This is a genomic window from Marivita sp. (assembly GCF_051251565.1).
In the GTDB taxonomy this organism is placed as follows: Bacteria; Pseudomonadota; Alphaproteobacteria; order Rhodobacterales; family Rhodobacteraceae; genus Marivita.
The window spans coordinates 112,870-223,474 of record NZ_JBPOFB010000004.1; the positions used below are offsets into that span (position 1 = coordinate 112,870).

Below are 110,605 nucleotides of genomic sequence, written 5' to 3' on the forward strand. Positions count from 1 at the left end.
AAAGGCGGCGTTGACGTTTCGGTAACGGATCTTCAGTCATGGGTGAAAGAAAGGCTCGCAAGCTATTCGTATCCAAGGGAAATAGAATTTCTTGATGCGCTGCCTATGACGGTAACGGGCAAGGTGATCCGCAAGGATTTGAAAGCGCGAGCAGTGACGGAGGCCAAACAATGAAGCCGTTTTGGACAGCGGCATTGGCGCTGGTTTTGCCAAGCGTTGCCATCGCCCAAGAGGCGGTGATTGACCTTAAGATCGTGCGCGCCTGTTTTGCGGAAACCCAGATTGGCGCGCTTTATCCTGACTGTCTTGGACAAGCGTCAGGCCACTGCCAAAACGCGCCAAACGGATCGACCACTGTCGGGATCGCCGACTGTATTCAGGCCGAAACCGCCGAGTGGGACGCGATTCTGAACGAAGAATACAAAGCCACACAGGCGATGAACGCCAAAGCTGATGCGGCAGGCAGTTCGCCCGTTATGGACCGGACCGAAGCCTTGCGCGATGCGCAGCGCGCGTGGATCGCCTTTCGGGATGCCGATTGCGCCGCGCGCTACGCGATCTGGCAGGACGGAACGATCCGCACCGTTGTCGGGGCCAATTGCATGATGACCATGACCGCATCCCGCGCCATCGACTTGCGTGACATGCGGGGAGAATGACATGAAACTAAAATCCCAAGCCATCCCGTCGTCCGAGGCGTTCAAGTCCAACCAAGCCGCGCATCATGAAGCGTTGCGGGTTGTTCGAGAAGCGGCGGAACTGGCCGCCGCCGGGGGTGGCGCGCGGTCGCGCGAACGGCATGTGTCGCGCGGCAAGATGCTGCCGCGTGACCGGGTCGCCAACCTTCTCGACCCAGGATCGCCGTTTCTTGAAGTCGGTGCCACGGCTGCGCATGGGCTATACGACGGCGCGGCCCCCTGTGCCGGGGCGATTGCAGGCGTGGGCCGAGTTATGGGGCGTCAGGTCATGGTGGTCTGCAACGACGCCACGGTGAAGGGCGGCACTTATTATCCGATGACCGTCAAGAAACATCTTCGCGCGCAAGAGATCGCCGAGGAAAACCATCTGCCCTGCATCTATCTTGTCGACAGTGGCGGCGCGAACCTTCCCCAGCAGGATGAGGTGTTCCCGGATCGTGATCACTTTGGCCGCATCTTTTACAATCAGGCGCGGATGTCTGCAAAAGGCATCGCGCAGATCGCGGTGGTGATGGGGTCTTGTACGGCAGGCGGAGCTTACGTGCCTGCGATGTCGGACGTCACGATCATCGTGAAGGAACAGGGCACGATCTTTCTGGCCGGACCGCCGCTGGTCAAAGCGGCCACGGGTGAGGTGGTCTCAGCCGAGGATCTGGGCGGCGGCGATGTGCACACGCGGCTGTCTGGCGTGGCGGATTACCTTGCCGAAGATGACGCACACGCGCTGGCTTTGGCACGGCGCGCGGTCGGGTCATTGAACGGTGCGTGCAAAGCACACACCCTAAGGCAACCCACTGAGGCCCCAGCCTATGACCCGGACGAGATGTTCGGCGTGGTGCCGGGCGATCTGCGCACGCCCTATGACATCCGTGAAGTCATCGCGCGGGTGGTGGACGGATCGTACTTCGACGAATTCAAGCCGCGCTTTGGCGAAACGCTTGTCACTGGCTTTGCCCATGTCGATGGCTGGCCTGTCGGGATCGTCGCCAACAATGGCGTCTTGTTTTCCGAGGCCGCCCAGAAAGGCGCGCATTTCGTAGAACTTTGTTCGCAGCGCAAGATCCCGCTGGTGTTCCTGCAAAACATCACCGGCTTCATGGTGGGCCGCAAATACGAAAACGAGGGCATCGCGCGGCACGGGGCCAAGATGGTCACGGCGGTGGCCTGCACCTCTGTGCCCAAGATCACCATGCTGGTCGGCGGATCGTTCGGCGCGGGCAATTATGGCATGGCAGGGCGGGCTTATCAGCCGCGATTCCTGTGGACATGGCCGAACTCCCGTATCTCGGTGATGGGTGGAGAACAGGCGGCGGGCGTTCTGGCCACGGTCAAGCGCGACGCGATGGAAAAGCGCGGCGAGAGCTGGTCCGCAGAGGACGAGGCGGCGTTCAAGAAACCCACGGTTGATATGTTCGAAGAACAGGCGCATCCGCTCTATGCCTCGGCCCGGCTTTGGGATGACGGGATCGTGGACCCCCGCAAGACGCGGTCGGTGTTGTCTTTGTCGCTTGCGGCGGCCTGCAACGCACCTATTGAAGATACGCGCTTTGGCGTCTTCCGAATGTGACTTGGGGGGCCAGCCCCCCAAACCCCCCGGAGTTTACCTGGCAAGATGAAGAGAAGCGGCGGTGCAAGATGTTTGACACGATCCTGATAGCCAACAGAGGAGAGATTGCGTGCCGGGTGATCGACACCTGCCGCCGCCTGGGGGTACGCACGGTGGCCGTGCATTCGGATGTCGATGCGCAGGCGCGGCATGTCGAGATGGCAGATGTGGCGGTGTCGCTGGGCGGGGCGTCGCCCGCGGAAAGCTACCTGCGCGGCGATGCGATCATCGCGGCAGCGCAGTCCACGGGCGCGCAGGCGATCCATCCGGGCTATGGGTTCCTGTCCGAAAACCCCGAATTTGTGGACATGGTCACGGCGGCGGGGGTGGTGTTCATTGGTCCGTCGGCCTCGGCGATCCGCGCGATGGGGCTCAAGGATGCGGCCAAGAACCTGATGGCAGAGGCGGGCGTGCCTGTCGTTCCGGGTTATCAGGGAGCCGAACAAGCGCCAGAGGCGTTGGCCGTTGAGGCGGGCCGCATCTGCTATCCGGTGCTCATCAAGGCGGTGGCCGGGGGCGGCGGCAAGGGGATGCGCTTGGTCGAGACGCCGGAGGCGTTTGCCGATGCGTTGGCCTCGGCGCAATCCGAGGCGCGCACGGCCTTTGGCAACGCCCATGTACTGATCGAGAAATATATCACCAGCCCGCGGCATATCGAGGTGCAGGTTTTTGGCGACGGCACCCGCGCGGTGCATCTGTTTGAGCGGGATTGCTCGCTCCAGCGGCGGCACCAGAAGGTGATCGAGGAGGCCCCCGCGCCGGGCATGACGCCCGAGATGCGCGCCGCAATGGGACAGGCGGCGGTGCGCGCTGCAGAGGCCATCGGTTACAAAGGGGCCGGGACTGTTGAGTTCATCGTGGACGGCTCGGACGGGCTGCGGCCCGACGGGTTCTGGTTCATGGAGATGAACACGCGCCTTCAGGTGGAACACCCCGTGACCGAGGCCATCACCGGGGTTGATCTGGTGGAGTGGCAGCTTCGTGTCGCGTCGGGGGAACCGCTGCCCTGCGCGCAAGAGGAGCTGACCATCACTGGCCACAGCTTTGAAGCGCGGCTTTATGCCGAGGACGTACCCGCCGGTTTCTTGCCCGCCACCGGGCGGCTGGCGCATCTTGCATTCCCGGACGGGGCCCGCGCCGATACAGGCGAGCGGAGTGGCGATGTGATTTCTCCGCATTACGATCCGATGATCGCCAAGGTGATCGTGCATGGGTCGTCGCGCGCGGTGGCGCTGCGCAAGTTGCGCCGGGCTTTGGCCGCAACGCAGGTGGCAGGGACGGTGACAAACCTGGCCTTTCTCGGGGCGCTGGCGCGGCATGAGGGGTTCTCGAACGGTGTGGTCGATACGGGGCTGATCGGGCGGGATCTGGAGACGCTCACGGCGGTGCCTGCGCCAAGCAACGCGGCCTTGGCGCAGGCGGTGCTGGCGCTGCTTGGATTGAGCCGAGCGCCCATGCCGCTCGACGGGTTTGCGCTTTGGCAGCCGGTGACGCAGGATGTGGCGGTTCAGGTCGGCGACCAGGATGTGGCCTGCAAGGTGACGGTGCGTGCGCCGGGGCAGATCGATGTGTCTGTGGACGGCGCATTGGTTGCAGCACGGTTCGGCGCCAATGGCTGGCGCTTTGACGGACAGCCCTGCGCCGCAGTGCATCTGGATGGCGGAGAGGTCACGGTGTTTGGCGATCCGACCTTTGGGGTCAAAAAGATTGATCCGCTGGATGTCGAAGCGGCCTTGGTCGGGTCCGGGGACCTTGTCGAGGCTCCGATGCCCGGTCTGGTGCGACAGGTCTTTGTGAGCGTGGGTGATCCGGTCGCAAAAGGCGACAGGCTGGCCGTGCTGGAGGCGATGAAGATGGAACACAGCCTGCTGGCTGCCCGTGACGGCATTGTGGCGGAAGTCATGGCCGAGGCGGGCGGGCAGGTCGAGGCGGGGGCCGCGCTGATCCGGCTTGAAGGGGTTGAGGAGGACGCGCCATGATCCGATTGCACCATTGCCCGCAGACCCGGTCTATGCGGACGCTTTGGCTTTTGTACGAGCTGGAGGTCGATTTCGAGGTGGTCTTGCACGCGTTTGATCGCAGCCTGCGCGACCCTGAATACCTCTCGCTGTCGCCAGCAGGCCGGGTGCCCGCGCTGGAGATTGACGGAGAGCGGATGTTCGAGACCGGGGCGATCACCGAGTTCCTGTGTGAGCGCTTTCCCGAGGCCAATATGGGCCGGGGACCAAATGACCCGGATCGCATGGCCTGGCTGGTCTGGCTGCATTTTGCCGAAACCATCAGCCAGCACGCGGCGGCGCTGACCCAGCAGCATATCATGCTCTACGAGGATGCGATGCGCAGCCCTGTGGTGATGAAGCTTGAGGCGGCGCGGCTGGGCAAATGCTATGACGCACTTGAGGCGCGGCTGTCGACGCCGGTGGAAAACCGCGACTACCTGCTAACCAGCGGGTTTTCGGCGGCGGATGTGTCGGTCGGTCAGGCGGTCTACATGGCGCGGCACTTTGCCAAGCTGGATCACCATCCCGCGGTTGCCGATTGGTACGACCGGATCACCGAGCGGTTTGAGTTCCAGAAATCCTTGCCGGACGAGAGCGGCGCGCGGCTTTATACGCGGGACTTTTACCCGGCGTGGGAGACGGGTGCCTGACCGCTGTGCCGGCATATTTGGGAAAAGAAGAAGCAGGGGACGATGCGGTGGCAGAGCGGGTCGAAATCTTTGAAGTGGGGCCGCGCGACGGGTTGCAGAACGAGGCCCGTTTGATCCCGGTGGCCGAGAAGGTGGCGCTGGTGGATTGCTTGTCACGCGCCGGGTTCCGGCGGATCGAATGCGCCAGCTTCGTCAGTCCGAAATGGGTGCCGCAAATGGCAGATTCGGCAGATGTGTTGGCTGGGATCACGCGGGTGTCGGGCGTGTCTTATGCCGCGCTCACACCCAACATGCGCGGCTTTGAGGCTGCGGTTGCGGCACGCGCGGACGAGGTGGCGATCTTTGGGTCGGCCTCTGAAGGGTTCAGCCGGGCGAATATCAACGCGTCGATTGCCGAAAGTCTTGAAAGGTTTGCACCGGTGGCCGAGGCCGCGCAGGATGCAGGCATCCCGGTGCGGGGTTATGTGTCCTGCGTGGTGGAATGTCCGTATGACGGGCCGGTTGCGCCCGAGGCGGTGGCGCGCGTGGTCGCGGCTCTGCGTGATATGGGCTGTTATGAGGTGTCTTTGGGCGACACGATTGGCCGGGCAACGCCCGAAGGAATAACCGCTATGCTGCGTGAGGTGCTGGAGGAGATGCCCGCAGACCGGCTCGCCGGGCATTACCATGACACTGGCGGGCTGGCCTGCGACAATGTCGAGGCGTCACTAGGCCTTGGTCTTCGCGTGTTCGACGCGGCCGTGGGGGGCTTGGGCGGATGCCCTTATGCGCCGGGGGCGGCGGGGAACGTGGCGACCGAGGCCGTTGCCGCGCGGGTTGCATCTTTGGGGTTTGAGCACGGGCTTGATATGGCGATTGTGCAAGAGGCAGCAGGCATGGCACGGGGGATGCGGGGATGAGCGTGATCCAAGTTCAGACAGATGCGCGCGGGGTGGCGACGGTCACGCTTGCCCGCGCAGAGAAGCACAATGCGTTGTCGGCTGACATGATGACCGAGTTGGAGCAGGTCGCGCGGGATCTGGCACAAGACCGGTCGGTGCGGGTTGTGGTGCTGGCGGCGGAAGGCAAGACCTTTTGCGCGGGCGGCGATCTGGCCTGGATGCGCGAACAGTTCGACATGGATCCGGACACCCGGCGCACTGAAAGCCGCCGGATCGCAACTGTGCTGGGCGCGCTTTATGATCTGCCACACCCGCTCATTGGGCGGGTGCAGGGCAATGCCTTGGGCGGTGGCGTCGGGCTGGTGTCGGTTTGTGATGTGGCGATTGCTGTGACGGGGGCCAAGCTTGGGCTGACGGAAACGCGGCTGGGGCTGTTGCCCGCCAATATCGGGCCGTATGTGCTGGCCCGTATGGGTGCGACCCGCGCGTCCGAGGTGTTCATGTCGGCCCGCGTGTTCGACGCGGACGAGGCCGTGCGTTTGAACCTGCTCAGCCGCACAGTGGCCGCCGACGCGCTCGACGCTGCGATAGAGGCCGAAGTGCTGCCCTATCTGTCCTGCGCGCCGGGGGCGGTGGCCGAGGCCAAGACGCTGATGCGGGATCTGTCGGGGCGCGTCACCCCTGAACAGGTGGACCGCGCCATCGACGCGCTGGCAACCCGTTGGCAATCGGATGAAGCGCGCGAAGGTGTGGGGGCGTTTTTCGAAAAGCGTGCGCCAAGCTGGCAATGACGGTGCAGATTGCGCATCTGTACGGGACGGCCTGTCTGGCGATTGTGTTTTTTCAGATCGCGCTGATCGCGGGTGCGCCATTGGGGGCCTATACCCAAGGCGGCAAACACGAAGGCGCCTTGCCGGTCTCTGGGCGCATCATGGCGGCGCTGTCGATCCCGGTGTTGCTTTTTCAAGGGGTGGCGATTCTGTCGGCAGCGGGCTTCCCCGGTCTGGATTGGCCGCACTGGACTGGATGGGTTGCCTTTGCGGTGCAGGCGGTCACGACGCTGCTCAACGGGATAACGCCTTCGAAGCCAGAACGTGCAGTCTGGGGACCAGTGACCTTGGTCATGACGGCCATGGCGCTGGTGGTGCTGACGGCCTGAACCCTCAGCTGATTCCTGCTTGGGGGCGGTGATACGCCCCTTACGCCCAGAGGACAGGCAGGTGCCGCGACGCGACGGCGCGGTGCCATCTGGAGACAAGACCAAGAAGATCGCCATATGCCCCTGGAAACAGAGGTGAAATCGCCACCTTCTTGTTGGTTTCTCGCTGATATTTGGACCTTATTAGATGTCGCCGCGCGGTTGACCCTTGGCGGAGAGCGGAGTAGATCAGCCTCAAGTCAACTTCGCCACTTGACGGCGCGCCGCGTAGCGCGAAGGAAAAGGAGCCTCGTCTTGGAAGACATGCTGCGGGAATACCTGCCAATCCTCGTGTTTTTGGCCATCGCCATCGGGTTGGGCCTAGTTCTGATCCTTGCCGCCGTTGTGATCGCGGTGCGCAACCCGGACCCTGAGAAGGTGTCGGCCTATGAATGTGGGTTCAATGCGTTTGATGACGCCCGGATGAAGTTTGACGTGCGTTTTTATCTGGTGTCGATCCTGTTCATCATTTTTGATCTTGAGATCGCATTTCTGTTTCCGTGGGCGGTCGCGTTCTCGGATATCAGCATGACTGCGTTCTGGTCGATGATGGTGTTCTTGGGCGTGCTGACCATAGGCTTTGCCTATGAGTGGAAAAAAGGAGCCTTGGAATGGGAGTGATGACAGGCGTCAACACCGCCGGGGCGGACAAGGAAGTCACCACGCAGGCGCTCAATGCGCAACTTGCGGACAAGGGGTTCCTGCTGACCTCGACCGAAGACATCATCAACTGGGCGCGTACCGGCTCGCTGCACTGGATGACCTTTGGTCTGGCTTGCTGCGCGGTCGAGATGATGCACACCTCGATGCCGCGTTATGATCTTGAACGTTTTGGCACCGCACCGCGCGCTTCCCCGCGCCAGTCGGATCTGATGATCGTGGCCGGCACGCTGACCAACAAGATGGCCCCGGCGCTGCGCAAGGTCTACGACCAGATGCCGGAGCCGCGATACGTGATCTCGATGGGGTCGTGCGCCAATGGCGGTGGGTATTACCACTACAGCTATTCCGTTGTGCGCGGCTGTGACCGAATTGTGCCGGTCGATGTCTATGTGCCGGGCTGCCCGCCGACCGCCGAGGCGCTGTTGTATGGCATCCTTGCGCTACAGCGCAAAATTCGCCGGACGGGGACGATTGTACGATGACCGCTGCGCTCAAGGAACTCGCCCAGCATATCGAGCTGAAACGCCCCGATTGCGTGATTGCGTGGGACGTATCCCATGGTGAGCTGAATGTGGATGTCGCCCCGTCCAACATTACGGGCTTTGTCGAGTTTCTCAAGACTGACAATACCTGCAAGTTCTCATCCTTGGTGGATATCACGGCGGTGGATTACCCTGATCGGCCCAAGCGGTTTGATGTGGTCTACCATTTCCTGTCGATGTACCAGAACCACCGCATCCGGCTGCGTGCCAGCATCCGCGAAGACGAGATGGTTCCGTCTGTCACTGATGTGCATTCCAGCGCCAATTGGTTCGAACGTGAAGTGTTCGATATGTTCGGCATCCTGTTCTCGGGCCACCCGGACCTGCGCCGCATCCTCACCGATTACGGATTTCGCGGCTATCCGCTGCGCAAGGATTTCCCGACCACGGGCTATACCGAGGTGCGTTACGACGAAGAGAAAAAGCGCGTGGTCTATGAGCCGGTGAGCCTTGTTCAGGAATACCGACAGTTTGATTTCATGTCCCCGTGGGAGGGTGCGCAATACGTGCTTCCCGGTGACGAGAAGCAAGAAGGGGCGAAGTGATGGACGGCTCCAAATTCGATGACGGAAGTGTAGATGCGCTGCAAGGCGAACAGAAAATCCGTAATTTCAACATCAACTTCGGCCCGCAACACCCTGCGGCGCATGGGGTTTTACGTCTGGTTTTGGAGCTGGACGGTGAGATCGTGGAGCGCTGCGATCCGCATATTGGACTTCTGCACCGCGGCACCGAAAAGCTGATGGAAAGCCGCACCTATCTCCAGAACTTGCCGTATTTCGATCGGCTGGATTACGTGGCTCCGATGAACCAGGAGCATGCCTGGTGCCTGGCGATCGAGCGTCTGACCGGCGTCGAGGTGCCGCGCCGGGCGTCCTTGATCCGAGTGCTGTATTCCGAGATTGGCCGCATTCTGTCGCATCTCCTGAACGTGACGACGCAGGCAATGGATGTGGGCGCGTTGACCCCGCCTCTTTGGGGTTTTGAAGAGCGCGAAAAGCTGATGGTCTTCTATGAACGGGCCTGCGGCGCGCGTCTGCACGCGGCCTATTTCCGGCCCGGCGGCGTGCATCAGGACCTGTCGTCCGACCTTCTTGACGACATTGAGGAATGGTGCGGGACCTTCCCGAACGTGTTGAACGACATTGACGGGCTGTTGACGGAAAACCGCATTTTCAAGCAGCGCAACGCTGATATCGGCGTCGTCAGCGAAGAAGAAATCCAGGACTGGGGCTTTTCCGGCGTCATGGTTCGCGGATCGGGTCTCGCGTGGGATTTGCGCCGCGCGCAGCCCTATGAATGCTACGACGAATTCGACTTCATGATCCCGGTGGGCAAGAACGGCGATTGCTATGATCGCTATCTGGTGCGGATGGCCGAAATGCGTGAAAGCGTAAAGATCATGCAGCAGGCGATTGCCAAGCTCCGCGCGCCCGAAGGGCAGGGCGATATCCTTTCCCGTGGCAAGGTCACACCGCCCAAACGGTCCGAGATGAAGACCTCGATGGAAGCGCTGATTCACCATTTCAAGCTCTACACCGAAGGGTTCCACGTTCCCGCAGGCGAAGTTTATGCCTGTGTCGAAGCGCCCAAGGGCGAATTTGGCGTGTATCTGGTGGCGGATGGCAGCAATAGACCCTACCGCGCCAAACTGCGCGCGCCGGGATTCCTGCATTTGCAGGCGATGGATCACGTCGCAAGCGGGCATCAGCTTGCCGATGTGGCAGCGATCATCGGGACCATGGATGTTGTGTTCGGAGAGATTGATCGATGACATATCGCGGCTCTCTCGCACTGGTTGGGCTTGGCCTGCTGGCCGCCTGCGCGATCCCGCCCGAAGGTGTGACACCTGCCGGTCTGGCCGCGTTTGACGAGGCTGTTGCGTCAATCGGATGTGAGTTGGTGGCGGAAAGTGATTACCTGCCTGTTGAACTTCAGACCGGGTTGACCCGTGAACAGGTGACAGATGTTGCCCAGTACCGATTGCTGTCCGAAGCGGCGGTGCGTCTAGACAACGGTGGCATTCGCCTGATCACCGGGGCTTGCGCGTCAGCATGATCCGGGCGGGCCTGATATCAGCGGCGCTGGTCTGTATGGCGGCGGGGGCGGGCGCGTTTGAGCCCGGCACTTCGGATTTCGTCTATTCGTCTGATCTGGTTGCGCAGGGTTTTGCCCCGTTCGGCACGGGCGGCACTGGCAACACGCTGTACGGCATGACAGACGGTTCTGAGATTTATCTGTGTTTCCTGTTCGACACGCCCGAGGATCAGGGCAAACGACAGAATGTGCTTTTGGCCGAACTGGCGGGTGACACTCCCGATCGCGCCTTACCGAACATCCCCGTTGTCTGCGTGATGACGCAATAGGATCTGATATGCTACGACGCCTTCATTCCGAGCAACCCGCCGCCTTTGCTTTCACCACTGCCAATCAGGCATGGGCCGAGGCGCAGATCTCCAAATACCCCGAAGGGCGTCAGGCCAGCGCGATCATCCCGCTGCTTTGGCGTGCCCAAGAGCAAGAGGGCTGGCTGACCCGCCCGGCGATCGAGGCGGTCGCAGACATGTTGGGTCTGGCCTATATGCGGGCGCTCGAAGTGGCGTCGTTCTACTTTATGTTTCAGCTGCAACCGGTTGGCAGCGTTGCAAATATTCAAATTTGTGGCACCACGTCCTGCATGATCTGCGGGGCCGAGGATCTGGTTGCTGTCTGCAAGGACAAGATTGCGCCCAAGCCGCACACGCTGTCTGCGGACGGCAAGCTGACCTGGGAAGAGGTGGAATGCCTTGGGGCCTGCGCGAACGCACCGATGGCCCAGATCGGCAAGGATTATTACGAAGACCTGACCACCGAACGGTTTGCTGAAATTCTGGATCAACTGGTCGCAGGAAAAGTGCCGGTGCCCGGCCCGCAGAATGGCCGTTATGCCGCAGAGCCGAAATCGGGCCTCACCAGCTTGACCGAATTCGAAAGCGGACGGCACACATACAATGCCTCCGTGCAACTGGCGACCGATATTGGTGATACGGTCAAACGGATCGACGGCACCGAAGTGCCCTTGCTTGCACCTTGGGGGGATGCAGGCGGCCGGGCCCAACAGGGCAAGACGGCGGCCAATGCGCCGTCTGCTCCGATGCCAGCAGCCCGTCAGGCCGAGTTTGAGGCCCGCTCAGCCGCCCCTGCTGTGGGGGAGGCGTCGGACAAGCATTCCGAAGCACACGGCGAAGCGCCCAACGTCAAAGCCAAGGCAAAACCTGCCTCGGGCGCGGCTGCCACCAAATCCGACACCGATGCAGCGTCCGGCGCAGATGCGGCATCGGGGCTGAAACCCGCCACGCTCGATGCGGCGCGCGATGGCACCGGCGATGACCTCAAGCGGATCAAGGGCGTGGGGCCGAAACTGGCCGCGCTGTGCAATGGTTTGGGCTTTTTCCATTTTGACCAGATCGCCAGCTGGACTGACGAAGAAGTGGCGTGGGTGGACCAGAATCTCGAAGGGTTCAAAGGCCGCGTTTCGCGCGATAATTGGGTCGAACAGGCCAAGACACTTGCCTCAGGCGGCGAGACAGAGTTTTCTGCACGTGTCAAGAAAGGTGATGTTTACAACACCTAACATCTGAACACGGTCAGGGAGAGTACGAATGCAACAACAGAAATCTGGTATGGGGTGCCAACTCGGGTCATGGGCCTTGGCCGCAGGTGTGGGCCTTTTGGTCTTTATCCTTTTGCTGCTCATTGGCGACTGGGGCCTTATCGGAGCGATCTTCATGGCGGGTCTGGCCTTTGCCGTGCTTGGCCTCGTGTTCAGCTGGATCTTCTGCCGCGATCTGCCCGCACCCCGTGGGGCTGGCAATATTGATGCATCGGGGGCCCGCGACACCGTAGCATCCGCGCCTGCCGCCGCCGCACCAAAGGCCGCATCACCCAGCGCTCCGTCTCCGTCCGTAGCGCCCGCACCGACAGCGGATGCCAACACAAGCCCGGCCAAGGCTGCGCCAGTTGCTTCTGGGGCGGCTGCGCTCAAGCCGTCGGCGCCTCTTGCCGGTCAAGACGAATTGGCGTCCCGCAAGGGCGCGTGGAAATACGAAGGCGATGGCGGCACCGCTGAACCCAAGGCCACAAAACCAAAGGCTGCCAAAGCGGCCGCGAAACCTGCGGCCGCCAAAGAGGCCACGCCGGATTTTGATGGCGACGGCAAGATCGAAGGCGAGGCCGAAGGCATCAAGCCGGAAACCCTGTCTGCTGCACGCGATGGTGGGCCGGACAACCTCAAGGAAATCAAAGGAATTGGCCCGAAACTGGAGCAGCTTTTGCACTCCATGGGCTTTTACCATTTCGACCAGATTGCCAATTGGACCGCCGATGAGGTGGCGTGGGTCAATGCCAATCTTCAGGGCTTCAAGGGTCGCGTGACCCGTGACACCTGGGTCGAACAAGCGAAGATCCTCGCCTCAGGTGCGGAAACCGAGTTCTCGAAACGGGTAGACAAGGGCGACGTTTACTAACAGGGATCAGATCCAGACATGGACCGTGACGCAGAGTTGAAACGACAGGGGCAACGAGCCGCCCTGCTTATTGCTGGCGTCGCGATCTTCTGGGTCCTGATCATCGCCATCGGGGACGCGTATGACTGGCCACTCCGGACACGCGCGTTCTTTGACCTTGTGGTGCTTGCCGGTTTCGGCATGGGGATTTGGAAATCTATTCAAATTTGGCGCGCGCGCCAAGCGGACAAGGAATGAACGATGCTGACCGATCAGGACCGGATCTTTACCAATATCTACGGGATGCACGACCGGACCCTCAAGGGTGCGCAGGCGCGCGGCCATTGGGACGGGACAGCGGCCATTATCAAGAAAGGCCGTGAGTGGATCATCGACGAGATGAAAGCCAGCGGTCTGCGGGGCCGGGGTGGCGCGGGCTTTCCGACTGGTCTGAAGTGGTCATTCATGCCCAAGGAAAGCGATGGACGTCCAAGCTATCTGGTGGTCAATGCTGACGAATCTGAGCCGGGCACCTGCAAGGACCGCGAAATCATGCGCCACGACCCGCACACGCTGGTCGAAGGCTGTCTGATCGCGTCTTTCGCGATGCAGGCGCATGCGTGCTATATCTACATTCGCGGTGAATATATCCGCGAGAAAGAAGCGCTTCAGGCAGCGATTGACGAAGCCTATGATGCCGGTCTTGTTGGCAAGAATGCCGCCGGGTCGGGATGGGATTTTGAAATCTATCTGCATCACGGTGCAGGTGCCTATATTTGTGGCGAGGAAACCGCGCTGCTCGAAAGCCTCGAAGGCAAAAAGGGCATGCCGCGCATGAAGCCGCCTTTCCCGGCGGGGTCTGGCCTTTATGGCTGCCCAACCACGGTGAACAACGTGGAATCGATTGCTGTTGTGCCGACGATCCTGCGTCGGGGCGGTGAATGGTTCGCGGGCTTTGGCCGTCCCAACAATGCGGGCACCAAACTGTTTGCGATCTCGGGACATGTGAACAACCCTTGCGTGGTTGAGGAATCCATGTCGATCCCCTTTGAAGAGCTGATTGAAAAGCACTGCGGCGGCATTCGCGGCGGGTGGGACAACCTCAAGGCGGTCATTCCCGGCGGATCGTCTGTGCCCTGCGTGCGCGGCGAAAACATGCGCGATGCGATCATGGATTTCGACTATTTGCGTGGCGAACTTGGCTCGGGCCTTGGCACTGCTGCCGTGATCGTGATGGACAAAGACACTGACATCATCAAGGCGATCTGGCGGCTGTCGAAGTTTTACAAGCACGAGAGCTGTGGCCAGTGCACGCCCTGCCGTGAAGGCACCGGCTGGATGATGCGGGTCATGGACCGTCTGGTGCGCGGCGAGGCCGAGGTCGACGAAATCGACATGCTGTTTGACGTAACCAAACAGGTCGAGGGCCACACGATTTGCGCGCTTGGCGATGCGGCGGCGTGGCCAATCCAGGGGCTTATCAAGAACTTCCGCGACGAAATCGAGGACCGCATTAAGGCACAAAAGACCGGGCGCATCAGCGTGGTCGCTGCTGAGTAGTCTCGTTAGAGGCAGGTGTCGGGGATGTGGCCTAGCAGGCGGCATTCCGACACTTCCCCATGCGCCTCTTGGCCCCTATGATTTCTGTTGCTGATGATTGGCCTTTGGCTGCGTGCTAAGGATGCTCTTGCGCTTGGGGTCGCTCACGGTGCATGGTGCGGCAAGAGATGACAAAAGGACAACACCATGAAAGCAACATGGGCAGTGGGCGCAGTTTTCCTCGCTTTGACGGCATGTGGCCAAGGTGACCTTGACACCGTGACGTTCGAGGGCGCGCGATTCAGCGGTGACCTGCGGTCAGAGCGTTCGGACCGGACGTCCTTTGTGGCGACAGGCGGGCCGGCGTCGGTCAGCCTTGAAGGGGCGAAACAGGCTGCGGTTTACCAAGCTGTTCAGCATTGCATCGACCATTTGGGCAGTTCGGACATGGCGTGGGTGAACGGGCCGGATGCCCCTGATGATACGCTTGTCATCGATAACAATAAAGTGGTGTTGACCGGCCAATGTATTGAGCCATAAAACACCGGGCTTTTCGACAAACTGATCCGTGATATTGAATAACACAGGCCGTCGTCCCCATATCGGGTGAACACGACGCTGGAAGGACTCATGCGTATATTAACGGCTTCTCTGATCTTGGCGCTGTCCATGGGGACACTGGCTTCGGCCAAGCCCGCGTTGCGTGATGTGCCCGAGATTGACAACGGATTGATGGTGGTCGCCATCGCCGACGCGATCCGCAAATCTTGCTCAGACATCAATGCGCGCCTCATTCGTGCCTATTCGGAATTGAACAGGCTCAAGGCGGTGGCGCGCGAACAAGGCTATACCGCAGACGAAGTCGAAGACTACGTGACCTCGAAAGACGAAAAGGCGCGGATGAAAGTCAAAGCCGAGGACTATCTGCGATCCAAGGGCGTTCAGCCGGATGATCGCGGGGCGCTGTGCCGGTTCGGACAAAGCGAAATAGCGTCTGGAACGGCAATCGGTCAATTGCTCCGCTAAGGCGTGTTCTGCATGCGCATCTGTGTCAATGGATGCAGGTGCAGAAAAACCTGCCCCCGCGTCGATATTTCCCGTTTTCTTTTTGCCCGAAGATCTGGCCTATTCCGAATTGCCACGCTAGAAGGCGGACGACGTCAGCCGATCGCCTCTTTGCCACGGCATCGACTGCGCCAGCCAAATGGGAACAAAGGGCTCGGGCATGTCTGACTTGCGCAAGATCATCATTGATGGAAACGAAGTTGAAGTAGACGGCGCGATGACGCTGATTCAGGCCTGCGAACAGGCTGGAATCGAAGTGCCGCGCTTTTGCTATCACGAACGTTTGTCCATCGCCGGAAACTGCCGGATGTGCCTTGTCGAAGTGGTCGGCGGTCCGCCCAAACCTGCGGCAAGCTGCGCGATGCAGGTCAAGGATTTGCGCCCCGGCCCCGAAGGTCAAGCGCCGGTTGTGAAGACCAATTCGCCCATGGTGAAAAAGGCCCGCGAAGGGGTGATGGAGTTCTTGCTCATCAACCACCCGCTGGATTGCCCGATCTGCGATCAGGGCGGCGAATGCGACCTTCAAGATCAGGCCATGGCGTATGGCGTCGATTTCAGCCGCTTCCGCGAACCCAAGCGTGCGACCGACGATCTTGATCTTGGTCCGCTTGTCGAAACGCATATGACGCGCTGCATTTCCTGCACCCGTTGCGTCCGCTTTACCACCGAGGTCGCGGGCATCAGCCAAATGGGCCAGACAGGCCGGGGCGAGGACAGCGAGATCACATCTTATCTGGGCGAGACGCTCAATTCCAACCTGCAAGGCAACATCATCGACCTGTGCCCGGTGGGCGCGCTGGTCTCCAAACCCTATGCCTTCACCGCCCGCCCTTGGGAACTGACCAAAACCGAATCCATCGACGTGATGGATGCGCTTGGGTCGAACATCCGGGTGGACACCAAAGGCCGCGAAGTCATGCGTTTTCTGCCGCGCAACCATGACGGCGTGAACGAGGAATGGATTTCCGACAAGACGCGCTTTGTCTGGGACGGGTTGCGCCGCCAGCGGTTGGATACGCCCTATATCCGCGAAAACGGCAAGCTGCGCGCAGCCACATGGCCCGAGGCGCTGACCAAAGCCGCCGCCGCCATGAAGGGCAAGAAAGTCGCCGGGCTTGTTGGTGATCTGGCCCCGGTCGAGGCGGCTTATGCTCTTAAAACGTTGATCGAGGGGCAGGGCGGCAAAGTCGAATGCCGCACCGATGGCGCAAAGCTGCCCATCGGAAATCGGTCCGGCTATGTCGGCACGGCGTCCATCGAAGACATCGACACGGCGGACAAGATCTTGCTGATCGGCACCAATCCGCGCGAAGAGGCGCCGGTGCTCAATGCACGCATCCGCAAGGCGTGGTCGGCGGGTGCTGATGTGATCATGGTCGGCGAAGCGGTCGATCTGACCTATGACTACGAGCATATGGGCACAGGTCGCGCAGCGTTGGCCCATGTGGCCAATCTCGATATGACAGCCTTGCAGGACAAGTCTTGCATTCTGATCATCGGACAAGGCGCTCTGCGCGAGGCGGATGGCGCCGCTGTTCTGGCAATGGCTCAGGCAATCTGCGAAAAATCGGGCGACAAAAAGCTTTTGGTCCTGCACACGGCGGCTGGCCGCGTTGGGGCGATGGATGCGGGCTGCGTCACCGAGGGTGGCATGGACGCCGCCATCGACGGCGCAGAGGTGATCTACAACCTTGGTGCAGACGAGGTCGATATCGCGGCGGGTCCGTTTGTGATCTACCAAGGCTCGCATGGGGATCGCGGCGCACATCGCGCGGATATCATCCTGCCGGGGGCCGCCTATACCGAAGAGCAGGGGCTTTTCGTCAACACCGAAGGCCGCCCGCAACTGGCGCTGCGTGCCAGCTTTGCACCGGGCGAGGCCAAGGAAAACTGGGCCATCATTCGTGCGCTCTCTGCCGAACTGGATGCAACCCTGCCGTTTGACAGCCTTGCGCAACTGCGTCAGGCACTGGTCAAAGACGCGCCGCATCTGGCGCAAATCGATACGGTGCCGGAAAACGCGTGGGTGGTGGAACCTGCGGGCATGCTCGGGGATGCGGATTTCCGCAATGCCATTCACGACTTCTACCTGACCAACCCGATTGCGCGGTCCAGCACGCTCATGGCGGAACTCTCTGCGGGGGTCAAAGCCCGCAAGGACACCAAGATCGCGGCGGAGTGAGCAGGGTGCGCCAACTGGCGGTCATAACACCTGTCGCATTGGCAATGGTGGGCGGATTGTCCGGGTGCGACGCTGCACAAACTGCGCCACAACGGTTTGTTCCCGGGTATGAAGGGGTGCAAACCACCCTTTTGGACGGGGATTTGGTCAAGTTCGATGTGGCGATGCGTGGTGCGCGCGGGCCGTCGGATGTGGAAAACTACGCCGAATGTGCGGCAGCGCAATACGCGCTTATTCGGGGCTACGGATTTGCGCGTCATTTGCGCACAAATGTATACGAAGAGGCTGGCCTCTGGCGAGGAGATGCGGTTTACACCATCTCGTCGGCGCTGCCCCGTGGGGTGCGGACCATCGACGCCGAAGTCGTGACCGCCTCTTGCGTTGAAAACGGAATACCGATGGTTTGAGGACGTGATGGCTGACTTTCTTACCACCCCCCTGGGGATCGGCGTGATCATCGTGGCACAGTGCCTTGCGGTACTGGGCTTTGTGATGGTCAGCCTTTTGTTCCTCGTGTACGGCGACCGGAAAATCTGGGCGGCTGTCCAGATGCGGCGCGGACCCAACGTTGTGGGGGCTTACGGCCTGCTGCAAACGGTGGCGGATGCGTTGAAATACGTGGTCAAAGAGGTGGTTGTCCCCGCCGGTGCGGACCGTCCGGTCTTTATGCTGGCGCCGATGACCTCGTTCGTTCTGGCGATGGTGGCTTGGGCGGTGATCCCGTTCAATGACAACTGGGTGCTGTCCGACATCAACGTGGCGATCCTGTTCGTCTTTGCCGTGTCCTCGCTCGAAGTGTACGGCGTGATCATGGGTGGGTGGGCGTCGAATTCCAAATACCCGTTCCTTGGCTCGTTGCGCTCTGCCGCGCAGATGATCTCGTACGAGGTGTCTTTGGGTCTGATCATCATTGGCATCATCATCTCGACCGGATCGATGAATTTCGGTGACATCGTGCGTGCACAGGATGGCGATTACGGGTTCTTCTCGTGGTACTGGCTTCCGCATTTCCCGATGGTTTTCCTGTTCCTGATCAGTGCCTTAGCCGAAACCAACCGCCCGCCGTTTGACCTTCCCGAAGCAGAATCCGAACTGGTTGCGGGCTATCAGGTGGAATACTCGTCCACGCCGTTCCTGCTGTTCATGGCGGGGGAATATATCGCCATTTTCCTGATGTGCGCGCTGATGAGCCTGCTGTTCTTTGGCGGTTGGCTGTCGCCCATTCCGGGCCTGCCGGATGGCGCATTGTGGATGGTCGGCAAAATGGCGTTCTTCTTCTTCATCTTCGCCATGGTGAAGGCGATCACGCCGCGCTACCGCTATGACCAGCTGATGCGGATCGGTTGGAAAGTCTTCCTGCCGTTCTCGTTGGCGTGGGTGGTCTTCGTGGCATTCGCGGCGAAATTCGACTGGTTCTGGGGCGCTTTTGCGCGTTGGGTTTAAGGAGAGTAGACATGACGCAGATCGATTACGGACGCGCGGCAAAATACTTCCTGCTGCAAGACTTTTACCAGGGCATGAAGCTGGGCCTGAAATACTTCTTCGCCCCCAAGGCGACGCTCAACTACCCACATGAAAAGGGGCCTTTGTCCCCACGGTTCCGCGGCGAACACGCGCTGCGCCGCTATCCCAACGGCGAAGAACGCTGCATCGCGTGTAAACTTTGTGAAGCGATCTGTCCGGCGCAGGCGATCACGATTGATGCCGAACCCCGCGATGACGGCTCGCGCCGCACCACGCGCTATGACATCGACATGACCAAATGTATCTACTGCGGCTTCTGCCAAGAGGCCTGTCCGGTGGATGCGATTGTCGAAGGTCCGAATTTCGAGTTCTCGACCGAAACGCGCGAAGAGCTGTACTACGACAAGGCGAAGCTTCTGGATAACGGCGACCGCTGGGAAGCCGAAATTGCGCGCAACCTCGAACTGGATGCGCCGTACCGATGACCGATCCGAAAACCCCTTTTGAGCTGATGATGCAGCAGGCGCAGGAAATGGCGAAAGCGTTCAATCCGGCGCTGTCGTCATTCGACCCCAAGGGGTTTGAAAAGATGTGGCCGACCATGCCGAAAGACGCCATGGAAATGTGGTTCGGCAAGGGGATCAGCAAAGACGGGCTGGATGCCAAGACGCGGCTGCTGCTGACGTTGGCCGGTCTGACAATGCAAGGCGCGCAGGCCGATACGCAGGTGCGCATGACCGTGCGACACGCTTTGGCCGCAGGTGCCACCAAAGACGAGATTGCCGAGACCATCGCCCAGATGTCGATGTTCGCCGGTATACCCGCCATGACCCGCGCGATGGAACTTGCGCGGGATGTCATGGAAGACGACAAAAAGGATGACGAGACATGAGCGTCTTTGCCTTCTACCTCTTTGCCATTTGCACCATTGCGGGTGGGCTGTTCACAGTAATCAGCCGCAATCCGGTACACTCGGTGCTGTGGCTGATCCTCGCCTTCCTGTCTTCGGCCGGATTGTTCGTGCTTCTGGGCGCGGAATTCGTGGCGATGCTGCTGGTGATCGTCTACGTGGGCGCGGTGGCGGTTCTGTTCCTGTTCGTCGTGATGATGCTGGACGTGGATTTCGCCGAGCTTAAGGCCGAGATGGCGCGCTACGTGCCGCTGGCGCTGTTGTTCGGGGTGATCATCCTGATGCAATTTGCGCTGGCCTTTGGCGCATGGGAAAGCAACGCCGCGGCCGAAGGGCTGCGCGCGCAGGTGGCGCCGGTGGACCGGCACAACACCGAAGCTTTGGGCATGATCCTGTACGACGAATATTTCCTGCTGTTCCAGTTGTCGGGTCTGATCCTGCTGGTGGCGATGATCGGTGCGATTGTCCTCACTCTGCGGCACCGCTCGGACGTCAAACGCCAGAACGTGCTGGCGCAGATGTACCGCGATCCGGCCAAGGCGATGGAATTGAAAGACGTGAAGCCGGGGCAGGGGCTTTAGGCACAGCTTATGCGTGTCCCCATGGGGGCACGTTTGAAATCAGTGGGTTGGCATCCGCCAACCTGTCGAAAGAACCAGAGGGCGCAAGGCCCCGGGGGACGTGATGATAGGACTAGAGCATTACCTCACAGTCGCAGCGGTGCTGTTTGTGACAGGCATTTTCGGGCTGTTCCTGAACCGCAAGAACGTGATCATCCTGCTGATGAGCATCGAATTGATGCTCTTGGCAGTGAACATCAACCTTGTCGCGTTCTCAAGCTTCCTTGGCGATCTGGTCGGGCAGGTATTCACGCTGTTCGTCCTGACGGTCGCGGCGGCGGAAGCGGCCATCGGCCTTGCCATCCTCGTCTGTTTCTTCCGCAACCGTGGGTCTATCGCGGTTGAAGACGTCAACGTGATGAAGGGCTGACGACCATGGAAACGCTTATCCTGTTTTCCCCGCTTGTCGGCGCGCTTTTGTGTGGCTTTGGCTGGAAGTTCATCGGCGAGACCGCAGCGCAATGGGTGGCCACGGGCCTGTTGTTCTTTGCCTGCGTGCTCTCGTGGATCGTGTTCCTGACCCATGACGGCGTAACCGAGACCATCAACATCCTGCGCTGGATCGAATCCGGCACGCTGAGCACCGAATGGGCGATCCGTCTGGATCGTCTGACGGCGATCATGCTGATCGTCGTGACCACGGTTTCGGCGCTCGTGCACCTGTATAGCTTTGGCTACATGGACCACGATCCGCAGTGGAAAGAGGGCGAGGTCTACAAGCCGCGCTTCTTTGCCTACCTTTCGTTCTTTACCTTTGCCATGCTGATACTGGTGACATCGGACAACCTTGTTCAGATGTTCTTCGGTTGGGAAGGCGTGGGCGTTGCGTCCTACCTGCTGATCGGCTTTTACTACCGCAAACCCTCGGCCAATGCCGCCGCCATCAAGGCGTTTGTGGTCAACCGGGTCGGGGATTTTGGGTTCGCGCTTGCGATCTTTGCTCTGTATTTCCTTGTCGACAGCATCCGCTTTGACGACATCTTTGCCGCCGCACCGACGCTGGCGGAAACGCAGCTGACGTTCCTCTGGACCGACTGGAACGCGGCAAACCTGATTGCCTTCCTGCTGTTCATCGGCGCGATGGGCAAATCGGCGCAATTGTTCCTGCACACATGGCTGCCCGATGCGATGGAAGGCCCGACACCTGTTTCGGCGCTGATCCACGCGGCGACGATGGTGACGGCGGGCGTGTTCCTTGTCTGCCGCATGTCGCCGGTGATGGAATTTGCGCCCGAAGCGATGATGTTTGTGACCATCCTTGGTGCATCCACGGCCTTTGTGGCGGCAACCATCGGGTTGGTCCAGACCGACATCAAACGCGTGATCGCCTATTCGACCATGTCGCAGCTGGGCTATATGTTCGTGGCGGCGGGTGTCGGCGCGTATAGCGTGGCGATGTTCCACCTGTTCACGCATGCGTTTTTCAAGGCCATGCTTTTCCTGGGTGCCGGATCGGTCATCCACGCGATGCACCACGAGCAGGATATGCGGAACTATGGCGGCCTGCGGAAAAAGATCCCCTATACTTTCGCGGCCATGTTCATTGGCACCCTTGCCATCACCGGCGTGGGGATTCCGCTGACCGGATGGATCGGCTTTGCAGGGTTTGCATCCAAGGACGCGGTGATCGAAAGCGCCTATGCTGCCGGTCCGATGGGCTATGCCTTCTGGCTGCTGGTCATTGCGGCGCTGTTCACCAGTTTCTACAGCTGGCGTCTGATGTTCCTGACCTTCTATGGCAAGCCGCGCGGCGACAAGCACACGCATGAGCATGCGCATGAAAGTCCAGTGATCATGCTGATCCCGCTAGGTGTTCTGAGCCTTGGATCGATCTTTGCCGGCGCCATCTGGTACAACAGTTTCTTTGGTCACACCGACACGGTCGCCAAGTTCTTTGGTGTGCCTTACGCCGAAGCCAGTGAGCACAGCGCCGAGGGCGACAGCCACAGTGACACCACGCATGGTGACGCGGCAGAGGCTGGGCACAGCGAAGATCAGGCCAAAGACGACAAGCATCACTACAATTTTGCCGGTCAACCGGGTGAGGGTGCGATTTATGTTGCCCCGGACAACACCATCATCAACGATGCACACGCTGTGCCAAAATGGGTCAAGGTGAGCCCGTTCATCGCCATGCTGATCGGGTTTGTCTTTGCCTATTGGTTCTACATCGTGAATCCGTCGCTGCCCAAGCGACTGGCCGAGAACCAGCGCCCGCTTTACTTGTTCCTGCTCAACAAATGGTATTTTGACGAGATTTACGATTTCCTTTTCGTCAAACCTGCCAGCGCATTGGGCCGTTTGTTGTGGAAGCGCGGCGATGGCAATGTCATTGACGGGTCGATCAACGGTCTTGCGATGGGCTTTATCCCCCTGCTGACGCGGATCGCTGGGCGGGCACAGTCCGGCTATATCTTCACATACGCCTTCTTCATGGTGGTGGGCATTGCGGCCCTTGTCACCTGGATGTCGCTGGGCGGAGGAGCAAACTGATGGATAACCTTCTTTCCATTGTCACGTTCCTGCCCGCGCTTGCGGCGCTGATCCTTATGGTCTTTCTGCGCGGCGACGACGAGGCGGCGAACAAGAACGCGAAGTGGCTGGCCTTGATTGCGACCTCGGCCACATTCCTGATCTCGCTGTTCATCCTGTTCCAGTTCGACCCCCAGAACACCGGCTTTCAGATGGTCGAAGAGACCGAATGGCTGCTTGGCCTGCAATACAAGATGGGTGTGGACGGCATTTCGGTGCTGTTTGTCATGCTCACCACCTTCATGATGCCGCTTGTAATCGCGGCAAGCTGGGATGTGAGCCACCGCGTCAAGGAATACATGATTGCGTTCCTTTTGCTGGAAACGCTCATGCTGGGCGTGTTCATGGCGCTGGATTTGGTGCTGTTCTACCTGTTCTTCGAAGCGGGTCTGATCCCGATGTTCCTGATCATCGGTATTTGGGGCGGCAAGAACCGCATTTATGCGTCGTTCAAGTTCTTCCTGTACACGTTCCTTGGCTCTGTTCTGATGCTGGTGGCGATGGTGGCGATGTTCTCGGATGCGGGCACCACGGATATCGAGCAATTGTTGGTGCACCAATTCGGATCGGAAAGTTTCTCGATCCTCGGGGTGCAGATCGTGGGCGGGTTGCAAACCCTCATGTTCCTTGCGTTCTTTGCCAGCTTTGCGGTCAAGATGCCGATGTGGCCAGTGCACACGTGGTTGCCCGATGCCCACGTCCAGGCGCCGACCGCCGGGTCGGTGGTTCTGGCGGCGATCCTGCTCAAGATGGGGGGCTATGGGTTCCTGCGGTTCAGCCTTCCGATGTTCCCTGTTGGGTCTGACGTGATGGCCCCGCTGGTTCTTTGGATGTCGGCGATTGCGATTGTCTACACCTCGCTTGTGGCGTTGGTGCAGGAAGATATGAAAAAGCTGATCGCCTATTCGTCGGTGGCCCATATGGGCTATGTGACGATGGGCATTTTCGCCGCCAACCAACAGGGGATTGACGGTGCAATCTTCCAGATGATCAGCCACGGCTTCATCTCGGGTGCATTGTTCCTGTGCGTTGGGGTGATCTACGACCGGATGCACACCCGCGACATCGACGCCTATGGCGGTCTGGTGAACCGGATGCCGGCGTATGCGCTGATCTTCATGTTGTTCACCATGGCCAATGTCGGTCTGCCGGGCACATCGGGGTTTGTCGGGGAATTCCTGACGCTGGTGGGCATCTTTCAGATCAACACATGGGTGGCAGCGGTCGCCACATCTGGCGTGATCCTGTCGGCGGCCTATGCCCTTTGGCTGTATCGCCGCGTGGTGCTGGGGGATCTGATCAAGGAAAGCCTTCGCACCATCACAGACATGACACGCCGCGAGCGCGCGATCTTTGCGCCACTGGTTGTGGCCACCATCCTCTTTGGCGTGTACCCGGCCCCGATCCTCGATACGATCGGGCCGTCGGTCGAGGCGCTGGTTTCCAATTATCAAGTCGCGGTTGCGGAGGCGGATCTCGCCACGCAGGTCGCGCGTAGCGAATAAGGGAGCGTGGCTATGCTCGCGGCTGATCTGGCTATCATCCTGCCGGAAATCGTTCTGGCGGTCTATGCGATGCTGGCGCTTTTGGGCGCGGTTTACACGATCAAGGACGGCGCGGCGTCATTGTTGGTCTGGACCACAAGCGCGTTGTTCCTGGCACTTGCGATCTGGATCGGCGTGACCGGGGCAGGCACCAACGTGGCCTTCAATGGCATGTTCATCGATGATGGGTTTGCCCGCTTTGCCAAGGTGGTGATCCTTGTATCTGCGGCAGCGGTGCTGCTGATGTCCGAAGCCTACATGACGCGGCGTGGCCTGTTGCGGTTCGAATACCCCATCCTGATCGCGCTGGCGGTTGTCGGCATGATGATGATGGTGTCCGCAGGCGACCTGATGGCGCTTTATATGGGGCTCGAACTGCAATCGCTTGCGCTTTATGTCGTGGCCTCTTTGCGCCGCGACAGCCTGAAATCGACCGAAGCGGGCCTGAAGTATTTCGTTCTGGGCGCGTTGTCGTCCGGTTTGCTTTTGTACGGTGCGTCGCTGATCTATGGCTATTCCGGCACCACGCTGTTTTCCGGCATCGTCCAGACAGCGCAGCACGGTGACATGTCACTGGGGATGCTGTTTGGCCTCGTGTTCCTGATTTCGGGTTTGGCGTTCAAAGTGTCGGCAGTGCCGTTTCACATGTGGACGCCGGATGTCTACGAAGGCTCGCCCACACCGGTCACCGCGTTCTTTGCCACGGCCCCGAAAGTGGCGGCGATGGCGCTATTTGCGCGGGTGATGCATGACGCGTTTGGCGATGCGGTCAGCGATTGGTCGCAGGTCATTGCGCTTTTGTCCGTGCTGTCGATGTTCCTTGGCGCGATTGCCGCGATTGGTCAGACAGATATCAAGCGTCTGATGGCGTTTTCGTCGATCGCTCATATGGGCTATGCGCTGATGGGCCTTGCGGCTGGCACGGTCTTCGGCGTGCAGGCGATGCTTATCTATATGGCGATTTACGTGACGATGAACGTGGGCACCTTTGCCTTTATCCTGTCGATGAGCCGCGACGGTCAGCCGGTGTCTAACATTGCATCGCTCAACATGTATTCCAAGCGGGAACCGGGCAAAGCGCTGGCGATGCTGGTGCTGCTGTTCAGCCTTGCTGGCGTGCCGCCGCTGGTGGGCTTTTTCGGCAAGTTCTACGTTTTGCGCGCGGCCTATGAGGCGGGGCTGGCGTGGTTGGCGATTGCCGGTGTGATCGCGTCGGTGATCGGGGCGTTCTATTACTTGCGGATCGTGTTCTACATGTATTTTGGCGAAGAGCGCGACGACGTGTTGGATCAGGGCAGATCGCCGGTTCTTTGGGGTATGCTGATGGCCAGCGCCGTGATCATGGTGGTGGGTGTTGTGAACCTGTTCGGGATCGAGGGGGCGGCGGCGGCTGCGGCGGCGACCCTTGTCAATTAAGCGATGTGCATCGTTGAAACCTTGTGACGCGCCAATGGCGCGTCGCTTTGTTTTTTGCGCCCCGCTGCGCGGTATGCCGCTTGGGGGCTCTGCCCCCAAACACCCGAGGTATTTCCAGCCCAAAGAAACCGGGTGTTGGCATGGCTGACTGGCCCATGGGATATGGGCGGCAGGTGTTACCCGAGGTGGACAGCACCATGGCCGAGGCCGCGCGGCAAGCGCGGGATTTGGCGGGCCCGACCTGGATCTGTGCGCTGCACCAGACGGCGGCGCGCGGACGGCGGGGGCGGGCCTGGGTGAACCCGGCTGGCAATTTTGCCGCCACGCTGGTGATGCCGACGGTCGAGACGCCGGACAGACGCGCCTTGCGCAGCTTTGTGGCGGCGCTGGCGCTGTATGATGCGCTTGTGGCGGTGTCGGGGCGTGCAGAGGGTCTGGCGCTCAAATGGCCGAATGACGTTCTGCTGACGGGGGGCAAGGTCGCGGGCATCCTGCTGGAAAGCCTTGGGGATCACCTGGCCATCGGGATCGGCGTGAACCTCGTAGCGGCCCCAGAGATGTCGGAGGTCGAGGCGCGGGCTGTGGCACCGGTGTCGGTTCTGTCGGCGCTTGGTGTGGATGTGACACCGGAGGTGTTTCTTGTTGCGCTGGCGGATGCCTTTGCGCGGCATGAGGCGCAGTTTGTGACCTATGGGTTTGCGCCGATCCGCGAGGCTTGGCTGGCGCGGGCGGCGCGTTTGGGCGAGACGGTCACGGCCCGAATGGGTGAGACCGAGATAACCGGCACATTCGAGACAGTGGACGTTGAGGGGCGGATCGTCCTACACACCGCGTCAGGGCGTCAGGCCATTGCGGCGGCGGATATTTTCTTTTGAGGAGCCTTTTGGATGCTTCTGTGTATTGATTGCGGTAACACCAACACCGTTTTTTCGATCTGGGATGGGGAGCGGTTCTTGTGCACGTTGCGCACATCAACCCATCACGGGCGCACGGCAGATGCCTATTTCACCTGGTTTTCGACCCTGATCAAGCACTACGGGATCGAGGCGGATATATCGGATGTGATCATTTCGTCGACGGTGCCGCGTGTGGTGTGGAACCTGCGGGTGTTCTCGGACAGGTTCTTTGGAGTGCGCCCCATTGTGGTGGGCAAGCCGGAATGCCTGTTGCCGCACCCGCCGCGTGTGGATGCTGGCACCGGCGTGGGGCCGGATCGGTTGGCCAATGCCGCGGGGGCCTTTGACCGCCATGGCGGGGATGTGGTTGTCGTCGATTTCGGCACGGCGACGAATTTTGATGTGGTGGCTGAAGACGGGGCATATGTCGGGGGCGTTATCTCGCCGGGGGTGAACCTCAGCCTTGAGGCGCTGCACCAAGGGGCGGCGGCGCTGCCGCATGTGGACATTTCGCAACCGGAGCGCGTGATCGGGACCAATACGGTGGCCTGTATTCAATCCGGTATCTTCTGGGGATATATCGGATTGATCCAAGGGATCACGACGCGCATCAAGGAAGAATACGGCCGTCCCATGAAGGTGATCGGCACAGGCGGGCTTGCGCCCTTGTTCGCACAGGGCGACCTGCTATTTGACACAATTGAAGATGACCTGACCATGCATGGTTTGACGGTCATTCACACATACAACAAGAAATCGGAAATATCATGAGCGGTGAACGGATCATCTATCTGCCTTTGGGCGGAGCAGGCGAAATTGGCATGAATGCCTATGTCTATGGCTATGGCAAACCCGGTGAAGAACGTTTGATCCTTGTGGATCTTGGCGTCACCTTTCCGGACATGGACAGCACGCCCGGGGTGGACCTGATCCTGCCGGATATCTCGTGGTTGAAGGCGCGTCGCAACCAGCTTGAGGCGATCTTTATCACCCATGCGCATGAAGATCATGTGGGCGCGGTAGGGCATTTCTGGGAAGAGCTGGGCGCGCCGATCTATGCGCGGGCGTTCACGGCGCATATTGCGCGTCTCAAGATGGAGGATGCGGGGCAATCCCCCGAGACTGTGCGCACAGTGTCGCCATGGCCCGAGGTCGTGACGGCAGGCCCGTTCAAGGTAGGCTTTGTGCCGATCTCGCATTCGATCCCCGAAAGCTCGGGGCTGGTGATCGACACGCCAAAGGGCCGGTTGGTACATTCGGGTGATTTCAAGATCGACGAAACGCCGGTTGTTGGCGAAGCCTTTGATCGCGCGCTGTGGGAAGAGGTCGGCAAACCCGGCGTCAAGGCGCTGATCTGCGACTCGACCAATGTGTTTTCGTTGCATGAAGGCCGATCCGAAGTGACTGTCGGACCCGAGATTGAAACGCTGGTGCGCGAGGCCAAGGGTATGGTCGTGGCGACGACCTTTGCGTCCAATGTGGCGCGGGTCAAGACGCTGGCCGAGGCCGGGCATCGGGCCGGGCGATCGGTTTGCCTGTTGGGCCGCGCGATGCGGCGCATGGTCGAGGCGTCGATCAAGACGGGCGTGTTGGCGGATTTCCCGACCGTGGTCAGCCCGGAAGAAGCGACGCAGATCCCGCGGGAAAACGTCATGCTGATCGTGACAGGGAGCCAGGGCGAACGCCGCGCGGCATCGGCGCAATTGGCGCGGGGCAAGTATCAGGGACTCAAGATGGTTGAAGGCGATCTGTTCCTGTTCTCGTCCAAGACCATCCCCGGCAATGAGCGCGGTGTGATCACTATCATGAACGCGTTTTCAGAACAGGGTGTGGACGTTGTCGATGACAGCTCGGGCAAGTATCATGTGTCGGGTCACGCCAACCGGCCTGATCTTGAGACAATGCACGCGGCAGTCAACCCGCAGCTTGTCATCCCGATGCATGGTGAGCACCGCCACCTGCGCGAGCATGTGAAGGTTGCAGGCGCGGGCGGGCGCAAGGGCGTGTTGGCCGTCAACGGAATGATGATGGACCTGTCCGGCAATGTGCCAACGGTGGCCGAATATGTTGAAACCGGGCGCACCTATCTCGACGGCTCAGTGAAGATCGGCGCGATGGATGGGATCGTGCGGGACCGGATTCGCATGGCACTGAATGGGCATGTGATCGTCACGGTGATTCTTGATGAAGATGACGAGATGCTGGGCGAGCCGTGGTGCGAAGTCATGGGGCTTCCCGAAATGGGCCGCAACAACGCGTCACTGGTGGATGCTCTGGAAGAAGATCTGTCACAATTCATCGGGCGGGCCGGGGCCAAGACGATCACCGATGATGACAAGCTCGAAGAAGGGTTGCGCCGGGTTGCGCGTCAGACAACGCAAAATGAAATCGGCAAGAAAGCGGAAGTGACCGTTGTCATCAGTCGATTGGGATGACACCGGCGGTTGTTTTCGATCTGGACGGGACGCTGATCGACAGCCTCCCGGACATCGCAGCGGCGGCAAATGCGCTGTTGGCAGATCACGGGCTGGGCCCGCTGCCGCAGTCGCAAGTCGGTGGGTTTGTCGGTATGGGGGAACGTGTGTTCCTTGATCGGCTGATCGCCGCAACCGCGTTGGACGCGAATGAGTATGACACGCTGATGGCAGCGTTCATTGCCCACTACAAAGCCAGCACCGGTCTGACCACGGTTTTTCCCGGTGCGCTGGATATGCTCGTGGCGTTAAAGGCGGAGGGCTACAAGATCGGGCTGTGCACCAACAAGCCGGGCGTTCCCTTGGCTGCCGTGCTTGAGGTGCTTGATTTGGCCAGGTGGTTCAATGTGATCATCGCGGGTGACACGCTGCCGGTGCGCAAGCCAGACCCGGCGCCTCTGCGCATGGCGTTTGATCGCATGGGCGCGACCAAGGGTCTCTATGTCGGGGATAGTGATGTGGATGCCGAGACCGCGCAGCGGGCAGGGGTGCCGTTCGCGTTCTTCACCGAGGGCATTCGCACAAAGCCGGTAGAAGACATCCCCCATGACCGGGCGTTTGACTGCTTTGGCGATTTGCCTGCAATTTGTTCAGAATTGATGCGGCCATTCTAGGCGGGCGATGCGTTGAGGCATCGTCCCGTTTCCGAGGGCGGAAACGGGATCACGTTGTCTAGCCTGCGCGGCGTTCGTCAAAGCTTTTGGCGATGAATGTGGGCATGTGATCGCCCATTCCAACAACATTGTTGTCACGCCCACCGCGATCATTGCGGCGGCTGCGGTTCGCATTGGCGTTTGCGTTGCCAGAGCTGTTGTTGCGGTGCGTGTCCGCGTGCTGCTGCGGCTTCTGCTGCTGTTTTTGCTCGCGCACTGGTTCTTGTGCGACGTCCTTGGCAGGCTCTTTGCGGGGTTCCGGCTTGGCTTCCGCAATCACAGTTTCGGGTGCGCTGCTGGTTGCCTCCATGGACTTGTCGGCGGGTTTGCTGCGGCCACGGCCACCGCGGGTGCGGCGCGGTTTGGCGGGCTTGTCGCCGTCGGTGCCTGTATCCTTGACCTCGTCCTCTGAGATCGGGGCAGAGTTGCCCATGGGGTTGTCCACACGGGGGATGTCTTTTTGCAGCAGACGTTCGATGGCATCGAAGTTCTTTTCGTCCTTCGGCACGCAGATCATCAGTGCCTTGCCGTCTCGTCCGGCGCGACCTGTGCGGCCGATGCGGTGCACATAGTCTTCGGCATGGCTGGGCACGTCAAAGTTGAAGACGTGGCTGACTGACGGCACATCAAGGCCGCGCGCTGCGACGTCCGACGCAATCAGGAAGCGCAGGCTGCCTTCGCGGAACCCTTCGAGGGTTTTGGTGCGCTGCGACTGGTCCAGATCACCGTGGATCGGGGCGGCGTCATAACCATATTTCTTGAGCGACTTGGCCACGATATCCACATCGGTCTTACGGTTGCAGAACACGATGGCGTTGGTGCATTTGTCGCCTTCCGCGTCGATCAGCTTGCGCAGAAGTTCGCGCTTTTCGGTGCCTTCGCGGTCGCGGCGCGACGCTTTGAACATCACGACGCCCTGTGCGATCGTCTCTGACGCCGATGCCTGACGCGCCACCTCGATGCGGGCCGGGGCAGACAGGAAAGTGTTGGTGATGCGTTCGATCTCGGGCGCCATGGTGGCCGAAAAGAACAGCGTCTGGCGTGTGAAAGGTGTCAGGCTGAAGATGCGTTCGATGTCGGGGATGAACCCCATATCGAGCATGCGGTCTGCCTCGTCCACGACCATCACTTGAACGCCGGTCAACAACAGCTTGCCGCGTTCGAAATGGTCCAGCAAGCGACCCGGTGTGGCGATCAGAACATCCACGCCCTTGTCGATCAGCAGGTCTTGTTCTTTAAAGCTGACACCACCAATAAGAAGCGCCTTGGTCAGCTTGACGTGCTTGGCATAGGTGTCGAAGTTTTCTGCCACCTGTGCGGCCAATTCGCGGGTCGGGCACAAAACAAGGCTGCGCGGCATTCGGGCGCGGGCGCGGCCCCGGGCCAGAAGTGTGATCATCGGCAGCGTAAAGCTGGCGGTCTTGCCTGTTCCGGTCTGGGCAATCCCCAGAACATCGCGGCCTTCAAGGGCGGGGGGAATGGCACCTGCCTGAATCGGGGTGGGTGTATCGTAACCCGCCTCTTCGACAGCTTTCAGGACTTTCGGGTTGAGGTTCAACTCAGAGAATTTTGTCATGTGTATCCGTTATTCACGGACTACCTGCGCCCGTGCGTCTGTTGCGATCCGGCCCGTCTGGCCCTGTGTTAGTCCACAGTCACGATCTGACGCGTGTGTACTCGGGGATGCTGGGCGGGTCAATGAGCGTGCCGCCTTCTGCGCGGATGTGCCTATATGGGCGAGTTATTGGTGGCTTGATCGCAACAAATCGCGTTTTTTGGAGGAGATTGTTTCCATTTCCTTAACGATTTGGGTGCAGGCCGAAGATCTTTTCGATGGCGTTGTCCGGGTCAAAGGCCGGAGACAGCAGCAGACCGTGCCGTTTCAGGCGGGTGCGTAGCTCTGGGCTGTCTTGGCACATTTCGTCAAAGAACTGGCGCAATCCTGCTTCGCCTTCTTCATCGCGTAGATATTGCAGCAGGGTGCCGATCGTCTTGGGGGCATCGTCGGATTTGATGCGGTACGATCCTTTGGTCTGGCGAAATTCAAGCTTGGCAGCAAAGCTGTCCCAATCGGGTGCATGCAGATGGCCAACATAGGCGTTTGTCAGGGTGGCGGTGTTGATCACATCAGCGCCTTTCACGCGCAAGCGGTGGATGGCAAGGCGGATGTCGCCCAGCCCTGTGCGGGCAAAGACCTTGCCTGCCAGATGGCTGAGAAACCCGCCGCGCACATAGCTGCCAAATGTGGGGTAGATGTCGGTGACCGCCTGTGCGGGCACGCCGTCGGTGGTGGTGCGCAGTTTGAAATGTTTGGGCAGGTCGCCGGTGACGGGCGCGGCCAGCGCCTCGGCAGGGAACAGGCGCGCCCCGGCCATGTCATCGGGGATGGATTTCAGCGCAGAGGACAGCTTGCCTTTGGTCAGGATAAATTCATCGGTGTCGATATGGCCCAGCCAATCTACCGTACCTTCGGCATCGCGCAGGGCGCGGGTCGCGTTGAAGGTCTGGCGCAGCTGATGCGCTTCGGGGCGGGTTTTGCCGGTCTTCTTCCAATAGGCCGCATCACAGAGTGTGAGGGTGATTTTGGGATGACCTTTGAGCAGCGCCGCGATGTCCGGGTCAGGGGCATCGAGGTAGAGGTAAAGATGCGATGCGCCGCTATCGAGGTGATGGGCCACGAACCGCGCCACATCGCGCAAGGGCGCGTTGGTGGTGCATACCAGCCCCCAACGCGGCGTGCCCGCACGGGGTTTGGGCACTGGAACGGTCACACCTGACGCGTCATTGGGCGCCGTGGCCTGTTCCATCCGCCGCAGTTTGCGCACGCGCAGGCGGTGCAGGCGGCGGAACACCGTGCGCGGATCGTCGATCAGCCGCTGCAGCATGTCATGGGCAAGGGGCCGGATAACAGGATCGCTGTCAGCCTCTTCCCAGAGGCGGCCAATCATGTTCACGTCCAGCCCACCATCGGTCAGGGAAAATGCGTTCATTTGCAGCGGCAGGGGCGATGTGGCGCGACCGTCCAGTGTAAAGGGGCGGTCTGCATCGCGGCCCGAGAACAACCGTTCGCTTTCATAGAGCTTCATCGCGCCAAAGAGCGTCGACAGCGCGAGGCCCGTGCTGCGCTGTGCCGATGTTTTTCCGTGATCGCCAAAGGTGGTCAGGCTGGAGACCTTCCAGCGCAGGTCCATCTCGCGCAGCAGCAGATCGGCCTGCTCGGTCCACAGGCGCAGGAACAGGTCGGCGGTGTGGCTGGGTTGGCTGCGTTTACGCAGATGCGCGATCAACAGGCCATTGAGATGCAAGAGCGCGTTCTGGCCCGTCAGCTCGCGGGCGATTTCCCAAATCTTGCGCGCATTGTCCGATGTCGTCCGGCTGCTGTCTGGCGGCATTGAGACAGTTGTCTTGGCAAGTGCTGTCAGATCACAATCAAGCGGCGGCAAGGATTCGCCCTTGGCAAATCCTAGCGGCGCGCGCCGGGCGTTCATGTGCTCTACGATGCCAGCAAGCCCGTTCGGGTAGGCGGGGTTGGGCCTTGATGTGTCTCTGCTCATATTGGCAGAGTGCCGTGCCGCTGCGGCTGGATCAACGAAAAAGGCGTGTGAGATGGTGTGATCCAAGCCCGTACAATCGCGCTTGGGTCACACCATCATTTCCTTGGTCGCGGACAAGGTCACGTCGGGATAATCGCGCGCCACGCGGTCGATGTCCCATTGCAGGCGGGTCAGGTATACCGCGTCGCCATCATTGTCCTCGGCCATATGCTGTTTGTTGGCATTGATTAGCTTTTCCACCGCAAGCTTGTCGCCATGAACCCAACGAGCAGAGGTGAATTGCGAGGCCTCAAAGCGGACGGGCAGGCCATATTCCAGTTCAATCCGGCTTCCCAGCACTTCGAATTGCAGCGCGCCGACCACGCCGACGATAAAGCCAGACCCGATCATCGGCTTGAAGACCTTGGCTGCGCCTTCTTCGGCGAATTGCATCAGCGCCTTTTCAAGGTGCTTTGACTTGAGAGGATCGCCCGCGCGCACGGTTTGCAGCAGTTCGGGCGCGAAGGACGGAATGCCTGTCACCTTGAGAGCTTCGCCTTCGGTCAGGGTGTCGCCGATGCGCAATTGGCCGTGATTGGGAATGCCGATGATGTCGCCGGCCCATGCCTCTTCGGCGAGTTCCCGGTCAGAGGCAAGAAAGAGCACCGGGTTGGTGATCGACATCGGCTTCTTGGACCGCACATGGGTCAGCTTCATCCCGCGGTGAAAATGGCCAGAAGCCAGCCGGACAAAGGCAACGCGGTCACGGTGTTTGGGATCCATGTTCGCCTGAACTTTGAAGACAAAGCCGGAAACCTTTGTTTCCTCGGGAAGAATCTGCCGTGGATTGGCCTTTTGCGGCTGCGGCACTGGCCCGTATGTGCCGATCCCGTCCATCAGTTCCTTGACCCCGAAGGAGTTGATGGCAGAGCCGAACCAGATCGGGGACATATGCCCTTCGAGCACAGCTTGCGGGTTCAGCGCAGGCAGCAATTCGCGGGCCATTTCGATCTCTTCGCGCAGCTTTTCAAGCAGGTGCGCGGGGATGTGTTCGTCCAGTTTCGGGTCGTCCAGCCCTTCGATGGCGATGCTTTCGGCGACTTTGTTGCGGTCGGCGCGGTCCATAAGTTCAAGACGGTCGCGGATCAGATCGTAGCACCCCAAAAAATCGCGGCCGACCCCGATGGGCCAGCTTGCCGGGGTGACGTCGATGGCCAGGTTTTCCTGAATCTCGTCAATGATATCAAAGGTGTCGCGGCTTTCACGGTCCATCTTGTTACAAAAGGTCAGGATCGGCAGATCGCGCAGACGGCACACTTCAAACAGCTTTTGTGTTTGGCTTTCCACGCCTTTTGCGCCGTCGATCACCATGACAGCTGCATCCACTGCCGTCAGCGTGCGATAGGTGTCTTCGGAAAAATCCGAGTGGCCGGGGGTGTCGACAAGATTAAAGCGGAAGCTCTTGAAATCGAACGACATTGCCGAAGCCGAAACCGAGATTCCCCGGTCCTGTTCCATCTTCATAAAGTCCGACCGCGTGCGGCGCGCTTCGCCCTTGGCGCGGACCTGACCGGCCATTTGAATCGCGCCACCGTATAGCAGGAATTTTTCGGTCAGCGTGGTTTTGCCAGCGTCCGGGTGCGAGATGATGGCAAAGGTGCGCCGCCGAGCAATTTCGGCGGGCAGATCGGGGCGATTTGAAGCGGTGTCCAGCATGGCCGCGCGTATAGGCGGCGCGGGGCGTCTTGTCCATAAGTGGCGCACGGTTGCGCCGCCAGGGTCAGGCGTGCAGGCGCATGGTGGAAATGGGTTGGCGTGCTGTTGCGGATACGGAGACTGCCACAACCGGCACTGGTTCGATTTTCAGAGGCATGATGTCCTCACGTGTCCGGATGTCGATCAGCACATATTCAGCGCTCTGTTCAAAGGCGGTGTCGGACACGAAATAAAGCTGGCCGCAATGCGCTGCGGCATAGACATCGGTGCGGCGTCCGGTTGTTGTCATAAAGATAAGATGTGCGAGGTTTTTCAGCGTCTTGGCTGGAAGGTTTGCGGCAAGGTCCAGCGAGAAGGCAGACAAGTGCGTATCCGTAGCGCCAACTTTGGTCCATGTGGCCGCTTGTTTTGCCAGATACACGTCCCCCAGCATCAGGTCTTCTAGGCGGCGGATCGGTTCGCCCCGGCAGACACCGAATTCGGTGCGAATGCCGTCGGTTGGGCACGCTTTGAAAGAGGCATCATGGGAAACAGGGGCAACAATCATACACGTATCTCATTCAATGGGCAGTAACCGGATAGCAGCGTCCGTCATGCCTTTAAGATCGTGGGGAAATGTGGCACGTCTATGGGCAAGTCGTGACATTTCACGGACGAAATTTGTCAAAATTGGGAGAGATCGAATGGACCTGGGTATCAGCGGAAAGCGCGCGCTTGTCTGCGCATCGAGCAAGGGATTAGGGCGCGGATGCGCGGAGGCGTTGGCAGAAGCGGGCGTTAACCTTGTCATGAATGCGCGCGGCGCAGAGGCGCTTGAGGCCACGGCGGCAGAGATTCGCAGCACCTACGGTGTTGAGGTGGTGACCGTTGCTGCCGATATCGTAAGTGAAGAGGGTCGCGCTAAAGTACTGGCTGCGGCAGGCGATGTGGATATTCTTGTGACAAATGCCGGTGGTCCGCCCCCGGGAGTGTGGTCGGATTGGACCCGCGATGATTTCATCAAGGCGCTAGATGCCAACATGCTGACGCCGATTGCGCTGATGACAGCGTTGATGCCCGGTATGATGGATCGCGGCTGGGGCCGGGTGGTCAACATCACTTCGCAATCGGTCAAAGCTCCGATTCCGGCGCTTGGCCTGTCGAACGCGGCGCGCACCGGTCTGACCGGCTATGTGGCAGGCACCGCCCGTCAGGTGGCCCCCAGCGGCGTTGTGGTGAACAACATGATGCCGGGTATCCATGCCACAGACCGCGCCGACCAGTTGGATGGTGGCGTGTCCAAGGCCCAGGGAATCTCGGTCGAAGAGGCGCGCAAGAATCGGCAGGGCACAATTCCGGCGCGGCGCTATGGCACGCGGCAGGAATTTGGCGCGATGTGCGCGTTCCTGTGTTCGCAGCATGCGGGCTTTATCATCGGGCAGAACATCCTTGCCGATGGCGGGGCCACCAACGCCACGATCTGATCGGTGGCGCGCGGACCGGACGGCAAAGGGCAAGTGCAGGGATTTTCCCTGAAAGACGAGCTGTTCAACGCAGACACCATTGGGGTGCTTGCGCGGGAACATTGTGTCTTGCCGGGTTTCGATCCGGACCGGTTCATGATCAAGGCAGTCGCGGGGCTTGCGCCTCGCGGCCTGCTGGAGCGGCTGGAATGGCTTGCCGAGTGCCTTGAAGAGCAACTGCCGCGTGAGTTTCCCGCGATGGCGGACGCGCTTGAGGCTGCGATGCCGCCGGTGCTTAGCCCGGATCAGACCGATGATGATTTTGGTCGGTTCATCCATGCGGTTCCGGGGATTTTGGCGGTGCGGCACGGGTTGGAGGATCACCGCGACCGGGCGCTGGACCTGCTGGAGGCCGCGACCCAGCGGTTCTCGATGGAGTTCTACATCCGGCCTTTTTTGAATCGGTGGCCAGACGAGACCTTGGCGCGATTGCGCGGCTGGTGTGATCATCCGCATTACCATGTGCGCCGGTTGGTGAGTGAAGGTACGCGGCCCCGACTGCCTTGGGCTGCCAATGTGACCTTGGACCCGGTGGTGCCCTTGGATCTTTTGGACCGGCTGCATGGCGACCCGACGCGGTTCGTGACGCGATCTGTGGCCAATCACCTCAACGACCTGTCCCGCATTGTGCCGGTCCGTGTCTGCGCGATGCTGCGCGATTGGCAGGCACGCGGGGTGCAGGCCCCGAAAGAGCTGGACTGGATGACGCGCCACGCCCTGCGCACCGCCGTCAAGCGCGGCGAGGCAGAGGCGCTGGCACTTTTGGGCTACGGGCAAGGCACTCCGATGGATGTAACGTTGCGGGTCACGCCTGACCCAGTGCAGATCGGCGCTGCGATGCGGGTGTCGGTGACGCTGACAGCTCAGGTTGATCTGCCCGTGATGGTGGATTACCGCGTGACCTTTCATCGCCCCGGCGGGCGGGTCGGTGAAAAGGTGTTCAAGCTGAAAAGCGCGCAGCTTAAGGCGGGTGTTCCATTGACCGTAACCAAGCTGCACAAGATCAAGGCGGAGGCGAGCACGTTCACATGGTATCCCGGCCCACATGCCGTGACCGTGCAGGTCAATGGCGAAGACCGTGGGACGGTCTCGGTCGCGGTGGTGGGTTAACCAAGCCCGCAGATGCGCCTCTGGGGTGCTACGGGTTGGCGTATTTTAGAAAAGGAAGAACCAGCGCTCTGAGCCCATGTGGCGGGCCCGCGCCGATCAATCGACGGCGGGCAGATTGCTCCAGCGGGATTCGAGCTTTTCCAGCGCTGCAATGCGTTCGGACGTTTTGGGGTGCGACATGAGCCATGCTGGCACCACGCCCGAGCGCGATAGTGTCAGCGCGTCCAGCTTGTGGAACAGCGATTTCTGCGGTCCGATGCCAATCCCCGCTTTGTGCAGCAGGGCGGCGGCATAGGCGTCTGCCTCGTACTCATCGCCGCGCGACAAACGTGCGGCCAGCATGGTTGTGACGGCATTGGCGATCAGCACGCCGACCCCCGGCAAAAAGCGCGACAGCACCATCGCCAGCGCGGTGCGCAGGGCGTTCTGTCCGGAAAAATCAATCATGCGGCGGCGCGTATGGCCAAGGGCGACATGGCCCAGTTCATGGGCAATCACACTCGCCAATTCCTCGCCCGAGACCTCTCCGTTCTGGTACTTGCGGTAAAATCCACGAGTGATGAAGATGCGGCCATCAGGGGCGGCAAGGCCGTTCACCGGGTCGATCTCGTAGATATGAACGCGGATGCGATCAAGGTTTAGCGCGACAGCCAAACGGTCGGTCAGCGCCTTGAGGCGCGGGTCCGCCAGTTCGGTAGACTTGGCATCCAGTTCGCGTTTCGTGCGCCAGACCGAGAAATGGTACATCGCCAGAGCGTACATGATGGCAAGAAGGATCGGTGTGAGTTTCAACATACCCAAGATATGGGTCGCACCCTGCCCAAGGGCAAGCGGCACGCGCCGTGCTTTTTGATCGCGGCCCGGCTGCCAGTCAGCGGGGTCATTTCGCCAATGTGCGGATGCCCCGGCTGATTCCGTCAAGTGTCATCGGCACCATGGTGTCTTCGAAGATCTCGCGGATCATCTGGATCGACTGGGTGTAGCCCCAATGCCGTTCGGGCACCGGGTTGATCCACAGATGGTTGGGCCAGTGTTGGCGCGCACGCTCAAGCCAGACCTGTCCTGCCTCCGCGTTCCAGTGCTCATTGGCCCCACCTGCATAGGCGATCTCGTAGGGCGACATGCTGGCGTCTCCCACGAAGATGCACTTGTAATCCGACCCGTAGGTGTTGAGCACCTCCATCGTAGGGGTTTGCGCGTCCCAGCGGCGGCGGTTGTCAGTCCAGACACCTTCGTAAAGACAGTTGTGAAAATAGTAATGTTCCAGATGCTTGAATTCGGCGCGGGCGGCGGAAAACAGTTCTTCGACCACTTTGACATGAGGATCCATTGATCCGCCGATATCCAGAAAAAGGATCACCTTGACCGCGTTGCGGCGTTCGGGGCGCGTCTGCACGTCAAGATACCCATGTTCAGCCGTGGCGCGGATGGTGCCGTCAAGGTCAAGCTCGTCTGCCGCACCGTCACGCGCCCAGCGGCGCAGACGTTTGAGCGCGACCTTGATGTTGCGGGTGCCCAGTTCAACCGAGTCGTCCAGATTGCGAAACTCGCGTTTGTCCCAGACCTTGACCGCGCGCTGGTGGCGGCTTTCGGATTGGCCAATGCGCACGCCTTCAGGATTGTAACCATAGGCTCCAAACGGCGAGGTGCCTGCGGTGCCGATCCATTTGCTGCCCCCCTGATGGCGGCCCTGCTGTTCCTTAAGCCGCTCCCTGAGCGTCTCCATCAGCTTGTCAAAGCCGCCCAGCGCGTCGATCTCGGCCTTTTCATCCTCGCTCAGGTGCTTTTCGGCCATCTTGCGCAGCCAGTCTTCGGGCAGGTCCAGCGCGTTCAGAACGGCGTCGGGTGTCACTGCGTCAAGCCCCTTGAACGCTTGCGCAAAGGCGCGGTCAAACCGGTCAATATGGCGTTCGTCTTTGACCATCGCGGTGCGCGCCAGATAGTAGAACGCCTCGGGGTCATAGGTCGCAAGGCCCGCGCGCATGGCTTCGAGAAAACTTAGGTATTCCCGCAATGAGACGGGCACGCCGGTGCTACGCAAAGTGTCAAAGAATGGGACGAACATGCCCCTGATCTAGCAAGACCGAATGGCTCTGACCAGACGTCGCCTGTCTTCTCTGGTTCAAAATATCCCGGGGGGCCTTGGCGGACGGGGCAGAGTCCACAGATGTTTCTGTCACCGGAACGAGGCGAAGCATTGACGCATCACCCTGCGGATCAGAAAACCAGTTTTTCGATGGCTATGGTCAGAACCAACCCGATCAGTGCAAAAGCGATCGCGTAAACCGCCCCGTATTGCAGCATATCGGCCCGGTTGCCCTTGCGTTTCTTTGCGGTCATGGCCCCGAAGATGGCCCCAAACACTGCGCCTGCAATTACGATCATAGTCTTGTTCTGGCCCTGTTCAGCGGGTTGAGTGCTCCGATCTCGCGCAGTTTTGCCCGCACGGACCAGTCAGAACCGAACCCGTACCGTGCCCACCCCAGACTGTCCAGACGCACATCCGCCCCGGCGGACACCCGGCCCGCAAGGTCAAGCGCCTCGGCGCGCAGCATCAGCAGAGTTGACAGAAGGGCTGCGTTCTCATGCCGCACGGCAAGGTCGATGGACAGGCCAGTCAGGGTCAGAGCCGTGTCGGGATTGTTCTCGGCCAGGGCGAAGGCTGCAAGCTGCGACGCGACATAGGCGCGGTGCAGGTCGGTGTCGGGGGTCTGGGCGAAATAGGTGTCGGCTTGCAGGAATTGCGCGCGCGCTGCGTCCGGGTCGCTGCCTTGCAGGATGCGGCCCATGGCGTAATGGGTAAAGCCGCGTCGGTTGTCCTGCCATCCCATCGCCGAGGCGATGCTGAGCGCTTCTGTTGCGGCGGCTTTGCGGGCAATGGGGGATGCGCCGGGCCCAAGGGCTGTCTGGATCGCATCGATCCACGGGCGCGGTGTGCGCGCCGGTCGACGCGCGGGCAGGAAGGCGCCTTGAGGGTTCAGCCGCGAAAAGATCTCGGGCAGGCGGCGCATGACGTCGTTGCGGGACATGCCGTTGCGCAAGCTTGGATCGTAATAGGCCCGCAGGATCAGCATGTCATAGCCGGTCAGAACCGTGTGCACATTGTCGTCGTTGAAGACTGAATTGGGCAGGCGGTACAGATCGTTGAGCGGGCCAAGCGCCTGTGCGAGTTCTTCATGCAGGCAATCGCGGGCCTCTTGTGGGCTCGAATCATTGGGCAGGAAAATTGCCAGCCGCGTGCGTTCGGTGATCTTGCCCCAGTTCACCCGGTTCGACCGGCGGGCCTGCCGGTATTCCGACAAGGTCGAGACATTGGGCACAACAAAACACGCCGCTTGCGGCAAGAACCGCTGGATCTCGGCGCGGCTGACTGCGTTGATGGTGATATTGGCCTCGGAAGCGGTGGTGGCGGAGATATCGACGCCGGCCTCGGTGCGCAGGCGGAACAATAGCCGGTCAAGATCGCTGGGCACCGTGGGTTGCACGTTGCCAATCAGGCGGACGGTGATCGGACCTTCGAACCGGGTGAAAACCTCAAGGTCGCGGCCCGATTCCAGCCCCATGGCCAAATCCATGAAGTCGCGGGACAGGTCTGCGTTCGAGCTTTGCACCGGCTGCGGGCGCGGCACCGAAAACACCTTCATCGGGGGCAGGGTGCTGTCTTCAAAGGCGGCACGCGTGGCGGGTTCCGAATGGGACACCGGCATACACGCGCCAAGCATCAGGTAGAGCGGCAGTAGGTATTTACGCATCCATCAGCCCCGCTGATACTTGATGAACGGGGTCAGTTGGCCAATCCGGTCATAAAGCTGTCGGGCGGTGTGGTTGAAGTCCTGCGTGGTCCAGTACACCGACGGACATCCCGCCGCGTCGGCCTTGGCATAAACGGCTTCGATCAGGGCCCGGCCCACGCCCATGCCGCGCGCCGATGGGTCGGCGTAGAGGTCTTGCAGGTAACAGACGTTTTCGATTTTCCAGCAATGGCGGTGGAACACGTAGTGGGTCAGCCCCACCAATACCCCATCTTTTTCGGCCACCAGACCGTGGAAATCCTGCGGATCGTCGCCCAGAAGGCGTGCAAACGTGCTGTCGTATACGGCCTCGGGAAGCGAGGTTTCGTAAAACGCCAGATATGCGCGCCACAAGGCGCACCACGACACATGGTCGGTCGCACGCAAGCTGCGCACGTTCAAGTCTGTTTGGGACACGTATAAAGCCTGCCTGCTCGTTGCGGATGCTTGATGCTCCGCGATTTTTTTGTCCTCTGTGGGGATAGCTTACGGCGAAAAGATGGTTTTTGGCCAGACCCTACGAATCAGCGCGAATCATTTTTCGGAAAACCCGAGGGCGCGACGGGAAATCTATTAAAAACAGATGTTTGATCTGTGCAAAGACGCAACAGGTTCGAAAAGCCCGGCCTTTGGCGCGTGATCGCGGGGCGGGGGCTGTTGGCTATGGCTATCGGGGCGCTGCAAATCAGGGTAAGGCGCGGATATGAGCGATATCACCCCTCTTGAGATTTTCCTGTCCGGCACCCCCGGTCTTGAACCGTTGCTGCGCGATGAAGCTGTGGCGCTTGGCTTTGCGTCGCCGCAGGTGGTGCCGGGGGGCGTGACCTTTGAGGGCGATTGGTCCGAGGTGTGGCGTGCCAACCTGATGTTGCGCGGGGCCGGTCGCGTTCTGGCGCGGGTGGCGCGATTCCGGGCGATGCACCTTGCACAGCTCGACAAGCGGGCGCGCAAACTGGACTGGTCCGGGCTGCTGCGCGCCGATGTGCCGTACCGGGTCGAGGCGACCTGCCGCAAATCGCGCATCTATCACGCCGGGGCTGCGACCGAGCGGGTATCCAATGCCATCGCCGATGCGCTGGGGCGAACGCCGGTGGACAAGGGCGGGCTGGTGGTCCGGGTTCGGATCGAAGACGATCTGTGCGAAATCAGCCTCGATACCTCGGGCGAGGCGCTGCACAAGCGCGGCCACAAGCAGGCGGTCGGCAAGGCCCCGATGCGCGAGACATTTGCCGTGCTGTTCCTGCGGTCCTGCGGTTATACGGGCACAGAGCCGGTGATCGACCCGATGTGCGGGTCGGGCACGTTTGTCATTGAAGCGGCAGAACAGGCGATGGGGCTTGCGCCGGGGCGGGCGCGGTCGTTCGGGTTTGAAGACCTTGCGTCGTTCGACGCCGATCGCTGGGCCGAGATCAAGGCCATGGTTCCCGCCGCGCGAAGCACGGATATCCGGTTTCACGGCTTTGACCGGGATGCTGGGGCCATCGCCAATGCCACCGCGAATGCAGAGCGTGCAGATGTGGCCGAGGTGACATCCTTCACCCATCAGGCGGTGGCCGATCTGACCCCACCCAAAGGCCCTCCGGGTTTGGTGATTGTGAACCCGCCCTACGGCGCACGGATCGGCAATCGCAACCTGCTTTTTGCGCTCTACGGCACGTTTGGCACCGTCCTGAAAGAACGGTTCTCGGGGTGGCGTGTCGGGATTGTCACGTCTGACAAGGGGCTTGCGCGGGCGACAGGCCTGCATTTCCGGCAGGTCAGCGCGCCTATTCCGCATGGCGGGCTCAAGATCCAACTGTTCCAGACCGGACCGCTGAAATAGGGCTCTGCCCGCCGTTTTTTGGCTTCAAACCCAATGAACGGCGGGCAGAGCCCCCAAACGGTTTCGTCAACGAAAACGGCCAGATGCGGTGACGCATCTGGCACCCGGTCCTAGCGCCCTTCGCGGCGCGCCATAAAGGCCAACCGTTCGAACAGGTGCACATCCTGTTCGTTCTTCAACAACGCGCCGTGTAGTTTGGGCAACGCATTGGCCCCGCTGCGTTTGAGGTCTTCGGCGGTCATATCCTCGGCCAGAAGCAGCTTGAGCCAGTCCAGCACTTCTGATGTGGATGGCTTTTTCTTCAGACCCGGTTGTTCGCGCAGCTCGTAGAACTGGGTCAGGGCCGTGGTCAGCAGCGCCTCTTTCAGACCGGGGTGGTGAACCTCGACGATCCGGCGCAGCGTGTCCACATCGGGAAAGCGGATGTAGTGGAAAAAGCAGCGCCGCAGAAACGCGTCGGGCAGTTCCTTTTCGTTGTTCGAGGTGATGATGACCACGGGCCGGTTGCGGGCGCGGATGGTCTCACCGGTCTCGTAGACATGGAATTCCATCTTATCGAGCTCTTGCAACAGGTCGTTGGGAAACTCGATATCGGCCTTGTCGATCTCGTCGATCAACAGCACCACCTTTTCGTCGGCGTCAAAGGCCTGCCACAGCTTTCCCTTGCGGATATAGTTGCGCACGTCGTTGACCCGTTCGTCGCCCAATTGGCTGTCGCGCAACCGGCTGACGGCGTCATATTCGTACAGACCTTGCTGCGCGCGCGTTGTGGATTTGATGTTCCATTCGATCATCCGCAGGCCCAGACCCGCCGCAACCTGTCGCGCAAGCTCTGTTTTGCCTGTGCCGGGTTCGCCTTTGACCAAAAGCGGCCGTTCAAGCGTGACGGCGGCGTTGACCGCGATCGTCAGATCATCGGTGGCCACATAGCTGTCGGTGCCTTCAAATTTCATGTCTGTTCTGCCTTCATGTCTCTTTGTCATAGCGCAAGGAAATCACTGGTTTGTGCTGCTATTCGGTAGTGACAACCTTTGGGCCTTCGGTTAAGTGCTGCGCTAAGGGGTGCCAGATATCTAAGGGAATTTCTATGGCGGATACTGGCGTAAACAAGGGGACGAAGATGAAAGCCGAAACTTTCTTGCCCGATGATTATCGACCCGCCGAGGATGAGCCGTTCATGAATGAACGGCAGCTCGAATGGTTTCGCCGCGAACTTCTTGAGCAACGAAACGAGCTTTTGAGCGACAGTAAATCCACAATTGCGGGCCTTCAGGACGGCACGCGCAACATCCCGGATGTTGCAGACCGCGCGTCGGAAGAAACTGACCGGGCACTTGAATTGCGCATCCGCGACCGTCAGCGCAAGCTGGTGTCCAAGATCGATGCGGCACTGCGCCGGATTGAGGAAGGCGAGTTTGGGTATTGCGCCGCAACAGGCGAACCGATCTCGCTCAAGCGTCTTGTTGCGCGCCCGACCACTACGCTGAGCCTTGAGGCGCAGGAACGCCACGAGCGGCGTGAACGCGTGCACCGCGACGATTGACGCGCGCCGCATCTGATCTGATCACACGCGCTGGGGCCCTGCTCTGGCGCGTTTTTGTTTGAGGGGCGACACGTGGACCTTGGGTCTTTGGACATCACGGTGATTGGCGGCGGCATTGGCGGGCTGACCTGCGCGCTGGCGCTGCGGCAGCGCGGGGCGGCTGTCACCGTTCTGGAACAGGCAGAAGCCATCACCGAGGTGGGCGCGGGCATTCAGGTGTCACCCAATGGCTTGCGCGTGATCGAGGCGCTTGGGCTGGGCGAGGCGCTTGCCGCACGGTCGGTGCAGGGACAGGCGGTGTCGCTGCGCAATGGCAGCACCGGGGCCGAGGTGGCGCGGCTTGATCTGACGCGGCTGCCTGAGGACCAGACCTATCTGTTTGTGCACCGGGCCGATCTCGTGGACCTTCTGTCTTCTGCTGCGCGCGATCAGGGCGTCACAGTTCGTTTGCTGCAACGGGTCGATACGGTGACAACTGGTGCGCGCCCCAGGGTGGTGCTTGCAACCGGCGATCACCGCGAGACCGATCTGGCGATTGGGGCAGACGGGATTCATTCGGCGGTGCGCCCGCTGTTGAATGCAGCGCAACAGCCATTTTTCACTGGACAGGTCGCGTGGCGCTGCATCGTGCCGAACTCTACTGGCCATCCAGCCCATGCGCGGGTGCATATGGGGCCGGGGCGGCATATGGTAACCTATCCGCTTCGAGACGGGGCCATGCTCAACGTGGTGGCGGTCGAGGAACGCGCGGCTTGGGCAGCGGAAAGCTGGTCGCAGAAAGACGACGCCGACAACCTGCGCGCCGCGTTTGCCGGGTTTGGTGCCGAAGTGCACCAAATCTTGTTGCAGGCCGAAACACCGGGGGTCTGGGGGCTGTTCCGCCATCCGGTTGCCGCGCGGTGGTACGGGCAGGGCACGGCCTTGCTTGGGGACGCGGCGCATCCAACCCTGCCGTTTCTGGCGCAGGGGGCGAATATGGCGATGGAAGACGCGTGGGTTCTGGCCGACGCGCTTGCACAGGCAAGCGATCTGACAACCGGCCTTGCGGCCTATCAGGCGCGGCGCAAGGCGCGGGTCACCAAGGTGATTGATGCCGCCAGCAAGAACGCGCGCAATTACCACCTGTCGCCGGGGCCGGTCCGGTTCGCCGCCCATAGCGCGCTTGGGCTGCTCAGCAGGGTGTCGCCGGGGCGGATGCTTGGACGGTTCGACTGGCTGTACGGGCATGACGTGACGCGCACGCAAAAGATCTAGCCTCTACCACCATCGCAGGGGGCGACAGCCGCGTTGCGCATGATAGAGTCGCCGCGACCACCCAAGGAGGCCACGACAATGGATCGGTTTGACAGATGTCCGGAAACCGCACTCGACTGGCACCGGGCCGGCAAGGGTGCTGTTCTGGCCACCGTGATCGAAACCTGGGGCAGTGCGCCCCGGCGGGTTGGATCACAACTTGCCATTTCCGGTGTGGGCGAGATCGAAGGGTCGGTTTCGGGAGGTTGTGTTGAAGGCGCGGTTGTGGTCGAGGCGATGGATGCGCTCGAAGACGGCGCACCGCGTGAACTGGAATTCGGGGTCAGCGATCAGGATGCCTTTGCGGTGGGTCTGGCATGTGGCGGCACCATCCGTGTGTTGTTGGAACCTGTCGGTGCGGTTTTGCCAGAAGCGATTTTGGACCAATTGGTAAAATTTCGTGCCGCGCGTCAGCCGGTGGCGTATGTGGTCGATCTTGACACCCAGACCCGCAGCCTTGTGACCGACGGGCATGCGTCCGCGTTTCGCATGGATCGCTCCGGCTTTGTCGAAGACAGCCGCCGCTTCGTGGCCATTCACAATCCGCCTTTGCGGTTGATCATCGTTGGCGCCGTGCACATCGCGCAGGCGCTGGTTCCGATGGCGCGGATTGCGGGCTATGACCCGACCCTCATTGATCCGCGCGAGGCGTTTGGATCAGACAGCCGCTTTCCCGGTGAAACGATCCTGCATGATTGGCCAGACGAGGCGATTAGCCACCTCGGGCTGGACAGCAGAACGGCGCTTGTGCTGTTGACCCATGATCCCAAACTGGACGATCCCGCACTTGAACAGGCGTTGCGAGCATCGTGTTTCTACATTGGCGCGTTGGGCTCCAAGCGCACCCATGCCAAGCGGGTGGAACGGTTGACGGCAGCAGGTTTTTCCGAAGGTGAGATTGCGCAAATTCACGGACCGATCGGTCTTGATATCGGGGCGTCCGGTCCTGCGGAGATCGCGGTTTCGGTCCTTGCCGAGATGACCCGCGTGTTGCGGCAGGGCGCATGAAGTTCGGGTCAGTGCCACTGGACGCAGCAGAGGGGGCGATTCTGGCCCATTCCGTGACCTTGCCCAAAGGACGCCTGCGCAAAGGTGTTACGCTGGACCGCGCCGCGCTAGACCGGTTGCAGGCGGCGGGGATTTCTGAAGTCACCGTGGCCCGTTTGGGTGACGCCGATGTGCACGAAGACGCGGCTGCCGAAATGTTGGCGCGGGCCTTGGTGCCTGATCCCGGTGGCGCGCTGTTGCGGGTGGCTCCTGCCAGTACCGGGCGTGTGAACATCTATGCCACGCAGAACGGGGTGGCAGAGATTGATGCCGACCGCATCAACGCGGTCAATGCGGTGCATCCGATGGTGACGGTTGCAACCGTGCCGAAATGGCAGCGCATGGCAGCGCGGGGCATGGTGGCGACGGTCAAGATCATCGCATATGGCGCTCCGGCGGATGCGTTGGAGGTCGCCTGTGCCGCTGGGCGTGATGCGCTGGCCTTGCGGCCGGTGACGCGCAAGCGGGCGCTTTTGATTCAAACCAGCGTTGGCGCGCGCGATGATGGGTCCAAGGGACAGCGCGCCATGGCCACGCGATTTGACCGGATGGGCGTGGCCCTTGGCCCGAAAACCGTGGTGCCCCACGACGTGGACGCCTTGCGCGCTGCCTTGGTGGGGGCTGTCGGGACGGTGGACATTGTGTGTGTGCTGACCGGTTCTGCCACATCAGATCTGTATGATGTCGCTCCAGAAGCGTTGCGCGCCGCAGGTGGTACGGTGGTGCATTACGGCATGCCTGTGGATCCGGGAAATCTGTTGTTCTGGGGGCATCTGGGCACTGTCCCGGTGCTGGGCTTGCCGGGATGCGCGCGATCCCCGGCGCTCAATGGTGCAGATTGGGTGCTTGAGCGGATGTTGTGCAACGTGGCTGTGACACCTGCGGATATCATGGCGATGGGGGTGGGCGGGCTGCTCAAGGAACCGCCATCACGTCCGGCTCCGCGCGAACAGGCCTAGGCGCGACCCGACATAGAAAAAGCGACCCGAAGGCCGCTTTCAAAATTTTCAGAACAATGGGGTGCGATTATTTCGGCATTGGGCCGATCATCATGACCATCTGGCGGCCTTCCATTTTGGGCATGTTTTCGACCTTACCATGCTCTTTGGTGTCTTCCGCCACCCGTTCCAAAAGCTCACGCCCGAGGTTCTGGTGCGCCATTTCGCGCCCCCGGAATCGCAGCGTGACCTTTACCTTGTCGCCGTTCTCAAGAAACTTGTAGACGTTCCGCATCTTCACTTCGTAATCATTGGTGTCGGTGTTCGGGCGGAACTTGACCTCTTTGATCTCGATGATCTTTTGCTTCTTGCGGGCTTCGGATTCGCGTTTCTGCTGTTCGTATTTGAACTTGCCGAAATCCATGATCTTCACGACCGGTGGAACGGCATTTGGCGAAATCTCAACAAGGTCCAGCCCGGCTTCTTCAGCGAGCTGCATCCCACGTTCGGGCGTAACAACGCCCACGTTTTCACCGTCTGCGCCAATCAGGCGAATTTCAGCGGACCGAATGCGGTCATTGACGCGAGGGCCGGTGTCGCGCTGTGGTGGCGCGTTATGTGGTCTGCGGGCTATGGTGCTGCTCCTTTAATGCAGTTCAAATCAAGGCTGTAAAGTAGACGTCAAACAGCCGCCTTTCAAGCGGCTTTTCGGCGGATATGGGCCGATTTGCACCGGTTTCCCCCTTGATGTCGCACTGGACCGAGCGCACATGCGATATAGAGGTCCACACCGTGAGGGTGTGGCGCATTTTAGTACAAGAGTGGGGGTCTTTGATCCGATGAAAAACCTGATCATTTTGGCGATTGTTGCAGCCGTTGGCGTGGGGGCCTGGATGTTCACACGTCCCGGCGATGCACCCGAGGCGGTGGATGCGGGCGCAGAGGCCGTAACAGACACGGCAAATGCAGCGGCAGAGGCTACGGACACCGCAGTTGAAGAGGCGGCCGAGGCAGTTGAGGCAACAGAAGAGACCATGACGGAGACGGTTGAAGGGGTCGCGGACGCCGTGGAAGAGGCCGTGAACGAAGCTGTGACCGAGGCGACCGAAGCTGCGGACGCGGCGGTGACCGAAGCAACCGAAGCCGTGAATGCCGCAACCGAAGCGGCGCAGGATGCAGTCTCGGATGCTGTGATATCGGTGACTGATGCCGCATCCGACGCGGTCGGGACAGCGACCGAAGCGGCAAGCGAGGCGGCAGATGCGGCGACGGATACGGCTGGCGCTGCGACTGAAGCGGCCGAAGAGGCTGTAACGGATGCCGTTGATGCAACCACGGATGCCGCCAGCACGGCCGCAGACTCAGCGGGCGATGCAGCAGACGCAGCGACAGACACCGCGACCGAAGCAGCAGATGCGGCCTCTGACACAGCTGCGGCGACCACTGAGGCGGCTGGCGAGGCGGCGGGCAATATTACTGACCTGCTGACCGTGGACGGGTTCGATTACGATCAGGTTGTCGCCTATATCGACAATTCCGACCTGTCGGCGATGATCAAAACGACGACCAAAGCGGCGCTGCAAGGTGCGCGTGACAATCCCGAACAGCTCCAAACGCTTCTTGGAACTCTGCGCGAGCAGCTTGGTCTGTAAGCGCAATCGCTGACTGACATGAAAGCCGCGCAGGGATTTCCTTGCGCGGCTTTTTTGCGACTGGTGGCGTGACACGTCCGCCTGCATCTGTAGGGTCAACACATGGTGTTGGTGCTTAGGAGGCCGCGTTATGCAAATTGTGGGTGTGTCGGTCGTCAAGAACGAAGACGACGTGATCGAAGCAATGGTGCGGCACAATTTGCAGGTGCTGGATCACCTGCATGTTGTCGACAATGGCAGCACCGACCGCACCCAAGCGATCCTTAGCGCTTTGGCCGATGAAGGGCTGGCGGTCACACATGAGGTCAACGACGCCTTGCAGCACATTCAGGCGGGGATTCTGACTGATCTGGTCAATGGCGCTTATGTGGGGGATCATGTTGTTTTGCTGGACAGCGACGAATTCCTTATCTGCACAGCGGACGCTTTGCGCGATCTGTTTGCGACGGCCAAAGGGCCGGTGACGATCCCATGGGTCACCTATGTGCCGCGCCCGACAGACCGGCAGGACGACCTGAACCCGCTTACGCGGATCACGCATCATCGCCGCCGCGAAAAGCCGCAATATTTCAAGGTGTTGATCCCCGCAAGCGTGCCGCGCCCGGTTGAGGTGATGGCGGGATCACATGGATTGAAAAAGATGAAGGCCGAGCCGCATGAGGCTGTAAAGCTTGCACATTTTCCAGTTCGATCCCCAATGCAGATTGCCGGAAAGGTGCTCATCGGATCGTGGAATATGAGCCTGCGCGACAAAAGCCGCAAAGAGGGCTATCAGTGGCACGCCCTGGCCGAGCAGATCAAAGCGGACGGATTGCCCGACCTTGAAATGCTCGAAGAGATTGGCAACAGCTATGCCGCCAAAGGGGCTGTCCGGTTGGTGGACGACCCGATTCAGACACAGATCACAAGGCTGCGCTATACCAAACCTGCGGGGGACCAGTTCATCATGAATGTGGCAGGTTTCGTGGATCGTGTGATATTTGAAAGGGATTAAATCACAGGATGTTGCGTCAAACCTCTAACGTATTACGTTAATCCAGGAACGCCTTTTCGACCACGTAATGCTTGGGGTCGGAATTGGCACCTTCTTCCAAGCCATAGCCTTCGAGCATCTCTTTGATCTCAAGGTTGAACGCCAGGTTTCCGCACACCATTGCGCGGTCGGTTTCCTGGCAAAGCACGGGCACATTCAGGTCTTCAAAGCATTCGCCATTGCGCATCAAGTCGGTGATCCGGCCCATCTTGGGGCTGTCTTCACGGGTGGTGGTCGGGTAGTAGCGCAGCTTGTCGGCAAAGCCGTCGCCCATTAATTCGGCAAGCAATTCGTCACTGCGGATCATGTCGATCAGGTCTTTGCCATACTGAAGTTCGCCCACTTCGCGGCAGGTGTGGGTCAGGATGACCTCGTCGTAATCTTCATAGGTTTGCGGATCACGCAGCAGCGACGCAAACGGCGCGATGCCGGTGCCGGTGGCGAAAAGCCAAAGCCGTTTGCCCGGCAAAAGCGCGTCATGCACCAGCGTGCCGACGGGTTTGGGACGCAGGACGATTTCGTCACCCGGTTGAATATGTTGCAAACGGCTGGTCAGCGGGCCGTCCTGTACCTTGATCGAGTAGAATTCCAGTTCTTCGTCCCAGCTTGGCGAGGCGATGGAATAGGCGCGCAGCAGCGGCTTTTCCTTGCCGGTCTTGGCGTCGGTCTGCATCAGGCCGATCATCACAAACTCACCCGAGCGGAACCGCAGGGACGCGGGGCGCGTGACCCGGAACGAAAAAAGACGGTCGGTCCAGTGTTTGACCGATGTTACGATTTGCGCATCGGGAATGGCGAGGGTCTTGGCGGAGGGCGCTTTGGTGGCTGTGGCGTCTGTCACGGGGCTCAACTCTGTCATGTTTTCCATACCGGTTGCTGTAAACCGATCCCTTACATCTATCTTTGATTTACATCAGGCGAAACCCGCCCAAGGTCGCAGGGACCGGGCGGGGCGTGTTTTGTGCTGAGTAGGGCTTAGGCTGCGCGGCCCCGCAGGCGGGCTTGGTAGTCATGCGCCTGCCAATCGGCGCGGGCCAGCCAATCGGCTTCGGGCTGGCGGGCGGCCAGATCGGTGTCGATTTCCACATCGTCAAAGCCCGAGCGCCGCGCCATAGCGTATTGATCGGCGATGACATGGCCCTGTGCCCGCAGCCAGCCTTTGTAGCCCTGTTGCCGGATCATCCGGGCCAGTGTGAACCCGCGCCCGTCGGCAAAGCTTGGGAACGCGATGCGCACCAGTTCCTTGCCGATGAGCAAGGATCTGAGCTGCGCCGGATCAGTGTCAGACGGCAGATCAACCCGGGCCTCTGGGTCGATCCACCGGGCGGGATCATGGCTCAGAAAGCCCGTGTCATTGATGAGAACGGTCATGTCGCGTCTCCTGTTGGGGTGGGCCGGTGCAGGCCGCATTCAGTTTTGCCCTGTCCACGCCAGCGCCCGGCGCGTAGGTCTTCGCCCTCGGCCACGCGGGTGGTGCATGGGGCGCAGCCGATGGACGGATACCCTTGGGCCACCAGCGGATGGCGGGGTAGGGCATGTGTGTCGAGATGCGCCGCGATGCGGGCGGGTTTCCAGTCGATCAGCGGGTTGATCTTGATCCGGGCGGCCTCATCAAGGTCGAAATATGGTAAGCCGTGCCGGGTGTCGGCCTGATGGCGTTTGCGCCCGGTGATCCAGGCGTCATAGCCTTCCAGGGCGTTGTTCAACACTTGGGTCTTGCGCAGATCACAGCATGCGTCGGGATCGCTGAACCGCAGCGCCCCATAGGGATCGACGGCTTTAACCGCATTGCCCGGTGCGCGGATCACCTGCACATTGGTCAGGCCGAGATGGTCTGCCAAGTCCTGCTGGTAGGTCAGCGTTTCGGGGAACAACAGCCGTGTATCGATAAAGAGCACGGGCAAGGTCCGGTCAATCTGTGCGATCAGGTGCAGCAGAACGGCAGAGTCCGCGCCAAAGCTGGACACCATCGCCACGCGGTCAAACACTCCGCGCGTCAGCACCGCCTCTAGTAGGTAGGACGTGCCGAAATGGCGGTAGCGCGCGTTCAAGTCTCGGACGCGGTCCCGTGCAACCATACGCGCGTCAAGCGGCGGGCTGTGTTCGTCGTTGGCTGGTGTGGACAGATGCAGCATCAGGCAGCCTTTTGACGTTTGTCGCTGTCACCATACAGCGCTGTCTTAAACGGGGTCATGCCAACACGCGTGAAGGTGGCGATGAACCGTTCCTCGGGGCTGGCGCGTTCTGACAGGTAGGTGTCCACGATCCTCTCAATGGCTGGCACGATCTCGTCTGCCGCGAACCCCGGCCCGGTGCGCTGACCAATGGCTGCGGTTTCGGTGTGATCGCCGCCCAGCGTGATCTGGTAATTTTCCACGCCTGCACGGTCGAGGCCAAGAATGCCGATATGGCCGACATGGTGATGTCCACAGGCGTTGATGCAGCCCGAGATCTTGATCTTGAGATCGCCGATGTCCTGCTCCAGCTTAAGCTGGTCGAACCGCGTGGCGATTTCCTGTGCAATCGGGATCGATCGGGCTGTGGCCAAGGCGCAATAATCCATACCGGGGCAGGCGATGATATCGCTGATCTTGCCGATATTGGCGGTGGCGAGCGCTGCGTTTTTCAGTGCGGCATGGATCGCAGGCAGGTCGGCTTTGTGCACATGGGGCAGGACGATATTCTGTTCATGGCTGACGCGCAGTTCGTCATGGCCGTATCGCGCAGCAAGGTCTGCCATGACGCGCATTTGGTCGGAGGTGGCATCGCCGGGCGTCGCCCCATGTGCCTTTAGGCTGATCTGGGCGATGGCATAGCCCTCTGCGCGGTGGGCACTAAGGTTGGTGTCGGCCCAGGCGCGGAACACTGGGTCGTTGACATACGCCAGTTCGAACGGCTCGGTGTCGCGGGTTTTGAACGCAGGTGCTGCGAAATCGGCCTTGATGCTGGTCAGAAGCTGTTGATCCACGCCACTAAAGGCGTGTTTGAGCAGCGCGAACCTGTCTTCCACCCGCGCGCGGATGTCGTCGATCCCATGTTTATGCACGGTGATCTTGATGCGGCTTTTGTATTTGTTGTCACGTCGGCCCAGCAGGTTCCAGACAGAGACAACGGCCTCAAGATAGGGCAGTAAATCCACTTCGGGTAGAAAGTCGCGGACCACTTTGCCGATCATTGGGGTGCGGCCAAGGCCACCGCCGACGATGACTTCGAACCCGGCCTCGCCTGAATTGTTTCGCACCATGCGCAGACCGATATCGTGGGCTTTCGTTACGGCACGATCATTGGGCGATCCGGTCACGGCGATCTTGAACTTGCGCGGAAGGAACTGAAACTCCGGGTGGTCGGTGGACCATTGGCGTATCAGCTCGGCCACGGGGCGGGGATCGGCGATTTCATCGGCGGCAGCACCGGCGAAGTGATCAGCGGTCACGTTGCGGATCGTGTTGCCAGAGGTCTGGATGGCATGCATCTGCACTTCGGCCAACGCGTCGAGCATGTCCGGCACATCCCGCAGCTTGGGCCAGTTGAACTGGATGTTCTGGCGTGTGGTGAAATGCCCATACCCCTGGTCCCAACGGTCGGCGATATAGGCGAGCTGGCGCATCTGGGCGCTGTTCAGCGTGCCGTAAGGCACCGCGACCCGCAGCATATACGCATGCAGTTGCAGGTAGAGCCCGTTCATCAGGCGCAGCGGTTTGAACTCGTCCTCGGTCAGTGCGCCACTGATACGGCGGTTCACCTGCGCGCGGAACTGGGCGTTACGTTCAGCGACGAACTGGCTGTCGAAATCGGTGTAGTGGTACATCACAGAACCTCGGACTGTTTGCCATGGGCATAGTTGGAGGGTCCGCGCATGCGGAACGCCTCGCGGAAATGGATCGGTTGCGGGCCTGCGTCGCCGGGGGCGATATCGGCCAGATAAACGCCAACCACCTCGTCGACACGGGCACTGGCGTCGATCAGGCGGATCTGGGCGTCGGCCTCGTCGGTCAGGATTTCGGCCTCGCGCAGGTGACGGGACCATGTCTCGGTTTCGGTCAGGTAGACCACGTCGCCTTCGATCAGCGCGTTGGCGGTGATGACCTTGGGTGTGAATGTTGCGGGCATCAGATCATCTCCTGGAGGTCGGGAAGGGCGACATCGGCGACATGGGCGGCGGCGCGAGGCGCCAGCCCGTAGATCAAAAGCGTCGGGCCAGTCATGTTGGCGTTGGCCAGAACGGCCGGCAGAGTGGCCAGCGTGGCCACACAAATGCGCTGATCGGGGCGCGAGGCGTTTTCGACAATGCTGATCGGTGTGCCGGGATTGGCCCCATGCATGAGCAGGCGGCCCTGAATAAAGCGGGCGGCTTTTTTGCCCATGTAGATCGCAGCGACCTCACCGTCGCGGGCCAGGGCGCGCCAGTCGTGATCGGCATAGCCTTGCATGTCATGACCCGTGATCAGGCGGACTGCCGTGTTGCGCCCGCGTTTGGTGAGCGATTGGCCAAGCGCCGCTACCGCAGCCGAGGCTGAGGTCAGGCCGGGGACAATGGTGTGGTCCAGTCCGGCCTGTGACAGGGCGTCCAGTTCTTCGTCGAGACGGCCAAAGACCGCCGGGTCGCCGGATTTGAGCCGCACCACGCGCGCGCCGGACAGGGCTTCTTCCACGATCATCGCGTTGATCTGGGATTGGGTGACGGACGGGCCGAACCCCTCTTTGCCCGCGTTGCGCAGGCGTGTTTGTAGACCGACAAGTGCCAGGATTTCGGCGCTGATCAGGCGGTCATGGATGACCACATCGGCGGTTTGCAACGCGCGCAGGGCTTTGAGGGTCAGCAGGTCAGGGTCGCCCGGGCCCGCGCCGACAAAGGCCACGGGGAACAGCGGGGTCTGGTGCAGGTCGCGCGGCATGGGGAGATCCTTTTGATCGCGTTTCTTGCGTTTAATATAGAAATTTGTTCTGGTATATGGCCAGTATCTGCGGAAGATAAGGAAATATGTTCTGCATCGATGCGCGTGCAGGACGGGTGATCTTCAAAACGGATGGAAAGCGGAACAGCGATGAAAATTGACGACACAGACCGGAAAATCCTCATCGAGCTGCAAACCGACGCAGCGCAGTCGCTAGATGATATCGCGCGCAAGGTGGGGTCGTCGAAGACCCCTGTCTGGAATCGGATTCGTAAGCTGCGCGAGGCAGGGATTGTCGGCGCGCAGACCGTGCGGCTTGATGCGGACGCGCTGGGGTTCGAGGCATGTTTCTTTGTGCTGATCCGCACCAGCGAACATGAGGCTGACTGGCAACGCGCGTTTCTCAAGGCGTTGCAGGACCGCCCCGAGGTGCAAGAGGCGCACCGTTTGGCGGGAGATATCGACTATATCCTGAAAGTGCGGGTCAAGAACGCGCGGGCCTATGACGCGTTTTATCAGGCACTGATTGCAGAGGTGCGGGTGCACAATGTCACGGCGCTTTTGTCGATGGAGGAGATCAAGTCGACCACCGCTTTGCCTTTGTGAGAGACCTGAAGTGAGCGGTTCCGCGCGCTGTGTGTCTGCCAGTCATCAGGTGACGCTTGTGTTGGACCGCGCGTCTGTGTCCGCGGTGCGTTTGCGCATTTGGAAAAAAAGAAGACGCAAGGATGTGGCGTGGGCCGCCTGTGTCTTCATTTTGAAAACACGTCAAACACCGGGTAAGCCGGGCGCTGCTCAGGAGGTCTGCACCATCAGCCGTTCGAGGCCGTGGAAATGGTAGGTGTTGGCAAAGCGGGGTGGCTCGGACAGTTTGAGAGACGGGCAGCGGTCCCAGAGGATTGGCAGGGCGATCTGGAGCTCCAGCCGTGCCAGCGGGGCACCGACGCAGAAATGCAGTCCGCCTCCGAAGCTTGTGTTCTGGGTAATGGGGCGGGTTGGGTCGAAGTCTTCGGCATCAACCCATTCTGTCGAGTCGCGGTTGGCTGACCCAAGCAGAAGTGCCACTTGATCCCCACGCTGAAAGCTATGACCGAATAGCGTGACCGCTTCATAAGCGGTGCGGGTGAACATATGCAGCGGCGGATCAAAGCGCAGGATTTCTTCGACCGTGGCGTCGGTGATCTGCCGCGTGTTGGTGTTGAGCAGCGTCTTAATGCCATTGCCCAGAGTGTGAACCGTTGCCTCGTGTCCTGCATTGAGCAGCAGGATGCAGGTGGTGATCAGTTCATCCGTCGACAGCTTTTCACCCGCTTCCTCGGCGGCGATCAGGTGGGTGATCAGGTCATCGCGGGGATCGGTGCGGCGGGTGTCGATATAGCGGCGCAGGAAGTCCGAGAAGTCAGTTGCGGCGCGCGCGGCTGCGTCTTCGCTGTCGCGGGTGCGGCTGGCCTGATACATGGCAACCATGGCGTTGGACCAGCGCAGCAGTTGCGGGGCCATGTCGTCAGGCACGCCCAGCAGACGTGCGATGATGAGCACCGGGATCGGTTGGCAGAACGCGGTGAGCAGGTCAAACGGTATGCCCGCTGGAAAAGCGTCGATCTGCGCGTGGGTCAATGCGGCGATTTCCGGCGCCAGCGCCTTGATCCGGCGCGAGGTGAAGGCGCGCAGGACCAGACCGCGCAGGCGGGTGTGGCGGGGAGGTTCCAGTTCCAGCATCGAATGCGCTTCGACGGCGTAGAACGGTTTGAGGTGTTCTGGCGGGTCGGTTGCCAGCTCGGGCGGGGTTTCGCGGCCAAAGCGACGGTCACGAAGAAGCGTGTGCACCGCCTTGTGCGACACGGCGCAGGGCATGGCATAGTCATTCCACCAGACCAGATCGCCTGCGGTGCGCATCCGGTCATAAAACGGGTAGGGGTTCTGGATAAAGCCCGGTTCAGTAGGCGACTGGGTGAAGCGGTGCATCTGGGGTCAGCTGGCGTTCAGCGCGTCCACGATGGGTGCGAAATCGGTGGCCTTGAGGCTTGCGCCACCGACAAGTGCGCCGTCGACATCACCCACGGCAAAAATCTCGGTGGCGTTCGAGGCTTTGACGCTGCCCCCATAGAGCAGGCGGATCGCATTGGCGGTGTCAGCGCCGAAGTGGTGGACCAGTGTGGCGCGCATGAACGCGTGGACGTCGGCGATCTGGTCGGTTGTGGGCACCTTGCCGGTGCCAATGGCCCAGACGGGTTCATAAGCGATGACGGTGTTTGCGCCTGTGACTGTGTCGGGCAGGGAGGCGGCAAGCTGGGTGCCGATCACGTCCAGGGTTTTGCCGCTGTCGCGCTGCTCAAGTGTTTCGCCGACGCAGACGATGGCGGTCAGGCCCGCCTGCCATGCGGCATGTGTCTTGGCGGCGATCAGAGTGTCGGGTTCGCCGTGATCTGCGCGGCGTTCGGAATGGCCGACGATCACATATGTCGCGCCTGCGTCTTTGAGCATCGTGGCGGAAATGTCGCCGGTATGGGCACCCGATGCGTCGGGGTGGCAATCCTGCCCGCCGACGGCAATCGCGCCTGCCTTGGTGGTGGCGGCAGCGATCAGGGTGGCTGGCGGGCAGATCAGAACCTCTGCGCCACCAGTTGCAGCCCCTTGCAACGCATCCAGTTCGGCCAGCGCGGCGGTGGTTCCGTTCATCTTCCAGTTTCCGGCGGCGAGTTTGCGGCGCATGGGGGCTCCTTTGGCATTACCGAGTTGGCGCGCATCATCGCGGGCAGCGGGGCGGCGTCAAGGGCAGTTGCGCCGCATTGGGTCCGATGCCACAACTCTGTCGAAAGATTTAGGAGCGCGCGATATGATCCCGAGACTGGATGCTGCTGCACTGGCCGCAGGCGATGCGGAGGCGTTGGCGCAGATGCGGATCGCTGCCGAAGACGTGGGGTTTGCCACGGTGCACAACACTGCATTCACATCGGCGCGCATGGGGTTTGTGCTGGCGGCGTATCGCGCGTTCTTTGCGCTGCCGGTCGAGATCAAGGACCAGGTAAACATGGCCAAGACCGGATCGAACCGGGGCTGGGGGGCGCCGAAATCCGAACAGGTCGACCCAAACGCCAACCCCGATTACAAAGAGGTGTTCGATTGCGGATATACCTTGCCGGATGGAGACATGCGTGTTGCCCTGCCGGTCTATGCGCCGAACCACTGGCCGGACCGGCCTGCGGGGTTCGAGGCGGTGATCCGGGCCTATTACACCGATGCGTTGGACGTGGCGCGTGGCATTTTGCGGGGGATTGCGATGTCGATCGGGGCGGATGCAGATTTCTTTGACGACAAATTTGACTGCCCGATGGCGTTGCTTCGGGGCAATTACTATCCGCCGCGTCCCGATTGGGCGGGGGACAAGGATTTCGGGATTGCCGCGCATACGGATTATGGCTGTCTGACGCTCTTGGCGACGGACGGACAGCCGGGGCTTGAGGTGCAGCCGCGTGGGCAGACGGGCTGGATGCCCGTGCAGGCACCTCCCGGTGAGTTCATCATCAATTTCGGTGAGATGCTGGAAATGTGGACCGAGGGGCGTGTTGTGGCCACCTTGCACCGGGTCAGAGGTGGCACGGATGAGCGGATTTCCGTGCCGCTTTTCTTTAATCCGAACGTGGAGACAAACGTCGCGCCGGTTGGATCAGACGGGTTGATCCGGGCGGGGGATCACTTGTCTCGGCGCTATGCAGAAACCTATGTCCATTTGCAAAAGCGGTAAGGGTGGTTTTAGGGCGCTGCCCCCGTCCGCTTTCGCAGATTTCCCCGGCATATCTTCAAACCAGAGAAGCCGGGATATGCGCGTCAGATCTTGAGGTTTGGCACGCCGTCCGCGTGTTCGGTGGCCAGCTCTTCGACGTCTTTGAACTTGATCGATTCGCCGCAGCCACAGGCATCCTCGACATTGGGGTTGTTGAATTGGAACCCGGATTCGAGAAGCGAGGTCTGGTAGTCGATTTCGGTGCCAAAGAGAAACATCTGTGCCATTGGGGCGATCATGACAATTGCGCCGTCCTGATCCACCACTTCGTCATGGGGATCGGCAATGTCGACGTAATCCATGGTGTATTCCATGCCTGCACAGCCGCCTTTCTTGACGCCGATGCGCAGGCCGGCATGGCCTTTGGCCTCCATGAGCTTGCGCACTTGGGTGGCGGCTTTGGGGGTCAGGGTGACGGCTTGTTTGCCGGGAATTCCAAACATGGGACATCTCGCTTTCGCTGTTGTATTTAACCTAGGGTTTCGTGGCTGCGATCTCAAGGAGAGAAAGCGTCGCGTAGCCAGTGGCCAGCCCCCAGCCAAACGAGGCGAGCGTGCCGATGATGACATATTCGCCCGCCTTTTGGCCTTTGGAGGCGGTGTCAAAGCGCAGTACGGATTTCGCGGCGATCAGAAAGCCGGTGGCGGTGGCTTCGCCGACGCAGAGGAACAGAAAGATCAGACCGCGTTCCAGTTTGCCGATGATGCGGCCTGCGTTCTCGAGGCCTTCAGAGCCGGGGTCGGACCCATCACTGGCGAATTGATCGGTATAGGGTTTCATCAGCAGCCCAACGGCATAGCCGCCGCCCCAGATCGATACGATTGCACCGGATGCAAGGATGGCCGGAGTCCTGATCTGGTCGATGTTATCGGCCCAAACCCCGGTGGCTAGGGCATTAGGCACAAGGATCGCTGCGGCGACTAGCGTGGCGAGATGTGCGGCCTGATCCCCCAGAAAGGCAGGCAGGCTGTCGCGCCAGTGGGCGGGCAAGCCCCAGACCTTGAACCCGTCGATGACCATATGGGCGCTGGCCAGAGCCAGGGCGAGCTGCCAATTCCCGCCAAGACTGACCCATGCCAGGGCGAATACGATGGCAATGTGCGCAAGCAACATGGCTGGTTCGGATTTGCGCCGGATCATGGCGTTGGGCTGGCCAAGGAAATCCGCGACCACATGGGCCAGAAGAAGGGCAACGAAAACGTCTAGCATGGTGTGATCCGCACGGGGTTTGGCGTGCTCTTTGCATGGGAAGACATCGTCATGTGCCTGCCTCGGCTTCAATGGCGGTCAGGGCGTCTTGCAGTGTGGGAAAGCCTGCGGACCAAAGTGCTTGATTGACTGCCTGCCGGGTGATGCCGAAGGATTTGGCGACCTCGGCGCGGGTGGGTGCATTTGGGGGCAAGAGCGCGGCGACCGCGCGGGCCTGTGCCTGTGTCCAGCCAGAGGCAATGTGATCGGCCAGACGTGTTGCTGCATGAGTGGCACCGCCGCTGGCATGGGCCATGCGGTTTTGGCCGGAAATGTCGCCCAGTAGCCGACCAGATGCCGTGAAGACGGGGCCATATGCGGCGTTCAGGTCGCCTGTGTCGGGCAGGGTGCCGTCGCCATTGGCCAATGCGATGCGGGTGATGGGAGCAGCATGATCGCGTGTCAGGCAGGCATGCAGATAGAGTGCGGCGCGCAGGCCAAGGGCCGGGTCTGCGATGGCGATCTGCCAGCTGTCGCCGCCACGCCGGGCAAAGCGGGTCAATACGGGTGGGTTGTGCCAGTGCGCTATCGCAGCGGCGGCTGTCTCAAGCGTGATCAGGGCCGCGTCCACATCTTTGGGTGCGAGGTCGGAGGACGCGACAAGGTCGCCTGTGAGAACGCTGTATTGGCTCATGAGGCAAGCCATATCACTTTCTTTCATGAAAAGAAATTGATTTCGCTTGCTTGAGGCTATGCTCTGTCGGCCAAGGACCGGCGCGCCCATGCAGCGGCTTCGTCGGGATCATCCACGGCAGGGTCCGGCGCGGACCAATAGGGCATGCGCGAAAGTTCGGGTGATTTGACCGCATAGGCCCACTGTTCAGAGCGCGTGCTGCCAGGGTAGGCACCCAGCCCGCCAAACATCTTGCGGGTGAACTGGGCGGTAACACTGGGGAAGAAGTCACGGACGAACGTGATCTGTTCGCCGGTGACCGCCATAGCTTACATGAAGCCGAGTTCGAGCCGCGCTTCGTCGGACATCATGTCCATGCCCCAGGGCGGCTCCCACGTGAGTTCGACGTCGACCTGTTTGATTCCGGCCAGTGGTTCAATCGCCTCGGCCACCCAGCCCGGCATTTCGCCAGCAACGGGACAGCCAGGCGCGGTCAGGGTCATGGTCACGCGAACTTCGTTTTCTGACGAGATTTCAAGCGTATACACAAGGCCAAGGTCATAGATATTGACCGGGATTTCCGGATCATAAACGGACCGGCAGGCCTCGACCACCTGATCATAGAGCGGGTGATCGGTGCTTGAGGGTGCGATCAGCGGTGCACCTTCGATTTTGGGGCTCGCGTCGTTCATGTCGATCCTTCCCGTGAGTTCCTGACCAAAGATATAGGGAAAGGCGCAGGGGGGGTAAAGGGGCGCAAGGCGGTCACGGGGCTTTCGGCGCTTTTTTCCGGCGCGGCACTGGGGTGGGACGGACCTTTTCCTCGATCGCATCATAGAGCAGGCCGGCGATGTTTTTGGTGCTGGCGGTCTCGATACCTTCGAGACCGGGAGAGGAGTTCACTTCGAGCACCTTTGGCCCGGAGTTGGAGCGCAGCAGGTCCACGCCGGCAAAGCCCAACCCGAACACCCGTGCGGCACGGGCTGCGGTGTCGCGTTCTTCCTTGCTGATGCGCACCCGTGTTGCGGTGCCGCCGCGATGCAGGTTCGAACGGAAATCCCCGTCCGAGCCGGTGCGCTTCATCGCGGCTACGACTTTGCCGTTTACCACAAGGCAGCGGATGTCTTCGCCGGCGGCCTCTTTCACGAAATCCTGAACCAAAAAGTTCGCCTTGAGGCCGCGAAACGCGTCGATCACCGACTCTGCGGCTTTCTTGGTTTCGGCCAGCACAACGCCTTTTCCTTGGGTTGATTCGAGCAGCTTGACGATCAGGGGGGCGGTGCCGACCAAACCGATCAGGTTAGATGTGTCTTTGGGAGAGTTCGCAAAGGCGGTGGGCGGCATGCCGATGCGGTGACGCGCGAGGATCTGGTGGGCGTGCAATTTGTCCCGGCTCGAGGTGATGCCGGTGCTGCCATTCACCACATAGGTGCCGATGGATTCGAACTGGCGCACGACGGCGGTGCCGTAGGGGGTGATGGATGCACCGATGCGCGGGATCACGGCGTCATAGCGGGGCAGACGTTTGCCATCGTAATAGACTTCGGGTGCCATCGCGTTGATCGCCATGTAGCACCGCGCGGTGTCGATCACTTCGACCGAGTGTCCGCGCCCTTCGCCTTCTTCCACCAGCCGGTCGGTGGAATAGTTGTTTTCGCGGCTGAGCACCGCAATGCGCAGCGCGCGGTTCGGGGCGATCTTGCGCATCTTTGGGGTGTGGTAGACGTCGAAATCCAGCTCGGGCTGGTAGAAGCGTTCGCTGGGCACGATGTTGACGTGATCCTTGAGCGCTTGACGCCCCAAAAGCATCCGGTTGCTCATGGTGCCTCGGTCAGTGAGGGTGATTTCAATGTCCCACATCTGTCCACCAACGGACAATTGCGATGCGATCACATAGCGGCTTTCGGTTTCACCGTTCGACGAGGTGATGTCGCGGCGGTCCACGATGGGGGCAGAGCAGGGGATCATGAGGTCTTCGCGCCCAGGAATGGGATGCACGGCAAAGCGGACCCTGGGTTTGGAGGCAGAGCCGAACACCTCGATATCGGCGGCGTGCAGCGCTGATGTGCGCGCGCCGGTGTCCACCTTGGCGCGAATGGCAGGCAGGCCAAGGTTTGGCAGGCTGACCCATTCTTCCCAGCCAAAGGTCAGGGGGGCGTCGTCACTTGGCCCCGCGCCCTCGGGTGCGGGAGTGGCAGATAGGATCTCAGACATGGGAATCGCGCCTCCTTGGCAATTTGCGTGATTTGGCGCACAAGGGCGCGCTCTGCAAGTAAGGCCAGATCATGACAGTTTCTTCTTCCTTCGCCCTGCACGCCACCGATGGGACGGCGCGCACAGGTGCCATCACCACACCGCGCGGCACAATCCGCACGCCGGCCTTTATGCCCGTGGGCACGGCGGCCACCGTCAAGGCGATGATGCCCGAAAGCGTGGCTGCCACCGGGGCGGATATCTTGTTGGGCAACACGTATCATCTGATGCTGCGCCCCACCGCAGAGCGGATCGATCGTCTGGGCGGGCTGCACAAGTTCATGAATTGGGACAAGCCGATCCTCACGGATTCGGGCGGGTTTCAGGTGATGAGCCTCGCTGATCTGCGCAAGCTCACGGAAAAGGGTGTGACCTTCAAATCGCATATCGACGGGTCCAAGCACGAGCTTACCCCCGAACGGTCGATGGAGATCCAGCGTTTGCTTGGGTCCGATATCGTGATGTGTTTCGACGAATGCCCCGCGCTGCCCGCTGACCGGGAGCGGATCGCAGACTCTATGCGGTTGTCCATGCGCTGGGCGGAACGGTCGAAAGAGGCGTTTGGGGATCGGCCCGGCCATATGCTGTTCGGTATTCAGCAAGGTGGATTGGAACAGGATTTCCGCGAGGAATCGGCCGAGGCGCTTAAGGCAATTGGCTTTGATGGGTACGCGGTTGGCGGGTTGGCCGTGGGCGAAGGCCAGGACGCGATGTTCGGCTGTCTGGACTATGCGCCGGGGCAATTGCCCGATGACAAGCCACGCTACCTCATGGGGGTGGGCAAGCCCGACGATATCGTGGGGGCGGTGAAGCGCGGGATCGACATGATGGATTGTGTTCTGCCGTCGCGGTCGGGGCGGACCGGGCAGGCGTGGACACGGCACGGGCAGGTCAATATCAAGAACGCGCGGCATCAGGACGATCCGCGCCCACTGGACGAGGCGTGCACCTGTCCCACCTGCCGGAACTACAGCCGTGCGTATCTGCACCATGTGTTCCGCGCGCAAGAGATGATTTCGGGGATGCTGCTGACCTGGCATAACCTGCATTACTACCAAGAACTGATGCAGGGGATGCGCGACGCGATTGCTGCGGGCCGCTTTGCCGCTTTCGAGACAGAGTTTCATGCCAAGCGCATCGAGGGTGACATTGATCCGCTCTGACCCGTTTTACTGTGCCCCTGTACATATATTTTGCATCGCATATGAAGAGGATGAGCGTTTCTAGGAGGTGTCAGGATGCGTCTATTGATTTCCACGGCCGCAGTGGTCGGTGTTCTGAGTGCTGTGGCTGCCTTTGCGCAGATGCAGGGTGGCGGACATGGCCATATGCACGGCGCGGATGGCACCGGGCATAACATGGCGACAATGCCGGGATTGCAGGGCGAAAACGCCACGGCTGAAGAAAGCGCAGAACTGGCCCTGATGTTCCGCAAGTTCCAGACCATGAGCCGCGAGGTAGAGAACCTGCCCAACGGTATTCGCACGGTCACCCGGTCCTCTGATCCCGAGGTGATGGACGCGCTGGTGAGCCACACGGTCGGAATGATCGACCGGGTGGGCCAGATGGACGATCCCAAGATCCGCATCCAAAGCCCGACGCTTGATATCTTTTTTGCGCGGGGTGACCATATCCTGTCCGAAGTTGATGTGACCGAAGACGGTGTGATCGTGATCCAAACCTCAGACGACCCCGAAATTGTCGCCGCGATGCAGGTGCACGCCGCCGAAGTGACGGCAATGGTCGAGCAGGGCATGCATGCGGTTCACATGATGATGATGAATCGCGCGTCGAACTGACTGCGTGTCTAACGGGGCGTTCTGACGCCGCGTGCCGTGGGGGCGAGACCTTGCGGCGGCGCTATGGTTGGGGCAAAGCTGGCATATCGCCCGCAACGGGCTCAGGAGCCGATCATGAACTACAAGCAATCCGGTGCAGCCAAGTCCAGCAAGGGTGCGCCGAAATTCGATGCCCACAAGACACCTGCCACAGGCAAAGGGGCCTCGGACACGCATTCTGGCAAGACCGCGCTTTTGGCACGGATGAAAGCGGCTGCGACAAAGACCAAGGACGACTGAGCCCCTATAGGGGTTAACCCTCGTTCCAAAAGCCACCTTGCAGGCCTCGGACATCAAGATATGGTGCCTTTAGCTGGAGCAAGGTTGAAACCTACAGGGGTCAGACCCACCTTATAGCTCCAAGACCGGAGATGGTCAGCGCTGCCGCCGAGCGGGGCCGATGCCATCTTGCCAATAATAAGGATACGAGCATGCAAGAGTCTCTTAACGCCTCATACCCAGTGCTGCCGCTGCGGGATATTGTTGTTTTCCCGCATATGATCGTCCCGCTTTTCGTCGGACGAGACAAATCGGTGCGCGCGTTGGAAGAGGTGATGTCAGATGACAAGCAGATCCTGCTTGCCAGCCAGATGGACCCGGCGGAAGATGATCCGCAGGTCGATGGAATTTATCGGACCGGCGTTCTGGCCAATGTGCTGCAATTGCTCAAGCTGCCCGACGGCACCGTCAAGGTGTTGGTCGAAGGCCAGGGCCGTGTGCGCATCACCGAATACCTCGAAAACGACAACTTCTTTGAGGCACGCGCCGAGGTTTTGGCCGAAATGCCCGGTGACCCGGCTGCGATAGAAGCACTTGTGCGCACCGTCGGCGAAGAGTTCGAGCGCTACTCCAAGGTCAAGAAGAACGTGCCGGACGAAGCGCTGGGCGCTGTGTCCGAAGCCGACGCGCCAGCCAAGCTGGCCGATCTGGTGGCAGGTCACCTCGGCATCGAAGTTGAACAGAAGCAGGAGCTTTTGGAGACGCTGTCGGTCAGTGAAAGGCTGGAAAAGGTCTACGGCCTGATGCAAGGCGAGATGAGCGTTTTGCAGGTCGAGAAAAAGATCAAAACCCGCGTCAAATCCCAGATGGAGCGCACGCAGCGTGAGTATTATCTGAATGAGCAGATGAAGGCCATTCAGAAGGAATTGGGCGACGGCGAAGACGGCCAGAACGAAGTGGCGGAGCTGGAAGGCCGGGTCAACGCGACCAAGCTGTCCAAAGAAGCCCGCGAAAAGGCTGACGCGGAGATCAAAAAGCTCAAGAATATGAGCCCGATGAGCGCCGAAGCCACCGTCGTGCGCAATTATCTTGACTGGATGCTGTCGATCCCGTGGGGCGTGAAATCACGCGTCAAGAAAGACCTCGGCAACGCCGAAGCTGTTCTGGATGCGGATCATTACGGGCTTGAGAAGGTCAAGGAACGTATTGTTGAATACCTTGCCGTGCAGCAGCGCAGCAAAAAGCTGAAAGGCCCGATCATGTGCCTTGTCGGCCCTCCGGGCGTGGGCAAGACATCGTTGGGCAAATCGGTCGCCAAGGCCACGGGACGTGAATTTATCCGCATTTCGCTTGGCGGCGTGCGCGACGAATCCGAAATTCGGGGCCACCGCCGGACCTATATCGGTTCTATGCCGGGCAAGATCATTCAGGCGCTGAAGAAAGCGAAAACGACGAACCCGCTGATCCTTCTCGATGAGATTGACAAGATGGGTCAGGACTTCCGGGGCGATCCGGCGTCGGCCATGCTCGAAGTGCTTGATCCGGAACAGAACGGAACCTTCGTGGACCACTATCTTGAGGTCGAATACGATCTGTCCAACGTGATGTTCTTGACCACGGCCAACAGCTACAACATGCCCGGACCGCTTTTGGACCGGATGGAGATCATTCCCCTTGCCGGGTACACCGAAGAGGAAAAGGCCGAGATTGCATCGCGCCACCTGATTTCCAAGCAGGTCAAGAACCACGGCCTCAAGAAGGGCGAGTTCGAGCTGACGGGTGACGCGCTGACCGACATGATCCGCTATTACACCCGTGAAGCCGGGGTGCGAAACCTTGAGCGTGAAATCTCCAAGCTGGCGCGCAAGGCGGTGACCAAGATCGTCAAAAAAGAAGAAGAGCGGGTGGTCGTTGCATCCGACAACCTGTCCGATTTTCTTGGCGTTCGAAAATACCGCTACGGTCTGGCCGAAGACGAGAACCAGGTGGGAGTCGTCACCGGGCTGGCCTATACCAGCGTGGGGGGCGACCTGCTTCACATCGAAGCGCTCAAGCTGCCGGGCAAGGGTCGTATGAAGACCACGGGCAAGTTGGGCGATGTGATGAAGGAATCCATTGAGGCGGCGGCCAGCTACGTCCGCTCCATCTCTCCCCAGATCGGCGTGAAGCCACCAAAGTTTGACAAGATGGATATCCACGTGCACGTCCCCGATGGGGCCACGCCCAAGGATGGCCCCTCTGCCGGTCTTGCGATGGTGACGTCGATTGTCTCTGTGCTCACAGGTATTCCAGTACGGCGTGACATTGCCATGACTGGTGAAGTGTCCTTGCGCGGCAACGCAATGCCGATTGGTGGGTTGAAGGAAAAACTGCTTGCGGCTCTGCGGGGCGGAATCAAGACAGTTCTGATCCCCAAGGAAAACGAAAAAGACTTGGTGGAACTGCCGGATAACGTGAAAAACGGGCTTGAGATCATTGCCGTAGAACACGTGTCTGAAGTTCTCAAGCTGGCACTGGTCGGCACACCCGAGCCGATTGAGTGGGACGAGGCCGCCGAAGAAGCCGCGGCGCTTGCAATGGCCAAAGGCAACGGCGGCGCATCTGCCATCGCGCACTGAGCCACGCCACGCCACACGATCGAAACGCCGCTCCGATTGGGGCGGCGTTTTGCGTTTTTGAAACGTGTGTCCGTGCCCAAACCCTGCATTTTGTGTCTGTGTTGCGTCAAAATACTGGATAAAGTTTCTATCTTTAGTATGGTGCGCATACATTCGCCACAAAAATCAGAGCAGGCAAAGGATGAGTCCAATGGCGACGACCAAGAAGCCAACACCGACCACACCGCGCAAAACCACAAAGACGGAAGCCGCGATCAATGCGGCGGCACAGACACCCGACCCGGAAGTGGTGGTCAATGAGACCCCCAAGATCACTGGTCCGGAGTTGAAGAAGAAAGAACTGATCGACACGGTCGTTGCCCGTAGCGGCGTCAAAAAGCGCGAGGTTAAGCCCGTGGTCGAGGCCATGCTGGCCATTTTGGGCGAAACGATTGCCGATGGCCGCGAATTGAACCTTGCGCCGATGGGCAAGCTCAAGATCACGCGCATGAAAAAGACGACCAAGGCGCATATCATCACGACGCGTCTGCGCCGCAATGAACAGTATCAGGCAGATGCGCCGGACCCTCTTGCACAGGCTGCCGAGTGACGCTATGACGCCGCCCAACGGGTGATTAGCTCAGTGGTAGAGCGCTTCGTTCACATCGAAGATGTCAGGGGTTCAAATCCCTTATCACCCACCATGAACAACAACGCGCTGCCCTGATCGGGCCGCGCGTTTTGCATTTTGCAAACCCATGCGGATGAAGTGCAAAAAGACTCTTGCGCGCAGGGAATAGCTTGGCTAAACGACACGCCAGCGGGTGATTAGCTCAGTTGGTAGAGCGCTTCGTTTACACCGAAGATGTCGGGAGTTCGAGTCTCTCATCACCCACCATTCCCTGTCCAATTGGCGCGAGACGGCGGCACTTTATTGCAACGGGTGCACGTTATTTTCCAACCAATCCAGAACGTTGTCGATACGGGTCCGTGCGATGGGAACTTCTGTATCGTCGCGCAATCGCAGGATCATCCGCCCATCCTTGCGTTCGGCTTTGATACTAGTGTCTTTGGCGACCCACCAAGATCGGTGCGGCTGAATGCCGTCTTCGATCTGTGCTTGTGCGACAATGTCGCTGAGGCGCGCGCGGGCCACAGAGGTCGCGTTCTCAAAGGTCATGTGCACATGGTGTTCGCGGGCTTCAATGTGAAGCAATCCTGACAGGTCTATTCTTTCGCCACCGACCACAAAATGGCGGCTTTGCTGTTCGTTTTCGATCTCTTCGCGAACACCGGGCATGATATAGCGAAAAAACACCGTCTCCAAGCCTTGTACGGAAAAGAAGTAAAACACCATTTGCGATGCGACTTCGTAAGGGAAAGTGCCGCCGCTCATGTATGTGACCGAGATTTCACACAAGAACACGGTGGGAAGCAGGGCGATAAACCCCAAAACCGGCGCGGGCATGCGAAGCGACGGCCAGCGATGGCTCAGGGCGGCCAAAACGAAGAATTCCAGATGGTAAAACAACAGGTAGACCGAAAACGCGATGGGCCAGAAAATCACGTTGAACCAAAGCGGCACATAGCTGCGTGCGCCGGATGGATCGGCTGCAAAGAAGGTAAGCAAGCATAGCAGCACAAAAAGCAGCGTGCGTTTATGGCCAAGAACACGGCTATAGGTTGCCATGCTGAATGCCAGCTGACCACCAATCATATCCCACAATTTCACTTCGGTCGTTAAAAGTCGTTTCACAGCGCGGTGTTCGCCCATTTGCTTTGAGCGCAACAATATAAGCCTTTCGGGTTTGAGCAATCGCAAGTTGCTCATATGCGATCACAAAAGATATTAAACTGACGCTAAATGGCATCAGGTTTGAAGTGTGTGCGTATTTGCACGAAGCTCTATGAATGTCAGCAGTTTATGAATTTATGCACGGTGCTATGTCTCAGAATATCAAAGGAGACGCACGCTATGAGTTGGAACCCCGCACTTGATCCGCATTGCCCTACTGGGGAAGAGGTGGACCTTATCGATACCGTCATCATTCCCCGCGCCCGTGATCTGGGCGGGTTCGAGGTGCGGCGTGCCTTACCTGCACCGCGCCGTCAAATGGTTGGACCATTCATCTTTTTCGACCAGATGGGTCCGGCAGAATTCCTGCCCTCGCGGGGGCTAGATGTGCGTCCGCATCCGCATATTGGGCTGGCCACGATCAGCTATCTATATCGCGGACGGATGCACCACCGGGACAGTCTGGGCACAGATCAATGGATCGAACCAGGCGCGGTCAACTGGATGGTTGCCGGGCATGGGATCACCCATTCCGAACGTACGGATGATACGACACAAAAGGATCCAATGCCGTTTTTTGGGATTCAAACATGGGTGGCGCTGCCGAAAGACCATGAAGACCGAGCACCGGAATTCGTGCATGCGGCACCGTCGGAATTGCCGCTCATCCAAGCCGAGGGCAAAGATGTACGGCTGATCCTTGGGGCGGCCTATGGTGAGACAGCGCCGGTCAAGATGGCGTCCGAGATGTTCTATGCCGACGCGGTGTTGCAAGCGGGGGCGGCGATCCCGTTGCCGGACAATCATGAAGACCGGGGCGTCTACGTTGTGGAGGGATCGATCACCGTTGCGGGCGACACCTATGAGGCTGGGCAGATGATGGTGTTCAGGCCCGGCGACAACGTGTCTTTGCAGGCCGGTGACCGGGGTGCGCGGCTGATGATGTTGGGGGGCGATACGTTGGAAGGCCCGCGTTACATCTGGTGGAACTTTGTGGCGTCTTCACAAGAACGGATCGAAGAGGCCAAAGACGCGTGGCGGCGTGAAGATTGGGCGGATGGTCGGTTTCACTTGCCTCCGGGGGATGATGAAGAGTTCATTCCGCTGCCTGAAAAATAAGAGCTGCGTTGGCGAAATTGTCATGAGGAAAACAGTGTTTCTGGCGCGTGTAAATTTTGCGCCAGAAAAGCTGAGGAAAGCGCTTGACGGGGCAGGGCACTGACCATAGAACCCGCGACACGCCCAGATGCGGGCGGCAGTGAGCGGTTGTAGCTCAGTTGGTTAGAGTACCGGCCTGTCACGCCGGGGGTCGCGGGTTCGAGCCCCGTCAACCGCGCCATCACTGCCTATCGCATCAGCGTGAAATGCGCGGTTGTAGCTCAGTTGGTTAGAGTACCGGCCTGTCACGCCGGGGGTCGCGGGTTCGAGCCCCGTCAACCGCGCCATTTCACACTTTTCACAACGATGTCAGGAACTTGATCAAGGCGTCCGTTGTGGCCTTGGGTGATTGGTCTGGAAAGAAATGACCGCCCTCGATGGCCGTGTGGCGCATATCGGACAGCCTGTCTTGCCATGTCGCTGGCACGTCCAGCAAATGGGCCATGGCGCCATCCTCGCCGTACAGAACCAAAGACGGGCAGGTCACCTTGCGGGACAGGTCGTTCCGGTCGTGATCCCAATCAATCTCGATTGCGGCGCGGTAGTCGTCGCACATTGCGCGAATGCAGGCCGGATCGCGCCACGCGCTGCGGTATTCGGCCAGCAGGTCGGGGTCGAAATCCTCAAGGCTGGCTTTGCCGAATCCCAAGAGGCAGCGTTCGAAATACGCGTCCGGGTCATGACCGATCATGGTTTCGGGAAACGGAAACGGCTGGGCCAGAAACAGCCAGTGGTAATACGCCTTGGCAATCCCGGTGCTCATATGCGTCAGCAGGTGCTCTGTGGGTACGATGTCCATCACCGTCAGGCTGAGCACGGCATCCGGGTGATCCAAAGCCATGCGGTGCGCTGTGCGCGCGCCACGGTCATGTCCAACCACGTGGAAGCGGTGGTGCCCAAGCGCTGCCATTAGCGCCACCATGTCCTGCGCCATCAGGCGGAAACTCATATCTTGGGTAGCGGCGGGTTTGCCGCTTTGGCCGTAGCCGCGCAGATCAGCTGTCACGACCGTGAATCGGTTTGTCAGGGCAGGCACCATGGGACGCCACATTGCGCGGGTCTGGGGAAAGCCGTGCAAAAGCAAAAGAGGCGGCCCGTTTCCGGCCACCTCATATGCGATCATCTCGTTGTTTTTTGTCGGTCTGAGTGTTTTCGTCATTTCGGTGACGATGAAACCATCACAACACTGGTCCAGTCAATGCTTGCAATGCGCGCAGTCTGATTCTGGGCCAACGTAATCAGGTCAGATGGGCTTTCGAAGCCGACATATTGCAGACCCGCATTGATATAGGTTTCGTCTATTGTGCTGAATCCAATGGCTGCGACGGCCCCGGCCACCAAACCACCTGCGTTCCAGCGTCCCGTCGCACGCGGGTTCATGATGCGGATCACGTTCACAAGGTAGAACACGACGAGCCCAATGATGAGGATCGACACGCCGTACATGGCATAGTTCAGGAATTGGGCTGGCCAACCAAGGTTCAGAAGAAACGCCTGGACCGTGTCCGGATCGTTGGCAGCGAACAATGCCGCAATGGCAAGGCCAAAGCCGAGACCAGACATCAGGATCGGACTTTCCGACGCTTTGCCCGACGAAGTCCCCAATTCCCAAGGTTTGCGTTCATCACGCGCTTTCGCCGGCGTGGCCGCAAACGCAGGATCGAGCCGTTCAATACGGCTGATGAAGTCATCACGATCCTGTTTTTTCAATATGCGTGTCATGCTGTAATCAATCGCGCGGAAATGTGTTCAGAATTAGAGCCCACTGCGGCTTATATGCGGAAAACTTGATCTGTTTTTCCCCTCCGACGCGACGTCTCATGCCACAATTGCCGCCTATTGCGCGCTCAGCGCGTCAAGAATGCGTGCCCAGCTGCGGGTTCCTTTATGAAAGCTCTCGATGTCGTATTTTTCATTGGGGCTGTGGATTTGGTCATCATCCTTGCCAAATCCGATCAACATCGATTCCGTTCCAAGTACGGATTGAAAATACCCGGCAACAGGTATCGACCCGCCGCTGCCAATAAAGGCGGCCTCGTCGGGCCACTCATCGCTGAGTGCCTTGCGGGCGGCTTCAAAGGCGGGGGCGTCAATCGACATCACCGATGCGGGTGCTGCACCATCGCTTTTGAAGGTGACCGTGCAGTCGCGCGGCAGCATCGCTTCAACCATCTGGCGAAAGCTTTTGTCGATGGCGTCTGGGTCTTGGTCGCCGACCAGCCGGAAACTGATCTTGGCGCTGGCCTTTGAGGGCAGGACGGTTTTGAACCCTGCACCTGTATAGCCGCCGCTGATGCCATTTACCTCGCAGGTGGGGCGTGCCCAGATCATTTCAAGCGCGCTGCGGCCGGCCTCGCCTGCAAGCTCAGACAGGCCAACATCCTTCAGGAAACCTGCGTGGTCGAACCCAAGCGAGTCCCATTGCGCACGCAACTCATCTGAAATCTCGGTCACGCCGTCATAAAATCCCGGAACAGTGATCTTGCCGTTCTCGTCATGCAGCGCCGCGATGATGTGCGCCAGCACGCGGATTGGATTGATGGCCGGGCCGCCATACATCCCGGAATGCAGGTCGCGGCTTGGGCCGGTGATGGTGATTTCCTGCTTGAGCATCCCGCGAAGCATTGTCGTGATTGCGGGCACACGGCTGTCATAGAGGCCTGTGTCGCAGATCAGGGCGATGTCGGTTTTCAACTCGTCGGCATGGTCCCTTAGGAACGGCACCAATGATGGTGACCCCGATTCCTCTTCGCCCTCAAAAAAGAATGTGATTTTGCAGGGCAGGGCACCGTGGACCTCTTTCCATGCGCGGCAGGCTTCGACAAAGGTCATGAGCTGTCCCTTGTCGTCCGATGTGCCCCGGCCCCGGATCACGCGGCCTTTGGGGCTGTCTTCGATCTGTGGGTCAAACGGGTCATTGTCCCATAGCTCAAGCGGGTCGACCGGTTGCACATCGTAATGGCCATAGAACAACAGATGCGGCCCCGGTCCATCAACATGGCCAACAACCATCGGGTGACCGGGTGTGACGCGTTTTTCCGCATCGATGCCGATAGAGCGCAGGTCTGCGACCAGCCAATCGGCGGCGCGGTCACAGTCTTGGGTGAATGCGGGATCTGTCGAGATCGACGGTATCCGAAGAAATGCCTTGAGCCGTTCAAGGCTGTCAGGGAGTTGGGAATCAATACGGTCCAGGACAGATTCGACAGACATTGCGGCGTTCCTTTTGGTGATATCGCCGGACCCTATCACCGCTTCGGAGACTGTCCAGCCGGTCTGGCGGTCTTTGCGCGGGGTCAATGATGCAGGAAAAATGCAGATTTTATTGGTCAAAACCACCGGTCCGGTTTGCGCTTTGACACAGATCAAGGCTGCGACGGTTGGTCATTCCCTAATCAGATTGTCATGGGGATATCTGACCTATATCCATTCTAAATCGTGAATGCGACGTGGTGCGACGGAAACGGCACCTAAGATCGCAGCCTGAAGGAGACGCCGGTGGACTACACTGACAAACTCGACGAAGCCTTGAATCGCCTGCACGAGGAAGGGCGCTACCGGACGTTTATCGACATCGAACGTCAGAATGGGCAATTCCCCCATGCGGTCTGGCGCAAGCCCGACGGTACAGAGCAGGACATCACCGTCTGGTGCGGGAATGACTATCTTGGCATGGGGCAGCACCCTGCGGTTCTTGACGCCATGCACGAGGCGCTGGATGCCACGGGTGCAGGCTCTGGTGGGACACGCAACATCTCCGGAACGACCGTCTATCACAAGCGGCTTGAAGTCGAGATTGCAGACCTGCACCAGAAAGAAGCGGCGCTTTTGTTCACGTCGGCCTACATTGCCAATGATGCAACGCTGTCGACCTTGCCCAAGCTTTTTCCGGGTCTTATCATCTATTCCGACGCGCTCAATCATGCGTCCATGATCGAAGGTGTGCGTCGCAACGGCGGAGCGAAGCGCATTTTCAGGCATAACGATGTTGCGCACCTGCGCGCATTGCTGGCGGCGGACGATCCCGATGTGCCCAAGCTGATCGCGTTTGAATCGATCTATTCGATGGATGGTGATTTCGGGCCGATCAAGGCGATCTGTGATCTGGCAGACGAATTCGGTGCTCTGACCTATATTGACGAAGTCCACGCTGTCGGCATGTACGGGCCGCGCGGCGCAGGTGTGGCAGAGCGCGACGGCCTGATGGGCCGGATCGACATCATCAATGGTACCCTTGCCAAGGCCTATGGCGTCATGGGCGGCTATATCGCCGCGTCCGAGAAAATGTGTGACGCGATCAGGTCTTATGCGCCGGGTTTCATCTTTACCACGTCCTTGCCGCCTGCGGTTGCCGCCGGGGCCGCCGCGTCTGTGGCGCATCTGAAGAAAGACCAAAGCCTGCGGGACAAGCACCAATTGCAGGCGCGTATTCTCAAGATGCGTCTCAAGGGGCTTGGCTTGCCGATTGTGGATCATGGCAGCCACATCATCCCTGTGATTGTAGGAGACCCGGTCCACACCAAGAAAATGTCCGACATGATGCTGGACCGGTTTGGGATTTATGTGCAGCCGATCAACTATCCAACGGTTCCGCGTGGCACAGAGCGACTTAGATTCACGCCCTCACCGGTACATGGGCCGCAAGAGATTGATAAGCTTGTGCAAGCGATGGATGAACTTTGGGCGCATTGTGCGCTGAATCGTGCCGAATTGAGTGCCTAATACTTGGAATCAGTGCAATAAACCTTGTCGTATGTTAGCGTAGTGGTAATAAAACGCGCGACTCGACTCACCTGGTACGCGCGACGCAGGCAGCGTGTAGACAGTTTGAACGGCAAGGGGCAGCGAGTATGATTGGGCGGAAAACCCCAAAGTCATCGCAGGGTACGACTGAGACCAAACCGCGTGGGTTCGATGATTTCGAACTCAGGCTTGGTGATGTCATGCGGGGCGAACGCGCCACTTTGGGCAAGTCTCTTCTTGATGTGCAGCGCGAGCTGCGCATCAAAGCGAGCTACATCGCCGCAATCGAAAATTGTGATCCCACTGCATTTGATACACCCGGATTTATTGCTGGATATGTGCGTTCCTATGCGCGGTATCTTGGCATGGATCCGGATGACACATACGCCGTCTTCTGTGCCGAAAGCGGATTTGAAACGGCGCACGGGATGTCTGATGCGGCGTCGTCGCGCAAGAAAATAGACGCCACAGTCGCAACCAGCGTCACGTCCGCGCGTGATCCGTTCTCACATCCGTCCTTGCCATTTGCCCCGAGCAGCGACTCCTTTTTGTCCCGGATCGAACCGGGGGCTATCGGATCGACGCTTGTTCTGGCGCTGCTTCTTGGTGGATTGGGTTTTGGCGGATATTCCGTCTTGCAAGAGGTACAGCGCGTGCAGCTTGCGCCTGTCGATCAAACACCCGTTGTTCTCTCTGACCTTGACCCACTCCAGACGTCGACCCCGACGTCTGAGGCGCCTGATGTCGTGGCGGGCACTGGTTTTGGGGCAGGCGTCTTTACGCCGCCTTCCAGTGTCGATTCTTTTGACAGGCTGTACCGTCCGCAAGCGCTGGATGTGCCAGTGCTGGTGGCGCGCGATGCGCCGATCTCTACACTTGATCCAAACCGGGTTGGGTCATTCGCCCAAGCGTCTGGTCAGACGTTGCCAAGTGTCGATCTTGACCCGATTGAGGCGCGTTTTGCCAACGTATCACCTGCGCTGCCCCAAGAGGGTGTGACACTGATTGCAGCACGTCCTGCATGGGTGCGCGTGCGCGGGGATGATCGCTCTGTGATTTTTGAACAGGTCATGGCGGCCGGTGACACATGGACCGTGCCTGCGACAGAAACCGACGCTCTATTGAATGTCGGGGAAAGTGGCGCGCTCTATCTGTCCATCAACGGTCAAACGGTCGGTCCGGTTGGTGCAGCGGGGTCGGTAACGTCGGACATGCCGCTCGACGGGCCGACACTTGCCGCAATTCTGGAACCGGCAGATGCGCAGTCCGACGGCGATCTGTCCCGCGTGCTTGCCGATCTGGGGCGCGACACCACGCAGCCGACCATTGGTCAGCCGAAGATCCTCGAAGACAGTGCGCCGGGGGTGGTCTTGGTTGCGGTGCGTCCAGCATGGATTCGGGTGCGCGCCGCCGATGGCAGCGTCATCTTTGAAACAATCATGAATGCGGGCGACACCTATGCCGTGCCCGCCACCGAAGAACCGCCAACTCTGCGGGTGGGAGAATCCGGTGCGATCTATTTCGCGGTGAACGGCCAAACTTATGGTCCGGCGGGTCCGCGCGGTGCAGTGACATCCAATCTGGCCTTGTCGGTTGATCAATTGACCCAGACCTACACACTGGCGTCCATTGAGGCCGACAGTGACTTGGCGCGGGTTGTCGCAGAACTTGCCGTTCCGAATCCTGTCGACTGAACAGTCACTACAAACCAGGATCGCTTGCAGACCGCGTTCAGCGGGCCTAGCTATATGCGTGGAACAACTGTACGATTTGGTTGACATTTTCAGCCGAAGGAGGGCTGCATGAGCCTCAATCACATTCGCCCGTGGCGCAACATCTACCGCCGTAAATCGCGCCAGATCATGGTGGGGATTGTCCCGGTTGGTGGGGATGCGCCGATCACCGTGCAGACGATGACCAATACACTGACGCCCGACATCAAGGCCACAATTGCGCAGGTTCAGGCCGCGGCAGATGCGGGCGCTGATATCGTGCGCATCTCGATCCCGGATGAAGACAGCTCGCGCGCGCTTAAGGAAATCGTCCGGGAAAGCCCGGTGCCCATCGTTGCGGACATCCATTTTCATTACAAACGTGGCATTGAAGCCGCTGAGGCGGGGGCCGCCTGCCTGCGGATCAATCCTGGCAATATTGGCTCTGAGGCGCGGGTCAAAGAAGTCATCCGCGCCGCGCGCGACCAAAATTGTGCGATCCGCATTGGCGTGAACGCGGGGTCGCTGGAAAAGCATTTGCTCGACAAATACGGAGAGCCGTGCCCGGATGCCATGGTCGAATCCGGTTTGGATCACATCAAGATCCTGCAAGACAATGATTTCCACGAATTCAAAATCAGCTGCAAGGCGTCGGACGTGTTCATGGCCGCCGCCGCCTATCAGCAGCTTGCCGAAGCCACGGATGCGCCGATCCATCTTGGCATTACCGAGGCGGGCGGTTTGATGACCGGCACGATCAAATCGGCCATCGGGCTTGGCAATCTTTTGTGGATGGGGATCGGCGATACGATCCGCGTGTCGCTGTCGGCAGACCCCGTGGAAGAGGTCAAGGTCGGATACGAGATCCTGAAGTCGCTTGGCCTGCGCCATCGCGGCGTAAACATCATTTCCTGTCCCAGCTGCGCGCGTCAGGGCTTTGACGTGATCAAGACGGTCGAGACGCTGGAAAAACGACTCGAGCACATCAAGACACCCATGAGCCTGTCAATCATCGGCTGCGTGGTGAACGGCCCCGGCGAGGCGCTCATGACCGATGTCGGCTTTACCGGCGGCGGCAATGGCGCGGGCATGGTCTACCTCGCGGGCAAACAAAGCCACAAATTGTCCAACGACCAGATGGTCGAACACATCGTCGAACAAGTGGAGAAGAAAGCCGCCGAACTGGACGCCCTCAACGCACAAGAGGCGGCAGAGTAGGGGTCCGTTTGCAAGGCGGTTTAGCGTGCCGCCTTGCGCTTAAGGACCAATGTGGAAGGTCAGCGACCCTCACGCAGCTCGGCGACGATCTCTTGCATCGCGTCCAGTGGTAAATAGCCACGGATCATCTGATCGCCCATTACAAAAGACGGTGTGCCGTTTATCTGGAGTGTTTGTGCCAATGCGCGGGTTGTGGCGAGCTGATTGGTGATGGCGTCGCTGTCCATCGCTGCAATCACCGCATCCGTATCAAGGCCCAGCGTGTCGGCCAGACGGCGCAGAGCGGTGTCATCCAAATCCCCATTCAGCGCGATCAGGGCTTCCTTGGCGGCTTCATAGCCTTCGTCTCCTGCGATCTCGCGGGCCGCAAGGGCAAAGCGGGAGGACAGGACCGAGTTTTCGCCAAGGATCGGGAATTCCTTGGCGACGTAGCGGATGTTGCCATCCAATTCGAGAAGCTGTGCCACCTCGGGATGGGCGCGGCGGCAAAAGCCACAGCGATAGTCAAAAAACTCTACGATTGTGACATCACCTTCGGGATTGCCGCCAACCCAGGAATAGCCGTCGTTGAAGATCGCGCCTGCGTTGTTTTCAACCAGCGCGACATCGCCCTGCACTTGTTCTGCGGCCTGACGCTCTTCGAGAACCTGAACGGCCTCCATGATCACCTGTGGGTTTTCCAGCAGATAGGCCCGGACCTGCGCGCCGAACGCGGCGCGGTCTGCATCGGACATGTTGTCCAGATTAAGGTCGGCAGCCTGAACTCCGGTGGCAAGCATGACGGCAAGAAAGGACGTGGCAAGGCGAGGTTTTAACATAAGGTTCTCCAGTCAACAGGCGTTGCGCTATTGCGCGCGTTGCGCAGCACTTAACACATCTTGCGCACGTTGCCATGGGCCGGAACCGCGCGCCAGCGCCCCTTCGGCCCGTTTGGCGTGAATCACAGCATCTTTGAGCCGACCTTGCACTGCGTAGCGTTCGGCAGTGACCAGAGACGCCATCGCGCCTTGGCCGGTTTTGGCATAGGCGACGGCCAGATCGCGCAGGATGCGGGTGTCGCTGAAATCGCGGCCGCGGGCGGCTTCGAGGGTGCGCAGCGCGTCTTGCGGGTTTCCGGCGGCAAGCTGGGCGCGACCCAGTCCGCCAAGGATCAGCGGTTCGCGCGGGGCCAGACGTGCGGCGGCGGAATAGACATTGACCGCATCTGACGCGCGGCGCGATTCCAACAGGATCTGCCCCTTGAGGTCACGCAGGAACGGGTCGTTTGGGCGCGATGTGATGGCCGCGTCGATATTGCTCAGCGCGCGGGCCAAATCGCTTTGGCGGTGGTACGCGATGGCCTTGCGCATCTGGGCAATGTCCGGCGAGACGCTTGTATCGGCCCGGCGCAGCGTCCAGGTCGGCGCGCGGGTGAACGCGGTGAGCTTGCCTTTGGCGCGTGCAAACCAATAGTCCGCCGTAGGATCGGGTGCGGCTTTGGCCGAGACGCCCGCAACCAACCCATTGAGCGCGCGCAAGCGGTCGCGGGTCAAAGGGTGCGACCGCATATACGGGTCTTGGCGCGATTCCGACAGCGCCTCTTGGCCGCGAAACAGGTCTTGGACCTCGATCGCACCCTTGGGGTCTATTCCAGCGCTGACCAGAAATCGGATCGAGCTGATATCCGCAGAGGCTTCTTCGGCGCGTGTGTGCGCCAGGAAACTGCGTAGGGCCGACGATTGAACGCCAAGGCCAAGGCCCACAGCGGCCCGACCATTGCCTGCTGCGGCGGCTGCTGCGGCCAGCACCATGCCAAGCCCGGCTGCGGTGCGGGCGGTTTGCATGTTGCCCAACCGCCGCGAGATATGACCGTTGGCAATATGCGCCGCCTCGTGGGCAATGACGGCTTGCATCTGGGCGGCCGTCTCCAGTTTGCTCAGAAGGCCGGAATGGATGAAGATGTGTTGCGTGTCGACGATAAACGCATTGAGCGTGTTGTCGTCGATCACCAGAATACGCACCTGGTTCGGGCTAAGCCCGGCAGCGCGCAGCACCGGCGCGCCAAGCTGTTTCAGCGCATATTCGATATCGGCATCGCGCAGCAGGGTCGCGGCGCGCAGCGGGGCCACTCCAATGAGCGCTGTCAGGCACAGCACGAGACCGGTCATCCGCAAAAGACGGAGGGTTGCTCTATACATTGACGTTGCCCTGCCTTCGCCCCTAGGTCTGCCTGTGACCAGTGTAGGAAGAGAATGATGCGGAACTCAAGCCGTGGGGCGGTTGATCCCTTTATCGTGATGGATGTGATGGAAGCTGCGCGCCAGGCCGAAGAGGCCGGGCATCACGTCATCCATATGGAGGTGGGCCAACCCGGCACACCAGCCCCCGCCATTGCCCGTGACACGCTGGCGCGTGCGATGCGCGAAGATCCGCTTGGCTATACCGTGGCGCTGGGTCTGCCTGCGCTGCGTCGGCGGATCGCGCAGCTGTATGGCGAATGGTACAATGTCGATCTGGATCCGGCGCGGGTGATCGTGACGCCGGGATCATCGGGCGGGTTTATCCTTGCCTTTACCGCCTTGTTTGATGCCGGGGACCGCATTGCCTTGGGTGCGCCTGGGTATCCGTCCTACCGCCAGATCATGAAATCGCTCGATCTGGTCCCAATTGAAGTGCAGACCCGCGCTGAGGCGCGCTATCAGCTAGAGCCGTCGGATCTGGATGGCATCGACTATCAGGGCATCATGGTGGCGTCGCCGGCAAATCCAACGGGCACGATGCTGGGCAAAGACCCGCTTGGGGCTTTGATTGATGCGGCACAGGCCAAAGGGGCTGCGTTCCTGTCTGACGAGATTTACCACGGCATTGAATACGAACAAAAGGCCGTCAGCGCGTTGCAGATCAGCGATGATGTCTGCGTGATCAACTCCTTCTCCAAGTATTTCAGCATGACAGGCTGGCGCGTGGGCTGGCTGGTGCTGCCAGAGCGCAATGTCCGGCAGGTCGAACGGCTGGCGCAGAACATGTTCATCTGCGCGCCCCATGCCGCACAGGTCGCTGCGCTTGCGGCCATGGACGCGGGCGACGAGCTGGACGCCAATATGGCCGTCTACCGTGAAAACCGTCGGTTGATGATCGAAGGTTTGCCCAAGGCCGGGTTTGACCGGATCGCGCCACCGGACGGGGCGTTCTATGTTTATGCCGACGTGTCGCACCTGACCGACGACAGCCGGGCCTTTGCCCGTGCCATTCTGGACGGCGCACGCGTGGCGGTGACGCCGGGGCTTGATTTTGATCCGGTGCGCGGTGGTGGGACATTGCGGTTTTCCTATGCGCGCTCGACCGGGGACATCATCGAAGGCCTCGACCGGCTTGGCCGCTTCATGCGTGATCGGGGACATATCGTCTGAGATATCTGCACTGTCCCCATGGGTCCGAATCCGGTAAGATGGACCCAACGGCCCGGTCAGAGGCCATGGTGGTTTGATGAGCAGACTTCTAAGTCAGTGTTGGGCAATTGCCTTGTCTTGTGTGCTTGCGTCACCGGCGCTTGCACAGTCCCTTGGTGCGCTTGCACAATTCGAAGGTGGCGGCGTCGAAGACACCTGGGGTGGGGCTGAACTAACGCTGGACCTGAGCCAGGGTGTTCCATGGCGCGTCTTCACGCTGACCGACCCAAACCGCCTTGTCATGGATTTCCGCGAGGTCATGTGGGGGGATGTCGATCCGCGCACGCTTGTGGATGCGGACAGGGTGTCTCTTGTTCGGTTCGGTGGATACAGGCCGGGATGGTCCCGGCTGGTTGCCGATCTGTCTGAACCCATGGTGATCGAGACGGCAGAGCTTGTGACCAATGAGGCCACAGGGGCTGCGTCGATCTTGGTGGTTCTGGATGCGGTTGACCAAGCGGCGTTTGATGCCGTGGCAGGCGCGCCGCGTGACAGCGGTTGGGATTTGCCTGAACCCGCACTTTTTGACGCAATGAAGCCGCGTGATCCGAACCGGTTGCGCGTTGTTCTTGATCCGGGGCATGGCGGCATTGATCCGGGTGCAGAGCGCGATGGTGTCCGCGAGGCCGAATTGATGCTGACCTTTGGGCGCGAATTGCAGGACGTGTTGCGCCGGGCCGGTGGGTTTGACGTCATGATGACACGGGATGGTGACTACTTTGTGTCGCTCGAAGCACGGGTGGCTTTGGCCCGCAACGCGGGGGCGGATGTGTTCATTTCGCTTCATGCGGATGCCTTGGCCGAAGGCGAAGCGCGGGGCGCTGCGATCTATACGCTGTCTGATGAGGCATCCGACGCGGCGTCGGCTGCTTTGGCAGAACGGCACAACCGCGATGATCTGCTGGCCGGGCTTGATCTGAGCCAATCGGACGACCGCGTGGCAAATGTGCTGATGAGCCTTGCGCGTCTGGACAATGCGCCGCGCAGCGAGGCGCTGGCGCGGCATATGCTTGACGGTATTCAGAACGCGGTGGGGCGGGTGCACAAACGTCCTTTGCGCAGTGCCGGATTTTCGGTTCTCAAAGCGGCGGATATCCCGTCGGTGCTTTTGGAGGTCGGGTTTTTGTCCACCGAAGCAGATCTTAAAAACCTGAGCGATCCGATCTGGCGACAAGGCATGGCTGCGGGCATTCGGGACGGGCTGTTGGTCTGGCGCAACGAAGACAGCGCGCTGGCCCCGCTCAGACGCAACTGACATGGCCTTTTTGACCCTGCGTCATAGGCAACCAAGCGCCGCTTTGAACGGCAATGTGTTTTGACCATCCGCCTTTGGTTTTGTAGAGGTGGATAACCGATACAGGGACACGCTGTGACCAGATTCATTCTGTCATTCTTTGGGGCGATCTTTACGCTTTTCACGATGGGCATCTTCATGGTCGCGCTGACCGTGGGTGGCGTGTTCTGGATGTACGGCCGGGATTTGCCCAGCCATGAAAGCCTTGCGCAATATACCCCGCCGACCATCAGCCGGATTTATTCGGTTGAAGGGCAGATCATTGACGAATTCGCACAGGAACGCCGTTTGTTCACGCCTGCGAATGAAATCCCCGATCTTGTCAAGCAAGCGTTCATATCAGCGGAAGACAAGAATTTTTACGAGCATCAAGGCTATGATCTGCGCGGCATCGCGGCGGCTGGATTTGACGCCATTGCGTCTGGCGGGCGGGATGTGCGCGGAGCTTCTACGATCACCCAGCAGGTGATGAAAAATTTCCTGTTGTCAGGGGATCGCCGGGTCGAGCGCAAGATCAAGGAACTGCTGCTGGCGTCGCGGATCGAAGAGACCCTGTCCAAGGACAAGATCCTTGAGCTGTATATGAACGAGATTTTTCTCGGGCAAAACTCTTATGGTGTGACCGCCGCTGCCCAGACCTATTTCAACAAATCATTGGTCGACCTGGCCCCACACGAAGCGGCGACGCTTGCCTCCATGCCCAAGGCCCCGTCCGAATTCCACCCTGTCCGCCGCAAGGATCGGTTGCTGGCGCGCCGGAATTTCGTGCTCAAGGAAATGCTGGAAAACGGCTTTATCGACGAACAGACCTTTGAGACCGAAGTCGCTTTGCCGCTGAAATCGGTGCAGAACGGCGATTATCCGGCCTTCCGCGACGCGCTGCCGCCGCGCAATTACTTCACCGATGAAATCCGCCGCCAGCTCAGTGTTGATTTCGGCGAGGGCGAATTCTTCTCCGGTGGCTTTAGTGTGCGCGCGACCCTTGACCCAGAGTTGCAGCTTGAAGCCGAGGACGCGTTGCAGCGGGCGCTGGAACTTTATGACCGGTCGCAAGGCGTGTGGCGTGGCACAAACAAATCTCTGCCGGTGGAGCAACTGGCTGATAGTGCCATCTGGCGTGAGGCGCTGTCCAATGTGGACATTGCCCGCGATATCCGCCTGGAAAACCCGTGGTATCCGGCAGTTGTGCTTGAGATCGGCCAGAACGACGCCCGGATCGGTATCGAAGATGTTGTGGACGACGAGGACGGCCACTGGATTCCGGCAAACGATGTGCAATGGGCACGCAAGCGTAACGCGGACGGTTCGCTTGGTCGCAAAGGGCAAGTTGCGGGCGATCTGCTTGAAGTGGGCGACGTTGTTCATGTGCGCCGGATGACAGCCGACAGCGATGGCAGTTTTATCCGCTGGACCTTGCGGCAGGTGCCGCAGGTGCAGGGCGCGTTCATGGCGATGGACGTCAACACGGGCCGCGTCATCGCCATGCAGGGCGGGTTCAGCTACCAGCATTCGGTCTTCAACCGCGCAACACAGGCACAGCGTCAGCCCGGATCAAGTTTCAAGCCTTTCGTCTATGCCGCGGCGCTCGACAGTGGTTATTCCCCGGCGACCATTGTTGTGGATGCCCCGATCGAGATCAACACCCCGCAAGGGGTGTGGCGGCCTAAGAACGCGTCGAACCGCTTTTACGGCCCAACGCCGCTGCGCACCGGAATCGAACAGTCGCGGAACCTTATGACCATCCGTTTGGCCCAAGAGGTCGGGATGGATGTGGTGGCCAGCTATGCGGAAAAGTTTGGTGTCTACGACAACATGGGCCGGGTTCTGGCCAACGCTCTGGGGGCTGATGAAACCACGCTCTACAAGATGGTCGCCGCCTATGCGATGTTTGCCAATGGCGGCGAAAGGGTCGAGCCGACGATGGTGGACCGGGTTCAGGACCGCTATGGCAACACTGTTTACAAACACGATCAGCGCGTTTGTGAGGATTGCACATTGCCCAACTTGCAGTCGGGGCTGGGACCAACCGTGCGCAGTGACCGCGAACGCGTGATGAATGCTGTCACGGCCTATCAGTTGACGTCGATGATGCAGGGCGTGGTTGACCGCGGCACGGCGCGCAACGCCATCAACCTGCCAGTTCCGACTGCGGGCAAGACGGGCACAACCAACGACGCCAAGGATGTCTGGTTCGTAGGGTTCACGTCGAACATCGTTGCGGGTTGCTATATCGGCTTTGATCAGCCGCGCAGTCTTGGCAGCGGTGCGTCGGGTGGCGGCATGTGCGGACCGGTGTTCAACGCGTTTATGCAAAAGGCGGTTGCCAAGTTTGGTGGCAGCGACTTCCGTCCGCCGGAAAGCTGTCAATTCATCAGGATCGACCGCAACACCGGCGCGCGACTCTCGAACGATGCAAGCGGCGACAACGTTGTGGCAGAGTGTTTCCGCGAAGGCGAAGAGCCGATTTTTGGCATTCAGTTTGACGGTGGCTTTGCGATGGGATCGAATTTCGAGCTTTATAATTCCGGCGCTCAAGCCTCAAGACAGGTTACAACGTCAAGTGGCGGAACAGCGATTGTCGGCCCCAAGGCGTCTTTTGGCACGCTCAGCTCTGGCGGGCTTTACTGATACCACTGGTGCACCTGACGGGCCGCGCTGCCTTGAAGGGGCGGCACGGCTGGTCTATCACGATGGCTGACCAAGGCCCGAGCAAACAGGAACGCCAATGCGCGCTGAGATCCAGAACATCGTTGAACAGATTGAGAAATCGGTAAACCTGCTGGGCCAGCGCCTTGATTGGGAAACGGCGCAGCACCGGCTGGAAGAATTCAACGCACGGGTTGAAGACCCCAAGCTTTGGGATGATCCCACGGCGGCGCAAAAGCTGATGCGCGAACGCCAGATGCTGGTGGACGCTATCGAGACCTACACATCGATCAAGCAAGACCTGTCCGACAATGTCGAGATGATCGAACTGGGCGATATGGAAGGGGACCACGAGGTCATCACCGACGCCGAGAACGCGCTCAAGGCGCTGGCTGACAAGGCTGCCAAGAAAGAGCTTGAGGCGTTGCTGGACGGCGAGGCTGATGGCAATGACACGTTCCTCGAAATCAACTCGGGCGCGGGCGGCACCGAAAGCTGTGACTGGGCCAATATGCTGGCGCGGATGTATGTCCGCTGGGCTGAACAGCATGGCTATGAGGTTGAGCTGCAATCCGAGACACCGGGCGAAGAGGCCGGCATCAAATCCGCCGCCTACAAGATCACCGGGCCAAATGCCTATGGCTGGTTGAAATCTGAATCGGGTGTGCACCGGCTTGTTCGCATTTCACCCTTCGACAGCGCTGCCAAACGGCACACGTCATTCTCTTCGGTCTGGGTCTATCCGGTGGTGGATGACAATATCGAAATCGAAGTGAACCCGGCCGATATTCGCATCGACACCTATCGGTCGTCGGGTGCAGGCGGGCAGCACGTGAACACCACCGATTCTGCGGTGCGGATCACCCATAATCCGACCGGCATTGTGGTGACCAGTTCGGAAAAATCGCAGCACCAGAACCGCGATATCGCCATGAAGGCGCTGAAATCGCGGCTCTACCAAATGGAATTGGACCGCCGCAACGAGGCGATCAACGCCGCACACGAAGCCAAGGGCGACGCGGGATGGGGCAACCAGATCCGGTCTTACGTCTTGCAGCCTTACCAGATGGTCAAGGACCTGCGCACCGGGCATGAAACCTCGGACACCAAAGGCGTGCTGGACGGGGATCTTGACCCGTTCATGGCCGCTACTTTGGCCCAGAACGTGTCGGGCAAGTCCCGCGCAGAGGCGCGATCAGAGTAGCTCTAGCGCGTCTCGCTTTGGTGGGCGGGTTGTAATCAGCCCGTGTTTGAGCACCGGGGACTCGGCGCAATAAATGAGACACCCCGTTGCCAAACCTCCCACAAGCGGCTTTCATGGAGCTGCGCGTACATCATGCTGGGGAGGATGGCATGACGGATCAACCTGAACTTGGGGTTCCAACCCTTTCTGATATGTCTGTGGGCATCCTGCGTACAGCCTTGCAACGTGGCTGGAACGACCTGATGCGTGCCCCCGGCTATGCGCTCGTCTTTGGTGGGTTCTACGTTTTGGCCGGGTGGGGCATTTCTGCAATCACGTTCTGGACCGGCACCACCTTTTGGCTGGTGCTGGCGGCTATTGGGTTTCCGTTGATCGGCCCCTTTGCGGCGGTGGGTTTTTACGAAGTCAGCCGCCGTCTGGAACGGGGCGATCCGTTGGTCATGTCCCAGATTATGGGCGTTGTCCTGCACCAATCGCGCCGGCAATTGCCTTCGATCTGTGCGATCATCGTCATCGTGTTCCTGTTCTGGTTCTTTATTGGCCACATGATTTTTGCGCTGTTCCTCGGGTTGAGCACGATGACCAATGTATCGACGTCATTTGATGTCTACCTGACGTCCAATGGTTTGATGATGCTGGTGGTGGGCACGGTGGTCGGGGCGCTGTTTGCGATCCTTTTGTTCAACATCACTGTCATCGCCTTGCCGCTACTCTTGGACCGCGAGGTGGATTTCGTGACGGCCATGATCACGTCGTTCCAATATGTGATGGCGCATCCGGTGCTGATGCTGGGCTGGGGCGCATTTATCGCAATGGTGACTTTCTTGGCCCTGATCCCGGGGTTTCTTGGGCTTTTGGTGGCCCTGCCGCTTTTGGGACATGCGACTTGGCACCTTTACGACCAGGTGCGCACACCGCCGATGGTGTGACCGTCTGTCCGGCGTCAGAGGGGGGCTAGGGTGCCTGTATCACGCCCCAACGCCACCAATGCATCGCGCAGGGACGCTGCCCGCGCGTCCCCACATTCGAGCGCAAACACATAGGCATGTGTCAGGAAAAACCCGGTAGCGTCCTCAGACACGGCCTCGTGCGCGGCTTGGTGATAGAGGTCGATCAGCGCGCCTGTGTCGTGGCGATCATGCGCATCGAGCAATGCCTGATCCAGTGACCCGGTCATCCGGCTGCGCGCTGCGTGGCAATCCGGTTTGCGGCCCATCGGTGAAAGCAATGGGTCGGGCCGTCCATAGCTGGCGAAAAGCGGCCCCCGTCAAAGCCTGGCGCGCGGCGGCCCCGTTGCATGCCTTCAACCACAAAGATGTCTTCCTCGAACACCACTTTCCACTGTTCGGCATTCTTTAGGCGCAAATTGTCATCACTGTCAGCGGTGGCATAGTAGAGATGGACCTGTTCGTTGGTGCGTCCCGGCCCATCCGGGTGCAGGATGATGGCAAAGCTGTGATCGCGGTGCACGCCCAGCATGACATTGGGATAGACCGAGAGGTATTCCGCCCCTGCGTCCCATTGCGGGGTCAGGTTGGCGAAATCGGCAAAGCTTTGGCCGCTGTCATCTTTCAATTGGCGATAGACCAATGTGCCCTGACCTGACGCAAGATCTTCGTGTTCGATGTTGTAGTGGTCTTCAAGCCGCGAATAGCTGTTCAGCCCTGGATGCACCCAAGGCAGATGGTAACTTTCGCAATAATTCTCGATCGCCAGTTTCCAATTGCCATTGACGGTCAGGGTAAATCGGCTGTCCGCGCCGCCATGAAACTGGGGCTGGTCGAACTCGGCCCACCGGGCAATGACATCTGCCATCGCGTCTTCAAAATCGGGGGCTGTGCCGGATAAGTTGATCCATACCACGTCGCGCCAGATGTGGCTGCGCACTTCGATCAGGCCAAGCGTGGCGCGGTCTATGTCCTTGTGCGCATTGAAGCCCGGTCCACCGACATGCGGCGTGGCGACCAGTTCGCCCTTGGTGCTGTAGCACCACGAATGATAGGGGCAGCGGATCGCGCCTTCGATTTTGCGAGGTTCCTCAACAAGGATCATGCCACGATGACGGCAAATGTTCTGAAACACCCGAACGACACCATCGCGGCCCCGGATCAATAGCAACGGTATGTCCAGAAAAGTGATTGGCACCGCATCACCAATTTCGGGGACATCCGACGCCACGGCCAAACCTGCCCAACCCACGCCAAACAGGGCGTCGCGTTCTTCGGCAAAGACCGCAGGATCGGTGTAATGCGCATTTGGAAGCCCGCGTGCCTGCGCTGTGGGCTTTTGCACGTCGGCAAGTATTGGATCGATCACGCTCATCGCAGCCTCCGGAACTCATTCAGCCGCAACGGTGCGCTTTCGTGCAGGTAGGGTCGCGTCAAATCACGACATTTGCGGCCATCAACCGACCTTGGACCAGTGCTTAGGAAAACGCGTCCTTTATCCGCAATTGCTTGCGGACGTATGGCGGCAGGTCTGTAATCTGACAGAACCCAGCGCGACGGGCGGCAGCACGGACCTTGGCCCCGTCATGGCCAAGATGTTCATAAACAAGCCGCACCGCGCGTGATCCGCCGGTGCTTTCTTGAACCGTCCGCACGGTATACCCAACCCAATAATTGTTATCAAAAAAAGGAACTTGCGCAAGAAAGTTGAAAGAGGTTGTGAAGGAATTGCGCCGGCTCACCAACCCTGCAACGCCTCCTTCTTGGGCAAGCAACAACCCGCGAAATTCCCGACTTCTGGAATCCGACGGCAACCCTTGCTGCCCCATTGCGTCTTTGGATTCAAATCCGCGCAGGAATGTTGCCCCATCCTTGCGGTAGACATAGACAAGTCCGAGCACGTACTGTGCCTCGTCGATAAAACTGCGACGTGTGAAGTTGTAAAAACCGCTTGGAAACATCGCTTCGCTCAGTTGCGTGATACCCGGTGCCAGAAACGCGCTGATTTCCGGATGCGACAGCATTGCGCTTGATGTGGCATCAATATTGGTGAGCGGCTCTAGGATGATCCGGGCGTCAACCTCGAAATACTGGCAGATCCGAAACAGCACGTCTGGACGAGGAAAGCTTTCGCCTGACAGGTACCGATTGAATTGCGTGCGGTTTATGCCCAGGTCGCGGCACAGCGCCGAAATAGAGCCAGCCGTTTTGGCAAGTTCGCGCAGGTTTGCACCCAATGTGTTACGCAGTTCGGACGGGCTCGGGCGTGTCACCAAATTCGCTTTCATATTCGACGTCGAAATGCCTATTCGATCACAGAACGGATCAAAATACTCGTAACAAGCACGTTTGAAGCGGCATATTCGAGGACGAAACTGGAAAATTTAAGTTCGCATGACGCTAATTAGGGTCAATCGTGACGCGCATATGCGTCAGGGTCAATCTCAAATGACACAAATTTCCGTCCTTCGACGCAGAGTTCGGGATGTTGTGACACTAAAAAAATTAACACATTGGAAATGTTAGATGGGGAAGCGATTGATATGAAACTGCAGAATATGTTTGGTGTCGTGCTGTGGTCAGACGCGGCGGCACAAAAAGCTGTTATCTGGTGTGAGGATCAAGGCGAGCTTGCTTTTTATACACCGTGTGACGGCAGCATTCACACCGCACCACTGCTGGATGCTGGTGATCTCATCCAATTTGAAGTGACGGTGCAAAAAAATGTGCGCAAAGCGTCCAACCCTCAAGTTGTGATGCCCTCGCATTCGCCTGACCTGCCACAAAAACTGCGCTCAGGAACGATGGCGGGTTCGAACTGCCCGGATCTAAATACTGTGAAGCGCTCGGAAAAGATCGTCGAGCTCGCGCGGTATTTTGAAGTCGAACCAAAAGAACAGGTCGCCTGTTCGGGTTAGGTCGCGCGGGTTGGGGTGCGAAATTACCCAACCCGCATGTTTTGGTTCAGACGCCGCGAGACAGCGCGGCAACACCTGTACGCGCCACATCGGCAAGGCCAAGCGGGCGCATGAGATCGATAAACGCGTCGACCTTTTCTGACGTGCCTGTGATCTGGAACACAAAGCTCGACAGGGTGCTGTCTACAACCTGTGCGCGGAAGATATCGGCAAGCCGCAGCGCTTCGACCCGTTTGTCGCCAGCGCCTTCGACCTTGATCAGGGCCAGCTCGCGCTCGACCGAGCCACCCTCAACAGTCAGATCATGCACTTCGTGCACCGGAATGATGCGGCCCAGCTGTGCCTTGATCTGTTCGATCACCTGCGGCGTGCCGGTGGTCACGATGGTGATACGGCTGGTGTGACCGGCGTGATCCACCTCGGCAACGGTCAGGCTTTCGATATTGTAGCCCCGGCCGGAAAACAGCCCAATCACCCGCGCCAGAACACCCGGTTCGTTGTCGACCAGCACTGCCAGAGTGTGGGTTTCCTGCACATCCGAAAATGTTGGGCGCAGATTATATGCGGAATGCTTGGTCGAGCCTTTTTTGATGTTCAGTGGAGACATGATCTTCTTCTTTTTCCAAATATGCCGGGGGTGTGGGGGCTGGCCCCCACCCAAAAGGTGATGTGGGGGGCAAGCCGCCTGTGGATCGACCCGGTGCAGCCGGGTCGAGGTGTTAGACCATCACCGCACCTTTTGACCCGATAGCGTCCTTGGTGTCAGCCTCACCCAGCAACATTTTGTTGTGCGGCTCGCCCGATGGGATCATCGGGAAACAATTCTCGTGCTTCTCGACCAGACAGTCAAAGATCACCGGGCCGTCATAGGCCAGCATTTCCATGATCGCGTCGTCAAGATCGGCCGGATCGCTGCACAGGATGCCTTTGCAGCCAAACGCCTCGGCCAGTTTCACAAAGTCGGGCAGGGCCTCGGACCAGGACTGAGAATAGCGCTCGCCGTGCAGCAATTCCTGCCACTGTCGCACCATGCCAAGGCGTTCATTGTTCATGATGAATTGCTTGACCGGCAGGCGGTACTGCACTGCGGTCCCCATTTCCTGCATGTTCATCAGCCAAGACGCTTCACCGGCCACGTTGATGACCAGTGCATCTGGGTGCGCGACCTGCACACCGATGGAGGCAGGTGTGCCATAGCCCATGGTTCCAAGGCCCCCCGATGTCATCCAGCGGTTGGGGTCTTCGAACCCAAGGTATTGCGCCGCCCACATCTGGTGCTGGCCGACTTCGGTGGTGATATAGCGGTCATAGCCTTTGGTCAGCTGCTCAAGCCGGTCCAGCGCATATTGCGGGCGGATCGCTTTGCCCGAGGGTTTATACTTGAGGCAATCCACGGCGCGCCATTTGTCGATCTGGCTCCACCACTTCTGGAGGCCTTCTTTGTTGACTTTGCGTCCGCGTGCTTTCCAGACCTTGAGGATATCTTCAAGAACATGGCCCACGTCCCCGATGATCGGCATGTCGGTCTTGATCACTTTGTTGATCGAGCTCGGATCGATGTCGATATGGGCTTTCTTCGATTTCGGGCTGAACGCGTCAAGACGCCCGGTGATCCGGTCATCAAAGCGCGCACCGATATTGATCATCAGGTCGCAACCGTGCATCGCAAGATTGGCCTCGTACAGGCCGTGCATTCCCAACATGCCAAGCCAATGCTTGCCGGAGGCAGGATAGGCACCCAGACCCATCAGAGTTGATGTGATCGGAATGCCCGTGGCCTCGACCAGTTCGCGCAGCAATTGGCTCGCGCCGGGGCCCGAGTTGATCACGCCACCGCCGCTGTAAAACACCGGACGTTCCGCGTTTTCGATCGCCTCGACCAGTTGCGTGATGGTCTCCATGTCGCCTTTGACTTGCGGCTGGTAATGGCTGACCTTTGCTTTGGCCTTTTCTGTATAGGTGCCGGTGGCGAACTGAACGTCCTTGGGAATGTCCACAAGAACAGGGCCGGGGCGGCCCGTGGTGGCGACGTGAAACGCTTCGTGCAACACGCCCGACAACCTGTCCGTGTCCTTCACCAGCCAGTTGTGCTTGGTGCAGGGGCGGGTGATGCCCACGGTGTCGGCTTCTTGGAACGCGTCCGAGCCGATCATGAAGGTTGGTACCTGTCCCGTGAGAACCACAATCGGGATGCTGTCCATCAGCGCGTCGGTCAATCCTGTGACTGCGTTTGTGGCACCCGGGCCCGATGTGACAAGAACAACTCCCGGCTTACCGGTGGCGCGCGCATAGCCTTCGGCTGCATGCACTGCGCCTTGCTCATGACGCACGAGGTAGTGGCGAATGCCATTTTGCTGAAAGATTTCGTCGTAAATCGGTAGCACAGCGCCACCGGGATACCCGAATACTGTGTCCACACCCTGATCCTTCAGGGCCTGAACCACCATTTTCGCTCCGGTCATTTGACGTGTCATGGCTTTGCTCCGTTTACAGACACTTCTGTTCATAACGCGAAAAAAAACCCCCGATGTTAAGTCGGAGGCGCATGGGGGGATGGTGAGGTTCCGTTACCGGCCCATGCGCATTTCTTCTACACTGACTAGCACTCGTGCCATCTTGATCCCTTTTCGCGTGGGCGGACATTATGGTGAGCCTTCGGGGGCGTCAACAGCGAAAAGGGCGAAAAAAGTTCTCTCGGCGAAGAAAAACTTGCCATTTATTGCGAAAGTTACCCGTGGACTTGAAATTTTCGGAAAACTGAACGGGTTGTTGGCGTATTTTCCTCAATGCTGGTGGGGCTAGGCAAGACAGTGACGGGCGATTGTCGAAGTCCTATCATGGTCTGCTCGGCACAAAAGGTGGTGTCTTGGGTTACCCACGGCTTTGTTTTTTCGGATGCGGGGACACGCGTGTCACAGTGACAGCGGGTTGATAGGATGACGCGCTGCTCGGCTTTCGCTGCTCGGCTTTCAATGGTGTTTCCATAAAAAAGACACTAAAAATGACGCATCTCTCGCTGGTATCAAGACTTGCGGACTGAAAGTTATCTAGCGACGGAAAAGCTGAGGAAAGTCTGTGGCTTCTGCCTAAAATTTACTCTTTTGTAAGTGACGTTAATTATTTGCATTCAGTTTTTTTTCTGATTACCGTCCGCACCACTAAATGATCCGCGCAAACAGCGGACTGGCTGTTTTTGTGCAACCAATTCCAGGGGAGGAAATACATGGATCGTCGTTCATTCTTGCGGACGTCAACAGTTGGCGCAGGGGCTGCTGCAGCCACTACGCTTGCGGCACCCGCATACGCGCAGGGCAATCGCACATTGACCATGGTCACATCAGTTCCGGACGGTTTTGCCGTGTTCGACGATGCGGCCCAGCTTGCCATCGACTACATCACCGCCATGACGGATGGTCAGATTTCGTTCAACAAAATGCCCGCTGGTTCGCTCGTCGGTGCGTTTGAAGTGTTCGACGCCGTGTCGTCCGGTCAGGCTGATGTGTACCACTCTGCCGAATATTACTTCCTGAACCAGCACCCTGCGTTTGCATTCTTCACCGCTGTGCCGTTTGGCATGACGGCACAGGAAATGGCCAACTGGTACTACCGTCGCGGCGGTCAGGAACTGCACGACAACCTGTCGAGCTTGTTCAACCTCAAGCCGCTGATGTGCGGCCAGACGGCAATGCAGCCGGGCGGTTGGTTCAACAAGGAAATCAACTCTGCTGACGACCTTCAGGGTTTGCGTTTCCGTATGCCAGGCCAAGGTGGTCAGGTGCTTGGTCGTCTTGGTGCCTCCGTGCAGAACATTCCGGGCGGTGAAATCTACCAGGCGCTGGCGTCTGGCCAGATTGACGGTGCCGAGTGGATCGGTCCGTACGCGGATGAGCGGATGGGCTTCCAGGAAGTCACCAAGACTTACTACGCGGCTGGCTTCCACGAGCCGGGCTCGACACTGTCCACGGTGTTCAACCTTGATATCTGGGAATCCCTTACGCCGCAGCAACAGACGATCTGTAGGGTCGCTTGTGAGGCGTCCCACGCGCAGAACACCGCACTCTCACTGGCTGAAAACGGTGCGGCTCTGGCCCGTCTGCAAGCCGGCGGCGTTCAGGTCCGTCAGTTCCCCGATGATGTCTGGGACGCGTTCGGTCGCGCCGCCAAAGAGGTGCGCGAAGAGAACATGGACGATCCGATCTATGCAGAGATCGCCAACAGCGTGTTCGACTCCATCCGGGAATCCTCGGGCTGGTACGAAATTGCTGACGGTGAATTCATGCGCCAGCGGAACCGCGTAAACGCAGGTTAATCAAAGCCTGAATTTGACCCCGTCCGAGCAGGTGTTCGGACGGGGTTTTTCGCCGCTTACATAACAGCCGCGATGCCCTGATGATCAGGGCTTTTAAGAGGGGCAGAATATGGTCGATTTCATCCTGTGGGTGCTTCAGAACATTGTAATGGCTCCGTATCACCTGTTGACGGCTGTCATTAATCCGGGGGCTTGGCTGAATTGGTCCAACCCCGAAGCCGTGATGCGGTTCATTTACTACGGTGCATCCGTCGAATTGTTCTTTATCGTCTTCACAACCTTTATCGTTCTCACCGCGCTCGGCCTTGCTTGGAAGCGCGAAATTCTTTGGGTTTGCGTACGCATTCTTGAAGGGATGGCGAACGGGATCGGGCGCATCGCCGCCTGGGCGGGTCTTTTGATGGTGTTGCAGCAGGTGATGATCGTGTTTCTGCAACGCATCTTCCGCGTGGCCGAAATCCAGATTGGCCCGCTTGGCACTGCGTTCGCGCAAGACCTGAGCTGGTGGGCCGAAGAGCTGAAGCTTTACAACGCTGCCGTGGTCGCGCTGTGCGTGACCTATACGTTTGTCCAAGGCGGGCACGTGCGCGTTGATCTGTTCTATTCCAAGATGAAATACGGCACCCGGCGTGTGGTCGATATGTTCGGTTGCATCGCCTTCATGGTGCCTGCCATCACAATCACCTATCTTTACGCCTGGTTCTTCATGTGGCGTCACCTGATGACGCCTGCCGTGACATCCACCAGCGATCTGGACCGGATGCTGATGCAGTCACGCATCTTCCGCTGGAACGTCGAGACCATTGGGTTCAGCCCAAATGGCTTCAACGCATATTTCTTGTTCAAGATCCTCATCGTGGCGTTTTGTGTGCTGACCTTCCTGCATGCGCTGGCGTTCTTCTGGCGGTCTTTGCTGGAACTGATCGAAGGTGAAGAGAGTGAAGGCAAGTATCTTGACCGGGATGCAATTGGCAGTGAAGCCGAAGAGATTGAGCACGCGATCCATTCGGGTTCAACCTGAACCCATGATAACGACACGACAGACAAAGACGCCTCAAACGGCGCGCAGCGGGGGGGCCGCATAATATGCTTTTCGGAATGGACGGAGTCGAGGTCGGGATCATTATCGTCTTCCTGACTCTATTTGCCGGGATCATGACAGGCTTCCCGGTGGCCTTTGCCATCGCTGGTGCTGGCGTGATTTCTTTCGCCATCATTGCGGCGCTGGATTCCGCTGGATTGCTGATCCACCAAGCCATCGACAAGGGCTCGCCTGAATTTGCGGCGCTTTTGGCCGAAGGGGTGGCGCGAGACGCCATTTCTGTCTTCCGATACCCAGAGTTGCCGCGCATCGAAGAAGCAGTGTTTCCGGGTGGTTGGGAACAGGCGATGGAGCGGAACCTGTCCTTTATCGTCAACCGCATCAACGAGCGCGTGATCGCGGGCCAATCCATCGAAACGCTTCTGGCAGTTCTGATGTTCGTCATGATGGGCATTACGCTTGAACGGTCGCGGATCGCAGAAGACCTTCTGACGTCTATGGCGCGGGTCTTTGGCCCGCTGCCGGGCGGTCTGGCTGTGTCTATCGTGATCGTAGGCGCGTTCCTTGCTGCATCCACTGGCATTGTTGGGGCGACCGTGGTGACCATGGGCTTGCTGGCGCTGCCCACCATGTTGCGCAACGGATATTCACCGGAATTGGCAACGGGTGTCATCGCGGCGTCTGGTACTTTGGGCCAGATTATTCCGCCGTCCATTGTGATCGTTTTGTTGGGTACATTGGTCGGTGACCTGTACGCCACCGGTCAGGAAACCCGTGCGCAGCTTGCGGGCTGTGGCGATGCGTTGACCTTCCTTGGGGAACCAGCGGTTCTGTCCGTGGGCACGTTGTTCCAGGCGGCGTTGCTGCCGGGGCTGTTCCTTGCCTTTCTGTATGGCCTTTACGCCTTTGGTTTCGCGCTTCTGCGTCCGGAAAGCGCGCCCCCCGTTCAGTTGGCGGGCTCGTCCGGTGAAGTCGTTACGCGCAACGAAGCGCTGACATGGTACCTGGCTGCGCCGTTGGGCCTGATTGCTGCGGTTGTTATTGGCTTCAGCGCCGGGGTGATCGGCAACCAGTCGATTTCCGTGTCTGACTATGCTGACCGCGCGGATGGGCCAAGCTTGCGGACGAATGTGTCCGAACAGTGTGCGGCGTCCATGATCGACTTGCATGGACAAGAGGCGTGGGACGAATCTGTTGCGCAGAAGGCGGCTATGACCGCAGCCGGTGACACCGGCGAGGTTATTGAGCTGACCGAGGAAGAGCGCGCAGCGGCATTGATCGTAGCCCGCGAAAACGCGGCCCCGATCGGGTCCGGCGTTGCGACGATCTTTACTATTCTCGGACTGGTGCTGATCCTGGCGCGCGGCGTGTCGCCGTCATCGGTGCCGTTGCCGCTGACAATCGGTGGTCTTGGTGTGGTTTTGGCCTTCCTGTGTGATGTTCTGTTCATATCACCGCTGACAGGTTCAGGGGTGACGTTTATGATCCTCGCGATCCCGATGGTGCTGACCATGATTGGTGTCTGGGTGGCGATGGGGCGTCTGTCGCAAAACGAATTGCTGCGCGTGGTGTTCCCACCGCTGGTTCTTATCGTCGCGGTTCTTGGGTCGATCCTTGGCGGGATCACCAACCCGACACCGGCGGCCGCACTTGGTGCCGCGGGGGCGATCATGCTGGCGGCCTATCGCAAACTCAAGGAAGAGCAAGGCGCCTCCAAGATCGTGATTTGGGCATCCCTTGCACTGGTCATCATGATCCTGCTGGGCGTGAACTTTGACCTGCGCATCACACGCGAAACCATTCCAGTTGAGGATTGGATTGCCTATGTGTTGGCACAGATCGCCTATCACTTTGCGTTCTTCGGCTTGCTCTATAGCTGCTGGGTTCTGTTTCGCACGAATATCCTTGGGCCAGTGGTGCGGGAAACCGCCAAGGTCACGTCGATGGTGTTCACCATCCTCATCGGATCGCAGCTTTTGAACCTTGTGCTGATCTCCTTTGGCGGTGAGCATTACATTCAGCAATTCCTGCGGTCGTTCGACAATGAAACGATCGTGTTCCTCGTGGTGATGCTGATCCTGTTCGTTCTTGGCTTCGTGCTCGACTTCCTTGAGATCATCTACATCGTGGTTCCTATCGTGGGGCCAGTGATCTATGGCGGGACGCTTGATCCGGCGTGGGTGACGATCATGATCGCGATCAACCTGCAAACCTCGTTCCTGACGCCACCCTTTGGCTTTGCGCTGTTCTACCTGCGAGGGGTCGCCCCCAAGGAAGTCACAACAGGGCATATCTATCGTGGTGTGATCCCGTTCGTTGGTATTCAGGTTCTGGGGCTTGGTTTGCTCTGGTTCTTCCCCGGCATCGTGACGATCCTGCCAGACTTGATCCAAAACTGATCCGGCCATCTGTATCTGTAATGTGAAAGGGCCGCCCCAAGGGGCGGCCCTTCTTCTTTGTGACGGCTTATGCCGCAGCCGGGTCGGCCTCTTGATCAGCCTTGGTCCCGTGTTCCGTGCCAGGCGCGTGTTCGGGTGGTGAATAGGTTGTAAAAAGCCGCAACATTCCGCTGCCGACATTTTGGAAGTTGTGATACGTGCCCGACGGCACAATCGCCACGTCTCCCGCCGAGATATCCATCTCGGTCTTGCCGATGGTCGCGCGGCCCATGCCGTCAACGAAATACAGCATCTGGTCATGCCCGGCATGGGTTTCGCCGCCGATCTCCTTGCCTTCGGGAATAGCCATCAGAACAAGCTGTGTCTTGTCGCCGGTCCAGATCACGTCCCGGAATTTGTCATTGTGTCGTGCAAGTTTTGCGATGGGCATCACAGGTGCGTGGTGCTCTGCCATGATTGGTGCTCCTCATGTCGTTACATCAGGTATAATGCAGAGGCCGAAAGGTTCGTTCCGATGGCAAGCAAGGCAGCGTTGGATCAGCTCCGCAAATCCGGCAACGAGATATTGGCGACCTGTTCGGCAATCGGATCGGTCGACATCGGATGCGTGTCCGCACAATAGCTGTCGGGGTTGAGAAACGGTTCCCATCCCCCGTGACGGTAGAGCTCAAGCCCCGAGAACGACGCCTTGTAGCCCATCTTGGTGCTGCCGGGTACCCAGTAGCCTAGATAGATATAGGGCAACCCGGCCTCGCGCGCGATCTCGACGTGATCAAGGATCATGTAGGTGCCTAGGCTTTGGGCTGGTACATCCGGGCTGTAGAATGAATAGACCATGCTCAACCCATCATCGAGCACATCTGTCAGGCACACCGCCTGCAAGTCGCGCGTTGTATTGTCGGTGTATTCGATCACCCGCGACCGGATTGGAGTTTCCTCGACCATAGCGGCGAAGTCGAACACATCCATATCGGCCATCCCGCCATCGGCATGGCGCGCGTCAAGATAGGTGCGAAACAGCTCGTACTGGTCTTCGGTGGCCCAGGCGCTGCTGGCGCGGCGGGTCAGGTGCGCATTGCGCTTGACCGTGCGCTTTTGACTGCGCGAGAGACGGAAATCTGAAACCGAAATACGCGCCGACAAACAGGCCGCGCAATCCGAACAAGACGGGCGATAAAGCACGTTTTGCGAGCGACGAAAGCCCTGCTTTGACAGGCTGTTGTTCAGCTTGTCAGCAGCTTCACCCTGAAGGGCGGTGAACAGCTTGCGTTCCATCCGGCCCGGCAAATACGGGCAGGGTTGGGGCGCAGTCACGTAGAACTGCGGCGCAAGTGGCAAGGAGTGGCGCATGGTCATCTCTTCGTCAGTACGATGCGACCGTAGCTTAAGCCTTTGGATCAGCCAACCCCCCAGAAAGGGGGACGCTTTAGCGTTCGAGGATCAGCTGCCCGTTGTTGATTTCCAAACGGCGAAAGAGGTGCAGATACTCCATCCCCAAAAGAGATTTGGTCATCTCACCCTCGTTCACAAAGGCCCGCAGGTTGCTGTCGTGAAACGGTCCAAGTGCCACGTCTTCCAATCTTACAGGCGCAGTGCGCACAAGGCCATTGGCGGTCATAGCTTCCGAATAAAAGATCACATCTTCCTCGTTCAGTCCGATCCGTCTGGCATCCTCGCGGGTCAAAACCATACTGGTGGCGCCGGTGTCCACGACAAACCGCACCGGCGTCGCGTTGATCTCAAGCGTCAGGTAGTAGTGCCCATCCGGGCTGCGAGGCACTGCTATGCGGCCTGCGTCAGACATCACCATCTGCTGCGGCTGCACGGTTTGGCGGATGTCCTCCCAAAGGCCCACACCGGCCAGCACGCCCATAAAGATAAGTCCCCAAAGCGCGGCCTGTTGCAGCGTCTTATTGAGGCTCTGGCGGTTCTGTACGACGAACCAGACCACAAGGGCGGTTGCCAGAATGCCCAGATAGGCCAGATTGCCGTAGTCCATGCCAGACATTGCTCACCCCAAGTTCGTCCCGACCGGTAATGTAGGATTGATAGGGTCGTTTGTGTAGGGCGGGGCCGCGTCAACTTCCTAAGACAAGCCCAAATCCGCGGATACCATCCAGCACGAACTGCACAGACAGCGCCGCCAGCAACATCCCCAAAAGCCGCGTCACCACGACAATCCCGGTCTTGCCCAACGCACGCTCGATGACATTGGCGCTTAGGAACATCACAAAGACAATCACCAGAACGCCAACCATCACAGCCAGGATCGATGCCATGCCAACGGCCCCCTCTGCCTCGCCTGTGAGCAGGATAATGGACGCAATCGCACCGGGACCGGCAATCAGCGGAATGGCAATTGGAAAGACCGATGGATCGGGAACATCGTCATGCCCCGCCTGATCCTCGCGCCGTTTTGTGCGACGTTCGAACAACATGTCGAGCGCGGTCAGGAACAACAGAATGCCGCCGGCGATGCGAAAGGCCGGCATGGAAATCCCGATAAAGCCCAGCACCTGCTCGCCGAAGAATGCGAACAGGAACAGGAGTCCCGCGGCGATGATCGTCGCCCGTATCGCAATCGCGCGCCGCTGTTCGGCAGTCATGCCGGGCGTCAATGCAATGAACACCGGGGTCAGGCCGATTGGGTCAATAACCACAAACAGGGTCACAAAAGCCGAGATGAGAAAAGCGGTGTCCATGCCAAAGGCTCAATCATGTTTGCGCAAGCGGTGCAAGTTGGCTCAGATCGCCTCTGCCGCCTCAAGCTTTTTCAATGCCGCTTCCCAAAGGGCTTCGGCCTTGTGCAGCCCTTCCATGACTTCAGCATATTTCTTGTTCCAGGTCTCAAGCTCGCCCTTGCGCCCCGGTTCATAAAGCGCCGGGTCAGCCAGCTTTTTCGCCAGCGTTTCGCGCATTCCTTCAATCTTTTCGATCCGCGCTTCGCATTTGCGCACGTCCGCCTTCATCGCCAGCATCGTGTCTCGGTCAGGCCGGGCAGGGCGCGCGGGTTTGGGCTTTTCTACCTTGGCCGGTTTGTCCGGGGTCAGCAGCATCGTGCGATAGGCGTCCAGATCGTCCTCATAAGGCGTGACCGAGCCGTCCTTCACCAGCCACAATCGGTCTGCCACCATCGACAAGAGGTGCATGTCGTGGCTGACCAGAATGACCGCGCCGGAATAGGCGGTCAGCGCCTCGACCAGCGCTTCGCGGCTTTCGATATCAAGGTGGTTGGTCGGTTCATCAAGGATCAGCAGATGTGGCGCGTCCAGCGTGGCCAGCAATAGCGACAGACGTGCCTTTTGCCCACCCGACAGCTTGCCCACCACCGTGTCCGCCTGCGCCGCCATCAGGCCAAAGCCGGCAAGCCGCGCCCGATGCCGTGTTGGCATTTCACCGGGACGGGCGCGCCGCAGGTGATCCAGCGGTGTTTCATCAATATGAAGCTCGTCCACCTGATGCTGGGCAAAGAACCCGATGCGCAGCTTCGAGGACCGCGTGATCCGTCCCGCCATCAAGGGCAAACGATCCGATAACAGCTTGGCCAGCGTGGATTTGCCCTGACCGTTCTTGCCCAAAAGCGCGATCCGGTCGTCCTGATCGATCCGCAGGTCCAGCTTGCGCAGCACCTCGGTGTCCCCATAGCCGGTGACGCCGTTCTCGACCCGGATGATTGGCGGCGACAGTTCGTCTGGCTGTGGGAAGCTGAAGACGCGCTTGGCGATGTCTTCGGGCGCGCTGACCATGTCCATGCGTTCGATCATCTTGAGCCGCGATTGCGCCTGCTTGGCCTTGCTGGCCTTGGCACGGAACCGGTCGACGAAGGACTGAAGATGCGCCACACGCGCCTGTTGTTTCTTGGCGACCGCCGTGGCCTGCGCGCGCCGCTCTGCGCGCTGGCGGGCGAATTGGTCATACGGGCCTTGGTAATAGGTCAATTGCCGCTCTTCGAGGTGCAGGATCGACCCCACCGCCCGGTTCAGCAAGCCCCGGTCGTGGCTGATTACGATGACAGTGTAGGGGTATTTCGCCAGATAACTTTCGAGCCACAACGCCCCTTCAAGATCAAGATAGTTGGTCGGCTCATCCAGCAGCAACAGATCGGGCTGCGAGAACAGCACCCCGGCCAAGGCAACCCGCATCCGCCACCCACCGGAAAAGGCCGAACAGGGCATCTGCTGATCGGCATCGTCAAAGCCCAGACCCTTGAGGATCGCCGCCGCACGGGCCTCGGCGGACCACGCGTCAATATCGGCCAGCCGCGTCTGCACCTCGGCAATGCGCGCGCCGTCCGTGGCGGCCTCGGCCTCGGCCATCAGGGCCGCACGCTCGGTGTCGGCCTCAAGCACAGTGTTTAGCAGCGAAATGTCCGATCCGGGCACTTCTTGGCTCACGCCGCCAATGCGTGCGCCGCGCGGCACCGAAATCGCGCCGCCCTCCAAAGCCAGTTCGCCCCGGATCAACCGGAACAGCGTGGTCTTGCCCGCACCGTTGGGGCCGACAAGGCCGACCTTGTGACCATCAGGAATGACCGCCGATGCTTCTTCGAACAAGGGACGACCGTCTACCGCGTAGGTGATATCTTCAATCTTCAACATGGCACGCCCTTACCAACGCCAAACGCAACAAACCAGCGCCCATATCTTCTCGGGTTCAAAAATATCCCGGGAGTTTGAGGGCAGAGCCCTCAAATCCTTGCAGGGCAAGGATGCAAAGCCCCTGCAAGGGCTTTCCAACGCGAAACCTGCATGCTAACGGGCGCGCAATCATTCACTCAACGGAGCGACCAACATGGCCCTCGAACGCACATTCTCGATCATCAAACCCGACGCAACACGCCGCAACCTGACTGGCAAAATCAATGCCAAGTTCGAAGACGCTGGTCTGCGCATCGTCGCGCAAAAGCGCATCCACCTGACCAAGGCGCAGGCAGGCCAGTTCTACGCGGTCCACGCTGAACGCCCCTTCTATGACGAGCTGTGCGAGTTCATGGCGTCCGAGCCGGTTGTGGTTCAGGTGCTCGAAGGCGAAGGCGCGATTGCCAAGAACCGCGAAGTCATGGGCGCCACGAACCCCGCAGACGCAGCCGCTGGCACCATCCGTGCAGAATTCGCTGAATCCGTTGGCGAAAACTCGGTCCACGGGTCCGACGCACCGGAAACAGCCGCAGAAGAAATTGCGTTTTTCTTCTCGGGTCTCGAACTGGTCGGCTAAAGTTGGGGGCGTGCTTACACGCACCGTTCAATGCGTAAGGCCGGGCCGGTGTGCCCGGCCTTATCGTTTCAGCCTCACTCCAATCTCGTCCATGAACCGCTCGATCCCGGACGGCACACCGTCTGACCGCGCGGCCACTTCGGCCTTGATGGCATCGAACCTGACCCGCAGGGCCTTTTTCTCGTCGCCCTTGCAATCGTTCCAGGGCCGTCCCTGCAATGCCATGTGCAACACATAAAACCCGATGAAATGCGGCTGCGTGCCCGATAGCAAAAGCCTGAGATAGGCTGCATCCGCGCCGATCTCGCGCAGGGCCTCTGCTGATGTGATACCAGCCTTGGCGCAGGCCTCTTCCATCGCAGGCCCGAGATTGCGGATGGAGGAGACCGGCTCTGCCATCACGCCGCTTTGGCCAACCCGGCAGCAAAGTCGCACAGGCTGCGCAAGGCGGTCTCGAACCGCGCGTCATCTACAGTCATGGCAACCCGCACATGGCCCGCCGCTGACGCGCCAAAGCTTTCGCCCGGCATCACTGCAATCGCGCATGTGTCCAACAATGCATTGGCAAAGCCCTCGCCAGACAGGCCCGTGGCGCGCACATCCAGCATCACATACATCGCGCCTTGTGCCGGGATCATCCGCACCACTTGCTGTTCGCCCAACATCCGCTCCGCAATCGCACGCCGGCGCTGGAACGGGGCCGCAATTTCGGCTTCAAGTTCTGCACCCGCGCGCAAACCGAACAAGGCGGCGTCCTGAATATAGCCGGGCACGCCGTAGGTGGTGTTGGTCGCCAGATCGATCAGACTTTCGATGGCCACCTCTGGTCCAACGATCCAGCCGATGCGGCTGCCGGTCATGGCATGGCTTTTCGACATTGACCCGATCACCAATGTGCGTTCGGCCATTGCGGGCAGGGCGCGGGGCGACAGATGCGCTCCGTCCCAGACTTGCGTGTCATAGACCTCGTCCGAGATCAGCCACATGTCCCGCGCGCGCACCACATCGGCGATCCCTTGCAATGTCGCGCGCGGATAGACTGCGCCTGTGGGGTTGTTCGGTGTGTTGATCAGCAAAGACGCGGCACCCTCGCAGGCCGCCTCCAGCGCCACCCGTTCTGGCAAGAACCCTTGCGAGGACCGCGTGGCCACGACGCGCGGCTGCGCGCCGGCGGCGCGAACCACACCGGGATAGGTGGCGTAATACGGGTCGACATAGACAGCGATGTCTCCGGGCGCGCAGACCGCCATATGAGCGGCAAAAAGCCCCGCCTGACCGCCGGGGGTGATCAGCACGTTCTCACGCAGGGTCGGCACGCCGGACCGTGCCTGTACCCGTGTGGCCACTTCGTCGCGCAGCGCCGCGATGCCGGGAACCAGCGCGTATCCGGTGTGGCCGCCTAGGGCGCTCTGGTGCATTGCGTTCAGGATCGACGGATCGGTGCGGATGTCATGTTCGCCAATGGTCAGTTCGGTCACGTCATGCCCCGCCGCCACCATCGCGCGGGCGCGGTAAAACACATCCCATCCGTCTGATCCGTCTCCGTTCAACGTGGTGATGCGGTGTGACAAGGCTGGCATAGGGCTCTCCGAATGGTTCCTCCTGTCCTGCCAGAGCGGGTGACCGAGAGTCCAGATCGAACAGGTGTGACCGCAGCCGTTGCAAAACGGCTTGTGCGCAAAATTCTTGACCGCAAGCATGGAATCCGGATACCCCGTTCACATGACCCGTATCGCAACACACATTCGCTGCATTACCCGCTAATCCATTTGGCGGGCCGGTCTTCTATTCCCATCTTTAGATGAAGTTGCTACTCCCGCCGCAATCCCGGCCCGCGAGGAGCACCCATGACCATCCGGCTCACCAACACCGCCACCCGCACCAAAGAGGAATTTACGCCTCTCGATCCGACCAACGTGCGGATGTATGTCTGCGGACCCACTGTCTATGACCGCGCCCATCTGGGCAACGCGCGGCCGGTGATTGTGTTCGACGTGCTTTACCGTCTGTTGCGCCATGTCTACGGCGCGGATCACGTCACCTATGTGCGCAATTTCACTGATGTGGACGACCGTATCAACGAAACCGCCCAAAAGCGGCGCGCAGCGGGGGCAGACGGCACGCTTGAGGCGCTGATCCGGGAACGGTCGGACGAAACGATTGGCTGGTATCACGCCGATATGGATGCGCTTGGCGCTTTGCGCCCCGACCATGAGCCGCGCGCAACCCAATACGTGGACCAAATGGTCGCGTTCATCGAAGATCTGATCACCAAAGGCCACGCCTATGCCGCCGATGGCCATGTTCTGTTCGCTGTGGACAGTTGGCCCGAAGGCTATGGCAAACTGTCTGGCCGCTCCATCGACGACATGATCGCTGGTGCCCGGGTCGAGGTTGCACCCTACAAGCGCAATCCGATGGATTTCGTGCTGTGGAAACCATCGACCGATGACCTGCCGGGTTGGGAAAGCCCGTGGGGCCGGGGGCGTCCGGGCTGGCACATCGAATGCTCGGCCATGGCGCATGAATTGCTGGGCACGGAATTCGACATTCACGGCGGCGGCAACGACCTGATGTTTCCGCACCACGAGAACGAGATCGCGCAGTCGAAATGCGCGGGGCATGGGTTTGCCCGCTATTGGCTGCACAACGAGATGTTGCAGGTCGAGGGCAAGAAGATGTCCAAGTCTCTGGGCAATTTCTTCACCGTGCGGGATTTGCTGGATCAGGGCGTGCCGGGCGAGGTGATCCGGTTTGTGTTCCTGTCGACGCATTACCGGAAGCCGATGGACTGGACGGAGAAGAAGGCGGAGCAAGCGAAAGAGACTTTGGAGAAGTGGGCACTTTTCACCAAAGACGTCAAAGCCTCCGATAGCCTGCCGACAAAATTTATCGAGATATTATCGAACGACCTAAACACACCCGGCGCTATTGCTGAGTTACACAGAATGAGTAACGGCGGTGAATATGAAGAGCTCAAATCTGTTTTGAAATTCCTGTCAATGGAATTGCCTTTAAGTGAGACTGATGCTGGCGTTTTCGATTTTCTAGTTGAAGGCGAAACAGTGAGACCTTTGATTGAAGAATTGATCCAAGAAATGCAAAAGGCGCGTGCTGAGAAAAACTTCAGTCGATCAGATGAGATTCGTGATGCCTTCAAAGAGGCAGGAGTTTCAGTTCGTTTTGAGAAGGATGGTGAGACTATTTATAAGCGCGAAGCGAATTTTCAGCTAGCACCGCTTGAAAAGGTTGCTTCGAAATGAACCCCTGCGATTCAAACCACTCCGCCCGGCGGCACGCCGGGCAGCCCCCGACCGCCCCCATGGGCGGGGGCTTCTCCCCCGCCCGCGGCCGGGGGCTGCCCTTTGCACGTTGCGTCGACGGTAAAGACAAGGCTTCAGGGTCGGGCGCGGCCCTCTGTTCTACAGGGACGATCCGATGACCAAAATCCGCCTCACCCTTTACGACACCACGCTCCGCGACGGACAGCAAACGCAGGGTGTGCAGTTCTCGACCCCCGAAAAGCATCGCATTGTCGCCGCGCTCGACGCCCTCGGTATCGACTATGTCGAAGGCGGCTGGCCGGGTGCAAACCCCACCGACAGCGCGTTTTTCGATGAGGTCGGGCACACGAAAGCCACTGTCACCGCTTTTGGTATGACCAAACGCGCGGGCCGGTCTGCGGACAATGATGATGTGCTGGCAGCGGTCATGAATGCGGGCACGCAGGCTGTCTGTCTAGTGGGCAAGACGCATGATTTCCACGTCACCGCAGCGCTTGGCATCACGCTGGATGAAAACGTCGAAAACATCCGCGCGTCCATCGCGCATGTCGTGGCGCAGGGGCGCGAGGCGCTGTTTGACGCTGAACACTTCTTTGACGGCTACAAAGCGAATCCAGATTACGCGCTGACCTGCCTAGGCGCGGCCCATGACGCGGGCGCGCGCTGGGTGGTGCTGTGCGACACCAATGGCGGCGCGCTGCCCTCCGAGGTGGGACGGATCACCCAAGCAGTGATCGAAAGCGGCATTCCCGGCGATCATGTGGGCATCCACACCCACAACGACACCGAAATGGCCGTGGCCGCCACACTGGCCGCCGTCGATGCCGGTGCGCGCCAGATCCAGGGCACGCTGAACGGCTTGGGCGAACGCTGCGGCAATGCCAACCTGACCGCGCTGATCCCAACACTGCTGCTCAAGGAACCCTACGCCAGCAGCTATGAGACCGGGGTCACGCCTGAAGCGCTGGACGGGATGACCCGGATCAGCCGGATGCTGGACGAGATCCTGAACCGCGTGCCGCTGAAGCAGGCGGCGTATGTCGGATCGTCGGCCTTTGCCCACAAGGCGGGTCTGCATGCCAGCGCGATCCTCAAGGATCCGACAACCTATGAACATATCGACCCCGCACAAGTGGGCAATCGCCGGGTGATCCCGATGTCCAATCAGGCAGGCCAGTCCAACCTGCGCCGTCGCCTGTCCGAGGCGGGGATCACGATCAAAGACAAAGACCCCGCGCTGGCCCGCATCCTTGACCGGATCAAGGCGCGCGAGGCCGAAGGCTATTCCTACGACACGGCACAGGCGAGTTTCGAATTGCTGGCGCGCGAAGAGTTGGGGCAATTGCCCGACTTCTTCGAGGTCAAGCGCTACCGCGTGACTGTGGAGCGGCGGAAGAACAAATACAACAAGATGATTTCGCATTCCGAGGCGGTTGTTGTCGTCAAAGTCGGGGACGAAAAGAAACTGTCGGTGAGCGAGTCGATGGACGAGCTGGGCAATGACCGCGGGCCGGTGAATGCGCTGTCCAAGGCGCTGGCCAAGGATCTCGGGCCCTATCAGGACATCATCGACGATCTGCGTCTGGTGGATTTCAAGGTCCGCATCACCCAAGGCGGCACCGAAGCCGTGACCCGCGTGATCATCGACAGCGAAGACGGGCAGGGGCGGCGCTGGTCCACCGTGGGCGTCAGCGCCAACATCATCGACGCGTCCTTCGAGGCGCTGCTGGATGCGGTGCGCTGGAAACTGGTGCGGGACACGCACCCGACATGAGCTTTGACGTCGATCTGATCGCCTGTGCGCAACTGGTGGAACGCGGTGATCCCGACCGCTTTGCCGCCACGATGGCCGCGCCTGTGGCTGTGCGCAAAGTGCTGTTCCCGATCTATGCCTTCAACGTCGAGGTGTCGCGGGCGCCATGGGTGACGCAAGAGGCGATCATCGCCGAGATGCGGTTGCAATGGTGGGCAGACGCGCTTGAGGAAATCGCAAGCGGTGGACTGGTTCGGCGGCACGAGGTTGTCACCTCGCTCGCGCATGTGCTTGACGCGCCAGCCGCGCGGATCTTGCAGCGGGCGGTTCAGGCGCGGCTTTGGGACGTTTATCGTGATCCATTTGAAGATGATGCCGCATTTTCAAAATATATCGAAGACACAGCCGCCTCCTTGCTGCTGGCCGCATCGCAGGCCCTCACCGGCACCGCGCCTGTCGCGCTGCGTGATCTGGGCTATGCCATGGGTCTCGCGCAGTTCTTGCGTGCGGTGCCAGAGCTGGAACGGCTCGGGCGCAGGCCTCTTGTTGATGGGCGGCCCGAGGCGGTTCGGGCGCTGGCCACTGAAGGATTTGACCGTTTGGTAAAATCCCGCAAGGCACGGGCGACGATCCCCTTGGCTGCCCGGCCGGTGACTTTGGCTGCCTGGCAGGCAGGACCGATCCTGACACAGGCCAAAACCGATCCGCGCCGTGTGACCGATGGCACTTTGGGCAGCTCTGAGGCGGCCAAGAAAGCCCGGCTGATGTGGCAGGCCATGTCGGGGCGCTGGTAGGTCGGGTGGCCTAGACCGTCTGGTCCTTGGGCCGCAGCGTCAACCAGATCAACGCGCCCCCAGCCAGCATCAGGAACGGGGCCATAGCCATGTTCACCGCACTCCAGCCTTCGACCGGGGTGCCGCCGGAACAGTTCAGCAACCCGCCCGAGGCCAGCGACGCGATGGTCACACCGCCGAACACCAGCACATCGTTCATGCCCTGAACACGTCCGCGTTCATGCGGTTCATGCGCAGCGGTCAGCATGGCAGTTGCGCCGATGAAGCCAAAGTTCCAGCCAAAGCCCAAGAGGATCAGGGCGA

At 59.7% G+C, this 110,605-nt stretch carries 111 protein-coding genes and 4 tRNA genes (2 of these 115 running past the window's edge); 71 read left to right on the forward strand and 44 right to left on the reverse strand.

Features of this window, described 5'->3' with window-relative positions:
* From ACSHXH_RS07215 to gph, 34 genes are all read left to right on the forward strand, one after another.
* On the forward strand, positions 1 to 174 hold the final stretch of the coding sequence (locus tag ACSHXH_RS07215; RefSeq protein ID WP_435671110.1) for an AMP-binding protein. 1,389 nt of this gene lie to the left of the window's left edge; 174 of the gene's 1,563 nt are visible here — the last part of the coding sequence; its start codon lies off the left edge, out of view; it ends in the stop codon at positions 172 to 174.
* Positions 171 to 659: a lysozyme inhibitor LprI family protein gene (locus ACSHXH_RS07220; protein WP_435671111.1), complete on the forward strand. Its 489-nt coding sequence runs from the start codon at positions 171 to 173 to the stop codon at positions 657 to 659. Before ACSHXH_RS07215 ends, ACSHXH_RS07220 begins: the two co-directional genes overlap by 4 nt.
* A 1-nt stretch (position 660) precedes the next feature.
* A complete protein-coding gene (locus ACSHXH_RS07225; RefSeq protein ID WP_435671112.1) occupies positions 661 to 2,265 on the forward strand; it encodes a carboxyl transferase domain-containing protein in 1,605 nt (534 codons plus the stop codon).
* Between the two features lie 68 nt (positions 2,266 to 2,333).
* A complete protein-coding gene (locus ACSHXH_RS07230) occupies positions 2,334 to 4,283 on the forward strand; it encodes a biotin carboxylase N-terminal domain-containing protein (RefSeq protein ID WP_435671113.1) in 1,950 nt (649 codons plus the stop codon).
* Positions 4,280 to 4,954 carry a glutathione S-transferase family protein gene (locus ACSHXH_RS07235; RefSeq protein ID WP_435671114.1) on the forward strand — a complete coding sequence of 225 codons (675 nt, stop codon included), beginning with the start codon at positions 4,280 to 4,282 and terminating at the stop codon, positions 4,952 to 4,954. Before ACSHXH_RS07230 ends, ACSHXH_RS07235 begins: the two co-directional genes overlap by 4 nt.
* A gap of 47 nt (positions 4,955 to 5,001) precedes the next feature.
* Positions 5,002 to 5,853: a hydroxymethylglutaryl-CoA lyase gene (locus tag ACSHXH_RS07240; RefSeq protein WP_435671316.1), complete on the forward strand. Its 852-nt coding sequence runs from the start codon at positions 5,002 to 5,004 to the stop codon at positions 5,851 to 5,853.
* Positions 5,850 to 6,626, forward strand: a complete 777-nt coding sequence (locus ACSHXH_RS07245; protein ID WP_435671115.1) for a crotonase/enoyl-CoA hydratase family protein — start codon at positions 5,850 to 5,852, stop codon at positions 6,624 to 6,626. The genes ACSHXH_RS07240 and ACSHXH_RS07245 overlap by 4 nt, the downstream gene beginning before the upstream one ends.
* Positions 6,623 to 6,994 (forward strand): hypothetical protein, encoded by a 372-nt coding sequence (locus ACSHXH_RS07250; protein WP_435671116.1) that lies wholly within the window; start codon positions 6,623 to 6,625, stop codon positions 6,992 to 6,994. Before ACSHXH_RS07245 ends, ACSHXH_RS07250 begins: the two co-directional genes overlap by 4 nt.
* Positions 6,995 to 7,288: 294 nt before the next feature.
* Positions 7,289 to 7,654 carry an NADH-quinone oxidoreductase subunit A gene (locus ACSHXH_RS07255; protein ID WP_435671117.1) on the forward strand — a complete coding sequence of 122 codons (366 nt, stop codon included), beginning with the start codon at positions 7,289 to 7,291 and terminating at the stop codon, positions 7,652 to 7,654.
* Positions 7,654 to 8,178, forward strand: coding sequence for a NuoB/complex I 20 kDa subunit family protein (locus tag ACSHXH_RS07260; protein WP_435671317.1), 525 nt, complete (start codon positions 7,654 to 7,656; stop codon positions 8,176 to 8,178). Before ACSHXH_RS07255 ends, ACSHXH_RS07260 begins: the two co-directional genes overlap by 1 nt.
* Entirely contained in the window at positions 8,175 to 8,783 is a 609-nt protein-coding gene (locus ACSHXH_RS07265) for an NADH-quinone oxidoreductase subunit C (RefSeq protein WP_435671118.1), read from the forward strand. The genes ACSHXH_RS07260 and ACSHXH_RS07265 overlap by 4 nt, the downstream gene beginning before the upstream one ends.
* Entirely contained in the window at positions 8,783 to 10,012 is a 1,230-nt protein-coding gene (locus ACSHXH_RS07270; protein WP_435671119.1) for an NADH-quinone oxidoreductase subunit D, read from the forward strand. The genes ACSHXH_RS07265 and ACSHXH_RS07270 overlap by 1 nt, the downstream gene beginning before the upstream one ends.
* Positions 10,009 to 10,296, forward strand: a complete 288-nt coding sequence (locus ACSHXH_RS07275; protein WP_435671120.1) for a hypothetical protein — start codon at positions 10,009 to 10,011, stop codon at positions 10,294 to 10,296. Before ACSHXH_RS07270 ends, ACSHXH_RS07275 begins: the two co-directional genes overlap by 4 nt.
* Positions 10,293 to 10,604: a hypothetical protein gene (locus ACSHXH_RS07280; protein WP_435671121.1), complete on the forward strand. Its 312-nt coding sequence runs from the start codon at positions 10,293 to 10,295 to the stop codon at positions 10,602 to 10,604. Before ACSHXH_RS07275 ends, ACSHXH_RS07280 begins: the two co-directional genes overlap by 4 nt.
* A gap of 8 nt (positions 10,605 to 10,612) precedes the next feature.
* Positions 10,613 to 11,851 carry an NADH-quinone oxidoreductase subunit E gene (locus ACSHXH_RS07285; protein WP_435671122.1) on the forward strand — a complete coding sequence of 413 codons (1,239 nt, stop codon included), beginning with the start codon at positions 10,613 to 10,615 and terminating at the stop codon, positions 11,849 to 11,851.
* A 28-nt stretch (positions 11,852 to 11,879) separates the two neighbouring features.
* A complete protein-coding gene (locus ACSHXH_RS07290) occupies positions 11,880 to 12,743 on the forward strand; it encodes an endonuclease (protein ID WP_435671123.1) in 864 nt (287 codons plus the stop codon).
* Between the two features lie 18 nt (positions 12,744 to 12,761).
* Entirely contained in the window at positions 12,762 to 12,980 is a 219-nt protein-coding gene (locus tag ACSHXH_RS07295) for a DUF5337 domain-containing protein (protein ID WP_435671124.1), read from the forward strand.
* A 3-nt stretch (positions 12,981 to 12,983) separates the two neighbouring features.
* Positions 12,984 to 14,282: an NADH-quinone oxidoreductase subunit NuoF gene (gene nuoF / locus ACSHXH_RS07300; protein ID WP_435671125.1), complete on the forward strand. Its 1,299-nt coding sequence runs from the start codon at positions 12,984 to 12,986 to the stop codon at positions 14,280 to 14,282.
* 186 nt (positions 14,283 to 14,468) lie between these two features.
* Positions 14,469 to 14,801, forward strand: coding sequence for a hypothetical protein (locus tag ACSHXH_RS07305; protein ID WP_435671126.1), 333 nt, complete (start codon positions 14,469 to 14,471; stop codon positions 14,799 to 14,801).
* Between the two features lie 90 nt (positions 14,802 to 14,891).
* Positions 14,892 to 15,287 (forward strand): DUF5333 domain-containing protein, encoded by a 396-nt coding sequence (locus ACSHXH_RS07310; RefSeq protein WP_435671127.1) that lies wholly within the window; start codon positions 14,892 to 14,894, stop codon positions 15,285 to 15,287.
* Positions 15,288 to 15,486: 199 nt separating this feature from the next.
* Positions 15,487 to 17,508, forward strand: a complete 2,022-nt coding sequence (gene nuoG, locus ACSHXH_RS07315) for an NADH-quinone oxidoreductase subunit NuoG (protein ID WP_435671128.1) — start codon at positions 15,487 to 15,489, stop codon at positions 17,506 to 17,508.
* 44 nt (positions 17,509 to 17,552) lie between these two features.
* Positions 17,553 to 17,915 (forward strand): hypothetical protein, encoded by a 363-nt coding sequence (locus tag ACSHXH_RS07320; protein WP_435671318.1) that lies wholly within the window; start codon positions 17,553 to 17,555, stop codon positions 17,913 to 17,915.
* Positions 17,916 to 17,922: 7 nt separating this feature from the next.
* On the forward strand, positions 17,923 to 18,951 hold the full coding sequence (gene nuoH, locus ACSHXH_RS07325; RefSeq protein WP_435671129.1) for an NADH-quinone oxidoreductase subunit NuoH: 1,029 nt from the start codon (positions 17,923 to 17,925) through the stop codon (positions 18,949 to 18,951).
* Between the two features lie 11 nt (positions 18,952 to 18,962).
* Complete coding sequence (nuoI, locus tag ACSHXH_RS07330) at positions 18,963 to 19,457, forward strand: NADH-quinone oxidoreductase subunit NuoI (RefSeq protein WP_085629564.1); 495 nt, start codon at positions 18,963 to 18,965, stop codon at positions 19,455 to 19,457.
* Positions 19,454 to 19,864 carry a carboxymuconolactone decarboxylase family protein gene (locus ACSHXH_RS07335; protein ID WP_435671130.1) on the forward strand — a complete coding sequence of 137 codons (411 nt, stop codon included), beginning with the start codon at positions 19,454 to 19,456 and terminating at the stop codon, positions 19,862 to 19,864. Before nuoI ends, ACSHXH_RS07335 begins: the two co-directional genes overlap by 4 nt.
* Positions 19,861 to 20,463, forward strand: coding sequence for an NADH-quinone oxidoreductase subunit J (locus ACSHXH_RS07340; protein WP_435671131.1), 603 nt, complete (start codon positions 19,861 to 19,863; stop codon positions 20,461 to 20,463). Before ACSHXH_RS07335 ends, ACSHXH_RS07340 begins: the two co-directional genes overlap by 4 nt.
* Before the next feature lie 103 nt (positions 20,464 to 20,566).
* The gene (nuoK, locus tag ACSHXH_RS07345; RefSeq protein ID WP_435671319.1) at positions 20,567 to 20,872 is read left to right on the forward strand and encodes an NADH-quinone oxidoreductase subunit NuoK; all 306 of its coding nucleotides are present in this window, start codon (positions 20,567 to 20,569) and stop codon (positions 20,870 to 20,872) included.
* A 5-nt stretch (positions 20,873 to 20,877) separates the two neighbouring features.
* Positions 20,878 to 22,995 (forward strand): NADH-quinone oxidoreductase subunit L, encoded by a 2,118-nt coding sequence (nuoL, locus tag ACSHXH_RS07350; RefSeq protein WP_435671132.1) that lies wholly within the window; start codon positions 20,878 to 20,880, stop codon positions 22,993 to 22,995.
* The gene (locus ACSHXH_RS07355; RefSeq protein ID WP_435671133.1) at positions 22,995 to 24,539 is read left to right on the forward strand and encodes an NADH-quinone oxidoreductase subunit M; all 1,545 of its coding nucleotides are present in this window, start codon (positions 22,995 to 22,997) and stop codon (positions 24,537 to 24,539) included. The genes nuoL and ACSHXH_RS07355 overlap by 1 nt, the downstream gene beginning before the upstream one ends.
* Before the next feature lie 12 nt (positions 24,540 to 24,551).
* Positions 24,552 to 25,994: an NADH-quinone oxidoreductase subunit NuoN gene (nuoN, locus tag ACSHXH_RS07360; RefSeq protein WP_435671134.1), complete on the forward strand. Its 1,443-nt coding sequence runs from the start codon at positions 24,552 to 24,554 to the stop codon at positions 25,992 to 25,994.
* Between the two features lie 140 nt (positions 25,995 to 26,134).
* Positions 26,135 to 26,869 carry a biotin--[acetyl-CoA-carboxylase] ligase gene (locus ACSHXH_RS07365; RefSeq protein WP_435671135.1) on the forward strand — a complete coding sequence of 245 codons (735 nt, stop codon included), beginning with the start codon at positions 26,135 to 26,137 and terminating at the stop codon, positions 26,867 to 26,869.
* Between the two features lie 12 nt (positions 26,870 to 26,881).
* Entirely contained in the window at positions 26,882 to 27,661 is a 780-nt protein-coding gene (locus ACSHXH_RS07370) for a type III pantothenate kinase (protein WP_435671136.1), read from the forward strand.
* The gene (locus ACSHXH_RS07375; RefSeq protein WP_435671137.1) at positions 27,658 to 29,325 is read left to right on the forward strand and encodes a ribonuclease J; all 1,668 of its coding nucleotides are present in this window, start codon (positions 27,658 to 27,660) and stop codon (positions 29,323 to 29,325) included. The genes ACSHXH_RS07370 and ACSHXH_RS07375 overlap by 4 nt, the downstream gene beginning before the upstream one ends.
* The gene (gph, locus tag ACSHXH_RS07380; protein ID WP_435671138.1) at positions 29,322 to 29,978 is read left to right on the forward strand and encodes a phosphoglycolate phosphatase; all 657 of its coding nucleotides are present in this window, start codon (positions 29,322 to 29,324) and stop codon (positions 29,976 to 29,978) included. The genes ACSHXH_RS07375 and gph overlap by 4 nt, the downstream gene beginning before the upstream one ends.
* 58 nt (positions 29,979 to 30,036) lie before the next feature.
* Here gph and ACSHXH_RS07385 read toward each other — a convergent pair whose 3' ends face one another.
* The 4 genes from ACSHXH_RS07385 to ACSHXH_RS07400 form a co-directional block, all read right to left on the reverse strand.
* Complete coding sequence (locus tag ACSHXH_RS07385) at positions 30,037 to 31,593, reverse strand: DEAD/DEAH box helicase (protein ID WP_435671139.1); 1,557 nt, start codon at positions 31,591 to 31,593, stop codon at positions 30,037 to 30,039.
* 223 nt (positions 31,594 to 31,816) lie between these two features.
* Positions 31,817 to 33,571: a glycosyltransferase family 2 protein gene (locus ACSHXH_RS07390; protein ID WP_435671140.1), complete on the reverse strand. Its 1,755-nt coding sequence runs from the start codon at positions 33,569 to 33,571 to the stop codon at positions 31,817 to 31,819.
* Between the two features lie 87 nt (positions 33,572 to 33,658).
* Positions 33,659 to 35,266 (reverse strand): peptide chain release factor 3, encoded by a 1,608-nt coding sequence (locus tag ACSHXH_RS07395; RefSeq protein ID WP_435671141.1) that lies wholly within the window; start codon positions 35,264 to 35,266, stop codon positions 33,659 to 33,661.
* Positions 35,267 to 35,330: 64 nt separating this feature from the next.
* Positions 35,331 to 35,813: a hypothetical protein gene (locus tag ACSHXH_RS07400; protein WP_435671142.1), complete on the reverse strand. Its 483-nt coding sequence runs from the start codon at positions 35,811 to 35,813 to the stop codon at positions 35,331 to 35,333.
* 136 nt (positions 35,814 to 35,949) lie between these two features.
* Between ACSHXH_RS07400 and ACSHXH_RS07405 the strand changes: the two genes are divergently transcribed.
* Both ACSHXH_RS07405 and ACSHXH_RS07410 read left to right on the forward strand, forming a co-directional pair.
* A complete protein-coding gene (locus ACSHXH_RS07405; protein ID WP_435671143.1) occupies positions 35,950 to 36,729 on the forward strand; it encodes an SDR family oxidoreductase in 780 nt (259 codons plus the stop codon).
* A 3-nt stretch (positions 36,730 to 36,732) separates the two neighbouring features.
* Positions 36,733 to 37,878 (forward strand): hypothetical protein, encoded by a 1,146-nt coding sequence (locus tag ACSHXH_RS07410; protein WP_435671144.1) that lies wholly within the window; start codon positions 36,733 to 36,735, stop codon positions 37,876 to 37,878.
* Between the two features lie 96 nt (positions 37,879 to 37,974).
* Here the strand turns inward: ACSHXH_RS07410 and ACSHXH_RS07415 are convergent, their stop codons facing one another.
* From ACSHXH_RS07415 to ACSHXH_RS07435, 5 genes are all read right to left on the reverse strand, one after another.
* Positions 37,975 to 38,673 carry a M48 family metalloprotease gene (locus tag ACSHXH_RS07415; RefSeq protein WP_435671320.1) on the reverse strand — a complete coding sequence of 233 codons (699 nt, stop codon included), beginning with the start codon at positions 38,671 to 38,673 and terminating at the stop codon, positions 37,975 to 37,977.
* A gap of 85 nt (positions 38,674 to 38,758) precedes the next feature.
* Positions 38,759 to 39,943 (reverse strand): vWA domain-containing protein, encoded by a 1,185-nt coding sequence (locus ACSHXH_RS07420; RefSeq protein WP_435671145.1) that lies wholly within the window; start codon positions 39,941 to 39,943, stop codon positions 38,759 to 38,761.
* A 152-nt stretch (positions 39,944 to 40,095) separates the two neighbouring features.
* The gene (locus ACSHXH_RS07425) at positions 40,096 to 40,218 is read right to left on the reverse strand and encodes an apolipoprotein acyltransferase (RefSeq protein ID WP_435671146.1); all 123 of its coding nucleotides are present in this window, start codon (positions 40,216 to 40,218) and stop codon (positions 40,096 to 40,098) included.
* Positions 40,219 to 40,259: 41 nt separating this feature from the next.
* Entirely contained in the window at positions 40,260 to 41,630 is a 1,371-nt protein-coding gene (locus ACSHXH_RS07430; RefSeq protein ID WP_435671147.1) for a DUF2927 domain-containing protein, read from the reverse strand.
* A 3-nt stretch (positions 41,631 to 41,633) separates the two neighbouring features.
* Positions 41,634 to 42,086, reverse strand: coding sequence for an N-acetyltransferase family protein (locus ACSHXH_RS07435; protein WP_435671148.1), 453 nt, complete (start codon positions 42,084 to 42,086; stop codon positions 41,634 to 41,636).
* Between the two features lie 286 nt (positions 42,087 to 42,372).
* Between ACSHXH_RS07435 and ACSHXH_RS07440 the strand changes: the two genes are divergently transcribed.
* Positions 42,373 to 43,491, forward strand: a complete 1,119-nt coding sequence (locus tag ACSHXH_RS07440) for a THUMP domain-containing class I SAM-dependent RNA methyltransferase (RefSeq protein WP_435671149.1) — start codon at positions 42,373 to 42,375, stop codon at positions 43,489 to 43,491.
* Positions 43,492 to 43,601: 110 nt separating this feature from the next.
* Here ACSHXH_RS07440 and ACSHXH_RS07445 read toward each other — a convergent pair whose 3' ends face one another.
* Entirely contained in the window at positions 43,602 to 44,444 is an 843-nt protein-coding gene (locus ACSHXH_RS07445) for an AAA family ATPase (RefSeq protein ID WP_435671150.1), read from the reverse strand.
* 167 nt (positions 44,445 to 44,611) lie between these two features.
* Here ACSHXH_RS07445 and dksA point away from each other — a divergent pair, with 167 nt between their 5' ends.
* From dksA to ACSHXH_RS07465, 4 genes are all read left to right on the forward strand, one after another.
* Complete coding sequence (dksA, locus tag ACSHXH_RS07450) at positions 44,612 to 45,034, forward strand: RNA polymerase-binding protein DksA (protein WP_435671151.1); 423 nt, start codon at positions 44,612 to 44,614, stop codon at positions 45,032 to 45,034.
* 72 nt (positions 45,035 to 45,106) lie between these two features.
* Positions 45,107 to 46,288 carry an FAD-dependent monooxygenase gene (locus ACSHXH_RS07455; RefSeq protein ID WP_435671152.1) on the forward strand — a complete coding sequence of 394 codons (1,182 nt, stop codon included), beginning with the start codon at positions 45,107 to 45,109 and terminating at the stop codon, positions 46,286 to 46,288.
* 78 nt (positions 46,289 to 46,366) lie between these two features.
* Positions 46,367 to 47,335: an XdhC family protein gene (locus ACSHXH_RS07460; RefSeq protein ID WP_435671153.1), complete on the forward strand. Its 969-nt coding sequence runs from the start codon at positions 46,367 to 46,369 to the stop codon at positions 47,333 to 47,335.
* On the forward strand, positions 47,332 to 48,333 hold the full coding sequence (locus ACSHXH_RS07465) for a molybdopterin-binding protein (protein ID WP_435671154.1): 1,002 nt from the start codon (positions 47,332 to 47,334) through the stop codon (positions 48,331 to 48,333). Before ACSHXH_RS07460 ends, ACSHXH_RS07465 begins: the two co-directional genes overlap by 4 nt.
* Before the next feature lie 67 nt (positions 48,334 to 48,400).
* Here ACSHXH_RS07465 and infC read toward each other — a convergent pair whose 3' ends face one another.
* Complete coding sequence (gene infC / locus ACSHXH_RS07470) at positions 48,401 to 48,946, reverse strand: translation initiation factor IF-3 (RefSeq protein WP_435671321.1); 546 nt, start codon at positions 48,944 to 48,946, stop codon at positions 48,401 to 48,403.
* A 205-nt stretch (positions 48,947 to 49,151) separates the two neighbouring features.
* On the opposite strand from infC, the gene ACSHXH_RS07475 reads away from it, so the two are divergent.
* On the forward strand, positions 49,152 to 49,964 hold the full coding sequence (locus ACSHXH_RS07475) for a translation initiation factor 3 (RefSeq protein ID WP_435671155.1): 813 nt from the start codon (positions 49,152 to 49,154) through the stop codon (positions 49,962 to 49,964).
* Positions 49,965 to 50,094: 130 nt separating this feature from the next.
* Complete coding sequence (locus tag ACSHXH_RS07480; protein ID WP_435671156.1) at positions 50,095 to 50,958, forward strand: glycosyltransferase family 2 protein; 864 nt, start codon at positions 50,095 to 50,097, stop codon at positions 50,956 to 50,958.
* 37 nt (positions 50,959 to 50,995) lie between these two features.
* On the opposite strand, the gene ACSHXH_RS07485 is transcribed toward ACSHXH_RS07480, so the two are convergent.
* The 6 genes from ACSHXH_RS07485 to cobA form a co-directional block, all read right to left on the reverse strand.
* On the reverse strand, positions 50,996 to 51,856 hold the full coding sequence (locus tag ACSHXH_RS07485; RefSeq protein WP_435671157.1) for a ferredoxin--NADP reductase: 861 nt from the start codon (positions 51,854 to 51,856) through the stop codon (positions 50,996 to 50,998).
* A 116-nt stretch (positions 51,857 to 51,972) separates the two neighbouring features.
* Positions 51,973 to 52,368, reverse strand: a complete 396-nt coding sequence (locus ACSHXH_RS07490) for a DUF934 domain-containing protein (RefSeq protein WP_435671158.1) — start codon at positions 52,366 to 52,368, stop codon at positions 51,973 to 51,975.
* Positions 52,365 to 53,132 (reverse strand): phosphoadenylyl-sulfate reductase, encoded by a 768-nt coding sequence (locus tag ACSHXH_RS07495; protein ID WP_435671159.1) that lies wholly within the window; start codon positions 53,130 to 53,132, stop codon positions 52,365 to 52,367. The genes ACSHXH_RS07490 and ACSHXH_RS07495 overlap by 4 nt, the downstream gene beginning before the upstream one ends.
* Positions 53,132 to 54,805 carry a nitrite/sulfite reductase gene (locus ACSHXH_RS07500; protein ID WP_435671160.1) on the reverse strand — a complete coding sequence of 558 codons (1,674 nt, stop codon included), beginning with the start codon at positions 54,803 to 54,805 and terminating at the stop codon, positions 53,132 to 53,134. The genes ACSHXH_RS07495 and ACSHXH_RS07500 overlap by 1 nt, the downstream gene beginning before the upstream one ends.
* Positions 54,805 to 55,107, reverse strand: coding sequence for a DUF2849 domain-containing protein (locus tag ACSHXH_RS07505; protein WP_435671161.1), 303 nt, complete (start codon positions 55,105 to 55,107; stop codon positions 54,805 to 54,807). Before ACSHXH_RS07505 ends, ACSHXH_RS07500 begins: the two co-directional genes overlap by 1 nt.
* Positions 55,107 to 55,892 (reverse strand): uroporphyrinogen-III C-methyltransferase, encoded by a 786-nt coding sequence (cobA, locus tag ACSHXH_RS07510; RefSeq protein WP_435671162.1) that lies wholly within the window; start codon positions 55,890 to 55,892, stop codon positions 55,107 to 55,109. Before cobA ends, ACSHXH_RS07505 begins: the two co-directional genes overlap by 1 nt.
* Before the next feature lie 150 nt (positions 55,893 to 56,042).
* Here cobA and ACSHXH_RS07515 point away from each other — a divergent pair, with 150 nt between their 5' ends.
* Positions 56,043 to 56,498 (forward strand): Lrp/AsnC family transcriptional regulator, encoded by a 456-nt coding sequence (locus ACSHXH_RS07515; RefSeq protein WP_435671163.1) that lies wholly within the window; start codon positions 56,043 to 56,045, stop codon positions 56,496 to 56,498.
* A 189-nt stretch (positions 56,499 to 56,687) separates the two neighbouring features.
* Here the strand turns inward: ACSHXH_RS07515 and ACSHXH_RS07520 are convergent, their stop codons facing one another.
* A complete protein-coding gene (locus ACSHXH_RS07520; protein WP_435671164.1) occupies positions 56,688 to 57,857 on the reverse strand; it encodes a cytochrome P450 in 1,170 nt (389 codons plus the stop codon).
* Between the two features lie 6 nt (positions 57,858 to 57,863).
* Positions 57,864 to 58,604: a triose-phosphate isomerase gene (gene tpiA / locus ACSHXH_RS07525; protein ID WP_435671165.1), complete on the reverse strand. Its 741-nt coding sequence runs from the start codon at positions 58,602 to 58,604 to the stop codon at positions 57,864 to 57,866.
* A 124-nt stretch (positions 58,605 to 58,728) separates the two neighbouring features.
* On the opposite strand from tpiA, the gene ACSHXH_RS07530 reads away from it, so the two are divergent.
* A complete protein-coding gene (locus ACSHXH_RS07530) occupies positions 58,729 to 59,637 on the forward strand; it encodes an isopenicillin N synthase family dioxygenase (protein WP_435671166.1) in 909 nt (302 codons plus the stop codon).
* Positions 59,638 to 59,720: 83 nt separating this feature from the next.
* On the opposite strand, the gene ACSHXH_RS07535 is transcribed toward ACSHXH_RS07530, so the two are convergent.
* From ACSHXH_RS07535 to rimK, 6 genes are all read right to left on the reverse strand, one after another.
* A complete protein-coding gene (locus ACSHXH_RS07535; RefSeq protein WP_435671167.1) occupies positions 59,721 to 60,119 on the reverse strand; it encodes a HesB/IscA family protein in 399 nt (132 codons plus the stop codon).
* Between the two features lie 31 nt (positions 60,120 to 60,150).
* Positions 60,151 to 60,885, reverse strand: a complete 735-nt coding sequence (locus tag ACSHXH_RS07540; protein WP_435671168.1) for a DUF3307 domain-containing protein — start codon at positions 60,883 to 60,885, stop codon at positions 60,151 to 60,153.
* A 49-nt stretch (positions 60,886 to 60,934) separates the two neighbouring features.
* Positions 60,935 to 61,558: a MarR family transcriptional regulator gene (locus ACSHXH_RS07545; RefSeq protein WP_435671169.1), complete on the reverse strand. Its 624-nt coding sequence runs from the start codon at positions 61,556 to 61,558 to the stop codon at positions 60,935 to 60,937.
* Positions 61,559 to 61,614: 56 nt separating this feature from the next.
* Positions 61,615 to 61,863, reverse strand: coding sequence for a hypothetical protein (locus ACSHXH_RS07550; RefSeq protein ID WP_435671170.1), 249 nt, complete (start codon positions 61,861 to 61,863; stop codon positions 61,615 to 61,617).
* Between the two features lie 3 nt (positions 61,864 to 61,866).
* Positions 61,867 to 62,229, reverse strand: coding sequence for an SUF system Fe-S cluster assembly protein (locus tag ACSHXH_RS07555; protein WP_435671171.1), 363 nt, complete (start codon positions 62,227 to 62,229; stop codon positions 61,867 to 61,869).
* 73 nt (positions 62,230 to 62,302) lie between these two features.
* The gene (gene rimK, locus ACSHXH_RS07560) at positions 62,303 to 63,751 is read right to left on the reverse strand and encodes a 30S ribosomal protein S6--L-glutamate ligase (protein ID WP_435671172.1); all 1,449 of its coding nucleotides are present in this window, start codon (positions 63,749 to 63,751) and stop codon (positions 62,303 to 62,305) included.
* A gap of 71 nt (positions 63,752 to 63,822) precedes the next feature.
* Between rimK and tgt the strand changes: the two genes are divergently transcribed.
* The 7 genes from tgt (at position 63,823) to ACSHXH_RS07595 (ending at position 69,342) form a co-directional block, all read left to right on the forward strand.
* Positions 63,823 to 64,953, forward strand: coding sequence for a tRNA guanosine(34) transglycosylase Tgt (gene tgt / locus ACSHXH_RS07565; RefSeq protein WP_435671173.1), 1,131 nt, complete (start codon positions 63,823 to 63,825; stop codon positions 64,951 to 64,953).
* A 75-nt stretch (positions 64,954 to 65,028) separates the two neighbouring features.
* Entirely contained in the window at positions 65,029 to 65,589 is a 561-nt protein-coding gene (locus ACSHXH_RS07570; protein ID WP_435671174.1) for a hypothetical protein, read from the forward strand.
* Between the two features lie 114 nt (positions 65,590 to 65,703).
* A complete protein-coding gene (locus tag ACSHXH_RS07575; protein ID WP_435671175.1) occupies positions 65,704 to 65,868 on the forward strand; it encodes a hypothetical protein in 165 nt (54 codons plus the stop codon).
* A 191-nt stretch (positions 65,869 to 66,059) separates the two neighbouring features.
* Positions 66,060 to 68,465, forward strand: coding sequence for an endopeptidase La (gene lon, locus ACSHXH_RS07580; protein ID WP_435671176.1), 2,406 nt, complete (start codon positions 66,060 to 66,062; stop codon positions 68,463 to 68,465).
* A gap of 190 nt (positions 68,466 to 68,655) precedes the next feature.
* Positions 68,656 to 69,054, forward strand: a complete 399-nt coding sequence (locus ACSHXH_RS07585) for an HU family DNA-binding protein (RefSeq protein WP_435671177.1) — start codon at positions 68,656 to 68,658, stop codon at positions 69,052 to 69,054.
* 19 nt (positions 69,055 to 69,073) lie between these two features.
* Positions 69,074 to 69,148: transfer RNA gene (locus ACSHXH_RS07590), tRNA-Val, on the forward strand.
* A gap of 118 nt (positions 69,149 to 69,266) precedes the next feature.
* Positions 69,267 to 69,342: transfer RNA gene (locus ACSHXH_RS07595), tRNA-Val, on the forward strand.
* Between the two features lie 33 nt (positions 69,343 to 69,375).
* Here ACSHXH_RS07595 and ACSHXH_RS07600 read toward each other — a convergent pair.
* Complete coding sequence (locus ACSHXH_RS07600) at positions 69,376 to 70,134, reverse strand: LytTR family DNA-binding domain-containing protein (protein WP_435671178.1); 759 nt, start codon at positions 70,132 to 70,134, stop codon at positions 69,376 to 69,378.
* A 285-nt stretch (positions 70,135 to 70,419) separates the two neighbouring features.
* Here ACSHXH_RS07600 and ACSHXH_RS07605 point away from each other — a divergent pair, with 285 nt between their 5' ends.
* The 3 genes from ACSHXH_RS07605 to ACSHXH_RS07615 all read left to right on the forward strand — a co-directional run bounded on the left by ACSHXH_RS07605 (position 70,420) and on the right by ACSHXH_RS07615 (position 71,684).
* Entirely contained in the window at positions 70,420 to 71,358 is a 939-nt protein-coding gene (locus ACSHXH_RS07605; RefSeq protein WP_435671179.1) for a pirin family protein, read from the forward strand.
* A gap of 143 nt (positions 71,359 to 71,501) precedes the next feature.
* Positions 71,502 to 71,578, forward strand: a tRNA-Asp gene (locus ACSHXH_RS07610).
* A 29-nt stretch (positions 71,579 to 71,607) separates the two neighbouring features.
* Positions 71,608 to 71,684 (forward strand) — tRNA-Asp (locus ACSHXH_RS07615).
* 11 nt (positions 71,685 to 71,695) lie between these two features.
* Here the strand turns inward: ACSHXH_RS07615 and ACSHXH_RS07620 are convergent.
* From ACSHXH_RS07620 to ACSHXH_RS07630, 3 genes are all read right to left on the reverse strand, one after another.
* Positions 71,696 to 72,520, reverse strand: a complete 825-nt coding sequence (locus ACSHXH_RS07620; protein ID WP_435671180.1) for an alpha/beta fold hydrolase — start codon at positions 72,518 to 72,520, stop codon at positions 71,696 to 71,698.
* A 32-nt stretch (positions 72,521 to 72,552) separates the two neighbouring features.
* A complete protein-coding gene (locus tag ACSHXH_RS07625; RefSeq protein ID WP_435671181.1) occupies positions 72,553 to 73,119 on the reverse strand; it encodes a hypothetical protein in 567 nt (188 codons plus the stop codon).
* Between the two features lie 114 nt (positions 73,120 to 73,233).
* On the reverse strand, positions 73,234 to 74,610 hold the full coding sequence (locus ACSHXH_RS07630; protein ID WP_435671182.1) for a M20/M25/M40 family metallo-hydrolase: 1,377 nt from the start codon (positions 74,608 to 74,610) through the stop codon (positions 73,234 to 73,236).
* 285 nt (positions 74,611 to 74,895) lie between these two features.
* On the opposite strand from ACSHXH_RS07630, the gene hemA reads away from it, so the two are divergent.
* From hemA to ispG, 3 genes are all read left to right on the forward strand, one after another.
* Positions 74,896 to 76,119: a 5-aminolevulinate synthase gene (hemA, locus tag ACSHXH_RS07635; RefSeq protein WP_435671183.1), complete on the forward strand. Its 1,224-nt coding sequence runs from the start codon at positions 74,896 to 74,898 to the stop codon at positions 76,117 to 76,119.
* A gap of 128 nt (positions 76,120 to 76,247) precedes the next feature.
* A complete protein-coding gene (locus tag ACSHXH_RS07640) occupies positions 76,248 to 77,834 on the forward strand; it encodes a helix-turn-helix domain-containing protein (protein ID WP_435671184.1) in 1,587 nt (528 codons plus the stop codon).
* A gap of 108 nt (positions 77,835 to 77,942) precedes the next feature.
* A complete protein-coding gene (ispG, locus tag ACSHXH_RS07645; protein ID WP_435671185.1) occupies positions 77,943 to 79,070 on the forward strand; it encodes a flavodoxin-dependent (E)-4-hydroxy-3-methylbut-2-enyl-diphosphate synthase in 1,128 nt (375 codons plus the stop codon).
* A gap of 59 nt (positions 79,071 to 79,129) precedes the next feature.
* Here the strand turns inward: ispG and ACSHXH_RS07650 are convergent, their stop codons facing one another.
* Positions 79,130 to 79,888, reverse strand: coding sequence for a DsbA family protein (locus tag ACSHXH_RS07650; protein WP_435671186.1), 759 nt, complete (start codon positions 79,886 to 79,888; stop codon positions 79,130 to 79,132).
* A 27-nt stretch (positions 79,889 to 79,915) separates the two neighbouring features.
* Positions 79,916 to 81,247 (reverse strand): M48 family metalloprotease, encoded by a 1,332-nt coding sequence (locus ACSHXH_RS07655; RefSeq protein WP_435671187.1) that lies wholly within the window; start codon positions 81,245 to 81,247, stop codon positions 79,916 to 79,918.
* A 57-nt stretch (positions 81,248 to 81,304) separates the two neighbouring features.
* Between ACSHXH_RS07655 and ACSHXH_RS07660 the strand changes: the two genes are divergently transcribed.
* From ACSHXH_RS07660 to ACSHXH_RS07680, 5 genes are all read left to right on the forward strand, one after another.
* On the forward strand, positions 81,305 to 82,459 hold the full coding sequence (locus tag ACSHXH_RS07660; protein WP_435671188.1) for a pyridoxal phosphate-dependent aminotransferase: 1,155 nt from the start codon (positions 81,305 to 81,307) through the stop codon (positions 82,457 to 82,459).
* Between the two features lie 76 nt (positions 82,460 to 82,535).
* The gene (locus ACSHXH_RS07665; RefSeq protein ID WP_435671189.1) at positions 82,536 to 83,753 is read left to right on the forward strand and encodes an N-acetylmuramoyl-L-alanine amidase; all 1,218 of its coding nucleotides are present in this window, start codon (positions 82,536 to 82,538) and stop codon (positions 83,751 to 83,753) included.
* Between the two features lie 114 nt (positions 83,754 to 83,867).
* The gene (locus tag ACSHXH_RS07670) at positions 83,868 to 86,420 is read left to right on the forward strand and encodes a penicillin-binding protein 1A (RefSeq protein ID WP_435671190.1); all 2,553 of its coding nucleotides are present in this window, start codon (positions 83,868 to 83,870) and stop codon (positions 86,418 to 86,420) included.
* 97 nt (positions 86,421 to 86,517) lie between these two features.
* Positions 86,518 to 87,642: a peptide chain release factor 2 gene (gene prfB, locus ACSHXH_RS07675; protein WP_435671191.1), complete on the forward strand. Its 1,125-nt coding sequence runs from the start codon at positions 86,518 to 86,520 to the stop codon at positions 87,640 to 87,642.
* Positions 87,643 to 87,791: 149 nt separating this feature from the next.
* A complete protein-coding gene (locus ACSHXH_RS07680) occupies positions 87,792 to 88,571 on the forward strand; it encodes a DUF2189 domain-containing protein (protein ID WP_435671192.1) in 780 nt (259 codons plus the stop codon).
* A 14-nt stretch (positions 88,572 to 88,585) separates the two neighbouring features.
* On the opposite strand, the gene ACSHXH_RS07685 is transcribed toward ACSHXH_RS07680, so the two are convergent.
* The 3 genes from ACSHXH_RS07685 to ACSHXH_RS07695 all read right to left on the reverse strand — a co-directional run bounded on the left by ACSHXH_RS07685 (position 88,586) and on the right by ACSHXH_RS07695 (position 90,862).
* A complete protein-coding gene (locus ACSHXH_RS07685) occupies positions 88,586 to 88,819 on the reverse strand; it encodes a hypothetical protein (protein ID WP_435671193.1) in 234 nt (77 codons plus the stop codon).
* Complete coding sequence (locus tag ACSHXH_RS07690; RefSeq protein WP_435671194.1) at positions 88,816 to 89,964, reverse strand: aromatic ring-hydroxylating oxygenase subunit alpha; 1,149 nt, start codon at positions 89,962 to 89,964, stop codon at positions 88,816 to 88,818. The genes ACSHXH_RS07685 and ACSHXH_RS07690 overlap by 4 nt, the downstream gene beginning before the upstream one ends.
* 103 nt (positions 89,965 to 90,067) lie before the next feature.
* Positions 90,068 to 90,862: a helix-turn-helix domain-containing protein gene (locus tag ACSHXH_RS07695; protein ID WP_435671195.1), complete on the reverse strand. Its 795-nt coding sequence runs from the start codon at positions 90,860 to 90,862 to the stop codon at positions 90,068 to 90,070.
* A gap of 270 nt (positions 90,863 to 91,132) precedes the next feature.
* On the opposite strand from ACSHXH_RS07695, the gene ACSHXH_RS07700 reads away from it, so the two are divergent.
* Positions 91,133 to 91,507, forward strand: coding sequence for a hypothetical protein (locus ACSHXH_RS07700; RefSeq protein ID WP_435671196.1), 375 nt, complete (start codon positions 91,133 to 91,135; stop codon positions 91,505 to 91,507).
* Between the two features lie 46 nt (positions 91,508 to 91,553).
* Here the strand turns inward: ACSHXH_RS07700 and ilvN are convergent, their stop codons facing one another.
* Together ilvN and ACSHXH_RS07710 are read right to left on the reverse strand one after the other, a co-directional pair.
* Positions 91,554 to 92,114, reverse strand: a complete 561-nt coding sequence (gene ilvN, locus ACSHXH_RS07705; RefSeq protein ID WP_435671197.1) for an acetolactate synthase small subunit — start codon at positions 92,112 to 92,114, stop codon at positions 91,554 to 91,556.
* 112 nt (positions 92,115 to 92,226) lie between these two features.
* Positions 92,227 to 93,981 carry an acetolactate synthase 3 large subunit gene (locus tag ACSHXH_RS07710; RefSeq protein ID WP_435671198.1) on the reverse strand — a complete coding sequence of 585 codons (1,755 nt, stop codon included), beginning with the start codon at positions 93,979 to 93,981 and terminating at the stop codon, positions 92,227 to 92,229.
* Positions 93,982 to 94,730: 749 nt separating this feature from the next.
* Here ACSHXH_RS07710 and ACSHXH_RS07715 point away from each other — a divergent pair.
* From ACSHXH_RS07715 to ACSHXH_RS07725, 3 genes are all read left to right on the forward strand, one after another.
* Positions 94,731 to 95,816: a TRAP transporter substrate-binding protein gene (locus ACSHXH_RS07715; RefSeq protein ID WP_435671199.1), complete on the forward strand. Its 1,086-nt coding sequence runs from the start codon at positions 94,731 to 94,733 to the stop codon at positions 95,814 to 95,816.
* A 109-nt stretch (positions 95,817 to 95,925) separates the two neighbouring features.
* The gene (locus ACSHXH_RS07720) at positions 95,926 to 96,837 is read left to right on the forward strand and encodes a TRAP transporter small permease subunit (RefSeq protein WP_435671200.1); all 912 of its coding nucleotides are present in this window, start codon (positions 95,926 to 95,928) and stop codon (positions 96,835 to 96,837) included.
* 65 nt (positions 96,838 to 96,902) lie between these two features.
* Positions 96,903 to 99,257, forward strand: a complete 2,355-nt coding sequence (locus ACSHXH_RS07725; protein ID WP_435671201.1) for a TRAP transporter large permease — start codon at positions 96,903 to 96,905, stop codon at positions 99,255 to 99,257.
* A 67-nt stretch (positions 99,258 to 99,324) separates the two neighbouring features.
* On the opposite strand, the gene ACSHXH_RS07730 is transcribed toward ACSHXH_RS07725, so the two are convergent.
* The 5 genes from ACSHXH_RS07730 to ACSHXH_RS07750 form a co-directional block, all read right to left on the reverse strand.
* Complete coding sequence (locus ACSHXH_RS07730) at positions 99,325 to 99,711, reverse strand: cupin domain-containing protein (RefSeq protein WP_435671202.1); 387 nt, start codon at positions 99,709 to 99,711, stop codon at positions 99,325 to 99,327.
* 83 nt (positions 99,712 to 99,794) lie between these two features.
* Positions 99,795 to 100,607, reverse strand: a complete 813-nt coding sequence (locus tag ACSHXH_RS07735) for an arginyltransferase (RefSeq protein ID WP_435671322.1) — start codon at positions 100,605 to 100,607, stop codon at positions 99,795 to 99,797.
* 76 nt (positions 100,608 to 100,683) lie between these two features.
* A complete protein-coding gene (locus ACSHXH_RS07740; protein WP_435671203.1) occupies positions 100,684 to 101,265 on the reverse strand; it encodes a retropepsin-like aspartic protease family protein in 582 nt (193 codons plus the stop codon).
* A 70-nt stretch (positions 101,266 to 101,335) separates the two neighbouring features.
* Entirely contained in the window at positions 101,336 to 101,959 is a 624-nt protein-coding gene (locus ACSHXH_RS07745; protein WP_435671204.1) for a MarC family protein, read from the reverse strand.
* A 42-nt stretch (positions 101,960 to 102,001) separates the two neighbouring features.
* Positions 102,002 to 103,855, reverse strand: coding sequence for an ABC-F family ATP-binding cassette domain-containing protein (locus tag ACSHXH_RS07750; RefSeq protein ID WP_435671205.1), 1,854 nt, complete (start codon positions 103,853 to 103,855; stop codon positions 102,002 to 102,004).
* 193 nt (positions 103,856 to 104,048) lie between these two features.
* Here ACSHXH_RS07750 and ndk point away from each other — a divergent pair, with 193 nt between their 5' ends.
* Positions 104,049 to 104,471, forward strand: a complete 423-nt coding sequence (gene ndk, locus ACSHXH_RS07755) for a nucleoside-diphosphate kinase (RefSeq protein WP_435671206.1) — start codon at positions 104,049 to 104,051, stop codon at positions 104,469 to 104,471.
* A 60-nt stretch (positions 104,472 to 104,531) separates the two neighbouring features.
* On the opposite strand, the gene ACSHXH_RS07760 is transcribed toward ndk, so the two are convergent.
* On the reverse strand, positions 104,532 to 104,870 hold the full coding sequence (locus tag ACSHXH_RS07760; RefSeq protein ID WP_435671207.1) for a TfoX/Sxy family protein: 339 nt from the start codon (positions 104,868 to 104,870) through the stop codon (positions 104,532 to 104,534).
* Entirely contained in the window at positions 104,870 to 106,051 is a 1,182-nt protein-coding gene (locus ACSHXH_RS07765) for a pyridoxal phosphate-dependent aminotransferase (RefSeq protein ID WP_435671208.1), read from the reverse strand. Before ACSHXH_RS07765 ends, ACSHXH_RS07760 begins: the two co-directional genes overlap by 1 nt.
* 267 nt (positions 106,052 to 106,318) lie before the next feature.
* On the opposite strand from ACSHXH_RS07765, the gene cysS reads away from it, so the two are divergent.
* The 3 genes from cysS (at position 106,319) to ACSHXH_RS07780 (ending at position 110,302) form a co-directional block, all read left to right on the forward strand.
* Positions 106,319 to 107,734: a cysteine--tRNA ligase gene (gene cysS, locus ACSHXH_RS07770; protein ID WP_435671209.1), complete on the forward strand. Its 1,416-nt coding sequence runs from the start codon at positions 106,319 to 106,321 to the stop codon at positions 107,732 to 107,734.
* A gap of 175 nt (positions 107,735 to 107,909) precedes the next feature.
* Entirely contained in the window at positions 107,910 to 109,529 is a 1,620-nt protein-coding gene (gene cimA / locus ACSHXH_RS07775; protein WP_435671210.1) for a citramalate synthase, read from the forward strand.
* A complete protein-coding gene (locus ACSHXH_RS07780) occupies positions 109,526 to 110,302 on the forward strand; it encodes a squalene/phytoene synthase family protein (protein ID WP_435671211.1) in 777 nt (258 codons plus the stop codon). The genes cimA and ACSHXH_RS07780 overlap by 4 nt, the downstream gene beginning before the upstream one ends.
* 10 nt (positions 110,303 to 110,312) lie before the next feature.
* On the opposite strand, the gene ACSHXH_RS07785 is transcribed toward ACSHXH_RS07780, so the two are convergent.
* A protein-coding gene (locus ACSHXH_RS07785; RefSeq protein WP_435671212.1) for an MFS transporter crosses the window boundary here: on the reverse strand, positions 110,313 to 110,605 show its 3' portion. The gene runs 946 nt beyond the window's last position; only the last 293 of its 1,239 coding nucleotides appear in the window; the start codon falls outside the window, past its right edge; it ends in the stop codon at positions 110,313 to 110,315.

What these genes read in the sequence shown, in the direction of transcription:
- ACSHXH_RS07220 (WP_435671111.1), top strand. Translation starts at nt 171, where the DNA reads ATGAAGCCGTTTTGGACAGCGGCATTGGCGCTGGTTTTGCCAAGCGTT.
- ACSHXH_RS07225 (WP_435671112.1), top strand. Translation starts at nt 661, where the DNA reads ATGAAACTAAAATCCCAAGCCATCCCGTCGTCCGAGGCGTTCAAGTCC.
- ACSHXH_RS07230 (WP_435671113.1), top strand. Translation starts at nt 2,334, where the DNA reads ATGTTTGACACGATCCTGATAGCCAACAGAGGAGAGATTGCGTGCCGG.
- ACSHXH_RS07235 (WP_435671114.1), top strand. Translation starts at nt 4,280, where the DNA reads ATGATCCGATTGCACCATTGCCCGCAGACCCGGTCTATGCGGACGCTT.
- ACSHXH_RS07245 (WP_435671115.1), top strand. Translation starts at nt 5,850, where the DNA reads ATGAGCGTGATCCAAGTTCAGACAGATGCGCGCGGGGTGGCGACGGTC.
- ACSHXH_RS07250 (WP_435671116.1), top strand. Translation starts at nt 6,623, where the DNA reads ATGACGGTGCAGATTGCGCATCTGTACGGGACGGCCTGTCTGGCGATT.
- ACSHXH_RS07260 (WP_435671317.1), top strand. Translation starts at nt 7,654, where the DNA reads ATGACAGGCGTCAACACCGCCGGGGCGGACAAGGAAGTCACCACGCAG.
- ACSHXH_RS07265 (WP_435671118.1), top strand. Translation starts at nt 8,175, where the DNA reads ATGACCGCTGCGCTCAAGGAACTCGCCCAGCATATCGAGCTGAAACGC.
- ACSHXH_RS07270 (WP_435671119.1), top strand. Translation starts at nt 8,783, where the DNA reads ATGGACGGCTCCAAATTCGATGACGGAAGTGTAGATGCGCTGCAAGGC.
- ACSHXH_RS07275 (WP_435671120.1), top strand. Translation starts at nt 10,009, where the DNA reads ATGACATATCGCGGCTCTCTCGCACTGGTTGGGCTTGGCCTGCTGGCC.
- ACSHXH_RS07280 (WP_435671121.1), top strand. Translation starts at nt 10,293, where the DNA reads ATGATCCGGGCGGGCCTGATATCAGCGGCGCTGGTCTGTATGGCGGCG.
- ACSHXH_RS07285 (WP_435671122.1), top strand. Translation starts at nt 10,613, where the DNA reads ATGCTACGACGCCTTCATTCCGAGCAACCCGCCGCCTTTGCTTTCACC.
- ACSHXH_RS07290 (WP_435671123.1), top strand. Translation starts at nt 11,880, where the DNA reads ATGCAACAACAGAAATCTGGTATGGGGTGCCAACTCGGGTCATGGGCC.
- ACSHXH_RS07295 (WP_435671124.1), top strand. Translation starts at nt 12,762, where the DNA reads ATGGACCGTGACGCAGAGTTGAAACGACAGGGGCAACGAGCCGCCCTG.
- nuoF (WP_435671125.1), top strand. Translation starts at nt 12,984, where the DNA reads ATGCTGACCGATCAGGACCGGATCTTTACCAATATCTACGGGATGCAC.
- ACSHXH_RS07305 (WP_435671126.1), top strand. Translation starts at nt 14,469, where the DNA reads ATGAAAGCAACATGGGCAGTGGGCGCAGTTTTCCTCGCTTTGACGGCA.
- ACSHXH_RS07310 (WP_435671127.1), top strand. Translation starts at nt 14,892, where the DNA reads ATGCGTATATTAACGGCTTCTCTGATCTTGGCGCTGTCCATGGGGACA.
- nuoG (WP_435671128.1), top strand. Translation starts at nt 15,487, where the DNA reads ATGTCTGACTTGCGCAAGATCATCATTGATGGAAACGAAGTTGAAGTA.
- ACSHXH_RS07320 (WP_435671318.1), top strand. Translation starts at nt 17,553, where the DNA reads ATGGTGGGCGGATTGTCCGGGTGCGACGCTGCACAAACTGCGCCACAA.
- nuoH (WP_435671129.1), top strand. Translation starts at nt 17,923, where the DNA reads ATGGCTGACTTTCTTACCACCCCCCTGGGGATCGGCGTGATCATCGTG.
- nuoI (WP_085629564.1), top strand. Translation starts at nt 18,963, where the DNA reads ATGACGCAGATCGATTACGGACGCGCGGCAAAATACTTCCTGCTGCAA.
- ACSHXH_RS07335 (WP_435671130.1), top strand. Translation starts at nt 19,454, where the DNA reads ATGACCGATCCGAAAACCCCTTTTGAGCTGATGATGCAGCAGGCGCAG.
- ACSHXH_RS07340 (WP_435671131.1), top strand. Translation starts at nt 19,861, where the DNA reads ATGAGCGTCTTTGCCTTCTACCTCTTTGCCATTTGCACCATTGCGGGT.
- nuoK (WP_435671319.1), top strand. Translation starts at nt 20,567, where the DNA reads ATGATAGGACTAGAGCATTACCTCACAGTCGCAGCGGTGCTGTTTGTG.
- nuoL (WP_435671132.1), top strand. Translation starts at nt 20,878, where the DNA reads ATGGAAACGCTTATCCTGTTTTCCCCGCTTGTCGGCGCGCTTTTGTGT.
- ACSHXH_RS07355 (WP_435671133.1), top strand. Translation starts at nt 22,995, where the DNA reads ATGGATAACCTTCTTTCCATTGTCACGTTCCTGCCCGCGCTTGCGGCG.
- nuoN (WP_435671134.1), top strand. Translation starts at nt 24,552, where the DNA reads ATGCTCGCGGCTGATCTGGCTATCATCCTGCCGGAAATCGTTCTGGCG.
- ACSHXH_RS07365 (WP_435671135.1), top strand. Translation starts at nt 26,135, where the DNA reads ATGGCTGACTGGCCCATGGGATATGGGCGGCAGGTGTTACCCGAGGTG.
- ACSHXH_RS07370 (WP_435671136.1), top strand. Translation starts at nt 26,882, where the DNA reads ATGCTTCTGTGTATTGATTGCGGTAACACCAACACCGTTTTTTCGATC.
- ACSHXH_RS07375 (WP_435671137.1), top strand. Translation starts at nt 27,658, where the DNA reads ATGAGCGGTGAACGGATCATCTATCTGCCTTTGGGCGGAGCAGGCGAA.
- gph (WP_435671138.1), top strand. Translation starts at nt 29,322, where the DNA reads ATGACACCGGCGGTTGTTTTCGATCTGGACGGGACGCTGATCGACAGC.
- ACSHXH_RS07385 (WP_435671139.1), bottom strand. Translation starts at nt 31,593, where the DNA reads ATGACAAAATTCTCTGAGTTGAACCTCAACCCGAAAGTCCTGAAAGCT.
- ACSHXH_RS07390 (WP_435671140.1), bottom strand. Translation starts at nt 33,571, where the DNA reads ATGAGCAGAGACACATCAAGGCCCAACCCCGCCTACCCGAACGGGCTT.
- ACSHXH_RS07395 (WP_435671141.1), bottom strand. Translation starts at nt 35,266, where the DNA reads ATGCTGGACACCGCTTCAAATCGCCCCGATCTGCCCGCCGAAATTGCT.
- ACSHXH_RS07400 (WP_435671142.1), bottom strand. Translation starts at nt 35,813, where the DNA reads ATGATTGTTGCCCCTGTTTCCCATGATGCCTCTTTCAAAGCGTGCCCA.
- ACSHXH_RS07405 (WP_435671143.1), top strand. Translation starts at nt 35,950, where the DNA reads ATGGACCTGGGTATCAGCGGAAAGCGCGCGCTTGTCTGCGCATCGAGC.
- ACSHXH_RS07415 (WP_435671320.1), bottom strand. Translation starts at nt 38,673, where the DNA reads ATGTTGAAACTCACACCGATCCTTCTTGCCATCATGTACGCTCTGGCG.
- ACSHXH_RS07420 (WP_435671145.1), bottom strand. Translation starts at nt 39,943, where the DNA reads ATGTTCGTCCCATTCTTTGACACTTTGCGTAGCACCGGCGTGCCCGTC.
- ACSHXH_RS07425 (WP_435671146.1), bottom strand. Translation starts at nt 40,218, where the DNA reads ATGACCGCAAAGAAACGCAAGGGCAACCGGGCCGATATGCTGCAATAC.
- ACSHXH_RS07430 (WP_435671147.1), bottom strand. Translation starts at nt 41,630, where the DNA reads ATGCGTAAATACCTACTGCCGCTCTACCTGATGCTTGGCGCGTGTATG.
- ACSHXH_RS07440 (WP_435671149.1), top strand. Translation starts at nt 42,373, where the DNA reads ATGAGCGATATCACCCCTCTTGAGATTTTCCTGTCCGGCACCCCCGGT.
- ACSHXH_RS07445 (WP_435671150.1), bottom strand. Translation starts at nt 44,444, where the DNA reads ATGAAATTTGAAGGCACCGACAGCTATGTGGCCACCGATGATCTGACG.
- dksA (WP_435671151.1), top strand. Translation starts at nt 44,612, where the DNA reads ATGAAAGCCGAAACTTTCTTGCCCGATGATTATCGACCCGCCGAGGAT.
- ACSHXH_RS07460 (WP_435671153.1), top strand. Translation starts at nt 46,367, where the DNA reads ATGGATCGGTTTGACAGATGTCCGGAAACCGCACTCGACTGGCACCGG.
- ACSHXH_RS07465 (WP_435671154.1), top strand. Translation starts at nt 47,332, where the DNA reads ATGAAGTTCGGGTCAGTGCCACTGGACGCAGCAGAGGGGGCGATTCTG.
- ACSHXH_RS07475 (WP_435671155.1), top strand. Translation starts at nt 49,152, where the DNA reads ATGAAAAACCTGATCATTTTGGCGATTGTTGCAGCCGTTGGCGTGGGG.
- ACSHXH_RS07480 (WP_435671156.1), top strand. Translation starts at nt 50,095, where the DNA reads ATGCAAATTGTGGGTGTGTCGGTCGTCAAGAACGAAGACGACGTGATC.
- ACSHXH_RS07485 (WP_435671157.1), bottom strand. Translation starts at nt 51,856, where the DNA reads ATGACAGAGTTGAGCCCCGTGACAGACGCCACAGCCACCAAAGCGCCC.
- ACSHXH_RS07490 (WP_435671158.1), bottom strand. Translation starts at nt 52,368, where the DNA reads ATGACCGTTCTCATCAATGACACGGGCTTTCTGAGCCATGATCCCGCC.
- ACSHXH_RS07495 (WP_435671159.1), bottom strand. Translation starts at nt 53,132, where the DNA reads ATGCTGCATCTGTCCACACCAGCCAACGACGAACACAGCCCGCCGCTT.
- ACSHXH_RS07500 (WP_435671160.1), bottom strand. Translation starts at nt 54,805, where the DNA reads ATGTACCACTACACCGATTTCGACAGCCAGTTCGTCGCTGAACGTAAC.
- ACSHXH_RS07505 (WP_435671161.1), bottom strand. Translation starts at nt 55,107, where the DNA reads ATGCCCGCAACATTCACACCCAAGGTCATCACCGCCAACGCGCTGATC.
- cobA (WP_435671162.1), bottom strand. Translation starts at nt 55,892, where the DNA reads ATGCCGCGCGACCTGCACCAGACCCCGCTGTTCCCCGTGGCCTTTGTC.
- ACSHXH_RS07515 (WP_435671163.1), top strand. Translation starts at nt 56,043, where the DNA reads ATGAAAATTGACGACACAGACCGGAAAATCCTCATCGAGCTGCAAACC.
- ACSHXH_RS07520 (WP_435671164.1), bottom strand. Translation starts at nt 57,857, where the DNA reads ATGCACCGCTTCACCCAGTCGCCTACTGAACCGGGCTTTATCCAGAAC.
- tpiA (WP_435671165.1), bottom strand. Translation starts at nt 58,604, where the DNA reads ATGCGCCGCAAACTCGCCGCCGGAAACTGGAAGATGAACGGAACCACC.
- ACSHXH_RS07530 (WP_435671166.1), top strand. Translation starts at nt 58,729, where the DNA reads ATGATCCCGAGACTGGATGCTGCTGCACTGGCCGCAGGCGATGCGGAG.
- ACSHXH_RS07535 (WP_435671167.1), bottom strand. Translation starts at nt 60,119, where the DNA reads ATGTTTGGAATTCCCGGCAAACAAGCCGTCACCCTGACCCCCAAAGCC.
- ACSHXH_RS07540 (WP_435671168.1), bottom strand. Translation starts at nt 60,885, where the DNA reads ATGCTAGACGTTTTCGTTGCCCTTCTTCTGGCCCATGTGGTCGCGGAT.
- ACSHXH_RS07545 (WP_435671169.1), bottom strand. Translation starts at nt 61,558, where the DNA reads ATGAGCCAATACAGCGTTCTCACAGGCGACCTTGTCGCGTCCTCCGAC.
- ACSHXH_RS07550 (WP_435671170.1), bottom strand. Translation starts at nt 61,863, where the DNA reads ATGGCGGTCACCGGCGAACAGATCACGTTCGTCCGTGACTTCTTCCCC.
- ACSHXH_RS07555 (WP_435671171.1), bottom strand. Translation starts at nt 62,229, where the DNA reads ATGAACGACGCGAGCCCCAAAATCGAAGGTGCACCGCTGATCGCACCC.
- rimK (WP_435671172.1), bottom strand. Translation starts at nt 63,751, where the DNA reads ATGTCTGAGATCCTATCTGCCACTCCCGCACCCGAGGGCGCGGGGCCA.
- tgt (WP_435671173.1), top strand. Translation starts at nt 63,823, where the DNA reads ATGACAGTTTCTTCTTCCTTCGCCCTGCACGCCACCGATGGGACGGCG.
- ACSHXH_RS07570 (WP_435671174.1), top strand. Translation starts at nt 65,029, where the DNA reads ATGCGTCTATTGATTTCCACGGCCGCAGTGGTCGGTGTTCTGAGTGCT.
- ACSHXH_RS07575 (WP_435671175.1), top strand. Translation starts at nt 65,704, where the DNA reads ATGAACTACAAGCAATCCGGTGCAGCCAAGTCCAGCAAGGGTGCGCCG.
- lon (WP_435671176.1), top strand. Translation starts at nt 66,060, where the DNA reads ATGCAAGAGTCTCTTAACGCCTCATACCCAGTGCTGCCGCTGCGGGAT.
- ACSHXH_RS07585 (WP_435671177.1), top strand. Translation starts at nt 68,656, where the DNA reads ATGGCGACGACCAAGAAGCCAACACCGACCACACCGCGCAAAACCACA.
- ACSHXH_RS07600 (WP_435671178.1), bottom strand. Translation starts at nt 70,134, where the DNA reads ATGGCAACCTATAGCCGTGTTCTTGGCCATAAACGCACGCTGCTTTTT.
- ACSHXH_RS07605 (WP_435671179.1), top strand. Translation starts at nt 70,420, where the DNA reads ATGAGTTGGAACCCCGCACTTGATCCGCATTGCCCTACTGGGGAAGAG.
- ACSHXH_RS07620 (WP_435671180.1), bottom strand. Translation starts at nt 72,520, where the DNA reads ATGATCGCATATGAGGTGGCCGGAAACGGGCCGCCTCTTTTGCTTTTG.
- ACSHXH_RS07625 (WP_435671181.1), bottom strand. Translation starts at nt 73,119, where the DNA reads ATGACACGCATATTGAAAAAACAGGATCGTGATGACTTCATCAGCCGT.
- ACSHXH_RS07630 (WP_435671182.1), bottom strand. Translation starts at nt 74,610, where the DNA reads ATGTCTGTCGAATCTGTCCTGGACCGTATTGATTCCCAACTCCCTGAC.
- ACSHXH_RS07640 (WP_435671184.1), top strand. Translation starts at nt 76,248, where the DNA reads ATGATTGGGCGGAAAACCCCAAAGTCATCGCAGGGTACGACTGAGACC.
- ispG (WP_435671185.1), top strand. Translation starts at nt 77,943, where the DNA reads ATGAGCCTCAATCACATTCGCCCGTGGCGCAACATCTACCGCCGTAAA.
- ACSHXH_RS07650 (WP_435671186.1), bottom strand. Translation starts at nt 79,888, where the DNA reads ATGTTAAAACCTCGCCTTGCCACGTCCTTTCTTGCCGTCATGCTTGCC.
- ACSHXH_RS07655 (WP_435671187.1), bottom strand. Translation starts at nt 81,247, where the DNA reads ATGTATAGAGCAACCCTCCGTCTTTTGCGGATGACCGGTCTCGTGCTG.
- ACSHXH_RS07660 (WP_435671188.1), top strand. Translation starts at nt 81,305, where the DNA reads ATGCGGAACTCAAGCCGTGGGGCGGTTGATCCCTTTATCGTGATGGAT.
- ACSHXH_RS07665 (WP_435671189.1), top strand. Translation starts at nt 82,536, where the DNA reads ATGAGCAGACTTCTAAGTCAGTGTTGGGCAATTGCCTTGTCTTGTGTG.
- prfB (WP_435671191.1), top strand. Translation starts at nt 86,518, where the DNA reads ATGCGCGCTGAGATCCAGAACATCGTTGAACAGATTGAGAAATCGGTA.
- ACSHXH_RS07680 (WP_435671192.1), top strand. Translation starts at nt 87,792, where the DNA reads ATGACGGATCAACCTGAACTTGGGGTTCCAACCCTTTCTGATATGTCT.
- ACSHXH_RS07685 (WP_435671193.1), bottom strand. Translation starts at nt 88,819, where the DNA reads ATGACCGGGTCACTGGATCAGGCATTGCTCGATGCGCATGATCGCCAC.
- ACSHXH_RS07690 (WP_435671194.1), bottom strand. Translation starts at nt 89,964, where the DNA reads ATGAGCGTGATCGATCCAATACTTGCCGACGTGCAAAAGCCCACAGCG.
- ACSHXH_RS07700 (WP_435671196.1), top strand. Translation starts at nt 91,133, where the DNA reads ATGAAACTGCAGAATATGTTTGGTGTCGTGCTGTGGTCAGACGCGGCG.
- ilvN (WP_435671197.1), bottom strand. Translation starts at nt 92,114, where the DNA reads ATGTCTCCACTGAACATCAAAAAAGGCTCGACCAAGCATTCCGCATAT.
- ACSHXH_RS07710 (WP_435671198.1), bottom strand. Translation starts at nt 93,981, where the DNA reads ATGACACGTCAAATGACCGGAGCGAAAATGGTGGTTCAGGCCCTGAAG.
- ACSHXH_RS07715 (WP_435671199.1), top strand. Translation starts at nt 94,731, where the DNA reads ATGGATCGTCGTTCATTCTTGCGGACGTCAACAGTTGGCGCAGGGGCT.
- ACSHXH_RS07720 (WP_435671200.1), top strand. Translation starts at nt 95,926, where the DNA reads ATGGTCGATTTCATCCTGTGGGTGCTTCAGAACATTGTAATGGCTCCG.
- ACSHXH_RS07725 (WP_435671201.1), top strand. Translation starts at nt 96,903, where the DNA reads ATGCTTTTCGGAATGGACGGAGTCGAGGTCGGGATCATTATCGTCTTC.
- ACSHXH_RS07730 (WP_435671202.1), bottom strand. Translation starts at nt 99,711, where the DNA reads ATGGCAGAGCACCACGCACCTGTGATGCCCATCGCAAAACTTGCACGA.
- ACSHXH_RS07735 (WP_435671322.1), bottom strand. Translation starts at nt 100,607, where the DNA reads ATGCGCCACTCCTTGCCACTTGCGCCGCAGTTCTACGTGACTGCGCCC.
- ACSHXH_RS07740 (WP_435671203.1), bottom strand. Translation starts at nt 101,265, where the DNA reads ATGTCTGGCATGGACTACGGCAATCTGGCCTATCTGGGCATTCTGGCA.
- ACSHXH_RS07745 (WP_435671204.1), bottom strand. Translation starts at nt 101,959, where the DNA reads ATGGACACCGCTTTTCTCATCTCGGCTTTTGTGACCCTGTTTGTGGTT.
- ACSHXH_RS07750 (WP_435671205.1), bottom strand. Translation starts at nt 103,855, where the DNA reads ATGTTGAAGATTGAAGATATCACCTACGCGGTAGACGGTCGTCCCTTG.
- ndk (WP_435671206.1), top strand. Translation starts at nt 104,049, where the DNA reads ATGGCCCTCGAACGCACATTCTCGATCATCAAACCCGACGCAACACGC.
- ACSHXH_RS07760 (WP_435671207.1), bottom strand. Translation starts at nt 104,870, where the DNA reads ATGGCAGAGCCGGTCTCCTCCATCCGCAATCTCGGGCCTGCGATGGAA.
- ACSHXH_RS07765 (WP_435671208.1), bottom strand. Translation starts at nt 106,051, where the DNA reads ATGCCAGCCTTGTCACACCGCATCACCACGTTGAACGGAGACGGATCA.
- cysS (WP_435671209.1), top strand. Translation starts at nt 106,319, where the DNA reads ATGACCATCCGGCTCACCAACACCGCCACCCGCACCAAAGAGGAATTT.
- cimA (WP_435671210.1), top strand. Translation starts at nt 107,910, where the DNA reads ATGACCAAAATCCGCCTCACCCTTTACGACACCACGCTCCGCGACGGA.
- ACSHXH_RS07780 (WP_435671211.1), top strand. Translation starts at nt 109,526, where the DNA reads ATGAGCTTTGACGTCGATCTGATCGCCTGTGCGCAACTGGTGGAACGC.